The sequence below is a fragment of the Cronobacter muytjensii ATCC 51329 genome (genome assembly GCF_001277195.1).
GTDB classification, from domain to species: Bacteria; Pseudomonadota; Gammaproteobacteria; order Enterobacterales; family Enterobacteriaceae; genus Cronobacter; species Cronobacter muytjensii.
The window spans coordinates 3,088,238-3,203,580 of sequence record NZ_CP012268.1 but is presented as its reverse complement, the minus strand read 5'-3'; the positions used below and the strand labels follow the sequence as shown (position 1 = coordinate 3,203,580).

Below are 115,343 nucleotides of genomic sequence, written 5' to 3'. Positions count from 1 at the left end.
GCCGAAAGAGAAAATGGATTTTTATACCCTGCTGGATAACTGGGTGACCAAAGGCGTTAAGCCGGATGGCGATCAGCAACACTATGTCATGGCGGTACTGATCCGCGGTGGCGTTTTCGGTGAGAAAGCCGAATAAGGGGCGGTGATGGATCATTATCAGGATATCCAGGTCCTGCCGGACCCGGAATTCAGGCAGGAAACGCTGATGGCGGCGCTGTTCGCCAAACTCCATCGGGCGCTGGGCGCGCGCGGCACAGGGGATATCGGCGTGAGTTTTCCGGATGTCGGTATCAAACCTGGCGGCCGGCTACGCCTGCATGGCCTGCAACCGGCGCTGGCGGAATTAGAGGCCACGCGCTGGCGGGCAGGGTTACAGGATTACTGCCAGAGCAGCGCAATATTACCCGTGCCTCAGGTGCAGGGCTGGCGGACCGTCTCGCGCGTACAGGTGAAAAGTAATCCCGAACGCCTGATGCGTCGCTCGGTGCGTAAAGGCTGGCTGACGGAAGAAGCGGCGCGGCAACGGCTCTGCGATTTACACGAGCAACAGACCTCTCTGCCGTGGATTCAGGTTAAAAGTCTCTCCAGCGGCCAGTACTACAGGATCTTTATCCAGCACGGCGAGCTGCTGACCGCGCCCGTCAGCGGCGTGTTCAGCAGTTATGGATTAAGCCCCAACGCGACGATTCCCTGGTTCTGACCTTTTTTAAAATGCCTCGCTAACCTGTTGATTTTTATCATGCGCTGGCGAGGCGCTAAAAAAGGGTATACGGCATCAAAATGCATACCAGGCTTTTAAAAACAAAGGACTGATTTATTTCAGCGTTAGTTCACTGCCGCGCAGGTAGCTTAGAAAACTTACGCACTCACGCCCAGCGGCAACGACCAGTTCACTGCCGCGCAGGTAGCTTAGAAATCACCCGCCAGCCGCTTATCTACCCACAGCACGTTCACTGCCGCGCAGGCAGCTTAGAAAAGTAAGGTTACCCTGCTGGATAAGTATTGATCGTTCACTGCCGCGCAGGCAGCTTAGAAAGTCAGGAATCCCGGTTTTAGGCTCAACAGCATGTTCACTGCCGCGCAGGCAGCTTAGAAAGTGAGAGTCCGCCGCTTCTACAATCAAATCTGGTTCACTGCCGCGCAGGCAGCTTAGAAAAGCCCGGATACCGTGATTTCGCCGGTTGCGGCGTTCACTGCCGCGCAGGCAGCTTAGAAAACTGACGCCTCCGGGCTTCGCCCTCCGCGATCGTTTACTGCCGTACAGGCAGCCACAAATCGTATACTGCTCCGCCAGACTTGACCTTCCCGCAAGGGGAGGGTTTAAGCTCAACGGGTGCACGTTGACGATAAGGACTGGAAGATGCAACGCCGAGATTTTATCAAGTACACCGCCGCGCTGGGCGCGTTAAGCGCGCTGCCGACATGGAGCCGGGCCGCGTTTGCCGCAGAGCAACCGGCGCTGCCCATTCCGGCGCTATTGACGCCCGACGCCCGCAGCAGCATTCAGCTTACGGTGCAGGCGGGCAAAACCGCGTTCGCCGGGAAAAATGTCACCACCTGGGGCTATAACGGCTCGCTGCTCGGGCCGGCTATCAAGCTGCGCCAGGGGAAGCCGGTGAATGTCGATATCCGCAATACCCTCGCCGAAGAGACCACGGTGCACTGGCATGGCCTGGAAGTGCCGGGCGCAGTGGATGGCGGCCCCCAGGGCGTTATCGCGCCGGGGCAGACCCGCAGCGTAAGCTTTACGCCGGAGCAGCGCGCCGCGACGTGCTGGTTCCACCCGCATCAGCATGGCAAAACCGGGCATCAGGTCGCGATGGGGCTGGCAGGGCTGGTGCTGATTGAAGATACCGAAAGCCTTCAGTTGATGCTGCCGAAGCTCTGGGGTGTCGACGACGTGCCGCTGATTATTCAGGATAAAAAATTTACCGCTAACGGCGAGGTCGACTATCAACTGGATGTGATGACCGCTGCCGTGGGCTGGTTTGGCGATACCTTGCTGTGCAACGGCGCCGTTTATCCGCAGCACACGCCGCCGAAAGGCTGGCTGCGCCTGCGTTTGCTGAACGGCTGTAACGCGCGCACGCTGAAAATTGCCGCGAGCGACAATCGCCCGCTGTACGTTATCGCCAGCGACGGCGGTCTGCTGGCGGAGCCGGTGAAAGTGACTGAGCTGCCGATGCTGATGGGCGAGCGTTTCGAGGTGCTGGTGGATACCAGCGACGCGAAGCCTTTCGATATCGTGACGCTACCGGTGACGCAGATGGGTATGACCGTCGCGCCATTTGATAAACCGCAGCCGGTGGTGCGCATTCAGCCTGTTGTGGTGCCCGCGTCGGGCACGCTGCCGGATAAACTCGTGGATGTGCCGGCGCTGCCTGCGCTCGACGGGCTCCAGGAGCGCTGGCTGCAATTAATGATGGACCCGATGCTGGATATGATGGGGATGCAGGCGCTGACAAAACGCTACGGCAAGCAGGCGCTGGCGGGCAACCCGCACGGGCAGATGATGAGCCAGATGGGCCACGGCAAGATGTCGCACGGCGATAAGGGCCACGGCGGGCACAGGTTTGATTTCCACAACGCCAATAAAATCAACGGCAAAGCGTTTGATATGAACGCGCCCGCGTTCGCGGCGTCCCTGGGGAAATATGAGCGCTGGACCGTTTCTGGCGAGGGCGACATGATGTTGCACCCGTTCCATATCCACGGCACGCAGTTCCGCATTCTGACCGAGAACGGCAAGCCGCCCGCCGCGCATCGCGCCGGATGGAAAGATACAGTGTGGGTAGAAGGCGCGCGCAGCGAAGTGTTGGTGCGCTTTGATTACGCGGCATCGGCGGAGCATGCCTATATGGCGCATTGCCATTTGTTAGAGCATGAAGACACCGGGATGATGTTAGGTTTTACGGTGGCGTGATGCGATGAATGGCGGGTAAGCGCAGCGCACCTGCGCGCTGTTCAATTACAACACCGCCTGGTAAAAACACCCGTCAGCTCCACTATCCGCGCCCATAAAAAAAGCCCCTCGATGAGGGGCTTTTTATTATCCGACGCGGTTACTTCGCATCATCCGGCAAAGCATAGGCGACGATGTAATCGCCCATTTTGGTGCCGAACGAGCCGTGGCCGCCTGCGGAGATCACGACATACTGCTTGCCGTTCACTTCATAGGTCATCGGCGTCGCCTGGCCGCCAGCCGGCAGGCGGGCTTCCCACAGCTTCTCGCCGTTGGTCACGTTGTATGCGCGCAGATAGTTATCTGCAGTCGCACCGATGAACAGCACGTTACCGGCGGTGGTGACAGGACCACCCAGCATCGGCATACCCATGTTAAACGGTACCGGGAACGGCATCGGGAACGGCATGCTGTCGCGCGGCGTACCGATGCGTTTTTTCCACACTACGTCGTTGGTCTTCAGATCCAGCGCGGAGATATAACCCCATGCCGGCTGCTTGCACGGCAGACCAAACGGAGAGAGGAACGGGTTCAGGGTCACGCCGTAAGGCACGCCGTACTGCGGCTGGATACCGGATTCACTGCCGGTGCCCTGCGCGTCTTTCGGCTGCTCCATCGGGTTGCCCGGCCCACGCGGAATGAGTTTGGACACGAACGGCAGCGCCATCGGGTTGGCAATCGCCACCTGACGGTGCGGGTCGATAGCCAGACCGCCCCATTCGAACATCCCCAGGTTACCCGGGAATACCAGGGTGCCCTGCTCAGACGGTGGGGTGAAGATGCCTTCGTAACGCAGGCTGTGGAACATCACGCGGCAGACCAGCTGGTCATACATCGTGGCGCCCCACATATCCGCGCCGCTCAGATCTTTCCTCGGACGGAAGGAGAGCTCAGAGAACGGCTGCGTCGGCGTCACGTAGTCGCCTTTCGCGGCACCCTGCGGAACCGGTTTTTCCGGCGCCGGGACAACCAGCTTGCCGTTGCGGCGATCCAGCACAAAGATGTTGCCGGTTTTCGCCGGTGCGTAAATCACCGGAACGGTTTCGCCTTTCACGGTAATGTCGGCAAGGGTCGGCTGCGCAGGCAGGTCCATATCCCACAGGTCGTGGTGAACGGTCTGATAAGACCACACCAGCTTACCGGTCGAGGCGTTCAGCGCGACGATAGAGCTCGCGTAGCGCTCCTGCTCCGGTGTGCGGTTGCCGCCCCAGATATCCGGAGTGGTAACGCCCATCGGCAGGTAGACCATGTCGAGTTTCGCATCATAAGACGCCGGCGCCCAGGAGTTCGGGGAGTTCGGCGTAAAGTGATGCTCATCCGCCGGGATCGCATTCGGGTCTTTGGCACCCGGATCGAACGCCCACAGCAGTTTACCGGTGTTGATATCAAAACCACGGATGACGCCTGACGGCTCACGGGTGGAGAAGTTATCGGTCACCGCGCCCGCAATCACAATCACCTTATCGGTGACGATCGGCGGGGAGGTCGGCTCATACATGCCCGGCGTCGTGACCGGCATGTTGGTTTGCAGGTTCAGAATGCCTTTATTGGCGAAGCTTTCACACAGCTTGCCGTTATCCGCATTCACCGCAAACAGACGACCATCATTCACCGGCAGGATAATACGACGCGGGCAATCCGCGACAACGTCCGGGTTCGCATTCGCCGTCGTCGCTTCGTGATACGACACGCCGCGACAGGTGACATGCTGGAACGTTGGGTTCGTATTCAGCTGCGGATCGAAGTGCCATTTCTCTTTACCTGTCGCGGCATCCACGGCGAAAAGACGCTGATGCGCGGTGCAAAGGAAAAGGGTGTCGCCCACTTTAATCGGCGTCACTTCGTTAGTGATTTCACCCGGATCGTTCGGCAGCTTCAGGTCGCCGGTGCGGAACACCCAGGCTTCTTTGAGCTGATGAACGTTATCAGTGTTGATCTGCTTGAGCGGAGAGTAACGCTGACCTTCCTGGTTACGCCCGTAAGCCGGCCAGTCGCCGTCAGGAATGCTCTGGCTGCCGTTCACGGCGGCAGGCGTGCTGTCCGCGCTGAGCGTGCCGTTGATTTCCTGCGGATCGTTAAAGCCCGCCCAGAACAGGAGCCCGGCGGTGATAATTAACGAGACCAGCAGCGCCGGTACGCCTGCGCGCGACGGCGTGCTGAGGCGACGCCAGACGAATGGCAGGATAAGCCAGACGCCGAAGAACACCAGAACGTCGCAACGCGGCGTCAGCGCCCAGAAGTCGAAGCCGACTTCCCAGATGCCCCAGGCCATCGTCCCAAGCAGGATAATGGCGTAAAGCCACAGCGCCGCGGCGTTACGTTTCCAGAGTAACCATGCTGTCGCCAGCATGCCCACCCCTGCGATGGGGTAGTACCAGGAACCACCGATTGAAACCAGCCATATACCACCAACCAATAAATACAGCCCTGATAATGCTGCGAACAGGGCTGTGAGAATCACGAGAAGTCGTGATTGTGTCTTTTTTGTTTCTGCCATAACCACACTCTTAATTTTTAAGTAGCAAGTTATTATAGTTGTTAACATATGTGATCTTAATCACAAAAAGAGCTTTTCGCACTTTTCTGCCGTCAGGACGTTTTGCTGGTATACTGCCCCGCTTCTCAATCGTTACCGGCGGCAGCCGCGGCGGGTATCGGTGATTTATTTTTAAATCAAACGGTTAGCGATATGAAACATACTGTTGAAGTGATGATTTCCGAAGCGGAAATCAAGGCGCGCGTTGAGGAACTGGGCCGTCAGATTACGGAACGCTATCAGGACAGCGGCAGCGAAATGGTGCTGGTAGGGCTGCTGCGCGGCTCTTTTATGTTCATGGCGGACCTGTGCCGCCAGGTTAAAGTCGGGCATGAAGTCGATTTTATGACCGCCTCCAGCTACGGCAGCGGCATGTCCTCGACGCGGGATGTCAAAATCCTTAAAGACCTGGATGAAGATATTCGCGGTAAGGATGTGCTGATCGTTGAAGATATTATCGACTCCGGCAACACGCTGTCGAAAGTGCGCGAAATCCTGAGCCTGCGCGAGCCGAAATCACTTGCCATCTGTACGCTGCTGGATAAGCCGTCGCGTCGCGAAGTGGAGGTTGAAGTGGAGTTTGTCGGCTTCTCTATCCCGGATAAATTCGTGGTGGGTTACGGCATCGATTATGCGCAGCGCTATCGCCATCTGCCGTATATCGGCAACGTGGTGATGCTGGAAGAGTAAATCCAGCGTGCAAAAAAAGGGGCCAGCGGCCCCTTTTTTATTTCACGAACGCCCTTATTTATGGCTGGCGTGCGTTTTCTGGATATTGGAGACGCCTTTGCGATAACCCTGTTCCAGCGTGTCGCGGTCGGTAGCGGTCACGTCCAGATCGCGCAGAAGGCCATCGTGAATGCCATAAGCCCAGCCGTGAAGCGTCACGTTCTGGCCGCGTTTCCACGCGGACTGCATGATGGTGGAGTGGCCAAGGTTATAGACCTGCTCCATCACGTTCAGCTCGCAGAGCGTGTCGAGGCGTTTTTCCTGCGGCAGCTCGCTCAACAGCGCGTTATGTTTAAACCAGATGTCGCGGATATGCAGCAGCCAGTTGTTGATAAGGCCAAGCTCCGGGTTTTCCACCGCAGCCTGCACGCCGCCGCAGCCGTAGTGGCCACAGATGATGATGTGTTCCACTTCCAGTACGTCGACCGCGTACTGCACCACGGAGAGGCAGTTGAGGTCGGTGTGGATAACCAGGTTCGCCACGTTGCGGTGAACAAAAATCTCGCCCGGCTCAAGGCCGGTCAGACGTTCAGCCGGTACGCGGCTGTCGGAACAACCGATCCAAAGGAAGCGCGGTTTCTGCGCCTGCGCCAGACGTTCAAAAAAGCCAGGGTCTTCTTCCACCAGCATTTTTGACCAGATTTCGTTATTACTAATGAGAGTGCTGATATCTTTCATAGAGGTTAACAACCTGTAACCAGACAATTGCGTTGGGGTAATATAGGGCAACTAAACTTTTTTTTAAACCACACAACTTATGCAAGAAAACAAGGTGACTGGACATCCATGACAATTGCACTGGAGCTGGAGCAGCTTAAAAAAACCTATCCCGGCGGCGTACAGGCGCTGCGCGGCATTGATTTACAAGTAGAAGCGGGGGATTTTTACGCGCTGCTGGGGCCTAACGGGGCGGGAAAATCGACCACCATCGGCATCATCAGCTCGCTGGTCAATAAATCCTCCGGTCGGGTGCGCGTGTTTGGGTACGATCTGGAACGGGATGTGGTGAACGCCAAACGCCAGCTGGGGCTGGTGCCGCAGGAGTTTAACTTCAACCCCTTCGAGACCGTACAGCAGATCGTCGTCAACCAGGCGGGTTATTACGGCGTGGAGCGCCGTGAAGCCATCGCGCGCAGCGAAAAGTATCTAAACCAGCTCGATCTGTGGGAAAAACGCAACGAACGTGCACGTATGCTTTCCGGCGGGATGAAGCGTCGTCTGATGATTGCCCGCGCGCTCATGCACGAGCCGAAGCTGCTTATCCTTGATGAACCAACCGCGGGCGTCGATATCGAGCTGCGCCGTTCGATGTGGGGGTTTCTGAAAGATCTGAACGACAAAGGCACCACGATTATCCTGACCACCCACTATCTCGAAGAAGCGGAGATGCTGTGCCGCAATATCGGCATCATCCAGCGCGGCGAACTGGTGGAAAACACCTCCATGAAATCGCTGCTCTCCAAGCTGAAATCAGAGACGTTTATCCTCGATCTCGCCGCGAAAAGCCCGCTGCCGAAGCTCGAAGGCTATCAGTATCGGCTGGTGGATACCGCAACCCTTGAGGTGGAAGTGCTGCGCGAGCAGGGCATCAACAGCGTCTTTAATCAGCTGACCGCCCAGGGCGTGCAGGTGCTGAGTATGCGCAACAAAGCGAACCGCCTTGAAGAGCTGTTCGTCACGCTGGTGAATGAGAAACAAGGAGAGCGCGCATGATGCAGCTTTACTGGGTCGCCCTGAAGAGTATCTGGGCGAAAGAGGTGAACCGGTTTGCACGCATCTGGGTACAGACCCTGGTGCCGCCGGTCATAACGATGACCCTCTATTTTATTATTTTCGGCAATCTTATTGGCTCACGTATCGGCGAAATGCATGGCTTTAGCTACATGCAGTTTATCGTGCCGGGCCTCATCATGATGGCGGTGATCACCAACTCCTACGCCAACGTAGCCTCATCGTTCTTCAGCGCCAAGTTTCAGCGCAATATCGAAGAGTTGCTGGTAGCGCCGGTGCCGACACATGTGATTATCGCCGGTTATGTTGGCGGCGGCGTGGCGCGCGGCCTGTGCGTCGGCGTGCTGGTGACGGCCGTGTCGCTGTTCTTCGTGCCGTTCCAGGTCCACTCGTGGCTGTTTGTCGCCCTGACGCTGCTGATGACCGCCATTCTGTTTTCGCTTGCGGGCTTGCTGAACGCGGTCTTCGCGAAAACGTTTGACGATATCAGCCTGATCCCGACCTTCGTGCTGACGCCGCTTACTTATCTCGGCGGGGTATTTTATTCGCTGACGCTGCTGCCGCCTTTCTGGCAGGCGCTGTCGCATTTAAACCCAATCGTCTACATGATTAGCGGCTTCCGCTTCGGTTTCCTCGGCATTTCCGATGTGCCGCTGCTGTTTACCGTCGCCGTGCTGGCGTGCTTTATCGTCGCGTTCTATCTGCTGTGCTGGTATCTCATCAGCCGCGGGCGCGGCCTGCGTTCCTGATGCGCTAACCGCGTCGGCGTTGATGAATATCACGCCGACGCGTCGCCACTTCGCTACACTACCCGGCCTGATGCAAGGAGATTCGCCATGTTAGGTTGGGTTATCGCCTGTCACGATTACGCCGCCCGCGACTACGCCGAACAGCTCGAAGCGCAGTTTGGCGCGCTGGCGCTGTGCCGGACGGTGGATTACTGGACGGGGCTTAGCACCAATATGCTAAGCCGTATGATGTGCGACGCGCTCTGGCACGTCGACCGCGGCGACGGCGTGATTTTTCTGACCGACAGCGTAGGCGGCGCGCCGTATCGCGCGGCGGCGCTGTTGAGTCATAAACATCCGCATAGCGAAGTTATCGCCGGCGTCACTTTACCGCTGCTGGCGCAGATGTACCCGCTGCGCGACGCGTGCGACAGCGCGGCGTTTCGCGACGCCATCGTGCAGGCTGGCGGCGAGGGCGTCACCAGCCTCTGGCATCAACAGCAAAAGCACCCGCCGTTTGTCCTGCTGCACGATAAATAACAGATTGGCTTGGTATTCATGTCACTTTTGTTAAAATGCACACAATTTCACCTCTGGTTGTCACTGTTCCTTCATTTCTATGTTAAATCGTCTTTTTATCTGCCTGCTGCTGTTAGCCGCAGGCGCCGCGCAGGCGAGCCTGCTCGGCAACGAACCCGTTCCCGCGCAATATATGCAAACCACGGAAGATGCCGCTATCTGGGCCAAAGTAGGGGATAACGTACGGACAGTGGGCACGATCCGTAAAGGGCAGCTTCTGGCGGTCGTCCCGATTGCCGCTGACTATTACGAGTTCCGCTTCGGCTTCGGCACCGGATTTATTGATAAAAATCACCTGACCGACGTGCAGGGCAATAACCGGGTGAAAGACAGCCTGGGGGATCTCAATAAGCCGCTCAGCAACCAAAACCTGAACACATGGCGGGATGTCACCGTCTATAACGAGCCGGACATCAACAGCGCGCCGCTCGGCACGCTTGCGGAAAACCTGCGCTATCCTGTTGTCGGCAAGCTGAAGGATCGTCTGAATCAGACCTGGTATCAGATCCGCATCGGCGACCGGCTGGGGTATGTCAGCAGCCTGGAGGCGCAGGAGGATAACGGCATTCCGGTGCTGACGTATCACCATATCCTGCACGATGACGAGAACACCCGGTTTCGCCATACCTCCACCACCACCTCGGTACGCGCGTTCAGTAACCAGATGACCTGGCTGCGCGACCAGGGGTATGCGACGCTCAGCCTCTACGATCTCGACGGCTACGTGCATAACCGCGTCAATCTGCCTGCCCGCGCGGTCGTCATTACCTTTGATGACGGCCTGAAATCGGTTTATCGCTACGCGTATCCGGTGCTGAAAGCGTACGGCTTTAAGGCGACGGCGTTTATTATCTCGTCGCGCATCAAGCGCCATCCACAGCCGTGGGAGCCGAAGTCGCTGCAGTTTATGAGCGTCTCTGAACTGAAAGCGATTCAGGATGTGTTTGATATCCAGTCGCACACCCATTTTCTGCACCGTACCGACGGCGCGCATCATCCGATCCTGCTAAGCCGCACGTACCACAACATTCTTTTTGATTACAAACGCTCGCGCCGCGCGCTGGCCCAGTTCAATCCGCATGTGCTGTTTCTTTCATATCCGTTCGGCGGCTATGACGATAAAGCGGTGAAAGCCGCGGGCGACGCCGGGTTTCATCTGGCAGTGACGACGGTGAAAGGAAAGGTGAAACCGGGCGATAACCCGTTTCTGCTGAAGAGGCTCTATATCCTGCGCACCGATTCGCTGGAGACGATGTCGAAAATCATCAGCAACCAGCCGCAGGGATAAAAAAAGCCCTCGCGAGGAGGGCTTCATCTGTCGGTGCCGGGCGTTACGCCACCTGCACCGGCACCGCTTTGGCGATGCGTTTCATCTCATTGTCGCCGTCGAAATAGGCAACTTTCGGCTGCCAGCTACGCGCCTGCTCATCCGGCATGGTGACGTAGCTTGCGATAATCAGGATATCGCCGACATCCGCGCAGTGGGCCGCCGCGCCGTTCACCGAAATGATTTTCGAGCCGCGCTCGCCGGCGATGGCGTACGTTGAAAAGCGTTTGCCATTGGTCACGTTGTAGATATCAATAGCTTCATATTCCAGAATGCCCGCGGCCTCGAGGAAATCCTGATCGATGGCGCAGGAGCCTTCATAATGCAGGTCCGCCTGAGTGACTTTGACGCGGTGCAGTTTGCCCTGCAACATGGTGCGAATCATAACTTGAACCCTGTTTACCAGAATGTCGTCAGCGCCGGGCGGTGACCCGGCGCCAGGAATTTATCCCGGGCAGTATTGCCCTTTTTACCCGGACTGTCTACTGGGCTAATTCCACGGTCTGATTGTCGATTAATCGCGCCTGACCCAGCCATGCGGCCATCAGGATCACCGCCCGTTTGCTTGCCGGCGAGAGCGCCAGCAGCGTGTCGGCATCGCGGATTTGCAGGTCGTCCGGACGAAAGCCTTTGTCGCTGAGTTCTTCGCTTGCTGCGGCAATTATCGCCTCCAGATCGCGCTCGCCCGCGCGCAGTTTCTCCGCCATCGCGTTCATCACCTTGCTAAGACCCGGCGCGATTTTGCGCTGGTCGCTGGTCAGGTAGCCGTTGCGCGAGCTGAGCGCCAGACCATCTTTAGCGCGTACCGTCGGCACGCCGATGATATCGATGTCGTAGCCCATGTCAGCCACCATTTTGCGGATAAGCGCCAGCTGCTGATAATCCTTTTCGCCAAAGCAGGCGACATCCGGCTGCACCAGGTTAAAGAGTTTGCTGACCACGGTCGAGACGCCACGAAAGTGCCCTGGACGGCTTGCGCCTTCGAGCATTGTGGAGATGCCCGGCACCTCGACAAACGTCTGGTCGCTCATGCCGTGCGGATAGACCTCTTCCGGCGTCGGGGCGAAGACAATATCGGCGCCGCGCTTTTTCAGCTTTTCACAATCTTCCTGAAGCGTGCGCGGATAGCGCGCCAGGTCGTCGGCGCGGTCAAACTGCATCGGATTAACGAAAATGCTTACCACCACCACGTCGGCATGGGTTTTCGCCTCATCCACCAGTTTCATATGGCCATCGTGCAGGTTGCCCATGGTCGGCACCAGCGCGATGCGTTTGCCTTCCATACGCAGACGGCGGATCTGCTGGCGCAACAGTGGTAAGGTTTCAATAATCAGCACAATACGACTCCTTTAGTGAAAACTGTGTTCTTCGCCCGGATACGCGCCGGACTCCACCTCAGCGATATACTGGCGCACCGCGGCGCGCATGTCGCCCGCCTGCGTCAGGAAGTTTTTGGCGAATTTAGGAATGTGGCCGCCGGTAATACCGAACGCGTCATGCATCACCAGGATCTGGCCGTCAGTGACATTGCCAGCGCCGATGCCGATGACCGGAATGGAGAGGGCTTCGGTGATGCGCTGCGCAAGCGCCACCGGCACGCATTCCAGCACCAGCAACTGCGCGCCGGCAGCTTCTAACGCCAGCGCGTCGTCAAGCAGCGTCTGGGCCGCGGCTTCATCGCGACCCTGCACTTTATAGCCGCCGAAAATATTGACTGACTGCGGCGTCAGGCCCAGATGCCCGCACACCGGCACAGCGCGTTCAGTCAGCATCCGCACGGTGTCGGCAAGCCAGCGACCGCCTTCGATTTTGACCATATTCGCGCCCGCGCGCATAACAGCGGCACTGTTTTCAAACGCCTGTTCCGGGGTGGCGTAGGCCATAAACGGCAGATCGGCGAGCAGCAGGCAGTGCGGCGCGCCGCGTCGTACCGCGCGGGTATGATAGGCGATATCGTCTACCGTCACCGGCAGGGTGGAGTCGTGTCCCTGGACCGTCATTCCCAGAGAATCGCCGACCAGCATGACGCCAATCCCTTCTTCTTCAAAGAGTTTCGCAAAACTGAAATCGTAGGCGGTAATGGTGGCGAACTTCTTGCCCGCTTCCTTCAGGCGTCGCAATTGAGAAATGGTTGTCGGTTTCATGAGTGTCCCGCAAACAGAAAAAAAGCAGTGTAAACGATGCGTTTGCGGGAGGATACCGCGAGGAAAGCGGAAGCGGAATTTTTTGGTTTACCAGTGGCGAATGGTTGAGCAATCAAGGCGTTCCAGCACGTCGGCCAGCTGCTCGCCATCCGGAAAGCGCAGCGTCGGGGCGATCTGTGCGAGCGGCAGCAGCATAAAAGCGCGGTTTTTCATGTCGTAGTGCGGAACGGTCAGCCGCGGCGTGTTTATTGTCTCATCGCCAAACAGCATGATGTCGAGATCGAGCGTGCGCGGCCCCCAGCGCTCCGCTTTACGCACGCGCCCCTGTTGCAGCTCGATGCGCTGGGTATTATCGAGGAGCGCATCCGCCGTAAGTGAGGTTTCCAGCGCCACGGCGGCGTTCAGGTAATCGGGCTGATCCTGCGGGCCGAGCGGCGGAGTGCGATAAAATGACGAGGTCGCCACGATGCGGCTGTGCGGGATCTGCGCCAGTGCGGCCAGCGCGTCGTTCACCTGTGAAAGCGGCTCGGCGAGATTGCTGCCGAGCGCGATGTAGGCCAGAGTCACGCGCTGCCCTCGCGGCGCGGGGCGCGGCGGCGGGGACGACGCTGACGACGGCGCTCAGCCGGCTCGTCGCCCAGATCGTTAAGCATATTTTTTTGCAGCGGCGGCGCGGCGGACTGGAATTCACCCCACCAGTTCGTCAGGCGTTGCAGCTCGCCGTTGTTTTCCGCTTCGGCGCGCAGCGCCAGCAGATCGTAGGCGGCGCGGAATTTCGGGTGCTCCATCAGTTTCCAGGCGCGTTTACCCTGACGGCGCGACAGGCGCAGCTGCAGCATCCAGATATCGCGGATAAGCGTGGTAATGCGTTTCGGGATAGCGAGCGAGCGGCAGGCTTCGTCCAGCACGTCGTTCATCGCCAGCGCGAAGGCGTCATAGTAAGCAAGCCCGCTCTCCTGAGCGATTTTCTGCGCCATTTCGAGCTGCGGATACCAGTACATGGCGGCGAACAGGAAAGCCGGGTTCACGCGCATGTCGTTATGGATGCGGTTATCGGTATTCTTCAGCACCTGCGCGATGATGCGCTCCATCGGGCTGTCACCTTTCTCGGTGAAATAGCGGCTGATACCCGGGAACAGCGGCTGGAACAGGTTATATTCGCACAGCAGGCGATACGTGGCGTAACCGTAGCCTGCCTGTAACAGCTTTAAGGATTCTTCAAACAGACGCGCCGGCGGCACATCGTTCAACAGCGTGGCGAGGCGCGGGATGGGCTCCCCGGTCTCCGGGCTGATGCGCATATCGAGCTTCGCGGCGAAACGCACGGCGCGCAGCATACGCACCGGATCTTCGCGGTAGCGGGTTTCCGGATCGCCAATCAGACGGATAATCCCGGCGTTAAGATCGTTAAGACCGCCTACGTAATCGCGCACCGTGAAATCGGCCACGCTGTAGTAAAGGCTGTTAATGGTGAAATCGCGACGCTGGGCGTCTTCTTCAATCGAGCCGAAGATATTATCGCGCAGCAGCATGCCGTTCTGGCCGCGCTGGGAAGTGGCGCGATCGCTCACGCTCTCTTCATGATGGCCGCGAAACGTGGCGACTTCGATGATTTCCGGCCCGAACATGACGTGCGCCAGGCGGAAGCGGCGGCCTACGAGGCGGCAGTTGCGAAACAGCTTGCGCACCTGATCCGGCGTCGCGTTGGTGGTGACGTCAAAATCTTTCGGTTTTTTGCCAAGCAGCAGATCGCGCACACCGCCGCCCACCAGCCAGGCTTCATAACCGGCTTTATTCAGGCGGTACATCACCTTGAGCGCGTTCTCGCTGATATCTTTGCGGGAGATAGCGTGCTGTTCGCGCGGGATAATGGTTATGGCGGGCTGTGCGGCGCCTTCGTCAACCACGCTCTCCTCGCGGTTTAACACCTTACGGCAAAAATTAGCGACTCGGGTAAAAATGGTGCACCTCGGTAGTGTCAGTCTCTGGACAAAAAACAGCGGCTAATATAGCTCAGCGCAACGCGTTTGAGAATGCCGGATTCGCGGCCACCGCCGCAGGCACCGCGCTGAGATCCCATTTTTCCACCGCCTGACGCAACAGCGTTTCGGTGGAAAGCGCGCGCCAGTCGTCTTCGACCGGCTGGTTTAAGAACGCCAGCGCGGCGCTCAGCACCGGACGCGGATCGCCCTTGGGCAGCGGCGGCGCGTGATTCTGTTTGGACAACTTGTTGCCATCCGGGTTAATTACCAGCGGCAGATGCACGTAATCGGGCGCCTGCCAGCCCAGTTGCTGATACAGCGAAATCTGGCGCACCGTCGGCTCGATAAGATCCGCGCCGCGCACGATTTCCGTCACGCCCTGGAAGTGGTCATCCACCACCACCGCCAGGTTATAGGCGAAAAGCCCATCCCGGCGATGAATAATAAAATCTTCGCGCGCCAGCGCCGGATCGGCGGTGAGTGTGCCGCGCAGTTTATCGGTAAAGGCCATAACCGGATGCGTCTGCACCAGCCGGACGGCCGCGTTTTCCGGGCCGTGATGCAGCGTGCGGCAGTGGCCGTCATAGACGCCGCCTGTCTGCTGAATGCGGCTGCGCGGGCAGGTGCAGTAGTAGCTCAGTCCGTGGTCGCGCAGGTATGCTAACGCCTCGCGGTAGGCGTCATGGCGTTGCGACTGGTACAGCACCTCGCCGTCCCAGTGCAGGCCGTAGTGCTCAAGCTGGCGCAAAATCGTGTCGGCGGCGCCAGGCATTTCGCGCGGCGGATCGATATCTTCAATGCGTACAAGCCACGTACCCTGCAATGCGCGGGCCTGAAGATAGCTGCCGAGCGCGGCGATAAGCGAGCCGAAATGCAGTTCGCCGGAAGGAGAGGGGGCGAAGCGCCCGATATAAGGCTTCACAGACATGATGATGGCAGACATAAAAGAATACGGCGGGAAAATCCCGCCGTGAGTGATTTTGACCTGTGTCGGCGATTAGCCGGCCATCTGTTTTTCGCGGATTTCGGCGAGCGTCTTGCAGTCGATGCACAGATCGGCGGTAGGACGCGCTTCGAGGCGACGGATACCGATTTCAACACCGCAGGATTCGCAGTAGCCGAAATCTTCGTCTTCCACTTTTTTCAGCGTTTTTTCAATTTTCTTGATGAGCTTACGCTCACGGTCGCGGTTGCGCAGCTCAAGGCTGAACTCCTCTTCCTGGGCGGCACGGTCTACCGGATCCGGGAAGTTTGCAGCTTCATCCTGCATATGGGTTACAGTGCGATCGACTTCATCCCGGAGTTGATTACGCCATGCCTCAAGAATACGCTTGAAGTGCGCCAGCTGGGCTTCGTTCATATACTCTTCGCCCGGCTTCTCCTGATACGGCTCCACCCCAGCGATGGCGAGAATACTCAGGGACGATGTTTTACGGTTTTGCCCTTCTTGCATGTTGCTTCTCCTTAACACGCACTATCGATCCCCTTCTCGGGGGAAAAATCAGGCCGCTATAAATAACAGAAGCTTTTCCGGATAGCAATTATCTAAACGTTACACTTGACAACCCTGTGAGGAAAAGCGTATTTGCGCACGCGGCCGTATCATTATTAGTCGATTGCGGATCAACTGGTTATAAGCGAACCGGCAAAGGCGACGTCAGCGTTATCTCACTGGCGGAGAGCGAGGCCTTCCAGGCCAGCACTTCCACCCCCTTGCGCTGCGCCTCGCTTAAAAGCTCGGCGTAGCGTTCATCAATATGGCGTGCCGGGGCGACCTGCGTAATGGCGGAGTGCAGAACGGCGAACAACAGCACGGCCCGATCCCCGTTTTCCACCACGCTCATCAGCTCCCGTAAATGCTTCTGACCGCGCACGGTCACCGCATCCGGGAAGTAGCCTGAATCCGGCTCCGACAGCGTCACGGATTTCACCTCAATATAGCAGTTAACCTTGTCACTCGCCTGTAACATGAAGTCAATTCGGCTGCGCTCGGCGCCGTACTTCACTTCGCTTTGGAGACTCTCATAACCGGCAAACGCAGGCAGACGCTGTGCCTGTAGCGCCTCTTTCACGACGGCGTTCGCGCGCAGCGTATTCACGCAAATTAACGCCCCGTCACGGGTTTCGGTTAATTCCCAGGTATGCGGGTATTTGCGCGTCGCCACGCTGGACGTGGAATACCAGACGGTATCCCCCGGCGTGGCGCAGCCGGTCATCGCGCCGGTGTTCGGGCAGTGCAGGGTCAGGGTTTCGCCTTCCGGCGTCACCACATCGGCAAGAAAGCGCTTGTAGCGCGCAATCAGCCGGGCCGGTTGCAGGGCGGGGGTAAATTCCATGTCGCTTCCTTATGGGTTAAGAGACCAGCATTCCAGCGGCTGGTAACGGGTACGTCCCTTTTCAAAACGCGACTCATAGAGCACAAACTCCCGCACCGGAAACTGCCAGCCAAACCCTGGTGGCGGCAGCCTGACCGGGTGCTGAGCGTTACGCAGTAATGTGACATGCGGATGAAAGGGTTGCGCGCTTTGTGGGCAACCGCTGCGCGCCGCCTGCGCGCGCAGGAGATTCGCGAGCTGCAACAAGCCGCGCGGCGGCTGGCGCGACCCCAGCCAGACCACCTGCGAGCGGGGCCAGTGACCGGCGTCATCAAGATGCAGCGTAAAACCGGGCTGACTGATGCGCCCGGCGAGCGCGCTTAGCGTGCGCTGCTTCTGCGCGCTTACGTCACCTAAAAAGGCGAGCGTAATATGCAGATTAGCGGCGGCGATGGGCCTGCCCGCGTCGGGCGCGAAGGTCGCGGCACGCCATTCAATAATTTGTTGCTGAAGCCCGGCGGGCAGCGGCAGCGCGAAAAACAGCCGTTTCTGGTCTGACATAGCGGTAACTCGTAATGATCGGGCGGAATGCTACAATGCGTGCCTTTCATAGTAACCCTCTGGAGCCTGTCGTGTCGTCTTTACCGGTCGCCGCCGTTTTGCCTGAACTTCTCAATGCCCTGCAGCATGCGCCCCAGGTGCTGCTTAGCGCCCCGACCGGCGCCGGGAAATCGACCTGGCTGCCGCTGGAGATCCTTAAGTCAGGCGGCTTTGACGGAAAAATCATTATGCTGGAGCCCCGGCGGCTGGCGGCCCGCAACGTGGCGCAGCGCCTCGCGGATCAGCTTGGCGAGCCGTGCGGTCAAACCGTGGGCTACCGGATGCGCGCCGAAAGCTGTACCGGCCCCACGACCCGGCTTGAAGTCGTAACCGAAGGCATTCTGACGCGGCTCTTACAGCGTGACCCTGAGCTGTCCGGCGTATCGCTGGTCATTCTCGATGAGTTCCACGAGCGCAGCCTGCAGGCGGATCTCGCGCTGGCGTTGCTGCTCGACGTCCAGCAGGGGCTGCGTGAGGATCTCAGGCTCCTTATCATGTCCGCGACACTCGACAACGACCGCCTCCAGGCGCTGCTGCCGCAGGCGCCGACGGTCATCTCCGAAGGGCGCAGCTTCCCGGTAGAACGTCGCTATCAGGCGCTGCCTGCGCATCAGCGTTTTGATGAGGCCGTGGCGCAGGCGGTGAGCGGGTTGCTGCGCGAGGAGGCGGGGTCGCTGCTGCTGTTTTTGCCGGGCGTCGGCGAGATCCAGCGGGTGCAGACGCAGCTTGCGGAGCGCGTCGGGCGCGATGTGGTGCTCTGTCCGCTGTACGGCGCGCTGCCGCTCGCGGAGCAACGCAAAGCGATCCTGCCCGCGCCGCCGGGCGTGCGCAAAGTGGTGCTGGCCACCAACATCGCTGAAACCAGCCTGACCATCGAAGGCATCCGGCTGGTGGTGGACAGCGCCCAGGAGCGCGTGGCGCGCTTTGACGCCCGCACCGGCCTGACGCGGCTTATCACCCAGCGTATCAGCCAGGCGTCGATGACCCAGCGGGCCGGTCGCGCCGGGCGTCTTGAGCCGGGCATCTGCCTGCATCTCATCCCCAAAGAGCAGGCCGAGCGCGCAAGCGCGCAGGGCGAGGCGGAAATCACCCAGAGCGATCTCGGCGGTCTGCTGCTGGAGCTGCTGATGTGGGGCTGTCGCGATGTTGCCGAACTCCACTGGCTGGATCTGCCGCCCGCGGTCAACCTTGCCGCCGCGCGCCAGCTGCTGACCACGCTTGGCGCGCTGAAAGACGGCCAGCTTACCGCCCGTGGACGCCAGATGGCGCAGCTCGGCAACGATCCGCGGCTCGCGGCGATGCTGGTCAGCGCGCAGGGCGCGGACGCCCAGGCAACAGCGGCGCGGCTTGCCGCTATTCTCGAAGAGCCGCCGCGCGGGCAGGAGACGGATCTGCGCGGCGCGTTTTCCAGAAACCAGGGCAACTGGCAGGCCCGCAGCGGGCAACTGATGAAGCGGCTGAAGGCGAAAGGCGGCGCGCCGTCGCTGACGCTTGCGCCCTCGCTGCTGGCTGGCGCGTTCAGCGATCGGATTGCGCGGCGTCGCGGCCAGGAGGGGCGTTATCAGCTTGCGAACGGCATGGGCGCAATGCTTGAGGGGGACGACGCGCTGACGCGCTACGAATGGCTTATCGCCCCGCTGCTGCTTCAGGGGAGCCACAGCGCCGACGCGCGGATTTTACAGGCGCTGCCGCTGGATATTGACGCGCTGATTGACGCATGTCCGCACCTGCTACGCCAGCGCGATTCGCTGGAATGGAACGACGAACAGGGCACGCTGCGCGCGCAGCGCCGCTGGCAGGTCGGGGAACTGGTGTTGAAAACCCAGCCGCTGTCGAAGCCTTCTGAAGAGGAGCTGCATCAGGCGATGCTCAACGGCATTCGCGAAAAAGGGCTTTCTGTTCTTAACTGGACGCCGGAGGCAGAACAACTGCGCCTGCGTTTGCACTGCGCGGCGCGCTTTCTGCCGGAACATCCGTGGCCGGACGTGAGCGACGAGGCGTTGCTGGCGTCGCTGGATGTCTGGCTGCTGCCTGAGCTGCGCGGGGTCCACTCGCTGCGCGCGCTGAAAAACATCAATCTCGCCCAGGCGCTGCTGCATTTACTCGACTGGCAGCAGCGGCAACGGCTGGATAGTGCGCTGCCGGGGCATTACACTGTGCCGACCGGCAGCCGGATAGCGATTCGCTATCATGAGGAAAACCCACCGGCGCTGGCGGTGCGCATTCAGGAGATGTTCGGAGAAGCCGAAACGCCGGTTATCGCCGAAGGCCGGGTGCCGCTTACGCTCGAACTGCTTTCACCCGCCCAGCGGCCGCTGCAAATTACGCGCGATCTCAGCGCGTTCTGGCGCGGCGCCTGGAAAGAGGTGCAGAAAGAGATGAAAGGGCGCTACCCGAAACATGTCTGGCCGGACGATCCGGCTAACGCGCTGCCGACCCGGCGAACCAAAAAGTATCAGTAGCGGCGGCGATGCCGTCGTGATGATTTGAGAGCTTTCTTCTTCCGCCTGCGGGCGGAAGAGCCAAGAATCTGGCCTTTGCGCCTGTACGTTGTGGAGAAAAAGCATGGCGGGGAATGACCGCGAACCTATCGGACGCAAAGGACGACCGACGCGTCCGGCAAAACAGAAGGTAAGCCGTCGTCGTCTCAGGGAAGAGGATTATGACGATGAGTATGAAGACGAAGACGATGAGGAGCCAATGCCGCGTAAGGTAAAAGGCAAAAAAGGCAAAGGCGGAAAACCGCGCGGCAAACGCCGCTGGCTGTGGCTTCTGTTAAAGCTGTTTGTGGTTTTTGTGGTGCTGTTTGTTATCTACGGCGTCTATCTGGATCAAAAAATCCGCAGCCGTATTGATGGCAAAGTCTGGCAACTGCCGGCGGCGGTCTATGGCCGTATGGTCAACCTTGAGCCGGATATGACCATCAGCAAGCAGGAGATGGTGAAGCTGCTGGAGGCGACGCAGTATCGTCAGGTGACGAAAATGACGCGCCCTGGCGAGTTTACCGTTCAGGCCAACAGCATCGAGATGATCCGCCGTCCGTTCGATTTCCCGGACAGTAAAGAAGGGCAGATCCGCGCGCGGCTGGAGTTTGACGGCGATCACCTGGCCACTATCGAGAATATGGACAGCAACCGTAACTTCGGTTTCTTCCGCCTCGATCCGCGCCTGATTACCATGCTTTCGTCGCCGAATGGCGAACAGCGCCTGTTTGTGCCGCGCTCCGGCTTCCCGGATCTGCTGGTGGATACGCTTATCGCCACCGAAGACCGGCATTTCTACGAGCATGACGGCATCAGCGTGTACTCCATCGGGCGCGCCGTGCTGGCGAACCTGACGGCGGGCCGCGCAGTGCAGGGCGGCAGTACGCTGACCCAGCAGCTGGTGAAAAACCTGTTCCTGACCAACAAGCGCACGCTGTGGCGTAAAGCCAACGAAGCGTATATGGCGCTTATCATGGACGCGCGCTACGGCAAAGACCGCATCCTTGAGCTCTATCTCAATGAGGTCTATCTCGGTCAGAGCGGCGACGATCAGATCCGCGGCTTCCCGCTGGCGAGCCTCTACTACTTTGGCCGTCCGGTCGACGAGCTGAGCCTCGATCAGCAGGCGCTGCTGGTGGGCATGGTGAAGGGCGCGTCGCTCTATAACCCGTGGCGCAACCCGAAACTGGCGCTGGAGCGTCGTAACCTGGTGTTGCGGCTGTTGCAGGAGCAAAAGGTCATTGACCAGGAGCTCTACGACATGCTGAGCGCCCGTCCGCTCGGCGTGCAGCCGCGCGGCGGCGTGATCTCCCCGCAGCCGGCGTTTATGCAGATGGTGCGCCAGGAGCTGCAGGCGAAGCTTGGCGACAAAGTGAAAGATCTCTCCGGCGTGAAGATTTTCACCACCTTTGACTCGGTCGCGCAGGATGCGGCAGAGAAAGCGGCGGTGGAGGGCATTCCGGCGCTCATCAAACAGCGCAAGCTGAAGGATCTGGAAACGGCGATGGTCGTGGTGGACCGCTTTACCGGCGAAGTCCGCGCGATGGTAGGCGGCGCGAACCCGCAGTTCGCGGGCTATAACCGCGCAATGCAGGCGCGTCGCTCAATTGGCTCGCTGGCGAAACCGGCGACCTATCTGACCGCGTTAAGCCAGCCGAACACGTATCGCCTGAACACCTGGATTGCCGATGCGCCGATCTCCCTGCGCCAGCCGAATGGTCAGGTATGGTCGCCGCAGAACGACGATCACCGCTACAGCGGGCAGGTGATGCTGGTGGACGCGCTGACGCGCTCCATGAACGTGCCGACGGTGAACCTCGGTATGGCGCTCGGGTTACAGGCCGTGACTGACACCTGGAAAAAACTGGGCGCGCCGGAAAATCAGCTGCACGCCGTGCCGTCGATGTTGCTGGGCGCGCTGAACCTGACGCCGATTGAAGTGGCGCAGGCGTTCCAGACCATCGCAAGCGGCGGCAACCGCGCCCAGCTTTCCGTGCTGCGCTCGGTTATCGCTGAAGATGGCAGCGTGCTGTATCAGAGCTTCCCGCAATCCGAGCGCGCGGTACCGGCGCAGGCCGCCTACCTGACGCTCTGGACGATGCAGCAGGTCGTGCAGCGCGGGACCGGTCATGCGCTGGCGGTAAAATTCCCGAAACTGCACCTGGCAGGGAAAACCGGCACCACCAACAATAACGTCGACACCTGGTTTGCCGGTATTGACGGGCGCGAAGTGGTGATCACCTGGGTAGGCCGCGACAATAACCAGCCGACCAAACTCTACGGGGCGAGCGGCGCGATGGCGATTTACCAGCGCTATCTGAGTAACCAGTCGCCGATCCCGCTGGATCTGACGCCGCCGGAAGATATTGTCGACATGGGCGTCGATGAGATGGGCAATTTCCTGTGCGGTGGCGGAATGCGTACGCTGCCGGTCTGGACCAGCGATCCGAACACGCTCTGCCAGCAGAGCCAGCCGGTCGCGCCGTCGGGCAATCCGTTCGATCAGTCCACGCCGCAGCAGCCGCAACAGCAGCCTCAACAGGCGCCGCAGCAGGAAGAGAAGAGCGACGGCGTCGCGGGCTGGATTAAAGATATGTTCGGCAGCAATTAACGTCCCTTCCGGGAACACAGGGTTTAGCGCCTCTCCGGCTTCGGCGGGAAGAGGGCTAAACCCTTTTTTATTGTCACCGTTGTTTAATGTGCCGGTAACGTTCCGGCATCTCCCGATTAACCAGATAATTTCCTCTGGTGATTAATTGCCCCGTCGGCCCCCCGCGCCGCGCCAGGCGCTTGCTATATAAACAGCCTTTCGCATATTATCTCGGGCGCATAATAATAATTCTCGTTTACGTTATCATTTGTCACTATCACTCAGAGAAATTAGCATGGCGCGTTCCACTCACACTCAGATCAATACCAGGATTTGCAGACTGGCTGTTTTAGTCGCCACGGCGTGCAGCGGTTTCGCTGCGTCCGCCATTGCTGCCGACAACGGCCAGAAAGAGGAAACGATCACCGTTTCCGCTTCCGCAGCCGCGCAGGAAAGCGCCTGGGGCCCGGCCCCGACCATTGCGGCGAAGCGTTCCGCGACCGCCACCAAAACCGATGCCCCCATTGAAAAAACGCCGCAGTCTGTTTCGGTTGTGACGCGGGAAGAGATGGACATTCACCAGGCGCAGTCGGTGAAAGAAGCGCTGGGCTATACGCCAGGCGTGGTTGTCAGCAACCGCGGCGCATCGACCACTTATGACTTTGTCAGCATTCGCGGATTTACGTCCGTGGGCTTAAGCCAGAACAACTATCTGGACGGTATGAAGTTGCAGGGCAACTTCTACAACGATGCCGTTATCGATCCTTACATGCTGGAGCGCGTTGAACTGATGCGCGGCCCGACATCTGTGCTGTACGGCAAGAGCAATCCGGGCGGCATTATTGCGATGGTGAGCAAGCGCCCGACTACCGAACCGTTGCGTGAAGTCCAGTTTAAAATGGGCACCGATAACCTGTATCAGACCGGTTTCGACTTCAGCGACGCTATCGACGATAACGGCGAGTTCTCTTATCGCCTGACCGGCGTGGCGCGCTCCAACGACCAGCAGCAGGTCAACGCCAAACAGAAACGCTATGCCATCGCGCCGTCGTTCACCTGGCGTCCGGATGACAAAACCACTTTCACTTTCCTTTCTTACTTCCAGAACGAGCCGCAAACCGGCTACTACGGTTGGTTGCCGAAGGAAGGAACCGTCGAGCCGCTGCCAAACGGCAAGCGTATCGGCAGCGATTTTAACGAAGGCGCGTCGAACAACACTTATTCCCGCAACCAGAAAATGGTGGGATATAGCTTCGAACATGCTTTCGATGACACCTTCACCGTGCGCCAGAATCTGCGTTTCTCTGAGATGAAAACCTCTCAGCAGAGCGTCTACGGCACCGGCATTTGCACCACCAACACGTTTAACGCCCCTTGCCAGGCAATTTCGGCCAGCGAGCGCGATCACTATTTAGGTCGCGGTACCGTCGTGGATAACGAGCGCCTGCAAAACTTCAGCGTCGATACCCAGTTGCAAAGCGCATTCGCGACCGGTGAACTGGATCACACCCTGCTGACCGGCGTCGATTTCATGCGTATGCGTAACGATATCAACGCGAAGTTTGGCACGGCGCCAGCTATCGATCTCAACGGCGGCTACACGCCGGCAGATTTCGATTTCGAGGATGCCGAGCCGTATCAGCTTAATGAGACCAAACAGACCGGGATTTACATTCAGGATCAGGCTGAATGGGACAAATGGGTGTTCACGCTGGGCGGTCGCTACGACTGGTCTCAACAAGCAACAACCGTGCGTGCGAATTCCACTACGCCGGTCGCAGGATCGATTGAGCGCAACGACCATCAGTTTACCTGGCGCGGTGGCGTGAACTATCTGTTCGACAACGGTATTTCCCCGTACGTCAGCTACAGCCAGTCTTTCGAGCCGAACGCATTCGACCTCTACAGCACCCCGCGTATGGCCTTTGCGCCGTCCAAAGGCGAGCAGTATGAAGCAGGCGTGAAATATGTGCCGAAAGATATGCCGATTGTCATTACCGGCGCGGTGTATCAGCTGACCAAAACCAACACCCTGACCACCGATCCGAATGATGCGACCCAGCAGGTTCCGTCAGGTGAAGTGCGCTCGCGCGGTGTGGAGCTGGAAGCGAAAGCTGCGCTTAACGCGAATATCAACGTGACGGCGTCTTACACCTACATTGACGCGGAATACACCAAAGACACCAACCTCAAGGGGAATCACGTTGAGCAGGTGCCGCGTAATATGGGTTCGCTGTGGGGCGACTACACGTTTAACAACGGTCCGCTTTCCGGTCTGACCATCGGCACCGGCGGTCGCTTTATCGGCTCCAGCTACGGCGATCCGGCGAATACCTTTAAAGTTGGTAGTGCCGCGGTGATGGACGCTGTGGTCAAATATGACCTGGCGCGACTGGGCCTGCCGGGCTCAAGCGTTGCGGTAAACGTCAATAACCTGCTTGATCGTGAATATGTTTCCAGTTGCTTCCAGACTTACGGCTGCTTCTGGGGCGCGGAACGTCAGGTTACGGCGACCGCAACTTTCCGCTTCTGATCCGTCTTCGGGCACGCTTTGCGTGCCCTTCAACAAGTTGGCTACCATGCAGGACAAAACTTCCCCGCCCGATGCTGGTTTTTCTTTAAGAGATCTCGCTTTTCGTGTGCCTGGACGCACGCTGCTTCACCCCCTGTCGCTCACCTTTCCGGCGGGCAAAGTCACCGGTCTTATCGGCCACAACGGCTCCGGCAAATCCACGCTGCTGAAAATGCTTGGCCGTCATCAGCCCCCCTCTGAAGGCGATATTCTGCTCAACGGCGAGCCCCTGGCGCGCTGGAACAGCAAAGCATTCGCGCGCGAAGTGGCGTACCTGCCGCAGCAGTTGCCTGCCGCCGAAGGCATGACGGTACGCGAGCTGGTGGCGATTGGGCGCTATCCGTGGCACGGCGCGCTTGGGCGCTTCGGCACGGAAGACCGCGAGCGGGTAGAGGAGGCGATAAGCCTGGTCGGCCTGAAGCCGCTGGCGCACCGGCTGGTGGACAGCCTCTCCGGCGGCGAACGCCAGCGCGCATGGATTGCCATGCTGGTGGCGCAAAACAGCCGCTGCCTGCTGCTCGACGAACCGACGTCAGCACTGGATATCGCCCACCAGGTGGATGTGCTCGCGCTAATCCACCGCTTAAGTCAGCAGCGCGGTCTGACGGTGATCGCGGTGCTGCACGATATCAATATGGCGGCGCGCTACTGCGATCATCTGGTGGCGCTGCGCGGCGGCGAAATGATAGCCCAGGGCAGTCCGCTGGAATTAATGAACGGCGAGACGCTACAGCAAATCTACGGCATTCCGATGGGCATTCTGCCGCATCCGGCGGGCCTGGCACCGGTGAGCTTTGTCTGCTGATGCGTAATGTTCTCTCAACGCCTTTAAGCCGTCGGCGTCTGATGACGGCGATGGCGCTCTCGCCGTTGATGTGGCAGATGGCCAAAGCGCGCGCGGCGACGGTGGATCTTAAACGCATCGTGGCGCTCGAATGGCTGCCCGTCGAACAGTTGCTGGCGCTGGGCGTAACGCCTTACGCGGTGGCGGATGTGCCGAACTACCGGCTGTGGGTTAACGACCCGCCGCTGCCGGACTCGGTTATCGACGTCGGACTGCGCACCGAGCCGAACCTCGAACTGCTTACTCAACTGGAGCCGTCGCTGATGATCTGGTCGTCCGGCTATGGCCCGGCGGAGGCCCAGCTTAAGCGTATCGCGCCCGGCATGGGTGTTACCTTTACCGACGGCAAAGCGCCGCTTGCGATGGCGCGTCAGTCGCTGCTGGCGCTGGCGGAGCGGCTGGGTCTCCAGGCGGGCGCGAAAGCGCATCTCGATGCGTTCGACCAGTTCCTGACGCGGATGAAACCGCGCTTCGCGGCGCGGGGCAAACGCCCGCTGTTGATGATGTCGCTGCTCGACGCGCGCCATGCGCTGACTATCGGCACCAACAGCCTGTTTCAGCCGGTGCTGGACGCGGTCAACGTGCCTAACGCCTGGCAGGACGATACCAACTTCTGGGGCAGCGCGATTGTCGGCGTCGAACGGCTCGCGCAGTTTAAAGACGCTGACGTTATCTGCTTCGAACACGGCGATGACCAGGCGATGCAGCAGCTTGCCGCCACGCCGCTGTGGCAGGCGATGCCGTTTGTGCGCGCAGGGCGCTTTCAGCGCGTGCCCGCCGTCTGGTTTTACGGCGCGACGCTCTCGGCGATGCGTTTTGGCCGGGTACTCGATAATGCGCTGGGAGGCCGGGTATGAGGTCACGTCATCTGCTTTTTCCGGCGTTGCTGCTGGGGCTTTTGTTCGCGCTGGCGCTCGGCCTGAGCTGGGGCAACCTTAACGCCTTTCTGCCGCGCGCGCAGTGGCGCGAGGCGCTGTGGCGCCCGGATATCGACGCCATTGATCAGATGCTGTTCCACTACAGTCTGCTGCCGCGCTTTGCGGTGTCGCTGTTAGTGGGCGCAGGGCTTGGGCTGGTGGGCGTGCTGTTCCAGCAGGTGCTGCGTAACCCGCTTGCCGAGCCGACCACTCTTGGCGTGGCGACCGGCGCGCAGCTGGGCGTTACCGTCGCCACGCTCTGGGCGCTGCCCGGCGGCGTGCTGACGGCGCAGTTCGCGGCGCTGGCGGGCGCCTGCGTGGTCGGGCTGCTGGTGTTCGGCGTCGCCTGGGGCAAACGCCTCTCCCCGGTGACGCTTATCCTGGCAGGCCTGGTGGTGAGCCTTTACTGCGGCGCGGTCAATCAACTGCTGGTGCTCTTTCACCACGATCAGCTGCAAAGCATGTTTTTGTGGAGCACCGGCGCGCTGAATCAGAACGACTGGAGCGTGGCGGTGCGGCTGTGGCCGCAGTTGCTGGCGGGCCTGCTACTGACGCTGTTGCTGCTGCGCCCGTTAACCCTGATGGGGCTCGACGACGGCGTGGCGCGCAACCTTGGGCTGGCGTTGTCGCTGGCGCGCCTGGCCACATTGACGCTGGCGATTGTCATCAGCGCTTTGCTGGTCAACGCGGTGGGGATCATCGGTTTTATCGGCCTGTTCGCGCCGCTGCTCGCCAAAATGCTCGGCGCGCGGCGGCTGCTGGCGCGGCTGCTGCTGGCGTCGCTTATCGGCGCGCTGCTGCTGTGGCTGTCGGATCAGTTTATCCTCTGGCTCTCCCGCGTCTGGCTGGAAGTCTCCACCGGCATGGCGACGGCGTTATTTGGCGCGCCGCTGCTGCTGTGGCTGTTACCGCGCCTGCGTGCCATGAGCGCGCCGGAGATGAACGCGGGCGACCGTATTCCGGCGGAGCGCGGCCACCTGGCGCGCTGGACGCTGGCGGGTCTGCTGCTGCTCCTGGGCGTGGCGGCGCTGGCGCTCTGTTTTGGACGCGATGCCGACGGCTGGGTCTGGGCGCAGGGCGATGTGCTGCGCGAGCTGCTTGGCTGGCGCTGGCCGCGCGTGCTGGCGGCGCTGTGCGCGGGCACGATGCTGGCGGCGGCGGGCTGCATTATCCAGCGGCTGACTGGCAACCCGATGGCGAGCCCTGAAGTGCTGGGCATCAGTTCCGGCGCAGCGTTCGGCGTGGTGATGATGCTGCTGTTCGTGCCGGGCGACGCCTTTGGCTGGCTGTTGCCGGCAGGGAGTGTCGGCGCGGCGGCGACGCTGATGATTATCCTGATTGCCGCCGGACGCGGCGGGTTCTCGCCGCACCGGATGCTGCTTGCCGGGATGGCGCTCAGCACGGCGTTTACCATGCTGCTGGTGATGCTTCAGGCGAGCGGCGATCCGCGTATGGCGCAGGTGATCACGTGGATCTCCGGTTCCACCTACAGCGTGACGCCGCAGCAGGCGTGGAATTCGCTGTGGGTAATGCTGGCATTGCTGGCGGTCACGCCGCTGTGCCGCCGCTGGCTGACGGTGCTGCCGCTTGGCGGCGACACCGCGCGCGCCGTAGGAATGGCGCTGACGCCGACGCGCATCGTGCTGCTGCTGCTCGCCTCGGCGCTGACCGCGGCGGCGACGCTGACCATCGGGCCGCTGAGCTTCATTGGTTTGATGGCGCCGCACATTACCCGCATGCTCGGTTTTCGCCGCGCGCTGCCGCAGCTGGTTATCGCCTCGCTGCTGGGCGGTATGCTGATGATGCTGGCCGACTGGGCGGGCCGTATGGCGATGTTCCCGTATCAGATCCCGGCAGGGTTGCTGGCGACGTTTATCGGCGCGCCGTATTTCGTTTATCTGTTACGCAAGCAGAGCCGGTAAGGATGGCGGGGGGCAGGCGCGCGTCGCTTACCCCCTGCATATTTAGGTAAGGTATCAGCATGGTGGCGGGTAAACGCAAGCGCACCCGCCACGCTAACACGCCCAATTACAGCGCCGCGAATACCCGGCGAGCGGCGTCGATGGTGGCGTTGATGTCTTCTTCGCTGTGCGCGACCGACATAAAGCCCGCTTCGAAAGCGGACGGCGCGAAATAGACGCCTTCTTCCAGCATCAGATGGAAGAAACGCTTAAAGCGCTCAACGTCGCATTTCACCACATCCTGATAGCAGGTCACGCTCTCAGCGTCGGTAAAGAAGATGCCGAACATCCCGCCGACATGGTTGACCACCAGCGGCACGTCCGCCTCTTTTGCGGCCTCGCGCAGGCCCTCCGCCAGCTGTGTCGTCAGCGCGTCCAGCGTGCTGTGCACGCCCGGCTGCGACACTTCGCTCAGGCACGCGTAGCCTGCCGCCATCGCGATCGGGTTGCCGGAGAGCGTGCCCGCCTGATAGACCGGGCCGGTCGGGGCCAGCGCTTCCATGACTTCGCGACGTCCGCCAAATGCGCCCACCGGCATACCGCCGCCGATGATTTTGCCAAGGCAGGTCAGATCCGGCACCACGTTGTAATGCGCCTGCGCGCCCGCCAGCGCGACGCGGAAACCGGTCATCACTTCATCGATAATCAGCAGCGCGCCGAATTCGTCGCACAGCGCGCGCAGGCCCGGCAGGAAATCGGGCTGCGGCGGGATGCAGTTCATGTTGCCCGCGACAGGCTCGACGATAATGCAGGCGATCTCCTGCGGGTAAAGCTCGAACGCCTCGCGCACGGAAGCGAGATCGTTATAGGTGCAGGTCAGGGTGTGTTTGGCGAAATCCGCCGGCACGCCTGGCGAGTTCGGCTGGCCGAGCGTCAGCGCGCCGGAGCCCGCTTTCACCAGCAGGTGATCGGCGTGGCCGTGATAGCAGCCTTCGAATTTGATGATTTTGTCGCGGCGGGTAAAGCCGCGCGCGAGACGGATGGCGCTCATGGTCGCCTCGGTGCCGGAGTTCACCATGCGCACCATATCCATCGTCGGCACCAGCTCGGTGACGAGCTGCGCCATTTTCACTTCCATCTCTGTCGGCGCGCCGAAGCTCAGGCCACGCTGCGCCGCTTCAATCACCGCGTTGCGTATAGCCGGGTGGTTGTGGCCCAGCACCATCGGGCCCCAGGAGCCGACATAGTCGATATAGGCTTTGCCGTCGGCGTCATAGAGATAAGCCCCGTCCGCCCGTTCGATAAACAGCGGCGTGCCGCCCACGCCGGTAAAAGCGCGCACCGGCGAGTTTACGCCGCCTGGGATAAGTTCGCGGGCAGCGGCAAAGAGGTTTTCAGACTTACTCATGAATCGGCTCCTGATTCGGGGAAATAGGGATAACGGACTATTCTAAGTCATCCCTTCCGGGTTATGAAAGTTTTGCCCGATTAAACCCCGACTGCCTGAAGGGCTTTTTTGAATGACGTCGCCGCCGGGCGTACAATGCGCAGCCTGAATTATCCCCGGAGAAACTGTTCGCATGAATTCGCAGACGACATCCACTCGCCGCGTCCGAGGCTTACGACGCGCCGCGATTATCCGCCAGCTCCTGCTGCGCGATAAAACGCCGCTGACGATTTTACTGCTGGCGGCGCTCACCGGCCTTGTGACGGGGCTGGCGGGCGTCGCGTTTGAAAAAGCCGTAGTCTGGGTGGCGCAGCAGCGCATCGGGCTGCTGGTGCAGGCGGCAGACAGCCCGTGGCGCGTCTGGCCGCTGGCGTTTATTGTCTCCGCGCTGCTGGCTATGGTGGGCTATTTTCTGGTGCGCCGCTTCGCGCCGGAGGCGGGCGGCTCAGGCATTCCTGAGATTGAAGGGGCGCTGGAAGAGTTAAGGCCGGTGCGCTGGTGGCGGGTGCTGCCGGTGAAATTTATCGGCGGCATGGGCACGCTCGGCGCGGGCATGGTGCTGGGGCGCGAAGGGCCGACGGTGCAGATTGGCGGCAATATCGGACGCATGGTGCTGGATCTGTTTCGCCGCACCGACGCCGAAGCGCGCCACACGCTGCTGGCGACCGGCGCGGCGGCCGGGCTCGCGGCGGCCTTTAACGCGCCGCTGGCGGGCATTCTGTTTATCATTGAAGAGATGCGCCCGCAGTTTCGCTACAACCTGATTTCCATCAAAGCGGTGTTTACCGGCGTGATTATGTCGAGCATCGTGTTTCGCGTCTTTAACGGTGAGCGGGCGGTGATTGAGGTTGGACAACTGACCAACGCGCCGGTGCATACGCTCTGGCTCTATCTGCTGCTGGGCATTATTTTCGGCGCGATCGGGCCGCTTTTTAACCGCCTGGTGCTCGGCATGCAGGATGTATTTGCCCGCCTTCATCGCGGCAATATTACCCGCTGGGTGCTGCTCGGCGGGGCGATCGGCGGTTTGTGCGGCCTGCTGGCGCTATGGGAGCCGGTCGCGGCGGGCGGCGGCTTTGATCTGATCCCTGTCGCTGCGGCGGGGAATTTTACCGTCGGCATGCTGCTGTTTATTTTTATCGCCCGCGTGGTGACCACGGTGCTCTGTTTCTCCTCCGGCGCGCCGGGCGGGATTTTCGCGCCGATGCTGGCGCTCGGTACGCTGCTTGGCAGCGCATTTGGCATGGCGTGCGCCGCCTGGTTCCCGGACTGGCAGTTACAGGCGGGCACCTTCGCCATCGCCGGGATGGGGGCGTTGCTGGCCGCGTCGGTGAGAGCGCCGATTACCGGCATCGTTCTGGTGCTTGAGATGACCGATAATTACCAGCTCATTTTGCCAATGATTATTACCTGTCTCGGCGCGACACTGCTCGCCCAGTTCCTCGGCGGCAAACCGCTCTATTCCACTATCCTTGCGCGTACGCTGGCGAAGCAGGAGGCGGAGCGACAGGCGCAGGCCGCCGGGCGGAATACTTGAACGATTTACCAGGGTAATAGATAATGGCCCTAAAGATCGGGTTATTCTTTGCCCGATTGCTGGTTTCCACGGGAGCAAAAAATGAGTGATGACGTAGCGCTGCCGCTGCAGTTTACCGACGCAGCCGCCAATAAAGTAAAAAGCCTGATCGCAGACGAAGACAACCCGAATCTCAAGCTGCGCGTCTACATCACCGGTGGTGGTTGCAGCGGCTTCCAGTATGGTTTTACCTTTGACGATCAGATCAACGATGGCGATATGACTATCGAAAAACAGGGCGTGTCGCTGGTCGTTGACCCGATGAGCCTGCAATATCTGGTCGGTGGCGCGGTGGATTATACCGAAGGCCTCGAAGGGTCGCGCTTTGTGGTGAATAACCCGAACGCCACCAGCACCTGCGGGTGTGGTTCTTCCTTCAGCATCTGACAGGCTGCTGAAACAAAAAAGCCGTGTTTTGCGACACGGCTTTTTTTATGGCTTACGCTTTCTCATCAAGCGCAAAGGTGGGCAGCTTCAGGTGCCAGCGAATGGCCGCAAGACGAATCGTCAGCGTTACTGCCATACCCATCATGCTGGCCTGCTCCAGCGGCACCGCGAAAGTATAAAACGCGGTGGCGTGGACAATGCCGCCTGCGATACATGCGGTGGCGTAGATTTCGGTTCGCAGGATCATCGGGATCTCGCGCGCCAGCACGTCGCGAATAATACCGCCGCCGACGCCCGTCACGACACCCATACAGATAGCCACCAGCGGCCCGGTGCCCGCCATAAACGCTTTATTCACCCCGATGCCGACAAACACCGCGAGGCCGACGGCATCCAGCACCGGTAAGATCCACTTCGGCAGACGCCGCGGCTGGCGCACCAGCGCGATGGTCAGTAAGCAGGTGACCATCGCCACCACCAGATCGGTAGGGTCTTTTACCCAGAACACCGGGCCGTGATCGAGCGCCATATCGCGGATCGTGCCGCCGCCGACCGCGGTGACGACGCCCAGCACCAGCACGCCGAAGGGGTCCATACGCAGTTTGCCCGCCAGCAAAACGCCGGAGATGGCAAACACCGCGGTGCCAATAATATCCAGCCAGTAAACCAGCATGATGTTCCTCGACTCGTTATTTTACCTCTGCCAGCGACTGACAGAGCTGATTCGCGGCGAGGATAATACGCGGGCCCGCGCGCGCAAACCAGTCATCGTTAATGCTTATGACCGGCGCGTTGAGCTGAGGCTGCCAGAACTGCCGCGTGGCGGCGATATTTTTCTCGTCGCCGGGGATTATCACGGCCTGCGGCTGGCGGGCCAGCACCTGTTCACGGCTCACCTGCGGCCAGGGAACGGGGCTGTCGGCGAAGATATTGGCGCCGCCGCAGGTCTCGACAATTTCATTCTGAACAGATGCCCGGCTGGTGGTAAAGAGCGGACGCATACCGAACTGGATAAAGACGCGTTTTTTCGCGAGCCTCGCCGCGCGCGCGGCGAGCGTCTGCCAGCGCTGTTCGAGCGCGCGCGCTGCCGCCTGCGCCTTTTCGGGCGTCGGGCTATAAGGCGCCAGCGCGCGCAGGGCATCGGCAATCTGCGCGACATTTTGCGGATCGAGCCAGAGCACCTTAATGCCGAGCGATTTGAGCTGATTGACCTGCCGCTCCGGGTTGCCGCCGCGCCAGGCGACCAGCAGATCGGGCTTCAGGGCGACGATGCGCTCAAGGTTCATGCCCTGCCAGTTGGCGACCTGCTCAAGCTTGCGCGCCGCGTCGGGGTAGTCGGAATAAGCGCTCACCGCAACGGGCGTAATGCCGGCGGCAAAGGCGAGTTCGGTATTGGCGGGGGAGAGCGTAATGACGCGCGGCGCGGCGCAGAGCCACGCCGGGAGAAAAAGCAGGGCGACCAGCGCCCTGTTAAGCCAACGCTTAGCCACGGTTCAGGCTCGTGAGCAGCGTCTCCACCATCAGGCTCGACTGCTTCGCGGCCACCGCGAGGAACTCTTCAAAGCTCAGGTGCGACTGCTGATCCGCGACGTCAGAAATCGCGCGCACGACGACAAACGGCACGCCGAAATTGTGGCAGACGTGACCAATGGCGGTCGCTTCCATCTCCACCGCAATCGCCTGCGGGAAGTTATGGCGGATTTTCGCGAGATTCACCGAACCGTTAATGAACGCGTCGCCGCTCACCACCAGCCCGCGCACCGCGTGCAGGTTCAGTTGTTCAATCGTCGCCTGCGCCGCCGCGATGAGTTTTTCATCGGCTTTGAACGCCGCCGGGCAACCGGCCATCTGGCCATATTCGTAGCCGAACGCGGTGACATCGGCGTCGTGGTAGCGCACTTCGTCAGACACCACGATGTCGCCCACTTTCAGCGAAGGCGCGAGGCCGCCCGCAGAACCGGTATTGATAATCACGTCAGGCTTGCAGTGCTCCAGCAGCAGCGTCGCGCCCATCGCGGCGGAAACTTTACCGATGCCCGATTTCAGCAGCGCGACGTCCACGCCATTGAGGGTGCCGGTGTAAATTTCGCAGCCGGCGATGTTCAGGGTCTGGCGGTTGTCGATTTTGTCACGCAGCAGCGTCACTTCTTCTTCCATTGCGCCAATAATGCCTGCTTTCATAGAGATACTCGCTAAATGATGGATTCAGAGGCATAGTCTATCATGGCAGACAGCAAGGATTTAATTCGCGTGCGCGCGCAGACCGGGAGGGCGGATGCAGAAAATCGATTTCCGAAACAAAATCAACTGGCATCGTCGGTATCGCTCGCCGCAGGGCGTAAAGAGCGAACACGAGATCCTGCGTATCTTTGAAAGCGATCGCGGCCGCATTATTAACTCGCCCGCGATCCGGCGTCTGCAGCAGAAAACCCAGGTGTTCCCGCTTGAGCGTAACGCCGCGGTGCGCACCCGTCTGACGCACTCCCTTGAGGTGCAGCAGGTCGGGCGCTATATCGCCAAAGAGGTCTTAAGCCGCCTGAAAGAGCAGGGGCTGCTTGAGGCTTACGGGCTGGCGGAACTCACCGGGCCGTTTGAGAGTATCGTCGAGATGGCGTGCCTGATGCACGACATTGGCAACCCGCCGTTTGGCCATTTCGGCGAGGCGGCGATTAACGACTGGTTCAGCCAGCGGCTCTTTCCGGCGGACGCCGAAAATCTGCCGGTAAGCCAGGATCGCTGCGCGGTGCAGGCGCTGCGTTTGCAGGAAGGGGAAGAAGATCTTAACGCCCTGCGCCGCAAAGTGCGTCGTGATCTGTGCCAGTTCGAAGGCAATGCGCAGGGCATTCGTCTGGTGCATACGCTGCTGCGCATGAATCTGACCTGGGCGCAGGTCGGCGGCATTCTTAAATATACGCGTCCGGCCTGGCATACCGGCCCGGTGCCGGAAACCCACAGTTATCTGATGAAAAAACCGGGCTTTTATCTCTCGGAAGCGCAATATATTTCGCGGCTACGTAAAGAATTGCAATTAGACGCTTACAGTCGCTTCCCGCTCGCCTGGATTATGGAGGCGGCCGACGATATTTCCTATTGCGTGGCGGATCTTGAAGATGCCGTGGAAAAACGCATTTTCAGCGTCGAGCAGCTATATCAGCATCTTTATGACGCATGGGGCGAGCATCAGCCGGGCGATCTCTTTAACCTGGTGGTGCAAAACGCCTGGGATAAATCGGGCACGAATCAGTTACACCACAGCGCGGAAGATCAGTTCTTTATGTATCTGCGCGTCAACACGTTAAATCGTCTGGCGCCGTACGCCGCCCAGCGCTTTATTGATAATCTGCAAGCGGTATTTGACGGCTCTTTTAATCACGCGCTGCTGGAAGATGACAGCCCGTTCAGCCGCCTGCTGGAGCTTTATAAGAATGTCGCGGTGCGTCATGTGTTTAACCATCCTGACGTCGAACAGCTGGAATTACAGGGCTATCGGGTCATTAGCGGCCTGCTGGACATTTATCGCCCGCTGTTGTCGCTGACGCTGGCGCAATTTCGCGAGCTGGTGGAAAAAGAGAGCGTGCGCGCGCTGCCGATTGAATCGCGCCTTTATCATAAGCTTTCTTCCCGCCATCGGCTGGCTTATATAGAAGCGGTGAATAATCTGCACCCGCAGGCGGCAGATTTCCCCGTCTGGGAATATTATTATCGCTGCCGCCTTATCCAGGACTATATCAGCGGGATGACGGATTTATATGCATGGGATGAATATCGCAGGCTGATGGCGGTGGAATAATCCCGCTGCGTTTTGTAAAGACGACCAATAAATTTTTACTTTTTTCAGAAAATTAACGGTGGAACTTCGCGCTATAAATTCGCTCTGAGTAGTCACCTTCACAGCAATTTATTTGCGTTACTTGTTAGTTGGGAATGAAACGATGAAAAAAACCACGTTAGCAATGAGTGCGCTGGCTCTGAGCCTTGGGCTGGCGTTAAGCCCGGCTTCCTTCGCCGCTGAGACGGCGTCTGCGGTGACGTCGCAGGCGATGCCGAGCCTGGCGCCGATGCTGGAAAAAGTGATGCCTTCTGTTGTCAGCATTAACGTTGAAGGTAGCACGACGGTGAATACGCCGCGTATGCCACGCAACTTCCAGCAGTTCTTCGGCGATGATTCGCCGTTCTGCCAGGAAGGCTCGCCGTTCCAGAGCTCCCCATTCTGTCAGGGTGGGCCTGGCGGTGGTGACGGCGGCGGTCAGCAGCAGAAATTCATGGCGCTGGGCTCCGGCGTGATTATCGACGCTGCCAAAGGCTATGTGGTGACCAATAACCACGTGGTGGATAACGCCACCACCATCAAAGTACAGCTGAGCGACGGTCGCAAGCTGGATGCCAAAATCGTGGGTAAAGATCCGCGCTCCGACATTGCGCTTATCCAGATTCAGGATCCGAAAAACCTGACCGCGATTAAGCTTGCGGATTCTGACAGCCTGCGCGTTGGCGATTACGCGGTCGCTATCGGTAACCCGTTTGGTCTTGGTGAAACCGTGACCTCAGGTATCGTCTCCGCGCTGGGCCGCAGCGGCCTGAACGCCGAGAACTATGAAAACTTCATCCAGACCGACGCGGCGATTAACCGTGGGAACTCCGGCGGTGCGCTGGTTAACCTGAACGGCGAGCTTATCGGTATCAACACCGCGATTCTGGCGCCGGACGGCGGCAACATCGGCATCGGCTTTGCTATCCCGAGCAACATGGTGAAAAGCCTGACGTCGCAGATGGTGGAATATGGCCAGGTGAAACGCGGCGAGCTGGGGATTATGGGCACCGAACTGAACTCTGAACTCGCCAAAGCAATGAAAGTGGACGCCCAGCGCGGCGCATTCGTAAGCCAGGTGCTGGCGAACTCTTCCGCCGCGAAAGCGGGCGTGAAAGCGGGCGACGTGATTGTTTCGCTTAATGGCAAGCCGATTAACAGCTTCGCGGCGCTGCGTGCGCAGGTCGGCACAATGCCGGTCGGTACGAAACTGACGCTTGGTCTGCTGCGTGACGGCAAACCGGTGAATGTGGAGATGGAACTGCAGCAAAGCAGCCAGACGCAGGTAGATTCGTCTTCTATCTTCAGCGGCATCGAAGGGGCGGAAATGAGCAACCGCAGCGGCAAGGATAAAGGCGTGATGGTCAGCAGCGTGAAAGCGGGCTCGCCTGCGGCGCGCATCGGCCTGAAGAAAGGGGATATCATCGTCGGCGCGAACCAGCAGCCGGTGAACAATATCGCCGAACTGCGCAAAATCCTCGACAGCAAGCCGTCTGTGCTGGCGCTGAATATCCAGCGCGGCGACAGCTCTATCTACCTGCTGATGCAGTAATGGGTCAGCGAAAAGAAAAGGCCGCAAATGCGGCCTTTTTTACGTCTGATGCCTGGCGAGAATGCGCTTATTTATTGCGGGTAAGCTTTTCGAGATCGGATTCGATCTCAGAAATCTTATTCGCCACCACGCTTTCCAGATGGCGCAGGTCATCGAGGATTTTGCGTTTCAGATCGACTTCGGTGCGATCGCGCTGGCAGATTTGATCCAGCTCGTCTATCACATAGCGCAGGTTAGGGCTAATCTCCTGCACTTCTTTGTAACCCTGACCGACGCCGTCGGCGACCACGGTTTTGCGCTGGCGTGGGTATTTAAACTTCACGCTTTTGGCGAAGAACTCGCCTCTATCCTTATGAAAGTAGATCTTCAGGATATCGTTGTTCGCTTCCTGGCGCAGACTGTAACGGTCGATTTCATCAGGATTGGTTATGCCAAGACTCTTAAGATTGTCGTACATAGCGATCCCCCTGGGGAAATATTAACCTTTAGATAATTAACGAAAAGATCCCTTTGCGCCACCTTCAAATGTGAAAAAGGCGGGTCAGGCCCGCCTTTTTTCGTTCTGCTTAGTCGATAGTACGCAGCAGTTCGTTGATGCCCACCTTGCCGCGGGTCTTCGCGTCGACTTTCTTGACGATCACCGCGCAGTAGAGGCTGTATTTACCGTCTTTCGACGGCAGGTTGCCGGATACCACCACGGAGCCTGCCGGTACGCGGCCATAGAAGACTTCGCCGGTTTCGCGGTCATAAATTTTGGTGCTCTGGCCGATGTAGACGCCCATAGAGATAACAGAGCCCTCTTCGACGATAACGCCTTCTACCACTTCAGAACGCGCGCCGATAAAGCAGTTGTCTTCGATGATAGTCGGGTTCGCCTGCAGCGGCTCCAGTACGCCGCCGATGCCGACGCCGCCGGAGAGGTGAACATTTTTACCGATCTGCGCGCAGGAGCCGACGGTCGCCCAGGTATCTACCATGGTGCCTTCGTCGACATACGCGCCGATGTTGACGTAAGACGGCATCAGCACCGTGTTGCGGGCGATAAACGCGCCCTGACGGACGGCTGCCGGCGGCACCACGCGGAAGCCTTCTTTCTGGAAACGCGCTTCGTCGTAGTGGGCGAATTTCATCGGCACTTTATCGAAGTAGCGGCTTTCGGCGCCTTCGATAACCTGATTGTCGTTAATGCGAAAGGAGAGCAGCACCGCTTTTTTCAGCCACTGGTGGGTGATCCACTCGCCGTTGATCTTCTCTGCGACGCGCAGTTCGCCGCTATCCAGCAGGGCGATAACCTGGTTAACCGCCTCGCGGGTGACGGCATCGACGTTCGCCGGAGTGATATCGGCGCGGCGCTCGAAAGCGGATTCAATAACGTTCTGTAGCTGCTGCATAATTAGCTTCTTTCCTGATAACTTTTGGGTATTAAAAATTCACTACACTTTATCGTTTGGATTGAGGGCCTCTGTCAACCGTTGTCTCACCTCCTGCTGGAGCAGATTATTAAGCCCACGCCGGTCCGCTGTCGCGATTATAAATAAATCTTCTACTCGCTCGCCGATAGTGCTGATTCGGGCGCCATGAAGCGAAATACCGAGGTCGGCGAAGACCTGGCCGACGCGCGCCAGAAGCCCTGGCTGATCGAGCGCGATAAGCTCCAGAAACGACTTTCTTTCCGTGTGGGTCGGCAGGAAATTGACCTCGGTATCTACCGTAAAGTGACGCAACTTAGCGGGCTGGCGTCGCGGCTGCGGCGGTTGCCAGGTGCGCTGTGTGATGGCCTGTTCGAGCCCGTGGCGAATCGCCTCGTGACGGTCGGCCGAGAGCGGGCTGCCGTCCGGCTCCAGCACAATAAAGGTATCCATCGCCATGTCGTCGCGGGTGGTGAAGATCTGCGCGTCGTGGACGCTCAGGTTGCGTCGGTCTAGCTCGGCGCAGACTGCGGCGAACAGGTAAGGGCGGTCCGGGCTCCAGATGAAGATCTCGGTGCCGCCGCGTGTCGCCTGCGGGCTTAGCAGGATCAGCGGCTGGCTGAGATCGTGTCGGAGGAGATGGCGCGCGTGCCAGGCGAGTTGATTCGGGCTGTGACGCACGAAGTAGTTGGCGCGACAGCGTCCCCAGATATGGTGCAGCGCTTCTTCGTCGATGTTTTCCATCCGCAACAGCGCGAGCGCCTGCAACTGATGGTGACGCACCCGCTCGCGCATATCGGGCGTGCTTTGCATACCGCGGCGCAGCTGTTTCTCGGTGGCGAAGTAGAGCTCGCGCAGCAGGCTTTGCTTCCAGCTGTTCCAGAGCGTTTCGTTGGTGGCGCAGATATCCGCCACCGTCAGGCAGATCAGATAACGCAGCCGGTTCTCCGTCTGCACTTCCTCGGCGAACTGTTTAATGACTTCCGGATCCTGAATGTCGCGGCGCTGCGCGGTGACGGACATCAGCAGATGATGACGCACCAGCCAGGCGACCAGTTGCGTTTCGCGCGAGTTCAGGCCGTGCAGTTCGGCGAATTTCAGAATGTCCTGCGCGCCCAGCACCGAGTGGTCGCCGCCGCGTCCTTTGGCGATATCGTGAAACAGCGCGGCGATAAGAATCAACTCAGGGTGCGACAGGCGCGGCCAGAGCTCCACGCAGAGCGGATGTTTCGGGCGGGTCTCTTCTTTGGCGAAGCTCTCCAGCTTCAGCAACACGCGAATGGTGTGTTCATCCACCGTGTAGGCGTGGAAGAGGTCGAACTGCATCTGCCCGACAATATGCGACCACTGCGGCATATAGGCCCACAGCACGCTGTGGCGGTGCATCGGCAGCAGGCCGCGGCTGACCGCGCCGGGGTGGCGCAGCATCGCCAGAAATAGCGACCGGGCCTCGGGGATGTAGCACAGCGGCTGTTTAAGATGGCGGCGTGCGTGACGCAGGTGGCGCAGCGTGGTGGAATAAATGCCGGTGATATCCCGGTTGCGCACCATCATATAAAACATGCGCAGAATCGCCTGCGGCTCGCGAATAAAGAGCGTTTCATCGCGCAGGTCGATAAGTGAGCCGCGCAGCTGGAAGTCATCATCCAGTACCCGCGGTTTTTCGTCGGTCGTCAGGGCGAGGATCGCTTCATCGAACAGTTGCAGCAGCATCTGGTTGAGCTCGCCGACGCGGCGCGTGACGCGGTAAAAATCCTTCATCATATGCTCGACCGGCTCGTTGCCTTCGCCTTCGTAACGCAGACGCTGGGCCACGCTAAGCTGGCGGTCGAAGAGCAGACGGTTATCGTAGCGGTTGAGCTCCAGATGGAGCGCGAAGCGGATGCGCCAGAGCAGGTGCTGGCATTCGTCGAGCTCGTTACGCTCCGCTTCGGTCAGAAAGCCGAAGCCGACCATTTCCCGCAATGACGTAGCCCCAAAGTGACGGCGCGCCACCCATTGCAGGGTGTGGATGTCGCGCAGGCCGCCGGGGCTGCTTTTAATATCCGGTTCGAGATTGTAGCTGGTGCCGTGATAGCGCTGGTGGCGCTCGTTCTGTTCCTCTACCTTCGCCGCGAAAAATTTCTCGGAAGGCCAGAAGCCGTCGCTGAAAATGTGCTTTTGCAGTTCAAGAAACAGCGCCACGTCGCCAATGAGCAGGCGTGATTCAATCAGGTTGGTGGCGACAGTGAGATCAGATAACCCTTCCAGCAGGCACTCTTCAAGGGTGCGCACGCTGTGGCCGACCTCAAGCTTGACGTCCCACAGGAGTGTCAGCAGTTCGCCCACCTTTTGCGCCTGCGCGTCAGACAGACGCTTGCGGCTCAGGATAAGCAGATCGATATCCGAAAGCGGGTGCAGCTCGCCGCGCCCGTACCCGCCAACGGCCACCAGCGCGGTATCCGGCGTTTCGCCGAAACCGGCGGCAAGCCACAGGCGTTGCAGAAGTTGATCGATAAATTCGGTGCGGGCTTCAATCAGCTGTTCGGCGGTAAAACCGTCGTCAAAGGCGGCGCTGAGCCACTGCTGGAAAGCGTCAAGATGCTGTTTTATCTGCGCGCAGGTGAGCGCGTCGGCAGGCCAGGTGGCGGGGTTTTCAGGCTGTCCGGGAAGAGGAGCGAGCGTGGTATTCACAGACTGTTCGGGTAATGTGTTGCTCATCATGCGCCACCCATAAAAAAGCCGGCGTTTGCCGGCTTCTTATTAATCGTTATGCGAAATGATGTTGGGTATGGTGTCGTCTTTACGCAACGTCAGAATTTCGCAGCCGTTATCCGTCACCACAATAGTATGCTCGTACTGCGCAGACAAGCTGCGATCCTTGGTTTTCACCGTCCAGCCGTCCTTCATAGTACGGATGCGGTAGTCGCCAGCGTTGACCATCGGCTCTACCGTGAAAGTCATGCCCGGCTGCAGCACCACGCCGCCGTCGTCAGCATCGTAATGCAGCACCTGCGGCTCTTCATGGAAGCCGCGGCCAATGCCGTGACCGCAATATTCGCGCACGACGGAAAAACCCTGCGCTTCAACGAATTTCTGAATCGCGGCGCCGAGGCTGCGCAGGCGAATGCCAGGCTTGACCATGCGCAGCGCGACATACAGGCTCTCCTGCGTGATGCGGCACAGGCGCTCGCCCAGAATGGTCGGCTTGCCGACGATAAACATTTTAGAGGTGTCGCCGTGATACTCATCTTTAATAACGGTCACGTCGATGTTGACGATATCGCCGTCTTTCAGCAGCTTGCCGTCGTCCGGAATACCGTGGCATACGACTTCGTTAACGGAGATGCAGACGGATTTCGGAAAGCCGTGATAGTTGAGGCTCGCGGAGATCGCGTGCTGGTGATTCGTAATGTAATCGTGACAGAGACGATCCAATTCGCCGGTGCTGACGCCCGGTTTTACGTGTTCTTCGATCATCTCAAGCACTTCAGCGGCAAGCCTGCCCGCAACGCGCATTTTCTCGATTTCTTCAGGAGTTTTGATTGAAATAGCCATAATCTGGTCCGCTGGTGCCGGAAAATTCGGCAATACTGATAAATGTAAAACAATGGTATCAGGGCATCAGGAAGGTGCCAAATTGAGAATCATTAAGGGCGACTCCCGTGAACAATTATTGGAGTCCCTGGCGAATTTGTGATATAAAGCGCGCCGGACTTCTGTACCAGAATCCTGGCACAGAGGCGACTACTCTCACTTTGTGTAATAACACACACGTATCGGCACATATTCCGGGGTGCCCTTCGGGGTCGGTAATATGGGATACGTGGAGGCATAACCCCAACTTTTAAACAGAGGTTTTAAATCATGGCAACTGTTTCCATGCGCGACATGCTCAAGGCTGGTGTTCACTTCGGTCACCAGACCCGTTACTGGAACCCGAAAATGAAGCCGTTCATCTTCGGTGCGCGTAACAAAGTTCACATCATCAACCTTGAGAAAACCGTACCGATGTTCAACGAAGCCCTGGCTGAGCTGAGCAAAATTTCTTCCCGTAAAGGTAAGATTCTGTTCGTCGGTACCAAACGCGCTGCAAGCGAAGCGGTGAAAGAAGCTGCTAACAGCTGCGACCAGTTCTTCGTGAACCATCGCTGGCTGGGCGGTATGCTGACTAACTGGAAAACCGTTCGTCAGTCCATCAAGCGCCTGAAAGATCTGGAAACTCAGTCTCAGGACGGCACCTTCGATAAGCTGACCAAAAAAGAAGCGCTGATGCGCACTCGTGAGCTGGACAAGCTGGAAAACAGCCTCGGCGGTATCAAAGACATGGGCGGCCTGCCGGACGCACTGTTCGTTATCGACGCTGACCACGAGCACATCGCTATCAAAGAAGCAAACAACCTGGGTATCCCGGTATTTGCTATCGTTGATACCAACTCCGATCCGGACGGTGTTGACTTCGTTATCCCGGGTAACGATGACGCCATCCGTGCTGTCAGCCTGTACCTGAATGCTGTTGCTGCAACCGTTCGTGAAGGCCGCTCTCAGGATCTGGCTTCTCAGGCGGAAGAAAGCTTCGTAGAAGCTGAATAATAAGGCATGCTCTTTTAGAGCCCTTATTAACCAGGTAGTAACAAGTTTGGTTAGGGGGCCTGTCTCAGGCTCCCTTTTTTGTTTGAGTCGGGCGTGCCGGAGCCTTCCGGCAGGCCTGGACTTATCTCCCCGCACGAGATAACCGAGGATTAAAGAATGGCTGAAATTACCGCTTCCCTGGTAAAAGAGCTGCGCGAACGTACTGGCGCAGGCATGATGGAATGTAAAAAAGCTCTGGTTGAAGCTAATGGCGACATCGAGCTGGCTATCGAAAACATGCGTAAGTCTGGCGCGATCAAAGCGGCGAAAAAAGCAGGCAACGTAGCTGCTGACGGCGTGATCAAAACCAAGATCGAAGGCAACTACGGCGTTATCCTGGAAGTTAACTGCCAGACCGACTTCGTTGCTAAAGACGGCGGTTTCCAGGCGTTCGCTGACAAAGTACTGGACGCTGCTTTTGCGGGCAAAATCACTGATGTTGAAGCACTGAAAGCGCAGTTCGAAGAAGAGCGCGTTGCACTGGTTGCCAAAATCGGTGAAAACATCAACATCCGTCGCGTTGCCTCTCTGGAAGGCGACGTTCTGGCAAGCTACCTGCACGGCGCGCGTATCGGTGTTCTGGTTGCGGCTAAAAACGCTGACGAAGAGCTGGTTAAACAGCTGGCGATGCACGTTGCTGCAAGCAAGCCGGAATTCGTTAAGCCGGAAGACGTGTCTGCTGAAGTGGTAGAAAAAGAGTACCAGGTTCAGCTGGACATCGCCATGCAGTCTGGCAAGCCGAAAGAAATCGCTGAGAAAATGGTTGAAGGCCGCATGAAGAAGTTCACCGGCGAAGTTTCTCTGACCGGTCAGCCTTTCGTCATGGACCCGAGCAAAACCGTTGCTCAGCTGCTCAAAGAGCATAACGCTGACGTAACCAACTTCATCCGCTTCGAAGTGGGTGAAGGCATCCAGAAAGTTGAGACTGACTTCGCAGCCGAAGTTGCTGCAATGTCCCGCCAGTCTTAATGGTGTAAAAGAGCCGCCTGAGGGCGGCTCCTTTTTATCCGTCATTCATAAATTTCGGCCTGCTCTTATATAGCCAGAGCCGGAATGCGACGCATCATGTCGCCTGAATTAACCATCCCATTCGTTGACAGTTCCAGGAAAGAAACATGGCTACCAATGCAAAACCCGTCTATAAACGCATTCTGCTCAAGCTGAGTGGCGAAGCGCTGCAAGGAGCAGAGGGCTTCGGTATCGATGCGAGCATACTGGATCGCATGGCGCAGGAAATTAAAGAGCTGGTGGAGCTGGGCATCCAGGTCGGGGTGGTGATCGGCGGCGGCAACTTATTCCGCGGCGCGGGCCTGGCGAAAGCCGGGATGAACCGCGTTGTGGGCGACCACATGGGCATGCTGGCGACCGTGATGAATGGCCTTGCCATGCGCGACGCGCTGCACCGCGCCTATGTTAACGCTCGCCTGATGTCCGCCTTCCCGTTAAACGGCGTGTGCGACAATTACAGCTGGGCTGAAGCTATCAGCCTGCTGCGCAACAACCGCGTGGTCATTCTGTCTGCCGGCACCGGCAACCCGTTCTTCACCACCGATTCCGCCGCCTGCCTGCGCGGTATCGAAATTGAAGCCGACGTGGTGCTGAAAGCCACCAAAGTTGACGGCGTTTACTCTGCAGATCCGATGCAGGATCCGACCGCGACGCTTTACGATCAGCTCTCTTACCAGGAAGTACTGGAAAAAGAGTTGAAAGTCATGGATCTGGCGGCCTTTACGCTTGCCCGCGACCACAAATTGCCGATTCGCGTATTCAACATGAACAAACCGGGCGCGCTGCGTCGCGTCGTCATGGGCGAAAAAGAAGGCACTCTGATTACAGAATAATTTTCGTTTTCAGGGAATCAGGGTAAGATTCCGCTTTAAAATCGGTTTCCGTGACCAGGCGACCCGTCGGGTGCCGCAAGACAAATAAGGCTATACTTAGCACGCAGCCGCAAGGCATCGTGGCGCAGGTGTGGTCTGCCTGATAACCAGTTTTCAAGGATTCGTAACGTGATTAGCGATATCAGAAAAGATGCTGAAGTACGCATGGAAAAATGCGTTGAAGCATTTAAAACCCAAATCAGCAAAGTGCGCACCGGCCGCGCTTCCCCGAGCCTGCTTGACGGCATCGTGGTGGAATATTACGGCACGCCGACGCCGCTGCGTCAGCTGGCTAACGTCACCGTAGAAGATTCCCGTACGCTGAAAATCAACGTGTTTGACCGCTCTATGGGGCCGGCCGTTGAGAAAGCGATTATGGCCTCCGATCTTGGCCTGAATCCGAGCTCCGCAGGCAGCGATATCCGCGTTCCGCTGCCGCCGCTGACCGAAGAGCGTCGTAAAGACCTCATCAAAGTGGTCCGTGGAGAAGCCGAGCAGGCGCGTGTGGCTATCCGTAACGTGCGTCGCGACGCGAACGATAAAGTCAAAGCGCTGCTGAAAGATAAAGAAATTGGCGAAGATGAAGATCGTCGTTCTCAGGACGACGTTCAGAAAATGACTGACGCCGCCATCAAGAAAGTGGACGCGGCGCTGGCCGATAAAGAAGCCGAACTGCTGCAGTTCTGATCCCTTTCTGATGATACTGTAAACGCCGTACAGAAGAGCCGCCTCGCGGTTCTTGCTGGCGGCGTTTTGCATTGGATCGCGCGCCTGCGCGATGCGTTTACTCTTATTTCACGTTGAGCGCCTCATGAAGCATTTAACCATTCTCGGCTCTACCGGCTCTATCGGTTGCAGCACCCTTGATGTAATCCGCCATAATCCGGATAAATTTTCGGTTACCGCGCTGGTGGCGGGCAAGAATGTCGCCCGAATGGTTGAGCAGTGCCTGGAGTTTCGTCCTCGTTTTGCGGTGATGGATAATGATGAGAGCGCGGCCGCGCTGCGCGCTGCGCTGCGCGAGCAGGGCAGTCAGACCGAGGTGCTGGCCGGACGCGATGCAGCGTGTGAAATGGCGTCGCTTGACGAAGTGACGCAGGTCATGGCGGCCATTGTCGGCGCTGCCGGGCTTCTGCCGACGCTTGCGGCTATCGCGGCCGGTAAGCAAGTGTTACTGGCGAATAAAGAGTCGCTGGTTACCTGCGGACGGTTGTTTATGGACGCCGTGGCCCGCAGCGGCGCGCAGTTGCTGCCGGTGGACAGCGAGCACAACGCGATTTTTCAGAGTTTACCGGCAACAATTCAACACAACCTGGGGTACGCTAAACTTGAGGAAAGCGGAGTCTCTTCGATTATCCTCACCGGATCTGGTGGACCGTTTCGACAAACGCCGTTATCTGACCTGGCGGCAATGACGCCGGACCAGGCGTGCCGTCATCCTAACTGGTCGATGGGGCGTAAAATATCTGTCGATTCGGCTACCATGATGAATAAAGGTCTCGAATACATTGAAGCTCGCTGGCTGTTTAACGCCCGGGCAGACCAGATGGAAGTGCTGATTCATCCACAGTCGGTGATTCATTCTATGGTGCGTTATGCCGACGGCAGCGTGCTGGCTCAACTGGGCGAACCCGATATGCGCACCCCCATCGCGCATACGATGGCCTGGCCGGCGCGAGTCCCTTCCGGCGTATCGCCTCTGGATTTTTGCAAGATAGCGACGCTGAGTTTCTGCGAGCCAGATTATCAGCGATACCCGTGTCTGAAGCTTGCCATGGACGCGTTTGAGCACGGGCAAGCGGCGACGACGGCGCTTAACGCGGCGAACGAAATCACGGTCGCCGCTTTCCTTGCCGGAGAGATTCGTTTTACGGATATCGCAGCGCTCAATCAGGCGGTGCTGGATGAAATGGATCTTCGCGAACCGCAAAGTGTGGATGAAGTGCTCACCGTTGATGCCGAAGCGCGCAATATGGCGCACAAACGGGTGACAGGTCTCGCAAGCTGATGATTAATCACGCGGCGAAGGCGACGTTATTTGTGAGCGCTCTGCTTCGGTGATATAGTCTGCGCCACCTGAATACGGGTGGGTGAGCCTGGCCGGTCGGGCGAGCCGTGGTTGTCACGGCTTTTTTATGCAAAGGCTTCAGTATTCCTGAGTACCGCTTAATCCTTATCAGGGAATAAATACGCGTTATGTTGTCTGTAAATCTTCCATTAAGCGAAAACTTGCCCGCACATGGCGCGCGCCATGTTGCCATTATTATGGATGGCAATGGTCGCTGGGCGAAAAGACAAGGGAAAATCCGAGCCTTTGGTCATAAAGCAGGGGCGAAGTCAGTTCGCCGCGCGGTCTCTTTCGCTGCAAACAATGGTATTGAGGCACTGACGCTTTACGCATTCAGCAGCGAGAACTGGAACCGCCCCGCTCAGGAAGTCAGCGCGCTGATGGAGTTATTCGTCTGGGCGCTCGATAGCGAAGTCAAAAGCCTGCATCGCCATAACGTGCGTCTGCGGGTCATCGGCGATATCAGCCGCTTCAACACCCGTTTACAGGACCGTATCCACAAAGCCGAGGCGTTAACCAGCCAGAATAGCGGGCTGACGTTGAATATCGCCGCGAATTATGGCGGTCGTTGGGATATTATTCAGGGAGTGCAGCATTTAGCGGCACAGGTCCAGGAAGGTCTGTTGCGTCCTGACCAGATTGATGAAGAGATGCTCAGTAAGCAGATCTGCATGAATGAGTTGGCTCCCGTAGATTTAGTGATTAGGACAGGGGGAGAACATCGCATCAGTAATTTCCTGCTGTGGCAAATCGCCTATGCAGAACTCTATTTTACCGATGTTCTCTGGCCTGATTTTGATGAACAAGACTTTGAAGGTGCGCTAAATGCCTTTGCCAACCGGGAACGCCGGTTCGGCGGCACGGCACCTGGCGGCATCGATGCCTGATGGGGGTAGCTTTTGCTGAAGTATCGCCTGATTTCTGCGTTTGTTTTAATACCGGTTGTTATCGCCGCGCTGTTTCTGTTGCCGCCGATGGGTTTCGCAATCGCCACGCTGGTCGTCTGCGTTCTGGCCGCCTGGGAATGGGGGCAACTGAGCGGTTTCGTTTCCCGATCTCAACGGGTGTGGCTGGCGCTGCTTTGCGGGCTGCTTCTGGCGCTGATGCTGTTTTTTCTGCCCATTTACCAGACGCCGATTGACGTTCCGTTGGTAGAAGGTGCGCTCTGGGCGTCGCTGGCATGGTGGGTGATCGCCTTATTACTGGTGCTTTTCTACCCAAATTCTGCCTCTTTCTGGCGCCATTCTAAAGCGCTGAGGCTGGTGTTCGGTCTGCTGACTATTGTGCCGTTTTTCTGGGGCATGGTGGCGTTGCGCGCCTGGCACTATGACGCCAATCACTACAGTGGCGCGCTCTGGCTGCTTTACGTCATGTTCCTGGTGTGGGGGGCGGATTCCGGCGCCTATATGTTCGGTAAGATGTTCGGCAAGCATAAGCTCGCGCCGAAAGTCTCTCCGGGGAAGACCTGGCAGGGCTTTATCGGCGGGCTGTTTACCGCGGCTATCATCTCCTGGATTTACGGCGCGTGGGCGGATCTTAACGTTGCGCCTGCCACGCTTCTGACCTGTTCCATCGTTGCCGCACTGGCCTCTGTGCTCGGCGATTTGACGGAAAGTATGTTCAAGCGCGAAGCGGGCATTAAAGACAGCGGACATTTGATCCCGGGCCATGGCGGCATTCTGGATCGCATCGATAGCCTGACGGCGGCGGTGCCGGTGTTCGCCTGCCTGCTGCTGCTGGTCTTCAGGACGATTTAACGGAATAAATTATGTTGAGCATACTCTGGAATCTGGCGGCGTTTATCATCGCACTGGGCGTTCTTATCACGGTGCATGAGTTCGGCCATTTCTGGGTTGCCCGCAAAGCGGGAGTGCGTGTGGAACGTTTTTCCGTCGGCTTTGGTAAAGCCCTGTGGCGGCGCACTGACCGCCACGGCACGGAATACGTTATCGCCCTCATCCCGCTGGGCGGCTATGTCAAAATGCTCGACGAGCGCGTGGAGCCGGTTGCGCCGGAACTGCGCCACCAGGCTTTCAACAATAAAACCGTGGCGCAACGCGCCGCGATTATCGCAGCCGGCCCCCTCGCTAATTTCCTTTTCGCTATCTTCGCCTACTGGCTCGTTTTCATGATGGGCGTGCCGGGTCTCAAACCCGTCATTGGTGAAATAACGCCCAATTCCATCGCCGCGCAGGCACAAATCGCACCAGGCACGGAACTAAAAGCCGTTGACGGCATCGAAACGCCAGACTGGGATGCTGTGCGTCTCGAACTGGTTGGTCGTATCGGCGAAGAGAACGTGACGCTAAGTGTCGTAACGCCTGGTGACAGCACCGCTACGGATAAAGTGCTCGATCTGCGTCAGTGGCAGTTCGAGCCAGATAAAGAGGATCCGGTGGCATCGCTTGGCATTCGGCCTTTCGGGCCGAAGATTGAACCAGTGCTTGCGCAGGTGCAGCCAAAGTCGGCCGCCAGCAAAGCGGGTTTGCAAGCCGGAGACAGGATCGTTAAAGTCGATGGGCAGCCGCTCAGTGAGTGGTCCGACTTTGTGACGACGGTGCGGGATAATCCGGCGCGTCCGCTCGCAATCGAGATAGAAAGACAGGGGAGCCCCTTGTCTTTAACGCTGATACCGGATACAAAACCCGGTAACGAAAAGGCGGAAGGGTTTGCAGGCGTGGTGCCGAAAATTGCGCCGCTGCCCGATGAGTACAAAACTGTGCGCCAGTATGGGCCGTTCAACGCCATCACAGAAGCTACAGCGAAAACGTGGCAACTGATGAAGCTGACGGTCAACATGCTGGGAAAATTACTGACCGGCGACGTTAAGCTGAACAACCTCAGTGGGCCAATCTCGATTGCCCAGGGCGCAGGGATGTCAGCGGAGTTCGGATTGATTTACTACCTGATGTTTCTGGCGCTGATCAGCGTGAACTTAGGCATTATCAATCTGTTCCCGTTACCCGTACTCGACGGGGGACATTTACTGTTTCTGGCGATTGAGAAGCTTAAAGGCGGGCCGGTTTCCGAGCGAGTTCAAGACTTTAGTTATCGCATTGGCTCTATTTTGCTGGTGCTGTTAATGGGGCTTGCACTTTTCAATGATTTCTCTCGGCTATAGAGAGCAGGTTAGGAAGAACGCATAACAACGATGGCGATGAAAAAGTTGCTCATAGCGTCGCTGCTGTTTAGCAGCGCCACCGTATACGGTGCAGACGGGTTCGTAGTGAAGGACATTCATTTCGAAGGCCTGCAGCGAGTCGCCGTTGGTGCGGCCCTCCTCAGCATGCCGGTTCGCGTAGGCGACACGGTTAATGACGAGGATATCAGTAATACTATCCGCGCGCTGTTTGCCTCCGGCAACTTCGAGGATGTGCGGGTGCTGCGCGACGGCGATACGCTGCTCGTTCAGGTGAAAGAGCGCCCGACGATCGCCAGCATCACTTTCTCCGGCAACAAGTCGGTGAAAGATGACATGCTTAAGCAGAACCTCGAAGCCTCTGGCGTGCGCGTCGGCGAATCCCTTGACCGCACCACGCTTTCCGATATCGAAAAAGGTCTGGAAGATTTCTATTACAGCGTCGGTAAATATAGCGCCAGCGTAAAAGCTGTCGTGACGCCGCTGCCGCGTAACCGCGTTGACCTGAAGCTGGTCTTCCAGGAAGGCGTTTCGGCGAAAATCCAACAGATCAACATCGTCGGCAACCGCGCCTTCAGTACCGAAGAGCTAATTTCCAACTTCCAGCTGCGCGACGAAGTGCCATGGTGGAACGTGGTCGGCGATCGCAAATACCAGAAGCAAAAGCTTCAGGGCGATCTCGAAACGCTGCGCAGCTACTACCTCGACCGCGGTTACGCGCGCTTTAATATCGACTCCACGCAGGTCAGCCTGACGCCGGACAAAAAAGGCATCTACGTCACCATCAACGTAACCGAAGGCGATCAGTACAAGATTGCTGGTGTTGAAGTGAGCGGCAACCTGGCGGGTCACTCCGCAGAAATCGAGTCGCTGACCAAAATGCAGCCGGGCGAGCTTTACAACGGCACGAAAGTGACCCGTATGGAAGACGACATTAAAAAGCTGCTTGGCCGTTACGGTTATGCGTATCCCCGAGTGCAGACGCAGCCGGAAATCAACGATGCCGATAAGACCGTTAAGTTGCATGTCAATGTCGATTCCGGCAACCGCTTCTATGTGCGTAAGATCCGTTTTGAGGGTAACGACACCTCAAAAGACGCCGTACTGCGTCGCGAAATGCGTCAGATGGAAGGCGCGTGGCTCGGCAGCGACCTGGTCGATCAGGGTAAAGAGCGTCTGAACCGTCTCGGCTATTTTGAAACCGTGGATGTGGATACGCAGCGCGTCTCTGGCAGCCCGGATCAGGTCGATGTGGTGTACAAGGTTAAAGAACGCAACACCGGCAGCTTTAACTTCGGCGTGGGTTACGGCACAGAAAGCGGCGTGAGCTTCCAGGTAGGTGTGCAGCAGGATAACTGGCTCGGTACCGGTTATTCCGTTGGCATCAACGGTACCAAAAACGATTACCAGACCTACTCCGAGTTCTCCGTCACCAACCCGTACTTTACGGTAGATGGCGTAAGCCTCGGCGGACGCATTTTCTACAACGATTTTAAAGCGGATGATGCGGATCTCTCCTCCTACACCAATAAAAGTTACGGTGTGGACGGGACGTTGGGCTTCCCGGTTAACGAATACAACACGCTGCGCCTCGGCTTAGGGTACGTGCATAACGACCTGTCGAATATGGAACCGCAGGTGGCGATGTGGCGTTATCTTGACTCCTTAGGCCAGAGCGCGAAAACAACGTCCGATGACAACGGTTTCTCGGCGGATGACTTCACGCTGAACTACGGCTGGACCTACAACAACCTTGACCGCGGTTTCTTCCCGACGGCGGGGTCGCGTGTGAACCTGAACGGTAAAGTGACGATTCCGGGCTCTGATAACGAGTTCTACAAAGTCACGCTCGATACGGCGACCTATGTCCCGATTGATGAAGACCACAAATGGGTGGTGCTGGGTCGTACGCGCTGGGGTTACGGCGACGGTCTGAGCGGCAAAGAGATGCCGTTCTATGAAAACTTCTACGCGGGCGGTTCAAGCACCGTGCGTGGCTTCCAGTCCAACAACATCGGTCCTAAAGCCGTTTACTACAGCGGTCCGGGTCTGGATAACTGTGACAAAGCCGCAGGCGGTTACTGTTCGTCCGACGATGCGGTCGGCGGTAACGCAATGGGCGTAGCAAGCCTTGAGTTCATTACCCCGACGCCGTTCCTGAGCGAGAAATATGCGAATTCCGTCCGTACCTCGCTGTTTGTTGACGCGGGTACCGTCTGGGATACTAACTGGCAGAACTCCGCTGCCATGCGTGCGGCGGGCGTGCCGGATTATAGCGATCCGAGCAACATCCGTATGTCTGCGGGTATCGCCTTACAATGGATGTCTCCGCTGGGGCCGCTGGTGTTCTCATACGCTCAGCCGTTCAAGAAATACGATGGAGACGAAGCGGAACAGTTCCAGTTCAATATTGGCAAGACCTGGTAATGTTCGTTACAAGGGAATGCGTTTAGCAGTCGCGATGACTTTCGGTGCGTGCGCATAGCACGCATCCGGGCCACGCAAAGAATAGTGCCTTCGGGCACATATGGGATGGTAAGGAGTTTATTGTGAAAAAGTGGTTATTCGCTGCAGGTCTTGGCCTGGCAATGGCAGCATCAGCTCAGGCTGCTGACAAGATCGCTGTAGTTAACATGGGTAATCTGTTCCAGCAGGTTGCACAGAGCACGGGCGTATCCAAAACGCTGGAAAACGAGTTCAAAGGCCGCGCCGGCGAACTGCAGCGTATGGAAACCGACCTGCAATCCAAAATGCAGCGTCTGCAGCGTGACGGCTCAACCATGAAGGCGAGCGAGCGCAGCAAACTTGAGAAAGACGTCATGGCGGGTCGCCAGGAGTTCTCCGGTAAAGCGCAGCAGTTCGAGCAGGATCGCGCGCGTCGCTCTAACGAAGAGCGCGGCAAGCTGGTTAACCGTATTCAGGCTGCCGTTAAAAAAGTGGCTGCTGACCAGGATATCGATCTGGTGGTAGACGCTAATACTGTGGCTTACACCAGCAGCGATGTGAAAGATATCACCGCTGATGTGCTGAAACAGGTTAAATAAGTAATGCCTTCAATTCGACTGGCTGATTTAGCTCAACAGTTGGATGCGGAGTTACACGGTGATGGCGATATCGTCATCACCGGCGTCGCTTCCATGCAATCTGCAAAGGGTGGGCAAATCACGTTCATGGTAAACCCGCGTTATCGTGAACAACTGGCGCACTGCCAGGCCTCTGCGGTCGTGATGACCGAGGCCGATCTTCCTTTTGCCAACAGCGCCGCGCTGGTAGTGAAGAATCCCTACCTGACTTATGCGCGCATGGCTCAGATTCTCGACACCACGCCGCAGCCGGCGGCCAGCATTGCGCCCAGCGCGGTGATTGACCCCTCGGCGCGGCTTGGCAATAACGTGGCCGTCGGTGCCAATGCTGTGATTGAATCCGGCGTTGAGCTTGGCGACAACGTCATTATCGGCCCTGGCTGCTTTGTCGGTAAAAACAGCAAGCTCGGCACCGGCACTCGCCTGTGGGCGAACGTCAGTATTTATCATGATATTCAGATTGGCGAACACTGCCTGATTCAGTCCAGTACCGTTATCGGCGCGGACGGCTTTGGTTACGCCAATGATCGTGGTAATTGGGTTAAAATTCCACAGCTTGGCCGCGTGATTATCGGCGATCGCGTCGAGATCGGCGCTTGTACGACGATCGACCGCGGCGCGCTGGATGACACGATTATCGGCAATGGCGTGATTATTGATAATCAGTGCCAGATTGCACATAACGTCGTGATTGGCGACAATACGGCGGTCGCGGGCGGCGTCATCATGGCAGGCAGCCTGAAAATCGGCCGCTACTGCATGATTGGCGGCGCCAGCGTGATTAACGGCCATATGGAAATCTGCGACAAAGTAACGGTAACAGGGATGGGGATGGTGATGCGTCCTATTACTGAACCTGGGGTCTACTCTTCAGGCATACCGCTGCAACCGAACAAAGTGTGGCGCAAAACGGCGGCGCTGGTGATGAATATTGATGAAATGAACAAACGCTTAAAAGCAGTTGAGCGTAAAGTCACTCAGCAAGACTGACTCGCCGGTTAATAAAGCCTGCCCGCCAACAGAACCGCGGCCTGCAAGCGATCCAGAATCGCCGCAGGCCGTGTTATTATTGCCCATTCAGTATATTTTTAGACAGGAAGAGTATTTTGACTACTGAAACTCATACTCTGCACATTGAAGAGATTTTAGAGCTTCTGCCGCACCGTTATCCATTCCTGCTGGTGGATCGCGTGCTGGATTTTGAGGAAGGTCGTTTTCTACGCGCAGTAAAAAATGTCTCTGTTAACGAGCCTTTTTTCCAGGGTCACTTTCCTGGTAAACCCATTTTTCCGGGTGTGTTGATTTTAGAAGCCATGGCGCAAGCCACCGGTATTCTGGCTTTCAAAAGCGTTGGCAAACTGGAACCGGGTGAACTTTACTATTTTGCAGGCATCGATGAAGCGCGCTTTAAGCGTCCTGTCGTGCCAGGCGACCAGATGGTGATGGAAGTTACCTTTGAAAAAACGCGCCGTGGAGTCACTCGCTTCAAAGGCGTCGCGCTGGTTGACGGTAAAGTGGTTTGTGAAGCCACCATGATGTGTGCACGGAGCCGGGAGGCCTGATACGTGATTGATAAGACCGCCTTTATTCATCCCACTGCCATTGTGGAAGAGGGCGCCGTTATTGGTGCCAACGCCCACATTGGTCCGTTTTGTATTGTCGGCCCTGATGTCAAAATCGGTGAAGGTACCGTACTGAAGTCTCATGTTGTCGTGAATGGTCATACTACGATCGGGCGCGATAATGAGATCTATCAGTTCGCTTCCATCGGTGAGGTTAACCAGGATCTGAAATATGCTGGTGAACCGACCCGCGTCGAGATTGGCGATCGCAACCGCATTCGCGAAAGCGTCACCATTCATCGCGGCACGGAACAGGGAGGTGGTCTGACGAAGGTGGGCAGCGACAATCTGCTGATGATCAATGCGCACGTCGCGCACGATTGTACTGTCGGCAGCCGCTGCATTCTTGCCAATAACGCCACGCTTGCCGGGCACGTCTCTGTCGATGATTTCGCTATCATCGGCGGCATGACGGCCGTGCATCAGTTCTGCATCATCGGAGCGCACGTCATGGTTGGCGGCTGTTCCGGTGTCGCGCAGGACGTACCGCCTTACGTGATAGCTCAGGGTAACCACGCGACTCCGTTTGGCGTGAACATCGAAGGGCTTAAGCGTCGCGGCTTCAGCAAAGAAGCGCTGCACGCTATTCGTAACGCTTACAAGCTGCTTTACCGCAGCGGTAAGACGCTGGATGAGGTGAAGCCAGAAATCGCAGAGATTGCCGCAAAGCATCCTGAAGTGCAGCCGTTCTACGATTTCTTTGCCCGCTCCACGCGTGGTCTGATTCGTTAATGACCCGTCCCCTGACGATTGCCCTGGTCGCCGGAGAAACCTCCGGCGATATTCTTGGTGCCGGTCTCATCCGGGCGCTCAAGGCGCGCGTGCCGAACGCGCGTTTTGTCGGCGTCGCCGGTCCGCGTATGCAGGCCGAAGGCTGCGAAGCCTGGTATGAGATGGAAGAGCTGGCCGTGATGGGGATAGTGGAAGTGCTGGGCCGCCTGCGCCGCCTGCTGCATATCCGCGCTGACCTCACGCAGCGCTTCACCGCGTTAAAGCCGGATGTATTCGTCGGTATCGACGCGCCGGATTTTAACATCACGCTTGAAGGTAACCTGAAACAGCAGGGTATTCGCACTATTCACTACGTCAGCCCTTCCGTCTGGGCCTGGCGCCAGAAACGCGTTTTCAAAATAGGCAGAGCCACCGATCTGGTGCTCGCGTTTCTGCCTTTCGAAAAAGCGTTTTATGACAAATTTAACGTTCCGTGTCGTTTTATCGGCCATACCATGGCCGACGCCATGCCGCTTGATCCGGATAAAAACGCGGCGCGCGACGTCCTGGGCATCGCCCATGACGCCCGCTGTCTGGCCCTGTTGCCGGGCAGCCGTAGCGCGGAAGTTGAAATGCTGAGCGCGGATTTCCTGAAAACCGCGCTGCGTTTGCGCGAACATTATCCCGATCTCGAAATCGTCGTACCGCTGGTGAACGCGAAACGGCGTGAACAATTCGAGCGCATCAAAGCGGAAGTCGCGCCGGCACTCACCGCGCACCTGCTTGACGGACATGCGCGCGAGGCGATGATCGCCAGTGACGCGGCGCTGCTCGCTTCCGGTACCGCCGCGCTCGAATGTATGCTGGCCAAATGCCCGATGGTGGTCGGCTACCGTATGAAGCCATTCACTTTCTGGCTCGCCAAACGGCTGGTCAAAACTGAATTTGTGTCGCTGCCGAACCTGCTTGCCGGTCGCGAACTGGTCAAAGAGCTGCTGCAGGACGACTGCGAGCCGCAGAAGCTCGCCGCCGCGTTGTTGCCGCTGCTGGCCGACGGCAAACAGAGCCATGAGATGCACGACACTTTCCGTAAACTGCATCAGCAGATCCGCTGCAATGCCGATGAACAGGCGGCGGACGCGGTGCTGGAACTGGCGCAATGATGGAATTTATCTATCCGCACACGCACCTGGTGGCGGGCGTTGACGAAGTGGGCCGCGGCCCGCTGGTCGGCGCCGTGGTCACCGCTGCGGTGATCCTCGATCCGCTCAAGCCCATTGTCGGGCTGGCGGATTCCAAAAAGCTGTCAGAAAAGCGTCGCCTCGCGCTCTTTGATGAGATTAAAGAGAAGGCGATCGCCTGGAGCCTCGGTCGCGCGGAGCCGCACGAAATTGACGAGCTGAATATTCTTCATGCCACAATGCTGGCAATGCAGCGCGCGGTCGCCGGCCTCGCCGTGACGCCGGAGTATGTGCTGGTGGACGGCAATCGCTGTCCGGCTTTGCCGATGCCCAGTATGGCGGTCGTTAAAGGCGATAGCCGGGTGGCAGAAATCAGCGCCGCGTCGATACTGGCTAAAGTTACGCGCGATGCGGAAATGGCTGAACTGGACCTCACCTTTCCTCAGTATGGATTCGCTCAGCATAAGGGCTATCCTACCGCCTTTCATCTTGAGCGGCTGGCCGAGCACGGCGCGACGGCTCACCATCGGCGCAGTTTCGCGCCGGTCAAACGCGCGCTGGGCCTCGCCTCTTAACAGACACAGAGTTAACCGGAAACAGAAATGGCTGAACCTCGTTTTGTGCACCTGAGAGTGCACAGTGACTATTCCATGATCGATGGACTGGCTAAAACGGGGCCGCTGGTAAAAAAGGCGGCCGCGCTTGGCATGCCTGCCTTTGCCATCACCGACTTCACCAACCTGTGCGGGCTGGTGAAATTTTATGGCGGCGCGCATGGCGTCGGCGTGAAACCGATTATCGGCGCCGACTTCAATATGCAGTGCGAACTGCTGGGCGACGATTTTTCCCATATTACGGTACTGGCGGCGAATAATACCGGCTATCAGAACCTGACGTTGCTCATCTCGCGGGCCTATCAGCGTGGCTACGGCGCTTTAGGGCCGTGGATTGACCAGCAGTGGCTGGTGGAGCTTGGCGAAGGGCTGATTCTGCTTTCCGGCGGTCGTCAGGGTGACGTTGGTAAGTGTTTACTTCGTGGTAATAACGTTATGGCCGAGCAAGCGCTGGCGTTTTACCAGGAACACTTCCCGGATCGCTACTATCTTGAGCTTATCCGTACCGGTCGCCCGGATGAAGAGCGCTATCTGCACGCGGCGGTCGCGCTGGCGGAAGAAAAAGGCGTGCCGGTTGTCGCCACCAATGACGTGCGCTTTATCGAGCCTGGCGATTTCGACGCCCATGAAATTCGCGTCGCCATCCATGATGGCTTTACGCTTGATGACCCTAAAAGGCCGCGTCATTATTCGCCGCAGCAATATCTGCGTACCGAAGACGAAATGTGCGAGCTGTTCGCCGATATTCCGGAAGCGCTGGAAAACAGCGTCGAGATTGCCCGTCGCTGTAACGTAACGGTGCGCCTGGGTGAATACTTCCTGCCGAAATTCCCGACTGGCGACATGACCACCGAGGATTTCCTGGTCATGAAATCGAAAGAGGGGCTGGAAGAGCGCCTGGAGTTCCTGTTCCCGGATCCGGAAGTGCGTGCGCAAAAGCGCCCGGAATATGACGAACGCCTGGATATCGAGCTTCAGGTGATAAACCAGATGGGCTTTCCTGGCTACTTTCTGATCGTGATGGAGTTTATCCAGTGGTCGAAGGATAACGGCATTCCGGTGGGGCCGGGGCGTGGTTCGGGCGCGGGATCGCTTGTGGCGTACGCGCTGAAAATCACCGATCTCGATCCGCTGGAGTTCGACCTGCTGTTTGAACGTTTCCTTAACCCGGAACGTGTCTCTATGCCCGACTTTGACGTTGACTTCTGCATGGAGAAACGCGACCAGGTCATCGAACACGTGGCGGACATGTACGGCCGCGAGGCGGTATCGCAGATTATCACTTTCGGTACGATGGCGGCGAAAGCGGTTATTCGCGACGTGGGCCGTGTACTGGGCCACCCTTACGGGTTCGTCGATCGTATATCGAAGCTGGTGCCGCCGGATCCGGGCATGACGCTTGCCAAAGCGTTTGAAGCTGAGCCGCAACTGCAGGAGATTTATGATGCCGATGAAGAGGTGAAAGCCCTCATCGACATGGCGCGCAAGCTCGAAGGCGTCACGCGTAACGCCGGTAAGCACGCCGGTGGCGTGGTGATTGCGCCGACGCAAATCACCGATTTCGCGCCGCTTTATTGCGACGAAATGGGCCAGCATCCGGTCACCCAGTTCGATAAAAACGATGTCGAATACGCAGGGCTGGTGAAGTTCGACTTCCTGGGTCTGCGCACGCTGACCATTATCAACTGGGCGCTGGAGATGATTAACGCCCGGCGCGCGAAGCAGGGGCTGGAGCCCATTGATATTGCGGCGATCCCGCTTGATGACAAAAAAAGCTTCGACATGCTGCAGCGCTCGGAAACCACTGCGGTGTTCCAGCTTGAATCGCGCGGCATGAAAGACCTTATCAAGCGTCTTCAGCCGGACTGCTTTGAAGATATGATAGCCCTCGTGGCCCTGTTCCGTCCGGGGCCATTGCAGTCGGGCATGGTTGATAACTTTATCGACCGTAAGCACGGCCGCGAGGCTATTTCCTACCCGGATATCCAGTGGCAGCATGAAAGCCTCAAGCCGGTGCTGGAGCCGACCTACGGCATTATTCTGTATCAGGAACAGGTGATGCAGATAGCCCAGGTGCTCTCGGGCTATACCCTTGGCGGCGCGGATATGCTGCGTCGCGCCATGGGTAAAAAGAAACCTGAAGAGATGGCCAAGCAGCGCTCCATTTTTGAAGATGGCGCGAAAAATAACGGCGTCGACGGCGAGCTGGCGATGAAAATCTTTGACCTGGTGGAGAAATTCGCCGGATACGGATTTAACAAATCGCACTCCGCCGCCTATGCTTTGGTGTCATACCAGACGCTGTGGCTTAAAGCCCACTACCCGGCGGAATTCATGGCGGCGGTGATGACGGCCGATATGGACAACACGGATAAAGTGGTCGGGCTGGTGGATGAGTGCTGGCGCATGGGGCTTAAGATCCTGCCGCCGGATATCAACTCCGGGCTGTATCATTTCCATGTCAATGACGACGGGGAGATTGTCTACGGCATCGGCGCGATTAAAGGCGTTGGTGAAGGCCCTATCGAGGCCATTATCGAGGCGCGTAATAAAGACGGCTACTTCCGCGAGCTGTTCGATCTCTGCGCCCGCACCGACACCAAAAAGCTCAACCGGCGGGTGCTGGAAAAACTGATCATGTCCGGGGCGTTCGACCGTCTCGGGCCGCACCGCGCCGCGCTGATGAATTCGCTCGGCGACGCGCTGAAAGCGGCGGATCAACATGCGAAAGCCGAGGCGATAGGCCAGGCGGATATGTTCGGCGTGCTGGCGGAAGAGCCGGAGCAGGTCGAGCAGTCCTACGCGAACTGCCAGCCGTGGCCGGAGCAGGTGGTGCTGGAGGGCGAGCGCGAAACGCTGGGGCTGTACCTGACCGGGCACCCGATTAACCAGTACCTGAAAGAGATCGAGCGATATGTCGGTGGCATGCGCTTAAAAGATATGCACCCGACCGAACGTGGCAAAGTGACCACGGCGGCGGGTCTGATAATTTCCGCGCGGGTAATGGTCACCAAGCGCGGCAATCGTATCGGCATCTGTACGCTGGATGACCGTTCCGGGCGTCTTGAAGTGATGTTGTTCACTGACGCGCTGGAAAAATACCAGCATCTGCTGGAAAAAGACCGAATCCTTATCGTCAGCGGACAGGTCAGCTTTGATGACTTCAGCGGGGGCCTTAAAATGACCGCCCGCGAAGTCATGGACATTGACGAAGCCCGCGAAAAGTATGCGCGCGGGCTTGCTATCTCGCTGACGGACAGGCAAATTGATGACCAGCTTTTAAACCGACTCCGTCAGTCTCTGGAACCCCACCGTTCGGGAACCATTCCAGTACATCTCTACTATCAGAGGGCGGATGCACGCGCCCGGCTGCGCTTTGGCGCGACGTGGCGTGTCTCTCCGAACGATCGTTTACTCAACGATCTGCGCGGCCTGATTGGTTCGGAACAGGTGGAACTGGAGTTTGACTGATGCGCTGCATCAGGTTCCGGGAGCCTCACTGGACGCAATCCGCGTGGCCTGCCAGGTTCGGAGCAGGTGGAACTGGAGTTTGACTAATACAGGAATACTATGAGTCTGAATTTCCTTGATTTTGAACAGCCGATTGCAGAGCTGGAAGCGAAAATCGATTCCCTGACTGCGGTTAGCCGTCAGGATGAGAAACTGGATATTAACATCGATGAAGAGGTGCACCGCCTGCGCGAAAAGAGCGTAGAGCTGACCCGTAAAATCTTCGCCGATCTGGGAGCCTGGCAGATTGCCCAGCTGGCGCGTCATCCGCAGCGCCCTTATACCCTGGATTATGTCCGCCTGGCCTTTGAGGAGTTTGACGAGCTGGCAGGCGATCGCGCCTATGCCGACGACAAAGCGATCGTAGGCGGCATCGCGCGTCTGGACGGGCGTCCGGTGATGATCATCGGTCACCAGAAAGGGCGCGAAACCAAAGAGAAAATTCGCCGCAACTTCGGGATGCCGGCGCCGGAAGGTTACCGTAAGGCGCTGCGCCTGATGGAAATGGCCGAGCGTTTCAACATGCCGATCGTGACCTTTATCGACACGCCAGGCGCGTACCCGGGCGTCGGCGCGGAGGAGCGCGGTCAGTCTGAGGCGATTGCCCGCAACCTGCGTGAAATGTCGCGCCTGAAAGTGCCGGTTATCTGCACCGTGATTGGCGAAGGCGGCTCCGGCGGCGCGCTGGCTATCGGCGTGGGCGATAAAGTCAACATGCTGCAATACAGCACCTATTCCGTTATCTCTCCGGAAGGCTGCGCGTCGATTCTGTGGAAAAGCGCCGATAAAGCGCCGCTGGCCGCTGAAGCGATGGGTATCATCGCGCCGCGTCTGAAAGAGCTGAAGCTTATCGACAGCGTGATCCCGGAACCGCTGGGTGGCGCGCACCGCAACCCGGAAGTCATGGCGCAGTCTCTGAAAGCGCAGCTGCTGGCGGATCTCGCCGATCTCGACGTGCTGAGCACAGAAGATCTGCTCAACCGCCGCTATCAGCGTCTGATGAGCTACGGCTACGCCTGATAAACGGCGAATAAAAATCTCAATGAGGGTCGCGCAAGCGGCCCTTTTTTATGGCCTCGCACCGCTGATGAAATGTGATTTTTGCAATGAGTTAACGTGAGATGACGCCGTCATTTCCGTTTCTACACTCGCTGGGGAACCACAACCAAAGGGGACACCGGAATGGAAATAGCAAAAATCGCGGCGATTGGCGCCGCAGGGCTTATCGCAGGTTCGCCGGCTTTCGCCGCGCCATTACTCAGCAGCAGTACACCATACACGCTCAACGCCAGCGACCTCACCCAAAAAGAGCATGAGCTGACCAATTTTCCACTGATGCAGTCGGTAAAAAGCGCTATCCGCACGCTGGATAACGCGCAGGTTGAGCAAATAGCGCCAGGGCGCGCCGCCAACCCGGATAACGTTAAGCGCGTAGAGAAAATCCTGAGCGCTCAGGACTGGGACTATCTCTTCCCGCTGCGCGCGCCGGAATATACCTACAGCAATTTCCTCAAAGCGGTCGGCAAATTCCCGGCGGTGTGCGGCGCTTACAGCGACGGGCGAGACGCCGAGGCTATCTGTCGTAAATCGCTCGCCACCATGTTTGCGCATTTCGCGCAGGAAACGGGTGGCCACGAAAGCTGGCGCGAGCAGCCGGAGTGGCGCCAGGCGCTGTTTTATCTGCGTGAAATGGGCTGGAGCGAAGGACAGAAGGGCGGCTATAACGGCGAATGTAACCCCGATACCTGGCAGGGGCAGACCTGGCCCTGCGGCAAAGATAAAGACGGCGATTACATGAGCTATTTCGGGCGCGGCGCCAAGCAATTGTCGTATAACTACAACTACGGGCCGTTCTCTGACGCGATGTACGGCGATGTTCGCCCGCTGCTGGATAAGCCTGAACTGGTGGCCGACTCCTGGCTGAACCTCGCCAGCGCGCTCTTTTTCTTTGTGTATCCGCAGCCGCCTAAACCCGGCATGCTTCATGTGATTGACGGCACCTGGACGCCGAACGCGCACGATAAAGAGAGCGGTCTGGTGCCCGGTTTCGGGGTCACCATTCAGATAATCAACGGCGGTGTGGAGTGCGGCGGTGAAGCGGAAAACGCACAGTCGTTAAACCGAATCGCGTATTACAAAGAGTTCGCCAAATACCTGAAGGTGCCGGTCCCGGCGGATGAAGTGCTGGGCTGCAAGAAGATGAAGCAGTTTGACGCGGGCGGCTCAGGCGCGCTGCCGATCTACTGGGAGATGGACTGGAGCTGGAGCACTACCACCCCGGACGGCCAGGCTTATGCGTGCCAGCTGGTGGGCTACCAGACGCCATTTAGCGCGTTCAAAGAGGGCGACTACGCAAAATGCGTACAGAATCACTTTAACGTGAAAATTGTCAATGAGGCCTCCGGCGGCACCACGCCTGCGCCGCAGCCACAACCTGCGCCGACGCCTGAGCCTTCCGCCAGCAACGTCGCGCCGGTTGCCCGCATCAGCGGCCCGGTGGGCGCAGTGGATGCCGGTAGCAAAGTGTCGCTGAGCGCGGCAGGCTCCAGCGATGCCAACGGCGATGCGCTGACTTACACCTGGATGACGCAGTCCGGCCAGACGCTGAGCGGTAAAGACAAGAGCGTCGTGACCTTCAACGCGCCGGAAAGCGCCAGCGACGCGCAATACACCGTCAGCCTGAAAGTGGATGACGGCAAGTTGAGCGACACCGTCAGCTATGTGCTTAACGTAAAAGCGAAAGCCAAAACGCCAGACGCCGGCCCGGTAAGCTATCCGTCCTGGTCAGCAAGCCAGAGCTGGAAGCCGGGCGATATCGTCCTCAATCAGGGCGCGCTCTACCAGTGCAAGCCGTTCCCGGCGGGCGGCTGGTGCGGCGTGGCGCCCGCCTACTACGAGCCTGGCGCGGGCATTAGCTGGCAGGACGCCTGGGACGCGCTGTAACGCCCCGTTACGCAACACCCAACGCCAGCGAGCCGCTGGCGTTGTTCCTTCAACTATGCTTACCAGACGGTTTTTTTGCCAGGGGGTAAGCAGTGAATATCATCGCCATCATGGGGCCGCACGGCGTTTTCTATAAAGACGAGCCGATGAAGGAGTTGCAGGCGGCGCTTCAACAGCAGGGGTTTCAGCTGATTTGGCCGAAGAACAGCAACGATCTGCTGAAATTTATTGAGCATAACCCGCGTATTTGCGGCGTCATTTTTGACTGGGATGAATACAGCCTCGATTTATGCTGCGAAATCAATCAGCTTAACGAATACCTGCCGCTGTATGCTTTTATCAACACCCATTCCACGCTGGACGTCAGCGCCAATGAAATGCGTATGGCGCTCTGGTTTTTCGAATATTCGCTCGGCATCGCCGGGGATATCGCGACGCGCATCCGTCAGTACACGCAGGAATATCTCGATAACATCACGCCACCGTTTACCAAAGCGCTGTTTACCTATGTAAACGAAGGGAAATATACGTTCTGTACGCCGGGTCATATGGCCGGAACGGCGTATCAGAAAAGCCCGGTCGGCTGCCTGTTTTACGATTTTTTCGGCGGCAACACGCTCAAGGCGGACGTGTCTATCTCTGTCACCGAACTGGGCTCGCTGCTTGACCACACCGGGCCGCACCTGGAGGCGGAAGAGTATATCGCCCGCACGTTCGGCGCCGAGCAGAGCTATATGGTCACCAACGGTACGTCCACCTCCAACAAAATTATCGGGATGTATGCCGCCCATGCGGGCAGCACCGTGCTTATCGATCGTAACTGCCATAAGTCGCTGACACATTTGCTGATGATGAGCGATATCGTGCCGCTGTGGCTCAAGCCCACGCGCAACGCGCTCGGTATTTTGGGCGGCATTCCAAAGCGGGAATTTACCCGCGACGCGATAGCGCAAAAAGTGGCGCAAACGCCGGACGCCAGCTGGCCGGTGCATGCGGTTATTACCAACTCCACTTATGATGGGCTGCTGTATAACACCAACTGGATCAAACAGACGCTGGACGTTCCCTCTATCCATTTCGACTCCGCCTGGGTGCCGTATACCCACTTTCATCCGATCTATAAAGGCAAAAGCGGCATGAGCGGCGATCGCGTGCCGGGCAAAGTGTTCTTTGAAACCCAGTCGACTCACAAAATGCTGGCGGCGCTGTCGCAGGCGTCGCTAATTCATATCAAGGGCGAGTATGACGAAGAAACATTTAACGAAGCCTACATGATGCATACCACGACGTCGCCGAGCTACCCGCTGGTGGCCTCCATTGAAACTGCGGCGGCGATGCTGCGCGGCAACCCGGGCCGGCGGCTCATCAACCGCTCGGTGGAGCGCGCCCTGCATTTTCGCAAAGAGGTACAGCGCCTGCGCGAGGAGACCGACAGCTGGTTCTTCGATATCTGGCAGCCGGAAGAGATTGACGAGGCGGACTGCTGGCCGATCACGCCAGGCGACGACTGGCACGGCTTTACCCATGCCGACCACGCTCATATGTATCTCGATCCGGTGAAAGTCACGATTCTGACGCCGGGCATGGACGCGCAGGGCAATATGGAAAAAGAGGGGATCCCTGCGGCGCTGGTGGCGAAATTCCTCGACGAACGCGGCGTAGTGGTAGAGAAAACCGGGCCGTACAACTTGCTGTTCCTGTTCAGCATCGGGATCGACAAAACCCGCGCGATGGGGCTGCTGCGCGGTCTGACAGAATTTAAGCGCGCTTACGATCTCAATCTGCGGGTGAAAAACATGCTGCCCGATCTCTGGGCGGAGGATCCGGATTTCTATCGCAATATGCGCGTGCAGGAGCTGGCGCAGGGGATCCATAAGCTCATCCAGCAGCACGATCTGCCGGATCTGATGCTGCGCGCGTTCGATGTGTTGCCGGAAATGAAAATGACGCCGCATGCAATGTATCAGCAGCAGGTGAAGGGCAATGTCGAAACGGTGGAGATAGAAAAGCTGATCGGGCGCGTCTCGGCCAACATGATCCTGCCGTATCCGCCCGGCGTGCCGCTGGTCATGCCCGGCGAGATGATCACCGAGGAATCGCGCGCGGTGCTCGATTTTCTGTTGATGCTCTGCTCCATCGGCCGGCACTATCCGGGCTTTGAAACCGATATCCACGGGGCGAAGTGCGGCGAAGATGGCGTCTATAGGGTACGTGTCCTAAAAAACGAGTAACCCCTTGTTTTGCCGCACCAGGCTCAGTAACGTGCCAGACAATCATAAGGAGGGATTATGCTGGGTTTAAAACAGATTCACCATATCGCCATCATCGCGACGGATTATCATCGCAGTAAAGCGTTTTACTGCGACACGCTGGGCTTTACCCTGCAGTCGGAGGTGTATCGCGACGCGCGCGATTCCTGGAAGGGCGATCTGGCGCTTAACGGCCAGTACGTTATCGAGCTGTTCTCGTTTCCATTCCCGCCGGCGCGGCCAAGTCATCCGGAAGCCTGCGGCCTGCGCCATCTCGCGTTCAGCGTTGAGGATGTAGACCAGGCGGCGGCGTATCTGGAAAGCCGTGGCGTGACATGCGAGCCGGTGCGTGTGGATCCGCTGACCGGAAAACGTTTTACCTTCTTTGCTGACCCGGATGGCCTGCCGCTGGAGCTCTACCAGCAGTAACGCTTGCTCCCGACGCCATTGCCCGGTAAGTTGCCCGGCAATGGCTTCTCACTCTTTCGACGCAATGGATACTTCTCTGCTCTCTGCCCTGCGGGGCCGACGTCAGCTGCTGGTGGCCTACAGCGGCGGGCTTGATTCTACTGTGTTGCTCCATCAACTGGTGCGGCTGCGCGAGGCCTGCCCCGAGATGCGCCTGCGCGCCATACATGTGCATCACGGTATCAGCCCGAACGCCGACCGCTGGGCGGCGCACTGCCAGGCGCTCTGTCATCGCTGGCAGGTGCCGTTTGAACTGGCTTACGTAGAATTGGGGCAGGACGGACTCGGTCTTGAGGCGCAGGCTCGTAACGCGCGCTATCAGGCATTTGAGGCGGCATTGCTGCCGGGCGAGGCGCTGGTCACGGCGCAGCATCTTGATGACCAGTGCGAAACGCTGCTGCTGGCGCTCAAGCGTGGTAGCGGCCCGGCGGGACTGGCGGCCATGCCTGCTGAACTGTCGTTTGCGGGCAGCGTCATTCTGCGACCGCTGCTGAACACGCCGCGTGCGCAGCTGGAGGCGTGGGCAGATCGTCATCAGCTTCGGTGGATCGACGACGAAAGCAATCAGGACGATCGTTACGATCGCAATTTTTTACGTCTGCGCATTCTGCCTGCGCTGGAAGCGCGCTGGCCGCATTTCACTCAGGCGGCCGCCCGCAGCGCGCAGCTGTGCGGTGAGCAGGAACAGCTGCTGGATGAGTTGCTGGCTCCGGAACTGGCTGCGCTGATGGATGGACGGACGCTTGCCATCGCGCCGCTTGAAGGCATGAGCGAACACAAACGCGCCGCGCTGCTGCGCCGCTGGCTGGCTGCGCTCAACGCGCCGATGCCCGCCCGCGCTACGCTGCAACGGATCTGGGATGAAGTGGCGCAAAGCCGTGAAGATGCGAGCCCGCGCCTTAAAGTGGGCGATAATGAAGCGCGGCGCTATCAGGGGCGGCTATGGTGGATCAAAGCGCGTCGCGGACAGCGCCAGACCGTTATCCCGTGGCATGACGCGCGCACTCCGCTGCGGCTTCCGGAGGCGCTGGGTACGCTGACGTTTGGTAGCGAGGGCGACAGCGTGCGCGCGCCCCGACCGGGCGAAAGGCTGTCGGTGCGCTTCGGCGCGCCAGGCACGCTTTATATTGTCGGGCGCGATCGCGGACGCACGCTTAAAAAACTCTGGCAGGAACTCCAGGTGCCGCCCTGGCAGCGCGAAACCACGCCAATTCTGTTTTATGATGAGCAACCTGTTTGCGCTCCCGGCCTGTTTGTTACCCGTGAAGGCCAGGCGCAGAACGAACCAGGCTGGACTTTGGCCTGGCATAAGGAGCATGACGATGAATAAGCATGGTATTTTGCTGGCGGGCCTGCTGGGGCTTAGCCTGACGGCGCAGGCCAAAGGCGACCCGGCGGCGGGCGAAGAAAAAGCGGTCATGTGCGTCGCCTGTCATGGCGCTACGGGCAAAGCCAGCGCTCCTCTCTACCCCAACCTCGCGGGGCAGAACGAGGCGTATCTGGAGCACGCCTTGCAGGCTTATAAAAAAGGCGAGCGCAGCGGCGGCCAGGCAGAGATCATGAAGGCGTATGTCAGCGGACTGTCGGATGACGATATCGCGAATCTCGCGGCGTATTACGCCGGGCAGAAACCATAAAAAAGGGCAGCCTCAGGGCTGCCCGTTGTGCAGGTGGAGCGCGCGTCAGGATTCGCTGACGACGACCGTGCCGATTTGTGGATGGCTGAAGCTGGCGATTTTATCGAGACGCAATTCGCGTACGGCACCGGCTTCATCGGCAACTAAATATTCGACGTTTTTGCGTGAAACCAGATCCTGCGCTTTGGCCTTAATGACCTCGCCGCTTTTCAGTTCCAGCGTCAGTAAAAGATGATGCTGGCAGGCGAGCTCGAGGTTGTCATAGTCATCGCAGTTGATGGGTTGATAGGCATCATTCATTGACATAATCGCTCACCAGTAAGTTCGCGGCAGCATACGCCGCCTGTTCCCTGACCGACTCTGAAAGGGCTTCATCTGAGGCCACCTCATTCAGAACCCTTAATACGCAGCCCAGCGCGTCGGGAATGTACCCGAGCTCGCCGCTGGCTATCTGCGAATAGCGCTGTCGTATTAATTCACAATATTTATCCACATGCCCTCCTGTCAGAGCCTGACGACAGACTTCACCGCGGGATGCAAGTCTAAGCCTACGTAGTTAAACTCTGTTTAGCAAGGTGACTATACCATAGTCATCAGAGCCATAGCGCGAGCGCGCACGAGCCTGCCGCGCTCCGCTTGAATCGGCAGCCAGCCGGCGCGGATTGGGCTACAATACCCCCCAACTTTTCAGGGGGCCCTATGGCGTTAAAAGCAACCATTTATAAAGCGGCGGTCAATGTAGCCGATCTCGACCGGCAGCAGTTTCTCGACATCAACCTGACGCTGGCGCGTCATCCTTCGGAAACGCAGGAGCGGATGATGCTGCGCCTGCTGGCCTGGATGATGTACGCCGACGAGCGGTTGCAGTTCACCCGCGGCCTGTGCGCCGACGACGAGCCGGAAATCTGGCTGCGCAACGATCACCTCGGCATCGACCTCTGGATTGAACTGGGGTTGCCGGAAGAGCGGCGTCTCAAGAAGGCGGTGAGCCAGTCGCAGCAGGTGGCGCTGTTTACCTATAATGACCGCGCCGCGCAGGTATGGTGGCAGCAGAGTCAGGATAAGCTTAAGCAGTACAAAAACCTGACTATCTGGTATATCAACGATGAACAGCTCGCACAGCTGAGCGCGCTGGCGGAGCGCACCATGACGCTGCAGGCGACGCTGCAGGAAGGCGTTATCTGGCTGTCCGACACGCAGCAGAATCTGGAGCTGCATCCTACCGTCTGGCACGCCACGGCATGATTACGTTTTCACGAAACGTGGCGGTGCCCGATGACGAAGTGACGTTCAGCGCCATTCGCGCGCAGGGCGCGGGGGGGCAGCACGTGAATAAAAGCTCCACGGCTATTCATTTGCGGTTTGATATTACTGCCTCCAGCCTGCCGGAGGAGTGGAAAGCGCGCCTGCTCTCGGCGAGCCATCATCTGATTACGGCGGAAGGCGTGGTCGTTATCAAGGCGCAGGAGTATCGCAGCCAGGAGATGAATCGCGAAGCGGCGCTGGCGCGTCTGGTGATGCTGGTCAGGGAACTTACCGCCACGCAAAAGCGTCGAAAGGAGACTCGCCCTACGCGCGCATCGAAAGTGCGTCGTCTGGAGGCGAAAACCCATAAATCCGCCACGAAAGCCCTGCGGGGGAAAGTGCGCGGTATGCCGGATTAAAAGCACACCCGAACGATAAGGAAATACGGTGAAAAAAATCATTTTTTGCGCAGCGGCGGCTCTGAGCCTGTTTTCGCTGTTGGGCTGTAATAACCGGGCGGAAATGCAAACCTTAGCGCCAACCAGCGCGGCGGAGTTAAAACCGATGCAGCAGAGCTGGAAAGGCGTACTGCCCTGCGCCGACTGCGAAGGTATCGAAACGGCGCTATTTTTAGAAAAAGACGGCACCTGGGTGATGAATCAGCACTATCAGGGCGCGAAAGGGCAGGCGGAATTCGCCTCTTACGGCACCTGGGCGCGTACGGCGGATAAACTGGTTCTGACAGACAGCGAGGGCGATAAACACTATTTCCGCGCCCGGGGCGAGGCGCTGGAGATGCTTGATACTGAAGGCCACGCCATCGAATCGTCGCTCAATTATCGCCTTGAGCCCGTAAGCGATCCGCTGCCGGTGACGCCGATGACTATGACCGGGATGTATCAGCAAGACAGAAATGCCGCGACGTTTACCGACTGCGCGACCGGACGGCAGTCCGCCGTAGCGAATCACGCGGTGCTCGCACACGATGACCCGGTCGTGCGCGAAAAACCCGTGTTACTGGTGGTGGAAGCGCATTTCAGTATGACCGTGGATCCGGCGAACGGTACGGCGCAAAAGCGGCTGGTAGCCGACCGCAAAGTGGCGTTTAAGCCCGGCAAAGACTGCGACAATCCGTAACCGATGCGGATAAAAAAAGGCCCTCAACCGAGGGCCTTTTTTATGCGAAGTGCAAAGGCGCTTAGCGCTTCACGTTCGTCACCAGGTAATCCAGGATATCGCTGGTTTTGATCATCTTCTTCTCGCCGTCACGACGGTATTTGTACTCAATCTCGTCGTTGTCGAGGTTGCGGTCGCCGATAACCACCGTGTGCGGAATACCGATGAGTTCCATATCGGCGAACATGACGCCCGGACGCTCTTTACGGTCATCCATCAGCACGTCGATGCCTTTGGCGCGCAGTTCAGTGTAGAGCTTCTCGGCCAGTTCCTGCACGCGGAAGGATTTGTGCATGTTCATCGGCAAAATGGCGACCTGGAACGGCGCGATCGCGTCCGGCCAGACGATGCCGCGATCGTCGTGGTTCTGCTCAATTGCCGCTGCCACCACGCGCGTCACCCCGATGCCGTAGCAGCCCATGGTCAGGATCTGGTTGCGGCCATCTTCGCCCTGAACAGAGGCTTTCAGCGCGTCGGAGTATTTGGTGCCCAGCTGGAAAATATGACCCACTTCGATACCGCGCTTGATAAGCAGCGTTCCCTGGCCATCCGGGCTTGGATCGCCGGCAACGACGTTACGAATATCGGCGACGACAGGCGTCGCGACATCGCGGTCCCAGTTGATGCCGAAATAGTGCTTACCGTCGATGTTGGCGCCTGCCGCGAAATCGCTCATCACGGCGACGCTGCGGTCGATAATCACCGGAACCGGCATGTTTACCGGGCCGAGAGAACCGGGACCCGCGTTCACCGCGGCACGGATTTCCGCTTCGGTCGCGAACGTCAGCGGGCTTGCCACCTGCGGCAGTTTTTCCGCTTTCACGTCGTTCAGCTCGTGATCGCCGCGTACCAGCAGGGCGACCAGCGGAGAAGCGCTGCCTTCGGTCGCTTTAACCAGCAGGGTTTTCACCGTTTTCTCAATCGGCAGGTTGAACTGCTCAACCAGCTCGGCGATGGTTTTCGCGTTTGGCGTGTCGACCAGCGTCATTTCCTGCGTCGCTGCGGCGCGCGGGGTTGCCGGCGCAACGGCTTCGGCAAATTCTATGTTCGCTGCGTAGTCGGACGTGTCAGAGAAGACGATATCGTCCTCGCCGCTCTGCGCCAGCACCTGGAACTCATGGGACGCGCTACCGCCAATCGAGCCGGTATCGGCCTGCACCGGACGGAAATCGAGACCCATGCGGCTGAAGATTTTGCTGTAGGCTTCATACATCGCGTCGTACGTCTGCTGCAGCGACTCCTGAGAGGTGTGGAAAGAGTAAGCATCTTTCATCAGGAATTCGCGCGAGCGCATCACGCCAAAGCGCGGGCGCACTTCGTCGCGAAATTTAGTCTGGATCTGGAAGAAGTTGAGCGGCAGCTGTTTATAAGAGCTCAGCTCGTTGCGGATAAGATCGGTGATGACTTCTTCATGCGTCGGGCCGAGGACGAACGCGCGATCGCCGCGATCGACAAAACGCAGCAGTTCCGGGCCGTACTGCTCCCAGCGGCCGCTCTCCTGCCACAGTTCAGCAGGCTGAACCACTGGCATCGACACCTCGATAGCACCGGCGTTGTTCATCTCTTCACGCACGATGTTTTCGACTTTTTTCAGGACGCGCAGGCCGGTCGGCAGCCAGGTGTATAACCCGGAGGCCAGCTTGCGGATCATCCCGGCGCGCAGCATCAGCTGGTGGCTGATAACCTCCGCGTCGGCAGGTGTCTCCTTCAGAGTGGAGAGCAGATATTGGCTAGTACGCATGTTGTTACGGTTCCGTTTGAACGTGTGAATTCAGGCACGCTAAAGCCTGACACAAAAAAGTGGTTTAGTGTACCAGCGAGAAAGGGCGGCCAAAAGAGAGGCTCAAGAAATTAACGCGGCTCCAGCGCGTAGACCTCAAAGCCCTGCGGCGTGACGCGCCAGCGGACGTTGAAATCAAGCAGCCAGACGGCGTAGCTTTTGCCGATCTCTTCTTCTTTACGGTAGGCCGGACGCGGATCCTGAGAGAGCACCTCGCCAATGAACCGTCCCAGCATCGGGTAGCGTTTCTCAAGGCGCGTTAACTCGTGCGTTATCTCATCGGTAAAGGTGACCTGGACTGCGGCGTCCGGCGCCTGCTGGGCGTAGCCTGCGCGCGCGTCGGGCAACGCTTCGGCAAAAGGCAGATAAGGCTTGATATCGACAACCGGTGTGCCGTCCACCAGATCCAGCCCGCCGAGCGTCAGGATGACATGCTCTTTCTCGGTGCGGATACCCTGAAGCTCGACCAGCGACATGCCGACGGGATTCGGGCGAAAGGTTGAGCGGGTCGCGAAAACGCCCATGCGGGCATTGCCACCAAGACGCGGCGGGCGCACGGTGGGGCGCCAGCCGCCTTCCATCGTCTGATGAAAGACGAACAGTACCCAGATGTGGCTAAACCCTTCCAGCCCGCGCACCGCGTCGGGCTGGTTATAGGGCGCTATCAGATGCAACTCGCCGCGCGCGCTGTTAACAAGGCCTGGCTGGCGCGGGACGGCGAATTTTTCTTTATAAGGCGAGCGGATGACGCCGATTTGCTCAAATGCAAATTCGGTCATTTGGTCGGAACGCTAAGGGCGGAGCCTACGCAGACGGCCTGACGGTAGCAGCCCGGCGTGCCGCTGGTCACTTCACAGCTATGCAGCAGAACGGCGTTCGCTTTCATTTTCGAGGCGTTGATCTGCAGGCGCTTGCGTGCTGTCGGGATATTCGGCGGAGAGTCCTGGTTAGAAGCCTGGCAAGATTCGCCGCTCACTTCGCCCAGATCGCGGAAGGGCTTGCCAACCAGATCCGCCGCATTGGTATAGATTTTTACCGGCGCAGGGCGAACCGTTTTGGGGCGAACAGGTTCAGATTTTTGCGGCGACGTGGTGCTTTGAGCAGGTTCTACAGGGGATCTGCTTAGCACGGAACAGCCGCTCAGGATGAATGCTAAAAGACAGATCGGTAAAGCACGCATAATAATTCCTCGTCGGTGATAAAAACGTGGCTTATTGAATCAGGAGCTTGCAGAAATAACAAGACGGGCTTAAGCCCGTCCTGAAATTAGTAGCAATGATAGCAAAACCGGCTTACCAGCCTTTAACCGCGCCGCCGTTAAAGACTTTGTTCGCCGCCTCGCTTACTTCGTCAGACTGATAAGCCTGAACGAATTTCTTCACGTTTTCCGCGTCTTTGTTGTCTTCGCGGGTTACGATCATGTTTACGTACGGTGAGTCTTTATCTTCGACAAAGATGCCGTCTTTGGCTGGCGTCAGGTTGATCTGGCTGGCGTAAGTGGTGTTGATGACCGCCAGAGCAATCTGATCGTCATCCAGCGAGCGCGGCAGCTGCGGCGCTTCCAGCTCGACAATTTTCAGGTTTTTCGGGTTTTCAGTGATATCCAGTACGGTCGGCAGCAGGCCAATATCGTCTTTCAGCTTAATCAGGCCCACTTTCTGCAGCAGCAACAGGGAACGGCCAAGGTTGGTCGGATCGTTCGGTACAGCAATCTGCGCACCTGGTTGCAGCTCTTCCAGCGATTTGATTTTGCGGGAGTAACCGGCAATCGGGTAAACGAAGGTGTTACCGACGGAAACCAGTTTATAGCCACGGTCTTTGATCTGCTGATCCAGATACGGTTTGTGCTGGAAAGCATTCGCGTCGATATCGCCTTTACTCAGCGCTTCGTTCGGCAGCACGTAGTCGTTAAAGGTCACCAGCTCGACGTCCAGACCATATTTGTCTTTCGCCACTTTTTTGGCGACTTCAGCGACCTGTTGTTCCGCACCCACAATCACGCCCACTTTAATATGGTTCGGATCTTTTTCTTCCTGACCGCAACCTGCCAGAGCCAGCGTGCCGAGCAGGGCGCCCACTGCCGCAAAGGTTTTAAATTTGAAAGACATAACCATTCCTTAACTGAAAGTATATTGATGTTGTGTGTAAACGTTACTTATGAGTGACAGCCCGGACGATGCGATCGCCTGAGAATTGAATTAAATACACCAGTACCACCAGTAATACTAATACGGTGTTCATCACGGTCGCGTTATAGCCGATATAACCGTACTGATAGCCGATCTGCCCAAGCCCCCCTGCGCCGACCGCGCCACCCATCGCGGAATAGCCCACCAGAGTGATTAGCGTAATAGTGGCGGCGTTAACGAGGCCCGGTAACGCTTCCGGCAGCAGTACCTTACGGACGATCTGCATCGGCGTGGCGCCCATGGCGCGCGACGCTTCGATAAGACCCGATGGGATCTCCAGCAGCGCGTTTTCAACCATACGGGCGATAAACGGTGCCGCGCCGACCGTCAGCGGCACGATAGCCGCCTGCAGACCAATCGAGGTGCCGACAATCACGCGGGTAAACGGAATCATCCATACCAGTAAGATAATAAAAGGAATGGAGCGGAAGATATTCACCAGCGCGGAGAGAACGCGATAAAGTTTCGCGTTTTCGATGATCTGGCCCGGACGCGTGACGTACAGCAGCACGCCGACCGGCAGGCCAATGACGAAACCGAAAAAGCCGGAGACAAAGGTCATCGCCAGCGTCTCCCAGACGCCTCGCACCAGTAACCCCATCATTGCTTCAGACATAACCCAGCACCTCTACTTTTACATGATGTTGTTGCAGGTAAGCGATAGCCGCTTGTGTTTCTTCCTGAGTGCCGTGCATTTCGGTCAGCATGATGCCGAACTTAACGCCGCCGGCGTAATCCATCTGCGCGCTGATGATATTGTTGTTGACGTTATAACGACGCGCCGTTTCGGAAAGAAGCGGGGCGTCGACCGACTGACCGGTGAATTCGAGACGCAGCAGCGGTACGCGGCTCTCGCTGGATTGCGCATTAAGACGCTGGGCGTAATCTTCCGGTATATCGAGATGCAGCGTGGACTGAATAAACTGCTGGGCCAGCGGCGTTTTCGGATGTGAGAACACTTCACTGACGCTGTCTTGCTCAATGAGCTCGCCATTGCTGATAACCGCGACGCAGTCACAGATGCGCTTCACCACGTCCATTTCATGGGTGATAAGCAGGATTGTCAGGCCCAGACGACGGTTGATGTCTTTTAACAGTTCCAGTATAGAGCGGGTGGTGGCCGGGTCGAGCGCGCTGGTGGCTTCATCGCACAGCAGCACTTTCGGGTTGCTCGCCAGCGCGCGGGCGATCGCTACGCGCTGTTTCTGGCCGCCGGAGAGATTCGCCGGATACGCGTCCTGCTTTTCGCTCAGACCAACCAGCTCCAGCAGCTCGTTAACGCGACGTTTGATTTCATCCCGTGGCATGTTGTCCAGCTCCAGCGGGAGCGCAACGTTGCCAAAAACAGTGCGCGAAGCCAGCAGATTAAAATGCTGGAAAATCATGCCAATCTGGCGACGGGCTTTGGTTAGTTCCGATTCAGAAAGCGCGGTCAGCTCCTGGCTGTCAACCAGTACGCTGCCCTGAGTTGGGCGCTCAAGCAGGTTGACGCAGCGGATGAGCGTGCTCTTACCGGCGCCGGAAGCGCCAATCACGCCATAAATCTGCCCGGCCGGGACATGCAGGCTGACATTATTCAGCGCCTGTATGGTGCGGTTTCCCTGCTGGAACACTTTGGTGATATTGGACAGTTTGATCATCTGGTTATTTATTATCTTATAGGAGTTAGCCGTGGCATTTTGTTCTGCTTTATACGGCCGGTGACCGTAAACAGAATGGATGTTAAGGCATCCAGACGTCTAAATCAATCTGACTGTCAGCAATGAGCGCTTTCTCCGTCCAGGAATCATGCGATACTAGACAGCATTATTTAAGGCAGGAGTTTTTCAGGTGGCTAAATCTGTACCGGCAATTTTTCTCGACCGTGACGGCACGATTAATATCGATCACGGTTATGTGCACGAAATCGATCGGTTTGAATTCATTGATGGCGTTATCGAGGCGATGCGTGAGCTAAAGGAAATGGGCTTTGCACTGGTGCTGGTGACGAATCAGTCCGGCATTGCGCGGGGTAAGTTCACGGAAGCGCAGTTTGAGCAACTGACTGAATGGATGGACTGGTCACTCGCTGACCGGGGGGTCGATCTCGACGGCATCTACTATTGCCCGCATCACCCTGAAGGGGCGGTAGAAGCGTTCCGCCAGAACTGCGATTGCCGCAAGCCGCAGCCAGGCATGCTTATCTCTGCCCGGGATTTTCTGCACATCGATATGGCTGCTTCTTATATGGTGGGCGATAAATTAGAAGATATGCAGGCTGCAGCAGCGGCAGGCGTCGGCACAAAAGTATTGGTGCGTACCGGCAAACCTGTGACGCCGGAAGCAGAAGCAGCGGCGAATTGGGTATTAAATAGCCTGTCTGCACTGCCGGAGGCCATCAAAAAGCGCTAAAAACGTACGCAATGACGAAAAGGTGAGCGGTCGTGATTTTTTTTATGTTTTCCGCTTGCCATTACGTCTCGGCTCCCTATAATGCGCCTCCATCGACACGGCGCTGATGAAGAACATCACACAGCGACGGTGAGTCGGAAAGAGAAAAATCCTGAAATTAAGGGTTGACTCTGAAAGAGGAAAGCGTAATATACGCCACCTCGCGACAGCAGGCTGAAGGCCGCGTCGCGCCGCTCTTTAACAATTTATCAGACAATCTGTGTGGGCACTCGGGGCACTGATATCTTAACGTCTACGGACGATAAACGAATATCAAGTCTCAAGTGAACAACAGTTAATTCATTACGAACTAACAGTTTAATTCTTTGAGCATCAAACTTTAATTGAAGAGTTTGATCATGGCTCAGATTGAACGCTGGCGGCAGGCCTAACACATGCAAGTCGAACGGTAACAGGAAGCAGCTTGCTGCTTTGCTGACGAGTGGCGGACGGGTGAGTAATGTCTGGGAAACTGCCTGATGGAGGGGGATAACTACTGGAAACGGTAGCTAATACCGCATAACGTCGCAAGACCAAAGTGGGGGACCTTCGGGCCTCATGCCATCAGATGTGCCCAGATGGGATTAGCTAGTAGGTGGGGTAACGGCTCACCTAGGCGACGATCCCTAGCTGGTCTGAGAGGATGACCAGCCACACTGGAACTGAGACACGGTCCAGACTCCTACGGGAGGCAGCAGTGGGGAATATTGCACAATGGGCGCAAGCCTGATGCAGCCATGCCGCGTGTATGAAGAAGGCCTTCGGGTTGTAAAGTACTTTCAGCGAGGAGGAAGGGGTTAAGGTTAATAACCTTGGCCATTGACGTTACTCGCAGAAGAAGCACCGGCTAACTCCGTGCCAGCAGCCGCGGTAATACGGAGGGTGCAAGCGTTAATCGGAATTACTGGGCGTAAAGCGCACGCAGGCGGTCTGTCAAGTCGGATGTGAAATCCCCGGGCTCAACCTGGGAACTGCATCCGAAACTGGCAGGCTTGAGTCTCGTAGAGGGGGGTAGAATTCCAGGTGTAGCGGTGAAATGCGTAGAGATCTGGAGGAATACCGGTGGCGAAGGCGGCCCCCTGGACGAAGACTGACGCTCAGGTGCGAAAGCGTGGGGAGCAAACAGGATTAGATACCCTGGTAGTCCACGCCGTAAACGATGTCGACTTGGAGGTTGTGCCCTTGAGGCGTGGCTTCCGGAGCTAACGCGTTAAGTCGACCGCCTGGGGAGTACGGCCGCAAGGTTAAAACTCAAATGAATTGACGGGGGCCCGCACAAGCGGTGGAGCATGTGGTTTAATTCGATGCAACGCGAAGAACCTTACCTGGTCTTGACATCCAGAGAATCCTGCAGAGATGCGGGAGTGCCTTCGGGAACTCTGAGACAGGTGCTGCATGGCTGTCGTCAGCTCGTGTTGTGAAATGTTGGGTTAAGTCCCGCAACGAGCGCAACCCTTATCCTTTGTTGCCAGCACATCATGGTGGGAACTCAAAGGAGACTGCCGGTGATAAACCGGAGGAAGGTGGGGATGACGTCAAGTCATCATGGCCCTTACGACCAGGGCTACACACGTGCTACAATGGCGCATACAAAGAGAAGCGACCTCGCGAGAGCAAGCGGACCTCATAAAGTGCGTCGTAGTCCGGATTGGAGTCTGCAACTCGACTCCATGAAGTCGGAATCGCTAGTAATCGTGGATCAGAATGCCACGGTGAATACGTTCCCGGGCCTTGTACACACCGCCCGTCACACCATGGGAGTGGGTTGCAAAAGAAGTAGGTAGCTTAACCTTCGGGAGGGCGCTTACCACTTTGTGATTCATGACTGGGGTGAAGTCGTAACAAGGTAACCGTAGGGGAACCTGCGGTTGGATCACCTCCTTACCTGCAAGATACAACCTCGCGTGCTCACACAGATTGTCTGATAGAAAGTAAAGAAGCAAAACCTCTACAGGCTTGTAGCTCAGGTGGTTAGAGCGCACCCCTGATAAGGGTGAGGTCGGTGGTTCAAGTCCACTCAGGCCTACCAACTCCTCAGGAGTTGAAGAGGTTTAACTACGATGGGGCTATAGCTCAGCTGGGAGAGCGCCTGCTTTGCACGCAGGAGGTCTGCGGTTCGATCCCGCATAGCTCCACCATCACTTCAGAGTGTACTCACTGAGTATACTGCGAAGTATTTGCTCTTTAACAATCCGGAACAAGCTGAAAATTGAAACAGACATGCTGCTGCATTCTTCCGTAAACAGGGAATGCGCGGTGTGTCAGAGTCTCTCAAACTCGCAGCACGAAGACTTCTTCGGGTTGTGAGGTTAAGCGAACAAGCGTACACGGTGGATGCCCTGGCAGTCAGAGGCGATGAAGGACGTGCTAATCTGCGAAAAGCGCCGGTAAGGTGATATGAACCGTTATAACCGGCGATGTCCGAATGGGGAAACCCAGTGTGATTCGTCACACTATCTCAGCATGAATACATAGTGCTGTGAGGCGAACCGGGGGAACTGAAACATCTAAGTACCCCGAGGAAAAGAAATCAACCGAGATTCCCCCAGTAGCGGCGAGCGAACGGGGAACAGCCCAGAGCCTGAATCAGCTTGTGTGTCAGTGGAACGGTCTGGAAAGGCCGGCGATACAGGGTGACAGCCCCGTACACGAAGGCACACAGGTTGTGAGCTCGATGAGTAGGGCGGGACACGTGATATCCTGTCTGAAGATGGGGGGACCATCCTCCAAGGCTAAATACTCCTGACTGACCGATAGTGAACCAGTACCGTGAGGGAAAGGCGAAAAGAACCCCGGCGAGGGGAGTGAAACAGAACCTGAAACCGTGTACGTACAAGCAGTGGGAGCCTTCGTAAGAGGGTGACTGCGTACCTTTTGTATAATGGGTCAGCGACTTATATTCTGTAGCAAGGTTAACCGTATAGGGGAGCCGAAGGGAAACCGAGTCTTAATTGGGCGTTAAGTTGCAGGGTATAGACCCGAAACCCGGTGATCTAGCCATGGGCAGGTTGAAGGTTGGGTAACACTAACTGGAGGACCGAACCGACTAATGTTGAAAAATTAGCGGATGACCTGTGGCTGGGGGTGAAAGGCCAATCAAACCGGGAGATAGCTGGTTCTCCCCGAAAGCTATTTAGGTAGCGCCTCGTGAACTCATCTTCGGGGGTAGAGCACTGTTTCGGCTAGGGGGCCATCCCGGCTTACCAACCCGATGCAAACTGCGAATACCGAAGAATGTTATCACGGGAGACACACGGCGGGTGCTAACGTCCGTCGTGAAGAGGGAAACAACCCAGACCGCCAGCTAAGGTCCCAAAGTCATGGTTAAGTGGGAAACGATGTGGGAAGGCCCAGACAGCCAGGATGTTGGCTTAGAAGCAGCCATCATTTAAAGAAAGCGTAATAGCTCACTGGTCGAGTCGGCCTGCGCGGAAGATGTAACGGGGCTAAACCATGCACCGAAGCTGCGGCAGCGACACTATGTGTTGTTGGGTAGGGGAGCGTTCTGTAAGCCTGCGAAGGTGTGCTGTGAGGCATGCTGGAGGTATCAGAAGTGCGAATGCTGACATAAGTAACGATAAAGCGGGTGAAAAGCCCGCTCGCCGGAAGACCAAGGGTTCCTGTCCAACGTTAATCGGGGCAGGGTGAGTCGACCCCTAAGGCGAGGCCGAAAGGCGTAGTCGATGGGAAACAGGTTAATATTCCTGTACTTGGTGTTACTGCGAAGGGGGGACGGAGAAGGCTATGTTGGCCGGGCGACGGTTGTCCCGGTTTAAGCGTGTAGGTGTGATGACCAGGCAAATCCGGTTGTCTTTAACACTGAGGCGTGATGACGAGGCACTACGGTGCTGAAGCAATAAATGCCCTGCTTCCAGGAAAAGCCTCTAAGCATCAGGTAACACGAAATCGTACCCCAAACCGACACAGGTGGTCAGGTAGAGAATACCAAGGCGCTTGAGAGAACTCGGGTGAAGGAACTAGGCAAAATGGTGCCGTAACTTCGGGAGAAGGCACGCTGACATGTAGGTGAAGCCCCTGCGGGTGGAGCTGAAGTCAGTCGAAGATACCAGCTGGCTGCAACTGTTTATTAAAAACACAGCACTGTGCAAACACGAAAGTGGACGTATACGGTGTGACGCCTGCCCGGTGCCGGAAGGTTAATTGATGGGGTTATCGCAAGAGAAGCTCCTGATCGAAGCCCCGGTAAACGGCGGCCGTAACTATAACGGTCCTAAGGTAGCGAAATTCCTTGTCGGGTAAGTTCCGACCTGCACGAATGGCGTAATGATGGCCAGGCTGTCTCCACCCGAGACTCAGTGAAATTGAACTCGCTGTGAAGATGCAGTGTACCCGCGGCAAGACGGAAAGACCCCGTGAACCTTTACTACAGCTTGACACTGAACATTGAGCCTTGATGTGTAGGATAGGTGGGAGGCTTTGAAGCGTGGACGCCAGTCTGCGTGGAGCCAACCTTGAAATACCACCCTTTAATGTTTGATGTTCTAACCTGGCGCCATAATCTGGCGTGGGGACAGTGTCTGGTGGGTAGTTTGACTGGGGCGGTCTCCTCCCAAAGTGTAACGGAGGAGCACGAAGGTCAGCTAATCCTGGTCGGACATCAGGAGGTTAGTGCAATGGCATAAGCTGGCTTGACTGCGAGAGTGACGGCTCGAGCAGGTGCGAAAGCAGGTCATAGTGATCCGGTGGTTCTGTATGGAAGGGCCATCGCTCAACGGATAAAAGGTACTCCGGGGATAACAGGCTGATACCGCCCAAGAGTTCATATCGACGGCGGTGTTTGGCACCTCGATGTCGGCTCATCACATCCTGGGGCTGAAGTAGGTCCCAAGGGTATGGCTGTTCGCCATTTAAAGTGGTACGCGAGCTGGGTTTAGAACGTCGTGAGACAGTTCGGTCCCTATCTGCCGTGGGCGCTGGAGAATTGAGGGGGGCTGCTCCCAGTACGAGAGGACCGGAGTGGACGCATCACTGGTGTTCGGGTTGTCATGCCAATGGCACTGCCCGGTAGCTAAATGCGGAAGAGATAAGTGCTGAAAGCATCTAAGCACGAAACTTGCCCCGAGATGAGTTCTCCCTGAGACTTTAAGTCTCCTGAAGGAACGTTGAAGACGACGACGTTGATAGGCCGGGTGTGTAAGCGCAGCGATGCGTTGAGCTAACCGGTACTAATGAACCGTGAGGCTTAACCTTACAACGCCAAAGAAGTCTGGCGTGTTGAGAGATGATATTCAGCTTGTGACGGATAAACGTTCATGGCGGTACGCGGTGGACGGACAGAATTTGCCTGGCGGCTGTAGCGCGGTGGTCCCACCTGACCCCATGCCGAACTCAGAAGTGAAACGCCGTAGCGCCGATGGTAGTGTGGGGCCTCCCCATGCGAGAGTAGGGAACTGCCAGGCATCAAATTAAGCAGTAAGCCGGAACCATAATCCGGTGGTGTGACGAAATTCGGTGGAGCGGTAGTTCAGTCGGTTAGAATACCTGCCTGTCACGCAGGGGGTCGCGGGTTCGAGTCCCGTCCGTTCCGCCACTTATTAAGAAGCCCTGAGCAAATGCTCAGGGTTTTTTTTCGTCTTTATCATTTCAATTGCTTTTTTAGCAAAAAACTCCTGCTTTTATTGCTCTTTTTCGCTGCCTCCATCCCTTCGATAATCCTCTCCAGCTTTTAAAAGAGAGGTAAAACATGACAGTTCCTGCATTCGGTTTGGGCACATTCCGCCTGAAAGATGACGTCGTTATCGCATCGGTAAAAGACGCGCTGGCATCAGGCTATCGTGCCATTGATACCGCACAAATTTATGGTAATGAAGCGGCAGTCGGGCAGGCTATTGAGGAAAGCGGCATTGCACGCGAATCGCTTTATATCACCACTAAAATCTGGACAGAAAACCTCAGCAAGGATCGTCTCATCCCCAGCCTGAAAGAAAGCCTGGAGAAGCTGCGCACCGACTATGTCGATCTGACTCTGATTCACTGGCCTTCACCGGGTAACGCTGTGAGCGTAGCGGAATCGCTGAATACGCTGCTTGAAGCTAAAGCACAGGGGCTGACGCGAGAAATCGGCATTTCTAATTTCACGATTGCGTTGATGCAGGAAGCCATTGATGCCATTGGCGCCGATCAGATTGCTACTAACCAGATTGAGCTGTCGCCATATCTGCAAAACCGAAAGGTTGCCGAATGGGCGCAGGCGCACGGCATTCACATTACGTCTTATATGACGCTGGCATATGGTAATGCGCTTAAGGATGAGGTGATTGGCCAGATCGCGCAGAAGCATCAGGCCACGCCTGCGCAGGTCATTTTAAGCTGGGCGATGGCGCAGGGATACGCTGTAATACCGTCTTCGACGAAGCGTGAAAACCTGCAGAGTAATCTGGGGGCCTTGACGCTGCAGCTGGATGCAGACGATATGGCAGCTATCGCCGCGCTCGATCGCAACGAGCGTCTGGTTAGCCCTGACGGACTGGCTCCGGCATGGGATTAACGGTATAGCCCCCGCGGGGGCTATTTTTTTATCTGCTCGCTCAGGAAATCGATAAACGTCCTGATGCGCGTACTGACAGCGCGATCGCTGTAATATACCGCACTGAAAGGCATCTCCACCGGCAGACGGTACTCTGCCAGTAATTCCACCAGTTCACCTCGTTCTATCTCTTTATCGATCATGTAATCTGACAGGCAGGCAATGCCATTGCCGTTCAGGCACAGTTGTTTGAGCGTCTCGCCGCTATTAGATGTCATCCCGGGCTTAATCTCCAGCAACTGCCCGTCTTCACAGGCGACTGGCCAGGTGTTAAGCGTCACTGGCTCCGTGAAGCCTAAACAAACGTGAGCTTTAAGATCGCAAATAGTGGCTGGCGTACCGTGATGCTCAAGATAGTCAGGGGCGGCAACGATTTTCCTGAAGCTGGTAAATAGCGGGCGTGCCCGGAGACTTGAATCAGTCAGCGTACCCGCGCGGATCGCCACATCCACTTTACGCTCGATGAGATTAATAAAGGTCTCAGAAGAAACCAGCGAGAGCGTGACCTCCGGGTAGCGCTCGCGAAAGGGTTTAATCATCGGCATTAACAGATGCAGGATCACCGGCGTGGCAGCATCGATCCGCAGCAGCCCGCGCGGCGTTTGCCGGCTTTCCATCAGTTCGGTTTCCGCAGCCCCCATCTCCTGCAACACCAGCTGAACACGACGGAAGTAACGCTCTCCTTCTTCCGTCAGGCTCAGCTGGCGCGTAGTACGGTTGAGCAAGCTGACGCCAAGTTTCATCTCCAGCTTTTTTACTGTCCGGCTGACGGCGGAATTTGCAAGATTGAGCTGCTCCGCCGCCCGGCTAAAGCTTCCGCTCTCCACGACCGCGACGAAAATAATCAGTTCATCAGAAGAAGCTTTCATTATTGCTCCGAAGGCAAAATTGTATTGAGACTTTGCATATTTTTGTTATTTAACCACAGCGCCATACTGCACGTCATCAACGACACAGTATGGAGTGAATTATGCCGCTGGCATTACTTGCATTAACCATTAGCGCCTTTGCGATAGGCACAACTGAATTTGTTATCGTGGGCTTGGTGCCCACCATCGCGCAGCAGCTCTCCGTTACGCTGCCTTCCGCCGGGTTGCTGGTTTCCGTCTATGCGCTGGGTGTTGCCATCGGCGCGCCCGTGCTGACGGCGCTCACTGGCGCTATGCCCCGCAAGCAACTGCTTGTCGGGCTGATGGTGCTGTTTACCGCCGGGAATCTGCTGGCCTGGCTTGCGCCTGACTATGAGACGTTAATTGCGGCGCGTCTGCTGACAGGGCTGGCTCACGGTGTCTTCTTCTCCGTCGGCTCTACGATCGCCACCAGTCTGGTCACGAAAGAAAAAGCCGCATCGGCCATTGCCATTATGTTCGGTGGGCTGACAGTCGCGCTGGTTACCGGCGTGCCGCTGGGGACGTTTATCGGTCAGCATTTCGGTTGGCGTGAGACATTTCTTGCCGTCTCTGCGCTGGGCGTGGTGGCGCTGATCGGCAGTATGGTCCTGGTGCCGAAAGAGATCCCTCGTCGCGCGGTGGCCAGCCTGCGGGATCAACTGAGCGTGTTAACGCACCCGCGCCTGCTGTTGATCTATGCGATCACTGCGCTGGGCTATGGCGGCGTGTTCACCGCCTTTACGTTCCTGGCGCCGATGATGCAGGAGCTGGCAGGTTTCTCTCCCGCCGCCGTCAGCTGGATCCTGTTGGGCTACGGCATTTCCGTTGCGGTCGGGAATATCTGGGGTGGTAAGCTGGCCGACCGTCGTGGTGCTGTCGCCGCGCTCACGCTTATCTTCGCGGCGCTGGCAATATTGCTGCTGGTCTTTCAGTTTACGGCGACGATGCACTATGCCGCGCTGGTGACGGTTCTGGTGATGGGGATCTTCGCGTTTGGCAACGTACCGGGGCTTCAGGTCTATGTGGTGCAGAAGGCGGAGCAATATACGCCAGGCGCGGTGGATGTCGCTTCCGGGCTGAATATCGCCGCCTTTAACATTGGTATCGCGCTGGGCTCGGTCATTGGCGGCCAGACGGTGCAGACAGTCGGGCTGTCCCAGACACCGTGGACAGGCGCGCTTATCGTTGCGGTGGCGCTGGCGTTGATTATCTGGAGCGGCAGGCTCGATAAACGCGCGAGCTTTAAACTTGCCTGATTTTCGGGAGCGCTTCGCAGGAAGCGCTCCTTCTGCTTTCCCCACGGTCATTGCATCTGTGAGCTAAAATCCCTATAACTGGTAAAGGTCGCTTATCTTGCGAACACATCTACAGGGGTTAGCAGCGAAACGTGCGAAAACATACTTATGCCATGCGCTATGTCGCCGGTCAGCCAGCAGAACGCATTCTGGCGCCAGGATCGTTTGCGAGTATAGGGAAGGCATTACCCGCCGGAGAACCCTTGCCTGGAGACGGCTCACTCAGAGTCCTGGTCTGGAACATCTTTAAGCAGCAGCGCGCTGAGTGGCTCTCGGTCCTGCAAAATTTTGGTAAAGAGGCGCATCTGGTGCTGTTGCAGGAGGCCCAGACAACACCGGAGCTGGTGCGATTCGCCACCACCAACTATCTGGCGGCAGATCAGGTGCCGGCTTTTGTGTTGCCGCAGCATCCGTCAGGAGTAATGACGCTTTCTGCTGCTCATCCCGTTTACTGCTGCCCGCTGCGCGAGCGCGAGCCAATCCTGCGCCTCTCTAAATCCGCGCTGGTGACGGTCTATCCACTGCCGGATGGCCGCCTGCTGATGGTAGTTAACATCCATGCGGTTAATTTCAGTCTTGGGGTAGATGTCTACAGCAAACAGCTGGGGCCTATCGGCGATCAGATTGGTCATCACAGCGGCCCGGTGATCATGGCAGGCGATTTCAACGCCTGGAGCCGCCCGAGAATGAACGCGTTGTACCGCTTCGCGCGCGAAATGTCGCTGCGTGAAGTCCGTTTTACCGATGACCAGCGTCGCCGCGCGTTCGGTCGTCCACTCGATTTTGTGTTTTATCGCGGCCTGGCTGTCCAGGAAGCCTCCGTGCTGGTCACCCGCGCCTCCGATCACAACCCGCTACTCGTCGAATTCAGTCCCGGCAAACCTGAGCAGAAGTAAGGGGTGTCAGGTCTGCCGTTGGGCAGACCCTGCGCCTGCCCTTTCTTTTACTCAATGCAAGGACATGACAATGGCAACACACTCTCATCACGATAATGTAGAAAAGCAGTTCGGCTCGCAGGCGAAAGCCTATTTAACCAGTCAGGTACATGCCACGGGGCGCGATCTCCGACAGTTGCGTGAGCGCCTGGCCGCATTTGCGCAGGCGCGAGTGCTCGATCTCGGTTGCGGGGCAGGGCACGCCAGCTTTGCCGCAGCAGAGCAGGTGCGAGAGGTTGTCGCTTATGATTTATCCTCCTCAATGCTTGCTGTGGTAGCGGAGGCGGCGCGCGAGCGCGGTTTCAGTCACCTGTCGACATGTCAGGGGCATGCGGAGTCTTTGCCATTTGAGGCGGAAAGCTTTGATATTGTGATAAGCCGTTATTCAGCGCACCACTGGCATGATGTGGGCCTCGCGCTGCGCGAGATAACGCGCGTCCTGAAACCCGGCGGTACCGTCATCATGATGGATATTCTTTCGCCCGGCCATCCGGTTCTGGATATCTGGCTGCAGACCGTCGAAGCGCTGCGTGATACCTCACACGTCCGTAACTATGCCAGCGGTGAATGGTTATCGATGTTTAATCAGGCAGGGCTTATCACACGCAACGTCGACACCGATCGACTGGAACTGGAATTCAGTAGCTGGATTGCGCGCATGCGTACGCCTGAAGTACTCACGCAGGCGATCCGCGCTTACCAGCGCAGCGCGTCGGCCGGGGTGCAGCGTTATTTTGCGCTGCAGGAGGACGGCTCTTTCACCAGCGATACGATCATGATTGAGGCGAGTAAAGCGGCGTAATGCGGATAAAGAAAAAGGCACCGGGGGAATCGGTGCCTTTTCATGAGACTGCGGCTGGCGGTCAGGAATCGGGCGTCGAACTGTTCTTCACAAACAGGGTGATTTGATCGCCCGGTTGCAGATTGTCCGTATCGCTGTTCCAGCGCAACACATCCTTAATGTTTACGCCGTGACGCTTAGCTATGCTTGAGAGCGAATCGCCCTTACGCACTTTGTAGGTGATGCTGTCATTGTTGCTCGCCAGCTCGCCTGAGCTACTGACTGTGCCAACGGACAACGTCTGGCCTGGCTTCAGCTTCGCGCCGCGCAGATTGTTCCAGCGCTGCAAATCTTTGGTGCTGACGTTCATCCGGGCGGCAATTGCAGAAAGCGTATCGCCGGAACGCACTTTATAAGTGCGCGCAGACAGTGAATTATCGGCAACCAGCGTCGGCTGAACCGCAGCAATTTCACCCGCTGCCAGAGACGTACGCAACTGCTGCGCATGCTTCTGCGGCACCATGACGTACTGAGGCCCGCTCACGCCGAGGGTAGAGCCCTTAACGCCCGCATTGAAGGTTTTCAGCTTATTCACTGAAATCCCGGCCATTTCCGCCAGCTGTTCCATTTCCACCGGATTATTTACCTTCACGCGAGCCAGCGCACGGCTTTCATCCGTTGTCGGTAAACGCACCCCATACCTTTTGCTGTTTTTGAGTATGTCACTCAGCGCCAGCATTTTCGGCACGTAAATTTTGGTTTCCTGTGGCAGTGAGAGCGACCAAAAATCCGTGGGCATGCCACGTGCTTTATTCGCTTTCATTGCCTTCATTACACGACCTTCACCGCTGTTATAGGCCGCGACGGTCAGTAACCAGTCGCCGTCAAACATACGGTTCAGACGTTGCATCATGTTCAGTGCGGCAGTTGTGGACGCCACCACATCACGACGCGCGTCGTAATTTCGGGTCTGTTTTAAACCATAATTCCGCCCCGTGCTCGGGACAATCTGCCAGATGCCTGCGGCATTCGCGCCAGATGTCGCGTGGGGGTTAAAAGCGCTCTCCACTATGGGTAGTAGTACCAGTTCCATTGGCATATTACGTTTCTTAATCTGCCCGGCTATCCAGTACATATACGGCTCTGCCCGTAAAGTTACATCGTGGAGATAGCTCTTATTACTCAAGTACTTCAGTTTTTGTTCGCGGATCCGGTCATTTTCCGGAATCCCCATCTTTAGCTCGTCGCCAATGAAAGTCCACAGGTCCTGATCTTGCGCGAGGAAAGTTCCATCATCCATCCACCGCGCAGAAGCCGCTCGACCAGCGAACTTTCCTGCTTCCCCTTGACCAGCCGCAGAAAGGCTCTGTGCATGCTGTTGGACGCTGCCGTCGTGTTGCGACGCCTGGCACCCCACAAGCAGGACAGAGGCGAGTAAGATCGCTTTTGCCTTCATGTGTGTGTCAATAGTTGCTTAAAAGACGAGCAATGATAACGGCGAAGTTTCCTGAATACAAGCAAGAATTTTTAGAAGTTATCTTTCTTTGACCTTAACCATGCAAATCTCTCTTCAGGAGAGGACAACCGCAGATCTGCATTAATTTTCCCAATCAAATCATCATCTTCAAGACGGAGGTAAAGATTTATTTGGCGCTCATTTTTAAGAATTGAGGGGAGTGTTTTTTGATTTTTCGCACGTAACTCATTAACTTCTCGATAATATTGGGTTAAAACCGGATCGTTCGGCAAAATAGCCACTAAAAACTTAAGATTGCTTAATGTGTACTCGTGGGCGCAGCAAATAAGCGTTTCGTCGGGCAGGGCGTTTATCTTTTGGAAGGATTGGTACATCTGCGCTGGCGTGCCTTCAAACAGGCGTCCACAACCGCCAGAGAACATGGTGTCGCCACAAAACAGATAAGGGAAACTGAAATATGAGAAATGTCCTAAAGTGTGACCTGGCGTGGCGAACGCGAGGAAATCACAGCCCAGAATGTTGAACTTCTCGCCATCGTTGACTATAACCTGCGCGCCTTTGCTACGGGTCTCTTCTGGCCCGTACACAACGAGATCGGGAAAACGCGCCACTAATTCTTTTACCCCACCGGTGTGATCGTGATGATGATGGGTCAGTAAAATCGCAATCGGCCGCCATTGGTTTTCTTCAATAGCGTTCAATACCGGTTCCGCCTCGCCCGGGTCGACAATCAGGCATTGCCCTTCTTCATTATTTAACACCCAGATGTAGTTATCCTCGAAAGCAGGAATACTGTTAAGATTCATAAATCACCTCTTATGCATTACGGAAGGTAGTGATGAAACCGGCAAGGACACCCGCGACACTCAGCGCACCGACCCACTGGGATGCATTTTCCTGGGGCGACAATTATCGCGCGACGCTTGAGCGGGAACTCCAGCCCTGGCTTGGGAAAATGTATGGCTTTCATTTGCTTAAGATAGGCAATCTCAGCGCGGAGATAAACACCGACGCCTGCGCTATTTCCCATCAGGTCAATATTGCGCAACAAGGCGATGCGCTGCAGGTGCAGGGCGACCCGCTGCATCTGCCGTTTGCCGCTAAATCCGTCGATGCCTGCCTGCTGGCGCATACGCTGCCCTGGTGCACCGATCCACATCGGCTGCTCAATGAGGCGGATCGGGTGCTGATTGATGATGGCTGGCTCATCATGACCGGTTTTAACCCGGTGAGCCTGCTGGGCGCGGCCAAACTCCTGCCGTTCGTTCGCAAACGCGCGCCGGTGAATAGCCGGATGTTTACCCTGATGCGCCAGATGGACTGGCTGTCGCTGCTTAACTTTGAGCTGCTCTATTATAACCGTTGTCAGGTGCTGCCCTGGTGTCGGCAGGGCGGCAAAATGCTGACGAAACATTTGCCTGCGCTGGGCTGTTTGCAGGTGATGGTGGCGCGCAAGCGCACCATCCCGCTGACGATCAATCCATTAATGAAGCCGCGCGCCCGCACGCAACTGCGCCCGGCTGTCGGTGCCACACGGCAGTATCGCAAGCCTTAACTCGCTGCCGTTTCCGGTTGATAGCCGGTGTCTTCAAGCGTTGGCGCCATTGCGGCCGCGCGCGCCAGTTCGTCACAGCGTTCGTTTTCCGGGTGCCCGGCGTGGCCCTTGACCCACTCCCACTTAATCTCATGCTGGCTTAGCGCCGCATCCAGCCGCTGCCATAAATCGACATTTTTAACCGGTTTCTTGTCGGCGGTTTTCCAGCCGCGCTTTTTCCAGTTGTGTATCCACTGCGTGATGCCCTGGCGCACATACTGGCTGTCGGTGCTGAGCGTGACGGTGCAGTGCTCGCGCAGCGCCTCCAGCGACACAATCGCCGCCATCAGCTCCATTCGGTTATTGGTCGTCAGGCGATAGCCGGCGCTAAAGGTACGCTCGTGCTGCTTATAACGCAGAATCGCGCCATAACCCCCCGGCCCCGGGTTGCCGAGACAAGATCCATCGGTGAAAATTTCTACCTGTTTACGCATCTCTGGTAGACTTCCTGTGAGTAAAAAGCCAAGTCTGACATAAACGAGCGCTATGAGCACAGCTATTACACGACAGATCGTTCTGGATACCGAAACCACCGGTATGAACCAGATAGGCGCCCATTATGAAGGGCACCGCATTATTGAGATCGGTGCGGTTGAAGTCATTAACCGTCGCCTGACCGGCAATAACTTTCACGTCTATCTCAAGCCCGACCGGCTGGTGGACCCGGAAGCCTTTATGGTTCACGGCATCTCCGACGAGTTTTTGCTGAATAAACCGGTTTTCGGCGATGTGGTGGACGATTTTCTCGACTACATTCGCGGCGCTGAGCTGGTCATCCATAACGCGTCGTTCGATATCGGCTTTATGGATTACGAATTCGGCATGCTCAACCGTGGCATTCCGAAGACCGAAACGTTCTGCAAAATCACCGACAGCCTGGCGATGGCCCGTAAGATGTTCCCGGGCAAGCGCAACAGCCTCGATGCATTATGTTCGCGTTATGAGATAGACAACACCAAGCGTACGCTGCACGGCGCATTGCTCGACTCCCAAATTCTGGCGGAAGTCTATCTGGCCATGACCGGCGGGCAGACGTCCATCGCGTTCGCGATGGAAGGGGATGGGCAGCAACAGCAGGGCGATACCGGCATTCAGCGTGTGGTCCGCCAGGCGTCGCGCCTTAAGGTCGTTCGGGCGTGCGATGAAGAACTGGCAGCGCATGAATCGCGTCTCGATCTGGTGCAGAAAAAGGGCGGTAGCTGCCTCTGGCGCGCCTGAGCATACTGAAAATGCTGACAAAATCGCCGGGCGGGCGATTTTTAAAGCAAACGATTCAAAATGTGAGAAAAACCGTTGACGGTTACGGGGCCAGCCCGTAATATTCGCCCCGTTCCCAAGGGAACACAACGCGGAGCGGTAGTTCAGTCGGTTAGAATACCTGCCTGTCACGCAGGGGGTCGCGGGTTCGAGTCCCGTCCGTTCCGCCACTATTCAGAAAGCCCGAATCAGCAATGATTCGGGCTTTCGTCTTTTCTGCGCCAGCAAAATCAACGGGCCGCTTTTAAGCCGCCCCTGAATATCACCCCAGCGTAAACGAGTCGGCGTCCTGCCAGGCCGGGAATTTGTCGCGATAGTCGTTCAGCGACTCCAGAGACAGCTCCGCTTCCAGACGAACCGCCTGATGCGCGTCGCTCGCGGCGATAATTTCGCCCTGCGGGTTGATGATGCGGCTGTCACCGCGGTAGTGATGGCCGTTGCCGTCGCTGCCCACCCGGTTGCAGCCAGCGACATACGCCTGGTTCTCAATGGCGCGCGCCGTCAGGAGCGCCTGCCAGTGCAGGGCGCGTGGGGCAGGCCAGTTCGCCACATAGAGCGCCAGGTCATAATCGTTGCGGTTGCGCGACCACACCGGGAAACGCAGGTCATAACAGACCAGCGGCAGAATACGCCAGCCGCGCCATTCAACAATAAGGCGCGCTTCGCCCGCTACATAATGCTGATGCTCATCGGCCATGCGGAACAGATGACGTTTGTCGTAGCGGTGCACCGCGCCCTGCGGCTCGACCAGTAAAAACCGGTTTACCGGCCCGCGCTCGCTCTGTAAGGCGGCGCTGCCCGCCACCATCGCACTGGTCTGGCGCGCCTTTTCCTGCATCCAGGCGACGACGGTCTCCTCCGGGAGCGACGCCTGCGCGGCTTCCATTGCAAAGCCCGTAGTGAACATCTCCGGCAGCACAATGAGATCCCGCCCTTCTACCTTTTCCAGCAGCACGTCGAAGTGGCGCAGATTAGCGGGCCCGTCCATCCAGGTCAGCGGTTGCTGCATCAGCGATATTTTCAAACCAGACACGTTCAGACTCCCCCGTCATTGGCAACTCAGGCCACTTTATCACGCGCACGGCAGGATGCGAGGCAATAAAAAACCCCGCCGGAGCGGGGTTTTTCACAGAGCGGCATTACGCGGCTTCGACTTTACGCACCGTCTCCGGCAGCTTTACAGGCTGTGTCGCCAGCGCATCCGGTTCGAACTCATCGACGTTAATGCTGCGCAGACGGCTCTCTTCGGCGCGAATCAGAATAGCGGCTTCATCTTCATTGATGCGGCCTTCTTTCAGTGCGCGCTTCGCCAGCTCATCAAGACGGGTGAACGGCAGGTTTTTGCCCATCTCTTTGCAGATCCGCTGGTGGATAGGATCGGCGGCCATCACATCCTGCAATGCCTGCTCCAGCAACCCGACCGGGTTATGCTCGCTCGGCGTCAGGTACTGGCCGCGGCCGATGCGTGAACGGGTCGCCGACGGCGTCTGCAGGATCTTCGCAAGTTTGTGATCCAGCTTATCGGAAGGCGCGTCGTAACGGCGGCCCGCCGGGAAAATCGCCAGGCTCAGCAGGCCCGCGACCGCGCCGTTCGGGAAGTTACGCAGCAGATCGCTGATTGCCTGCTCGGCCTGATGCAGCGCGTCCTGCACGCCCCAGTGCACCAGCGGGAGATCCGCTTCCTGACGGCCTTCGTCGTCATAACGTTTCAGCACCGCTGAGGCCAGGTAGAGCTGGCTCAGCACGTCGCCCAGGCGCGCCGAGATGCGTTCACGACGCTTCAGGCTGCCGCCCAGTACCGCCATTGAGACGTCGGAGAGCAGCGCCAGGCTGGCGCTCAGGCGGTTGATATGTTGATAGTAGCGGCGCGTGGCGTCGCGGGTCGGGCTGCTGCTGGTCAGGCCGTTGGTCAGGCCGAGCCAGAAGCTGCGCACCAGGTTGCTGCCGACGTGGCCGATATGACGGAACAGCAGTTTATCGAACGCGTTAACGTCGTTATTCTGCGCCGCCGCCATCTCTTCCAGCACATACGGATGGCAGCGGATCGCGCCCTGGCCGAAGATCATCATGCTGCGGGTCAGAATGTTGGCGCCTTCCACGGTGATCGCGATAGGCGCGCCCTGATACGCGCGGGCCAGGAAGTTGCCCTCGCCGAGCATAATGCCTTTACCGCCTGCGATATCCATCGCATCGATAATCGACTGCTGTCCGCGGTGGGTACAGTGATATTTCACAATCGCCGACAGCACCGCCGGTTTTTCGCCGAGCATAATGCCGTAGGTGATAAGCGACGCCGCCGCATCCATCACATACGCATTACCCGCGATGCGCGCCAGCGGCTCTTCGATCCCTTCCATTTTACCGATAGAGATTTTGAACTGACGGCGGATATGGGCATAAGCGCCGGTCGCCAGCGCCACCGATTTCAGGCCGCCGGTTGAGTTAGACGGTAGCGTAATGCCGCGACCCACCGACAGGCATTCCACCAGCATCCGCCAGCCCTGACCGGCCATTTTCGGGCCGCCGATGATGTAGTCAATCGGCACGAAGATATCTTTGCCGCGCGTCGGGCCGTTCTGGAACGGCACGTTGAGCGGGAAGTGACGTTTACCGATTTCCACGCCCGGCGTGTTCGTCGGGATCAAGGCGCAGGTAATGCCGAGTTCCTGCTCGCCGCCCAGCAGACGATCCGGGTCAGAAAGTTTAAACGCGAGACCCAGCACGGTGGCGATTGGCGCGAGCGTAATGTAGCGCTTGTTCCAGGTGAGGCGCATGCCAAGCACCTGCTCACCCTGCCACTCGCCCATGCAGACCACGCCGGTATCCGGAATAGCGCCCGCATCAGATCCCGCTTCAGGGCTGGTGAGCGCGAAGCAGGGGATTTCCAGCCCACGCGCCAGGCGCGGCAGATAATGGTTTTTCTGCGCTTCGGTGCCGTAGTGTTGCAGCAGTTCGCCAGGGCCGAGCGAGTTCGGCACGCCGACGGTAATCGCGAGAATGCCCGAGACGCCGGAGAGTTTTTGCAGCACGCGGGACTGCGCATATGCCGAAAATTCCAGACCGCCATACTCTTTCTTGATGATCATCGCGAAGAAGCGATGTTCTTTCAGGTACGCCCACAGCTCCGGCGGCAGATCCGCCATTTCGTGGGTTATCTGGAAGTCATTGGCCATGCGGCACGCTTCTTCCACCGGGCCGTCGAGGAACGCCTGCTCTTCGGCGGTCAGCTTCGGCTGCGGGTAATTATGCAGCTTTTGCCAGTCCGGGTTGCCGCGAAACAGATCGCCTTCCCACCAGGTGGTACCGGCGTCGATCGCCTCTTTCTCCGTGCGCGACATTGGCGGCATCACCTTACGAAAGCCGCGGAACACCGGTGCCGAGATAAGCGATTTACGCATCGGCGTCACGTTAAGGGGAACCAGAATGATAGCCAGCGGCACCAGCAGCCACAGCGACCAGAGGCCAACGGCGCCCAGGGCTGCGGTCCAGGCCAGCAGAATCAGGCTGCTGAGCGTCAGGCTGACGCGGTGATAAAACAGCGCACCGATCAGGACGAGGGTGGCAACGATACTCAAGATCATCATAAAGAAAAGCTCCCTTGCTTGTAGGAGGTCTGACCACTTGTGATGATATGGTTGTAGAGGATGTTGCTTTTTTTAGCAATGCGTTCACAAAATAATTACAACCTGGCTCACATTGTTGCCGCACGTAAACGCAAAACCTGCACGCAGGCCGCGGCGTGGCGCTTCTCGCTCCCGGCGCTATCCGGTACACTGCATGCGGTTACTTTTTAATGCTGAAGGATATCCCTCATGTACCAGGATCTGATTCGTAACGAGCTGAACGAAGCCGCCGAAACGCTGGCTAACTTTTTGAAAGATGAAGCCAATATCCACGCTATCCAGCGGGCGGCGGTGTTACTGGCGGACAGCTTCAAAGCGGGCGGCAAAGTGCTCTCCTGCGGCAACGGCGGTTCACACTGCGACGCGATGCACTTCGCCGAAGAGCTGACCGGGCGCTACCGTGAAAACCGTCCGGGCTATCCGGCGATCGCGATTTCCGACGTCAGCCACATCTCCTGCGTTGGCAACGATTTCGGTTACGACCATATCTTCTCCCGCTATGTCGAGGCGGTAGGGCGTGAGGGCGATGTGCTGCTCGGCATCTCCACGTCCGGCAACTCCGGTAACGTTATCAAAGCCATCGAGGCCGCGCGTGAGAAGGGCATGAAAGTTATCACGCTGACCGGTAAAGACGGCGGCAAAATGGCCGGCACCGCCGATGTCGAAATCCGCGTGCCGCATTTCGGCTATGCTGACCGTATTCAGGAAATTCACATCAAAGTGATCCATATCCTGATCCAGCTGATTGAAAAAGAGATGGTGAAAGCCTGATTAGGCTGTTGTGCCGGTACGGGCGCGCGTCGCACGTCCGGCTGCCCCAGTGACGCCTTCTGCGAGGAAGGCGGCGTGTGACGAGGTGAATCATGTGCGAACTGCTCGGGATGAGCGCCAACGTGCCGACCGATATCTGCTTTAGCTTTACCGGCCTCGTGCAGCGGGGCGGAGGAACCGGGCCGCATAAAGACGGCTGGGGCATTACCTTTTACGAAGGCAAAGGCTGTCGCACGTTTAAAGATCCGCAGCCGAGCTACAACTCGCCCATCGCGAAGCTGGTGCAGGATTACCCCATCAAATCCTGCTCAGTGGTGGCGCATATCCGTCAGGCGAACCGCGGCGAAGTGGCGCTGGAAAACACCCATCCGTTTACCCGCGAGCTGTGGGGCCGCAACTGGACTTACGCCCATAACGGCCAGCTCACCGGCTACCGAACGCTCGACACCGGCCCGTTTCGCCCGATTGGCGAAACCGACAGCGAAAAAGCCTTCTGCTGGTTGCTGCATAAGCTCACCACGCGCTACCCACGCACGCCGGGCAACATGACGGCGGTCTTTCGGTATATCGCCGAACTGGCAAGCGAACTGCGCGAAAAGGGCGTCTTTAATATGCTGCTCTCTGACGGGCGCTACGTGATGGCGTTCTGCTCCACCAATCTCTTCTGGATAACACGCCGTGCGCCGTTTGGCGTCGCCAAACTGCTCGATCAGGATGTGGAAATTGATTTTCAGGAGGAGACCACACCCAATGATGTGGTCACGGTGATCGCCACGCAGCCGCTGACAGGCAATGAAACCTGGCACAAGATTATGCCAGGCGAGTGGGCGTTATTTTGTCTCGGGGAGCGTGTAGTTTGACGCCAGTTGCGGGTGCACCACGCTGCTGCTGAGCGGTTTGCTGACCACATAAGTGCCATTCACTACTGAAACGACTGGCGGCTGACGGGTCGCCATAAAGTAGTCATACCCAGGCTTAAGCTGTTTCCAGAAACCGATAAAGTACGAATACTTATGTCGCTCCATATTGGCGTCGGTCATGCGGAACGGATAAATGCTCACCTGGACATTCGGCTGACCAAACACCAGCGCGCCGGTGACGAACTGGAAAATCTCATCGATATTTTTATCGGTCATCGCATAGCAACCCACGGAAACGCAGGCGCCGTGGATCATCAGATATTTCCCTTCATAGCCGTTAGCGCGGTCAAAGGCGTTCGGAAAACCGATATTAATCGCTTTATAAAAACGGCTGTCGGGTTTGAGCTGGCTACGCTGCACGCTGTAAAAGCCTTCCGGGCTTTTGAAATCGCCCTGACGACGTTTCGGCCCAAGACCGCCGGAATAGTTGCAGATACGGTAGCTATCCAGTAACTGGTATTGCTCGCCCATCTTGACGTACAGCTCAAGCGTGCGTTCTTCCTTAAAGATCTGGATATAAACCGGGGAACCCATTAACTGCTGTTTTAATTCTTTTTTTATCGGGGTAACGCTGTCGCTACTGACTGTACTGGCCCATGAAAAGCACGACACCAGAAGCATTGCGATTAACAATGCGATTTTACGCATACTGCTTGTTTCCTTGAGAACGCTAAGACCGATGCCGGAACGGCGCAGGGAGCCAAAATAAGACTATTCTGGTTCAGGAGCGCTCACATTAGCATCGCTGTTATTTTTCGCAAGCGCTGCCTGCTGCGTTTACAATTAAGTTCTGCTTAACTTCCTGGCGCCGCGTTGAATTTACTCAATCCCGCCGAAATAAGGAAGGTTGCCGCAGCGCGGCTTTTTTGCCAGACTGTATGCACATACAGTGCGAGGCCGGGGTATGCGCAAAATCATTCATGTCGATATGGACTGCTTTTTCGCAGCGGTTGAGATGCGCGATAACCCCGCCCTGCGCGATATTCCGCTCGCCATCGGCGGCAGCCGCGAACGCCGTGGCGTTATCAGTACCGCCAACTATCCGGCCCGAAAGTATGGCGTTCGCAGCGCGATGCCCACCGGAATGGCCCTCAAGCTCTGCCCGCACCTGACGCTCCTGCCGGGCCGTTTTGACGCTTATAAAGAGGCCTCTGCCCATATTCGCGATATCTTCTCGCGCTACACCCCGCTGATTGAGCCGCTGTCGCTCGACGAGGCGTATCTTGACGTCACCGACAGCCCGCACTGTTACGGCTCAGCCACGCTGATGGCGCGCGAAATCCGCCAGACGATTTTTAACGAATTACAGCTCACCGCCTCGGCAGGCGTGGCGCCGATTAAGTTTCTCGCCAAAATCGCCTCGGATATGAATAAGCCCAACGGACAATATGTTATTACGCCGCAAGCGGTGCCCGCATTTTTGAAATCGCTGCCGCTTGGCAAAATCCCCGGCGTCGGCAAAGTGACGGCAGGCAAGCTCGAAGGGCTGGGGCTGCGTACCTGTGAAGATGTGCAGAACAGCGATCTGGCCTCGCTGCTTAAACGCTTCGGAAAGTTTGGCCGGGTGTTATGGGAGCGCAGCCACGGCATCGATGAGCGTGAAATCAGCCCGGATCGCCAGCGGAAATCGGTGGGTGTCGAGCGCACGCTTGCGGAAGATATCCATGAATGGGCAGAGTGCGAGGCTATCATCGAACGGCTTTATCCGGAGCTCGAACTGCGGCTCGCGAAGGTCAAACCCGATCTGCGCATCGCGCGACAGGGCGTTAAACTCAAATTTAATGATTTTCAGCTGACCACTCAGGAACATGTCTGGCCGCGCCTGAATAAAGAAGACCTGATCGCGACCGCAAAAAAAACCTGGGATGAGCGGCGCGCCGGGCGCGGCGTGCGGCTGGTGGGGCTGCACGTGACGCTGCTTGATCCGCAACTCGAACGCCAGCTGGTGCTGGGGCTTTGAGGTTTTCCCGGTCGGGCTGGTGGGCGCTGCGTTTACTCACCTGCATGACGATGACCGGCGGGGGGCGTAGGGCGGGGAAGCGCAGCGCGCCCGACCTCCGCAAACGACGCTAACGGCACCTCCCGTCCCCATCCTTCAAACATGTCTCGCGACGCCGCAAATAAAAAGGCGGCCTCAGAGCCGCCTTTATTCTGCATTCCGCTTAAACGCTTATTTAACCGGGATCGCTTTCAGCAGCTCGGTCAGCAGGGTCCAGTACTGGCCCACGCTTTCGATATGGACCTGCTCATCCGGCGAGTGCGGCCCGGTGATGGTTGGCCCGATGGAAACCATATCCATCTGCGGGTACGGTTTTTTGAACAGACCACATTCCAGCCCGGCGTGGATAACCTGGATATTCGGCGTTTTGTTAAACAGACGCTGGTAGGTTTCGCGCACCAGATGCATCACCGGCGAATTCGCGTCCGGCTGCCAGCCCGGGTAGCTGCCTTTAGCGACGCTCTGCGCGCCCGCCAGCTGGCCCAGCGCGTTCAGCATGCCCACCACGTAATCTTTACCGCTGTCGATAAGCGAGCGGATCAGGCAGATGATTTCCGCCTGCTCGTCGTTCATGGTGACCACGCCCACGTTCAGGGAGGTTTCCACCACGCCTTTGGCGACGTCAGAGTTACGGATGACGCCGTTCGGCATCGCGTTCAGCAGCGCCACAAACGCATCGCGGCTCTGTGCGGTCAGCGCGGCTTTATCCGTGCTCGCCGACTCCAGCAGAACGGTAATGTTCTTCTCTTTAACAGAGAGCTCATTTTTCAGGATATCGAGATAGGTATTCGCCAGCGTTTTCAGCTCGTCCGCTTTAGCGGCAGGCACCGCGACGGTCGCGAACGCTTCGCGCGGGATAGCGTTACGCAGCGTGCCGCCGTTGAAATCCACCAGACGCAGATCTAACGCTTTTGCATGTGCGAACAGGAAACGGGCCAGCAGTTTATTAGCGTTGCCGAGACCCAGGTGGATATCGCCGCCGGAGTGGCCGCCTTTCAGCCCTTTGAGCGTCAGTTTAAACGCCTCGAAACCGGCCGGGATCGCTTCGCGGGAAAGCGTCAGCGTGGAGATAAAATCGATGCCGCCGGCGCAACCCATGTAGATTTCGCCTTCCTCTTCGGAATCGGTATTGATCAGGATGTCCGCCTGCAACCAGTCGGCCTGCAGACCGAACGCACCGTCCATACCGGCTTCTTCGGTCATGGTCAGCAGCACTTCCAGCGGGCCATGTTCAACGGCATCATCCGCCAGCACCGCCAGCGCGGAGGCCATACCGATGCCGTTGTCCGCGCCAAGCGTGGTGCCGCGCGCTTTCACCCACTCGCCGTCAATGTACGGCTGGATAGGATCTTTGGTGAAGTCATGAACGGTGTCGTTATTTTTCTGCGGCACCATGTCAAGGTGCGCCTGCAGCACGACCGGCTTGCGGTTTTCCATGCCGGCGGTCGCCGGTTTGCGAATTAAAATGTTGCCCACCTGGTCGCGCTCGGCGAACAGGCCTTTTTCCTTCGCCCAGCCCATGATGTGTTCGGCGAGTTGTTCTTCATGATAGGAAGGATGAGGAATGGAGCAGATTTTCGCGAAAATATCCCACAGCGGTTGAGGGGAGAGTTGAGACAGTTCAGACACGTTAAGTCTCCTTGACTGAGCCCGCTGCAATGCGGCGAACGGGCCTCTGGGTTATCGTTGTGATGTGCCGCAAGACGGGCCTGGGCAATAGCCCGAGAATACCACTTTCTTTTATGCCGTGCAGACCAAAGCGAGCAAAAACCACGGCCCGTGCCGCATGGCACTGGTTTTTAGCGGTTCAGATCTCTATAATCTCGCGCAACCTATTTTCCCCCTGAACACTTTTTAAGCCGTTTTTTAAACTGGCCGGGACACTTCACATGAGCGAAAAATACGTTGTCACCTGGGATATGTTACAGATCCATGCACGCAAGCTGGCGAGCCGCCTGCTGCCGGCCGAGCAGTGGAAAGGCATTATCGCCGTCAGCCGCGGCGGTCTGGTGCCGGGCGCGCTGCTGGCGCGCGAACTGGGTATCCGTCACGTTGATACCGTCTGTATCTCCAGCTACGACCATGACAACCAGCGCGAACTGAAGGTTATCAAGCGCGCCGAAGGCGATGGCGAAGGCTTTATCGTGGTGGACGATCTGGTGGATACCGGCGGCACCGCGGTGGCTATCCGCGAAATGTACCCAAAAGCCCGTTTCGTGACCATTTTCGCTAAGCCGGCAGGCCAGCCGCTGGTGGATGACTACGTTATCGACATTCCGCAGGACACCTGGATCGAGCAGCCGTGGGACATGGGCGTGGTCTTTGTACCGCCACTGTCTGGCCGTTAATCCCGCCCTTACGCATCTTTACGCCCGGCACCGCCGGGCGTTTTTGTTTTTATCCATCGCCTGCGAGTACAATTAAGCTTTGTGACGTTTTCACGGAGGCAGAGCATGTCGCAGGCAAATCTGAGCGAAACCCTGTTTAAGCCACGGTTTAAGCACCCCGAAACGTCGACGCTGGTGCGTCGGCTTCAGCATGCCCCGCCTCCGGTCATTCAGTCCGCGCTGGATGGCAAAACGGTGCCGCACTGGTACCGCATGATAAACCGCCTGATGTGGGTCTGGCGCGGCGTCGATCCGCTGGAAATTCTTGAGGTGCAGTCGCGCATTGTATTAAGCGATGCCGAGCGCACCGATCCCGCCCTGTATGACACGGTGGTCGGCTATCGCGGCGGCAACTGGAATTACGAGTGGTCGAAGCAGGCGATGACGTGGCAGCAGCGCGCGGGGCAGGAAACGGACGAACACGCCATCGGCAAGGCGTGGCTGATGGCGTCGACACTTTACAGTATCGCCGCGTATCCGCATCTGAAGGGCGACGCGCTGGCCGAACAGGCGCAGGCGCTCGCCAACCGGGCTTATGAAGAAGCGGCCACGCGGCTCTCCGGCGAACTGCGCGAGCTGACGTTCGCCATTCCCGGCGGCGCGTCCATCACCGGCTTTTTGCATCTGCCCAAAGGCGGGCAAGGGCCGTTCCCGACGGTGCTGATTTGCGGCGGTCTCGATTCGCTGCAAAGCGACTACTTTAATCTTTTCGAGCGCTACTTCGCGCCGCTCGGGATCGCCATGCTGACCATCGATATGCCGTCCGTCGGCGCGTCAGCGAAATGGACGCTCACCCAGGATTCGAGCTTTCTGCATCAGCATGTGTTGCAGGCGCTGCCGACGCTGCCGTGGGTCGATCACACCCGTGTGGCGGCGTTTGGGTTCCGCTTCGGGGCGAACGTGGCGGTGCGGCTGGCGTATCTGGAGGCGCCACGCCTGAAGGCGGTGGCGTGTCTTGGCCCGGTAGTGCATCAATTGTTAAGCGAGCCGACGCGGCAAGGCCAGGTGCCGGAGATGTATATGGATGTGCTGGCGAGCCGGCTTGGCATGTATGACGCCTCGGACAACGCGCTGCGCGTCGAACTCAACCGCTATTCGCTGAAAACGCAGGGGCTGCTGGGCCGCCGCTGTCCGACGCCAATGCTGGCGGGCTTCTGGAAAAACGATCCGTTCAGCCCGGAGGAAGAAGCGCGTTTAATCGCCTCGTCATCTGTCGCGGGTAAACTGCTGGAGATCCCGACTTCGCCCGTGTACAGCAACTTTGACAAGGCGCTGCATGAGATTTCCGGGTGGGTAAACCATAAATTGCGTTAATGATTGGCTAATTTCCATTGGTTTGGTAAAACAGTGGCTTCACAAAAGGAGATCGCAATGACGTTACCGAGTGGACACCCGAAAAGCAGGATGATTAAGAAATTCACTGCCCTTGGCCCGTATATTCGGGAAGAGCAGTGTGAAGATAACCGCTTCTTCTTTGATTGCCTGGCTGTTTGCGTCAACGTGAAACCAGCGCCGGAGAAGCGTGAATTCTGGGGCTGGTGGATGGAGCTGGAAGCACAGGAAGACCGTTTCACCTACACCTGGCAATTTGGTCTGTTTGATAAAGAGGGCGTCTGGAATGTCACCCCGATCAAAGACGCCGAAGTGAAAGAGAAGCTTGAGAAAACGCTGCGTGACTTCCATGAAAGATTGCGTGCGCTGCTCGCTTCGATGGATTTAAAACTGGAGCCGGTGACAGAAAACCTGAAACTTTCTGCATAAGCCGTATTTCAGTTAATACCTGGATAAGCCAAAAAATAACCCCGCCGACGCGGGGTTATTTTTTTCGTAGCCACACGATGTTATAAACGCCCACGGCGTGGGCGTGTCAAATATTAATCAGAACTGGTAAACGAGGCCCAGCGCAACAACGTCATCGTTGTTGATATTAAGTGCGTTGTCGTCGTCCAGCTGGTTAATTTTGTAATCAACAAAAGCAGACATGTTTTTATTGAAATAGTAGGTCGCTGCAACGTCCACATATTTCACCAGATCAACGTCGCCAATGCCGTTTTCAACATCTTTGGCTTTTGACTGCACATAGCCGATGGACGGACGCAGGCCAAAGTCGAACTGATACTGCGCAACCACTTCGAAGCCCTGGTTTTTATTGGCAAAACCGCCAGTGATCGGGGTCATGTTGCGGGTTTCCGCATAGGTCGCCGCCAGGTAGATATTGTTGGCGTCATACTTCAGACCAGTCGCCCAGGCTTCCGCGTTATCGCCTTTACCGAGCGTGGAATTACGCTGCGCCAGCGTACGGTTTGATTTGGTGTAAGCGCCGCCGATGCTCACCCCGCTGTCGCCCAGCGCGTAGTTAACAGAGGCACCGTAGCCGTCGCCGTTGGCTTTGCTGGCGGCACGGCTATCGTTCTCGTTTTTGCCCTGGTATTGCAGGCCGAATTTCAGACCATCCACCAGACCGAAGAAATCGGTGTTGCGGTAGGTGGCCACGCCAGTGGTACGGCCGGTCATGAAGTTATCGGTTTTGGTGTACGCGTCGCCACCGAATTCCGGGATTATATCGGTGTAAGAACCCACGTCATACAGGATGCCGTAGTTACGACCGTAATCGATGGAGCCCAGGTCGGCGAACTTCAGGCCCGCAAAAGCCAGACGGGTTTTGGTGGCGCTGTTCGTGCTGTCACCTTCCACACGGTTAGCGGCAACCTGATATTCCCACTGGCCGAAACCGGTCAGTTGATCGTTAATTTGTGTCGCGCCTTTGAAGCCCAGACGGATATAAGATTGATCCCCGTCTACAGCGTCGTTATCGCTCATATAATGTTCGGCTTTAACACGGCCATAAAGATCCAGCTTGTTGCCGTTCTTGTTATAAATTTCTGCGGCCTGAATAGCAGAAGACGCAACAATACCCATCACCACTAATGCCAGAGTGCTCTTTTTCATCATTAATCCCAATCATTATTTACGCGCTAAAATTCGCGGGTCAAAGACCTGTGAAAAAACAAGATGGGTTTTAACGGTCCGATATGAAAAAAATATGACAAAGTAAGATAAATTTTAAAAAGATATATTTTTCGTAAACTGTAATAAAAATATCAAACAGCGCCGCTATGCTTGCCGGTTCGTCTGCGCGCCGTGCGGTTTTTCGGGCCGGGAGTTGGCAAGGGCGCGCTCTCCTGTTACAACGTCGTTTTGGGTTTAATTTTTCCAATTTCGTTGATACGGCAAAACATCATGAGTAACAGCCAGACCCTGGTGGTGAAACTGGGGACCAGCGTCCTGACAGGCGGCTCGCGTCGCCTGAATCGCGCCCATATTGTCGAACTGGTGCGCCAGTGCGCGCAGCAGCACGCCGCCGGGCATCGTATTGTGATTGTCACGTCCGGGGCCATCGCCGCCGGGCGCGAACACCTCGGCTACCCGGAACTGCCGGCGACCATCGCCTCCAAACAGCTGCTGGCGGCGGTCGGGCAGAGCCGCCTGATCCAGCTCTGGGAGCAGCTTTTCTCGATTTACGGCATCCATGTGGGGCAGATGCTGCTGACCCGCGCGGATATGGAAGATCGCGAGCGCTTCCTGAACGCCCGCGACACGCTCACCGCGCTGCTCGATAACCGCATCGTGCCGGTCATCAACGAAAACGACGCGGTCGCTACGGCGGAAATCAAAGTGGGCGACAACGACAACCTCTCGGCACTGGCCGCCATTCTCGCCGGTGCCGATAAACTGCTGCTGCTGACCGATCAGCAGGGCCTCTTCACCGCCGACCCGCGCAATAACCCGCAGGCCGAGCTGATTCAGGATGTTTACGGCATCGACGACACCCTGCGCGCGATTGCGGGCGACAGCGTCTCCGGGCTCGGCACCGGCGGCATGGGCACCAAGCTTCAGGCGGCGGATGTTGCGGGCCGCGCGGGTATCGAGACCGTGATTGCCGCAGGCAGCAAGCCGGGTGTTATCAACGACGTTATCGAAGGGCTGCCGGTCGGCACGCGCTTCCACCCGCAGCAGACGCCGCTTGAGAACCGCAAGCGCTGGATCTTCGGCGCGCCGCCCGCTGGCGAAATCACCGTCGACGAGGGCGCGCAGGCCGCCATTATGGAACGCGGCAGCTCGCTGCTGCCCAAAGGCATCAAAAGCGTCACCGGCAATTTTTCGCGCGGTGAAGTTATCCGCATCCGCAATCTGGAAGGGCGCGACATCGCCCACGGCGTCACGCGCTACAACAGCGACGCGCTGCGCCGCATCGCCGGGCACCACTCGCAGCAGATTGACGCCATTCTCGGCTATGAATATGGCCCGGTGGCCGTTCACCGCGACGACATGATCACCCAATAAGGAGCCTGCCATGCTGGAGCAGATGGGCCAGGCGGCCAAAGCCGCCTCATATCAGATGGCGCTGCTCTCCTCACGTGAGAAAAACCGCGTGCTGGAGAAAATCGCCGACTATTTAGAAGCGAACGCCGAAGAGATTTTGCTCGCCAACGAGCAGGATTTACTGGAAGCGCGCCGCAACGGGCTGAGCGACGCGCTGTTAGATCGCCTGGCGCTCAACCCGCCGCGTTTACACGCCATTGCGAACGACGTGCGCCAGGTCTGTCATCTGGCCGATCCGGTAGGGCAGGTCATCGACGGCGGCCTGCTGGAAAGCGGCCTGCGTATTGAGCGTCGTCGCGTGCCGCTCGGCGTAGTGGGTGTGATTTATGAAGCGCGCCCGAACGTGACGGTAGACGTCGCCTCGCTGTGCCTGAAAACCGGCAACGCGGCCATTCTCAGAGGCGGCAAAGAAACCTGGCGCACTAACGCCGCGACCGTAAAAGTTATCCAGAGAGCGCTTGAGGAATGCGGGCTGCCCGTCGCCGCCGTGCAGGCTATCGAAAGCCCGGACCGCGCGCTTGTGAACGAGATGCTGCGCATGGACAAATACATCGACATGCTGATCCCGCGCGGCGGGGCAGGGCTGCACAAGCTCTGCCGCGAGCAGTCGACCATTCCGGTCATTACCGGCGGCATCGGCGTATGTCATATTTTCGTTGATGAAAGCGCCGAGTTCGCGCCTGCGCTCAAGATCATCACCAATGCCAAGACCCAGCGCCCGAGCACCTGTAACACGGTGGAGACGCTGCTCGTGCATGAGGCCATTGCAGAACGTTTCCTGCCGGAACTGAGCCGCGCGATGCATGAGCGCGGCGTGACGCTGCACGCCGACGAGCGCGCGCTGGCGCTGCTTTCCGGTGGCCCGGCGACCGCTGTGGCGGTGAAGGCGGAAGCGTTCGACGACGAATGGCTGTCGCTCGATCTTAACGTGAAGCTGGTGGCGAGCATCGACGAGGCCATCGCGCATATTCGCGAGCACGGCACCCAGCATTCGGACGCTATTCTCACCCGCACGCTGCGCCATGCCGATCGTTTCGTGAATGAAGTGGATTCGTCTGCGGTGTACGTGAACGCCTCGACGCGCTTTACCGACGGCGGGCAGTTTGGTCTTGGCGCCGAAGTGGCCGTCAGCACGCAGAAGCTTCACGCCCGCGGCCCGATGGGCCTCGAAGCGCTGACCACTTACAAGTGGATCGGCTACGGCGACGATACGATTCGTGCTTAACTGAGGGCCGGGTGATGCAAAAATCGCCGCTTGAATCGCAAGGGCATTGACGTATCACCCGCTTTTACATAACCTTTTACCCCGTGCTCACGCACACCCTTCCTCAGGGCCGATATAGCTCAGTTGGTAGAGCAGCGCATTCGTAATGCGAAGGTCGTAGGTTCGACTCCTATTATCGGCACCACTTCTAGACTATTCAGAGTGTCATGCATTTCAATATGTAATTTGTTTTTTATAAAAGATAAATAACAGTACAACATTCATTAATCGCCTTTGTATTAAATCATCTATAATTCCTTTGCTCTATGAAGGCTATTGATTGGCTATCTTTTAAATGAAATTTTAAATAAATATAAAAATAGTGAGGCGTGTTTTATAACATAACACGCCCGCCTGTTTTTAACTCATGTTGAAGATGTTATCGCGCTGGATTCGATATGCGGCAATTGAAAGTAGCAAGCATAAGCTCTCTGAGAGAGACTACATAAATCTGGTTGTCGAAAATATCGCCTGATTTTTTTTCAACATTTATTATCTTATATGAACACTTCTTATAAACATCATTCTCACATTCAGTAATTTTTCCAAACATACTAAAATCGTCTTCAATATTTTGATGGGAAGATAAATCTATGTCTTCATAGGTCCAACAAATTATATAATGTATAATGTTTAGTGGATGATTTAAGATTTCAAGATGACTAAATCTATTCTTATATTCAATAGCCTTAAGTTTATCTTTATCAAAACTTGAATCTTGGTAAAATGTTCCTACACTATCAATCCCTCTGGCAGAGAATGTTAATGGTCTTAACCATAAATCTCTGTATGGAGAGTCTTCTGGAACAAAATGAGTAAGCGTTGTATAGAGCGTTCCAACCCAATGTTCGTCACTAGAATCTGGAGCAATAAACCATTTTTTTTCTAGTTGGGGAACGTCATTTATCATAAAACGTTCTCGATTTTTTAATCCTTGCTGAGTTTCAGTAAGTGCTTTTATTTGCTCTGAAATGTTTTCTGCATCTTTCTTTTTATTTAGCACATCAATGAAGTCCCTGAAAACTTCAAGTTCTACCTTCGCGGAGTCAATGAATTCTTTGATTTGATGTATGAAAGCTGAATCCTTAAGTACTTTATAAGCATCGTTACTAATTGAGTTTCTATTAGTAACCAAATCAAAAGGGCCATCAATTAAGAATAAGTAGTGTGACTGTGAATCATTATCGGCCAAGCATTGATAATCCGTTGCGAGTAAAGGCTCATTCCAGATTTGACTATAATTACAAGTTTTTATACCTTGCGATGATATAAAGGTACCTCTTTGATCTGTTAATTTTAAACCTGATTTTGATGAGCCCTGGCGATCAAGATTTGAATATTTCTCTAATGCTCGTCTATTTCCATCTATTGCAAATATCAGACTATATTTCTGGCCTTGATAGCGGATTACTTTAGCCTTTCGAGCATAAAATCGTGCAGAGCGTAAACGAGATAGTTTAGATGCTAATAAAGGTAATTCTCCATCAATGTCAATATCTAAATATGGATACCCTTGTTCAATTAAAGAGCATTCATCTCCGTCCCAAAGAAAAAGCTCAACATTTTTTATATCTTTAGATGCTTCATCAAGCTGCCTTTTTTCGATAGGTGAAAAACCATGGTTTTCATTAACGATTTTCACATCGCCATGTTTTGTGCAAAATCGAATGTAGTTATATACATATGAGTTTTCAATGTTGAAACCATTATTACTGTTTACAGTATAGAATTTTGAAAACTGTTCAACATTTAAATCTTTTATTATTATTATTGTTCCTGAAGAGAAATCATTAGGTGAAATATTTAATATAATATTGTCCACTACTTTTTTAGTTCTTACATCTTGTTTAGGAATAATTTCAGATAATATCTCGGCAACGTTATTGCCTTTATGAGGAGTTATGTCGGTGTAAATATTTAAATTAGTCCTGGGGTTATCTATCCTTTTGTAAATCCAATCGGGCTCTGTACCAAATTTAGATATAACTGATATTTCAGAAGAAGCAAAGCATAACTTTGACCCTTGGCATTTATACCCTATACTTTCACCTTTTAACTTCGTGGTTTTTCCGATTGAAAAAAATGCTTCATAATTTGATATCTCTTTGCCGCCATCTCTTGATGTTGATAAACCTACTCCATTATCAATAAAGATAAGCCCATTATATTCTTCCAAAGGATAAAACCATATTTTACTAGCTTTGGCATCATATGAGTTAGATATGAGTTCTCTCAATACTTCGCAAGGATCTTGTCTGTTCACAGAGAGTTCTGATAGTACATGTGTATAATCTATTTGAGGCGTAATGTTCATTATAGTTATCCATGTTAGGAAGAAGGTTTTTATATTGAATTGAACATATCATCTTTATATTTACGGAACAAGTTAATTTAAATAAATAGTTCTCGCTATGGTCCTTTATGTGCATTTAACTAAGAAGCATGACTTAAATCTTTCCTTAATCAAAATATTCAAGTTAAGTAACTATGCTGGACTCTACTGATTTCTTAAATATTCTGTTGAAGTAGGAACATAGGCGTTAGTTTTAAAAAATATAATATATCATGTAGCAATTTATTTATATTCATAGCTTTTAGATTAGAAATATTATCCATTTGGTTTAAAGCCTAACCTCTTCAATTCTTCCCGCCCCAGGTTTTTAAACCAGTTTCCAAGGCTCATTCCCTGCGCCTTTGCAGCTTCCTCAAACTGCGCTTTGAGTTCAGGGGTAATCCTAATCTGAAAAGCGGGGGCTTTGCCGTTTCCTTTGGGTTGTTTGTCACGTTGTACAGTTGACATGTGTGTACCTATAGGAGGAATATAACTGCAATAGGTACGTACCCTAACATGGTTGACCTATCGAAACAACGCTCCGGTGTGCTGCAAGACAACCGGAGCGTCTGACCACAAACGTTATACGGAGTAACGCTATGGCTAACGTCAATAGTAACACACCCGCACGCCCTGAAAATGAGGGCCATAATCTCAATCTGAACACTCCCGCCACCCCGATGCCGCCGTCGGCGCATTCCAGAATGTTGAGCCTGCATACGCTGTGCGAAGGGCCGATCACGGCGGAAATGGATTTCTTCACGCTCGCCACGCTGTGTGAAGAGACGGTCAGCGAGCTGATTGAATGCAAGGACGCGACGCTGTTTCTGGCGCTGGCCGGGAGGCTGGCGCTGATGCTGGAATTCCTCGCCGCCGCGCTCGACAGACCGGTGCCGGCGCATCTGTTTGCCTCACTGACGGCCGACACGCTCCCTTCAGAGGTGCCGTTCTGCATCGGCAGCGACGCGCAGATGCTGAGCCGCTACTGTAAAGCACTGAACATGACGTTAATAAGCCGCGCGCACCCGCCGGAAATGGCGGAAATGCTCACAGGGCTGCTGTTTGATCTCGTGAATCATCTGGTGGAATTTGTGAGAGCGCCCTGTTTTGTGCGTACTGAGGATGGCTATGAAGACTGGGCCGGGCAGCACGTCATGTCGCTGAACTGACAAAAGGCCGGGGGTTCCCGGCCTTTGTTTATCTGGCGCGCCAGTACAATGCAATAATCAGAAAGGGATTAAACACCTTCTATTCCAGGCTCGTTATGTGAAGCATCTGTATTTCTTTAATACGCTGTCTGTTCATGTTGATGTTACACGCCGTGGCGGCATTCCCAAGGTAGTGCGTGCTCGCTGCTTCTGTCACTGCAACGCCGCAATAGTCATCACGATATTTGAGCCATTCGGCCTGGCTTCTTTTGAATAATTCAATCATCCGTTTTTTACGGTCTTCATCGCCCATCCACCATTTAGTGTAATCAAAGTTCACCATCTCATTAAGCTTGTCCGCATAAGCCTTATTGAGCGCCCTGGTGGATTTATCATCAATTTCAGCTAAGCATTCGCTGTTCTCGTCGCCATATTGATCTTCGCAGGCTTTCACTTTGTCGTTTCTTATTACGTTTGCTGTCTCAGTCGCCAGCGAAGCGTGGCTAACCAGCAGCACAGAAATGATAAAAACGATTTTTTTCATTGCAGTAAATCCCTTACTTTTCGTCGTGACCCTGAACCCTGAATACCGCCATTTTACGCGCGATATCAGAATCAATTTACCGTGATTTGGTTCAGAATAACGCCACCCTCATCAGAGTAGTAACGAATGTCATTCGACTGCACGAGTCCGCCTTTAACCGGGGTCTCTTTATAATAAAAATCCGCTACCTGGCCAAACGCGCTGGCGCGTTCCGTTGATGTTGCTTCAGGCAAGGGAACGCCTTTTACCGTAACGCTTAAAGGGTCATCAAATGTTTTGCATCCTTCGCCATTTTCAAGCAGGGCAATGGCCGTGATAGTGCCATTTCCCATTTCGTTATCAGAAATAAAACCATAGCTCATACCACCATGGGTTTTGACACAAAGCCACTGGTACTGATTGCCTTGTATAACCGGTGCTGTCGTTAACTTTTGTATCTTTTGAAGGGTATCCGCTTCCATTTCGATGGCGTTTCGCCCGATCGAAACGGAAGGTGTTAAATCACGCTTAACCTCAACTGCGCTGGCGTCGTCTTCATAATGCTTCTGTATGAACGCCTCCATACGCAGTGCGAAAGCGGGGAAAGATGCGAACAATCCAAACAGGAGTATTTTCTTTTTCATTTTACTTTTAACTCGGTATCACCGCTTTCCCATATGCTTTTTCTGACGCTCAGCGGAGCAACAATGCATCCTTCCGAGGAATCCAGCGGATGAGCTTTACTGGCTCCGTGGATCCTGAACGCTGAGCGCCCACACATGTCGTTCAGGGAAGAGGGGGTAAGGTCTAATGTATATTTCCCGGTGTGAGGGGAATGATGCGGGGCCCCAATGGTATAAGTACCGCGCGGAAGAGGCCCGCTATTTTTAACGCATTCCTGCGACGTATCGTCCTTGTAACCACTCGCTCCGGCATAATCTGCAGTATAACTCTCGCCATCTCTGGTAAACGTGTGTGTGGCGACATCATATTCCCATGTCATATAGCGCTCCTTTCTTTCCATGTGTCAGTGTGAATGATATTGCCATCCAGGTAATTCCAGGTTATTTTTTCATATCCCATATCTATATATTCAAGATGGTTGTGTTTTGCCCATTTATCATTTTTCACGTCCAGTAACAAAGGCTCCACTTCGAGCACGCGAGCATTTTCCAGAGTTACTCTGAAATACTCTTCCTCCATTCCATTATCATTAATCCTGTAAAATCTAAATGTGGCTTTTTTCAACATTCTTCCTGTAGAGAGTGAGCTGTAGAGATAAGGCGTTGAACTATCAATCTCTTTCATAAAGGCATAGCCGCTATGCAGTCGTTTACCTGTTATTTTACCCGTACGAGGATCAACAGGAAGTTCGACAGAATGCATATGTTCCAGCACTTCAATTGAACCTTCACGGCCAGCAATATCAACAGACCCTTTAACATATGTACCATTATCATCTTCAAGCCATAAGTATACAGGTATCGCCATTTCCAATATCCCTCTGTACGTTTTCGTCTTTATTTCGCACAGGCGATTATCAAAGAAAATGCTACTACAGGATATTGATGATCGACATCAAGCGCATTGCGAATTATATTTGTCAGCACAAATGGTTATTGCATTATTGCCTGGCTTATGGATTGGCTCTTCACGCCGATTAAGTAATTGGTTTAAATACTTTCTTCATGATGACACTATTATTAGTGACTCATGTAATATGAACACCTAACAGGAAACTATGTTTTTCATCTGTTTATTAAGCAACCGGCATTTATATTAAGTCGCTACCCTAATAAAAAAGCCGGTCTCCCGGCCTTTAATATCTTCACTCCACCGCCAGCAAACAGATCTTCAGCGCCACGTTATAAGACGCCTCAAACGATTTCACCGGCAGAAACTCAAAGCGCGAATGGAAGTTATGCGCGCCGGTAAAGAAGTTCGGCGTTAACAGGCCTTTCGCGGAGAGCGCCGCGCCGTCGGTGCCGCCGCGCATCGGAATGGTTTTCGGTTTAATATCGAGCGCCTCCAGCGCCTGGTAAATCAGGTCAATCGGGCGGCGGTCATCGCCAATCGCGTTGCTGATATTGCTGTAAACGTCGCTGATGGTGATGTCCACTTTCGCGGTCGGGTGCGCGGCGGCGATGTTCTGCGCCACGTCATGCAGCTGCTGTTTGCGGCGCTCAAAGGCACTGAGGTCGAAATCACGGATGCTGGCGTTCAGCGTCGCGCTGTTCTGGCTCGCCTGCATGCCGTTAAACCACACATAGCCTTCGCGCCCGGCGGTGTGCTCCGGCGTCTCCTGGCGGTCGAAGCGGCTGATAAAATCGGTCGCCATCAGCAGCGGGTTCACCAGCACGCCTTTTGAGGCCATCGGGTGCGCCGTCACGCCGGTAAAGCGGATCTCCGCCTGCGCCGCGTTGAAGTTCTCATACACCACTTCGCCCAGCTCGCAGCAGTCGATGGTATAGGCGAAATCCACGTCAAAGCGCGCGAGATCCAGCGCCTTCGCGCCGCGCAGGCCAATCTCTTCATCCGGCACAAACGCCACCACAATATCGCCGTGGCGCATCTCCGGCGTCAGGTTCTCCAGCAGCGTCATCACCACCGTCACCGCCGCTTTGTTGTCCGCGCCGAGCACGCTGGTGCCGTCGCTGAAAATAATCTCTTCGTTCGGGTAGGCTTTAATTTCCGGGCGCTCGTTCACCCGCAGCCAGATATCTTCTTTCGCGTTCAGGCAGAGATCTTCACCGGTAAACGTGAGGATTTGTGGATGAATCTCCGGCGACAGTCCGACGTCCACGGTGTCGGTATGGGTGATAAAACCGATGCGCGGCGCGCCCGGCACTGTGCCCTTTTTCACGGCGGTGACGGTCGCGTGTTCATCAATAATAATCTGCTCCAGGCCCAGCGTTTGCAGCTCATCGGCCAGGGCGCGGGCCATCTCATGCTGGCCCGGCGTGCTGGGCAGGGTGGTGGCGGATGCATCACTCTGGCTGGTGATTGCCAGGTAGCGAAAAAAGCGGCGGGTTAATTGACTGCCGAGCGGTGATGGCATGGTGGATCCTTCTTTATTTGTGTTATCAGGTGTTTGCGTTGTGGTTTTAATGTTATTGATGAAGTGACGAAGAATCAGAATCCTTTGGCACGAAATAAAAAACATAAAGGAATTACGATGATTAGCAAGCACACGATCCATGCGCTGGCGCTCGCCGCCCTCACCACCAGCGCCGCGGCAGGCGCGAGTACGCTGGTCTATTGCTCTGAGGGCTCGCCGGAGAACTTCAACCCGCAGTTGTATACCTCCGGCACCAGCGTCGATGCCAGCGCCGTGCCGGTTTATAACCGTCTGGTGGATTTTAAAACCGGCACCACCGAACTCGTGCCGAGCCTCGCGGAGCGGTGGGAGGTGAGCGACGACGGCAAAACGTACACCTTCCATCTGCGTAAGGGCGTGAAATTCCAGAGCAACAAATATTTCAAACCAACACGCGATTTCAACGCCGACGACGTCATCTTCTCGTTTATGCGCCAGAAGGACCCGAAACACCCGTACCACAAC

102 protein-coding genes, 5 tRNA genes, 3 rRNA genes, 1 pseudogene and 1 CRISPR repeat array (2 of these 112 running past the window's edge) are annotated in these 115,343 nt (G+C 56.7%); of the genes and pseudogenes, 68 read left to right on the top strand and 43 right to left on the bottom strand.

Going from position 1 to position 115,343, the window contains the following annotated elements; genetic code table 11:
* The 3 genes from csy3 to cueO all read left to right on the top strand — a co-directional run.
* Nucleotides 1–136 carry the 3' end of a type I-F CRISPR-associated protein Csy3 gene (csy3, locus tag AFK63_RS14785; RefSeq protein ID WP_038864768.1) on the top strand. The gene continues 863 nt to the left of window position 1, outside the view, so the window shows 136 of its 999 coding nt (coding positions 864–999); its start codon lies beyond the left edge, outside the window; the stop codon is at nucleotides 134–136.
* 9 nt (nucleotides 137–145) lie between these two features.
* Nucleotides 146–700, top strand: coding sequence for a type I-F CRISPR-associated endoribonuclease Cas6/Csy4 (gene cas6f, locus AFK63_RS14780; protein WP_038864766.1), 555 nt, complete (start codon nucleotides 146–148; stop codon nucleotides 698–700).
* 128 nt (nucleotides 701–828) lie between these two features.
* Nucleotides 829–1,216: a CRISPR direct-repeat array (repeat unit 28 nt; unit sequence GTTCACTGCCGCGCAGGCAGCTTAGAAA).
* A 144-nt stretch (nucleotides 1,217–1,360) separates the two neighbouring features.
* Nucleotides 1,361–2,923, top strand: coding sequence for a multicopper oxidase CueO (cueO, locus tag AFK63_RS14775; RefSeq protein WP_038864764.1), 1,563 nt, complete (start codon nucleotides 1,361–1,363; stop codon nucleotides 2,921–2,923).
* A 139-nt stretch (nucleotides 2,924–3,062) separates the two neighbouring features.
* On the opposite strand, the gene AFK63_RS14770 is transcribed toward cueO, so the two are convergent.
* Nucleotides 3,063–5,459, bottom strand: a complete 2,397-nt coding sequence (locus tag AFK63_RS14770) for a glucose/quinate/shikimate family membrane-bound PQQ-dependent dehydrogenase (RefSeq protein WP_038864762.1) — start codon at nucleotides 5,457–5,459, stop codon at nucleotides 3,063–3,065.
* Between the two features lie 192 nt (nucleotides 5,460–5,651).
* Between AFK63_RS14770 and hpt the strand changes: the two genes are divergently transcribed.
* A complete protein-coding gene (gene hpt / locus AFK63_RS14765; RefSeq protein WP_038864755.1) occupies nucleotides 5,652–6,188 on the top strand; it encodes a hypoxanthine phosphoribosyltransferase in 537 nt (178 codons plus the stop codon).
* Nucleotides 6,189–6,242: 54 nt separating this feature from the next.
* On the opposite strand, the gene can is transcribed toward hpt, so the two are convergent.
* On the bottom strand, nucleotides 6,243–6,905 hold the full coding sequence (gene can / locus AFK63_RS14760; protein WP_038864753.1) for a carbonate dehydratase: 663 nt from the start codon (nucleotides 6,903–6,905) through the stop codon (nucleotides 6,243–6,245).
* A 108-nt stretch (nucleotides 6,906–7,013) separates the two neighbouring features.
* On the opposite strand from can, the gene AFK63_RS14755 reads away from it, so the two are divergent.
* From AFK63_RS14755 to AFK63_RS14740, 4 genes are all read left to right on the top strand, one after another.
* Entirely contained in the window at nucleotides 7,014–7,940 is a 927-nt protein-coding gene (locus tag AFK63_RS14755) for an ABC transporter ATP-binding protein (protein ID WP_038864751.1), read from the top strand.
* Complete coding sequence (locus AFK63_RS14750; RefSeq protein WP_038864749.1) at nucleotides 7,937–8,707, top strand: ABC transporter permease; 771 nt, start codon at nucleotides 7,937–7,939, stop codon at nucleotides 8,705–8,707. The genes AFK63_RS14755 and AFK63_RS14750 overlap by 4 nt, the downstream gene beginning before the upstream one ends.
* Nucleotides 8,708–8,794: 87 nt before the next feature.
* Nucleotides 8,795–9,226, top strand: a complete 432-nt coding sequence (locus AFK63_RS14745; protein WP_038864747.1) for a PTS sugar transporter subunit IIA — start codon at nucleotides 8,795–8,797, stop codon at nucleotides 9,224–9,226.
* A 79-nt stretch (nucleotides 9,227–9,305) separates the two neighbouring features.
* The gene (locus AFK63_RS14740; protein WP_038864745.1) at nucleotides 9,306–10,553 is read left to right on the top strand and encodes a polysaccharide deacetylase family protein; all 1,248 of its coding nucleotides are present in this window, start codon (nucleotides 9,306–9,308) and stop codon (nucleotides 10,551–10,553) included.
* A gap of 43 nt (nucleotides 10,554–10,596) precedes the next feature.
* Here the strand turns inward: AFK63_RS14740 and panD are convergent, their stop codons facing one another.
* From panD to thpR, 9 genes are all read right to left on the bottom strand, one after another.
* Nucleotides 10,597–10,977 (bottom strand): aspartate 1-decarboxylase, encoded by a 381-nt coding sequence (gene panD / locus AFK63_RS14735; RefSeq protein ID WP_007749215.1) that lies wholly within the window; start codon nucleotides 10,975–10,977, stop codon nucleotides 10,597–10,599.
* A 97-nt stretch (nucleotides 10,978–11,074) separates the two neighbouring features.
* Entirely contained in the window at nucleotides 11,075–11,929 is an 855-nt protein-coding gene (gene panC / locus AFK63_RS14730) for a pantoate--beta-alanine ligase (protein WP_038864743.1), read from the bottom strand.
* Nucleotides 11,930–11,941: 12 nt separating this feature from the next.
* The gene (gene panB / locus AFK63_RS14725) at nucleotides 11,942–12,736 is read right to left on the bottom strand and encodes a 3-methyl-2-oxobutanoate hydroxymethyltransferase (RefSeq protein WP_038864741.1); all 795 of its coding nucleotides are present in this window, start codon (nucleotides 12,734–12,736) and stop codon (nucleotides 11,942–11,944) included.
* A gap of 87 nt (nucleotides 12,737–12,823) precedes the next feature.
* Nucleotides 12,824–13,303: a 2-amino-4-hydroxy-6-hydroxymethyldihydropteridine diphosphokinase gene (gene folK, locus AFK63_RS14720; protein ID WP_038864739.1), complete on the bottom strand. Its 480-nt coding sequence runs from the start codon at nucleotides 13,301–13,303 to the stop codon at nucleotides 12,824–12,826.
* Nucleotides 13,300–14,697: a polynucleotide adenylyltransferase PcnB gene (gene pcnB / locus AFK63_RS14715; RefSeq protein ID WP_217348518.1), complete on the bottom strand. Its 1,398-nt coding sequence runs from the start codon at nucleotides 14,695–14,697 to the stop codon at nucleotides 13,300–13,302. Before pcnB ends, folK begins: the two co-directional genes overlap by 4 nt.
* A gap of 52 nt (nucleotides 14,698–14,749) precedes the next feature.
* The gene (gluQRS, locus tag AFK63_RS14710; protein WP_038864891.1) at nucleotides 14,750–15,646 is read right to left on the bottom strand and encodes a tRNA glutamyl-Q(34) synthetase GluQRS; all 897 of its coding nucleotides are present in this window, start codon (nucleotides 15,644–15,646) and stop codon (nucleotides 14,750–14,752) included.
* Between the two features lie 69 nt (nucleotides 15,647–15,715).
* Nucleotides 15,716–16,171 (bottom strand): RNA polymerase-binding protein DksA, encoded by a 456-nt coding sequence (gene dksA, locus AFK63_RS14705; RefSeq protein ID WP_007749299.1) that lies wholly within the window; start codon nucleotides 16,169–16,171, stop codon nucleotides 15,716–15,718.
* Between the two features lie 178 nt (nucleotides 16,172–16,349).
* Nucleotides 16,350–17,054 (bottom strand): DNA/RNA nuclease SfsA, encoded by a 705-nt coding sequence (sfsA, locus tag AFK63_RS14700; protein ID WP_038864735.1) that lies wholly within the window; start codon nucleotides 17,052–17,054, stop codon nucleotides 16,350–16,352.
* A 9-nt stretch (nucleotides 17,055–17,063) separates the two neighbouring features.
* Complete coding sequence (gene thpR, locus AFK63_RS14695) at nucleotides 17,064–17,594, bottom strand: RNA 2',3'-cyclic phosphodiesterase (RefSeq protein WP_038864733.1); 531 nt, start codon at nucleotides 17,592–17,594, stop codon at nucleotides 17,064–17,066.
* Nucleotides 17,595–17,665: 71 nt separating this feature from the next.
* Here thpR and hrpB point away from each other — a divergent pair, with 71 nt between their 5' ends.
* The 6 genes from hrpB (at nucleotide 17,666) to fhuB (ending at nucleotide 28,961) form a co-directional block, all read left to right on the top strand.
* Nucleotides 17,666–20,095, top strand: coding sequence for an ATP-dependent helicase HrpB (gene hrpB / locus AFK63_RS14690; RefSeq protein WP_038864731.1), 2,430 nt, complete (start codon nucleotides 17,666–17,668; stop codon nucleotides 20,093–20,095).
* A gap of 103 nt (nucleotides 20,096–20,198) precedes the next feature.
* Entirely contained in the window at nucleotides 20,199–22,727 is a 2,529-nt protein-coding gene (gene mrcB, locus AFK63_RS14685) for a bifunctional glycosyl transferase/transpeptidase (RefSeq protein ID WP_038864729.1), read from the top strand.
* A gap of 274 nt (nucleotides 22,728–23,001) precedes the next feature.
* Entirely contained in the window at nucleotides 23,002–25,239 is a 2,238-nt protein-coding gene (fhuA, locus tag AFK63_RS14680; RefSeq protein ID WP_038864727.1) for a ferrichrome porin FhuA, read from the top strand.
* Between the two features lie 46 nt (nucleotides 25,240–25,285).
* Complete coding sequence (gene fhuC, locus AFK63_RS14675) at nucleotides 25,286–26,083, top strand: Fe3+-hydroxamate ABC transporter ATP-binding protein FhuC (protein ID WP_038864724.1); 798 nt, start codon at nucleotides 25,286–25,288, stop codon at nucleotides 26,081–26,083.
* Nucleotides 26,083–26,979 (top strand): Fe(3+)-hydroxamate ABC transporter substrate-binding protein FhuD, encoded by an 897-nt coding sequence (fhuD, locus tag AFK63_RS14670; protein WP_038864722.1) that lies wholly within the window; start codon nucleotides 26,083–26,085, stop codon nucleotides 26,977–26,979. Before fhuC ends, fhuD begins: the two co-directional genes overlap by 1 nt.
* Complete coding sequence (fhuB, locus tag AFK63_RS14665; RefSeq protein ID WP_038864721.1) at nucleotides 26,976–28,961, top strand: Fe(3+)-hydroxamate ABC transporter permease FhuB; 1,986 nt, start codon at nucleotides 26,976–26,978, stop codon at nucleotides 28,959–28,961. Before fhuD ends, fhuB begins: the two co-directional genes overlap by 4 nt.
* A 106-nt stretch (nucleotides 28,962–29,067) precedes the next feature.
* Here the strand turns inward: fhuB and hemL are convergent, their stop codons facing one another.
* Complete coding sequence (gene hemL, locus AFK63_RS14660; protein ID WP_038864718.1) at nucleotides 29,068–30,348, bottom strand: glutamate-1-semialdehyde 2,1-aminomutase; 1,281 nt, start codon at nucleotides 30,346–30,348, stop codon at nucleotides 29,068–29,070.
* Between the two features lie 172 nt (nucleotides 30,349–30,520).
* Here hemL and clcA point away from each other — a divergent pair, with 172 nt between their 5' ends.
* Both clcA and erpA read left to right on the top strand, forming a co-directional pair.
* Entirely contained in the window at nucleotides 30,521–31,924 is a 1,404-nt protein-coding gene (clcA, locus tag AFK63_RS14655) for a H(+)/Cl(-) exchange transporter ClcA (RefSeq protein WP_038864716.1), read from the top strand.
* Nucleotides 31,925–32,005: 81 nt separating this feature from the next.
* The gene (gene erpA / locus AFK63_RS14650; protein ID WP_004386149.1) at nucleotides 32,006–32,350 is read left to right on the top strand and encodes an iron-sulfur cluster insertion protein ErpA; all 345 of its coding nucleotides are present in this window, start codon (nucleotides 32,006–32,008) and stop codon (nucleotides 32,348–32,350) included.
* Between the two features lie 52 nt (nucleotides 32,351–32,402).
* On the opposite strand, the gene AFK63_RS14645 is transcribed toward erpA, so the two are convergent.
* Genes AFK63_RS14645 through mtnN form a run of 3 tightly spaced genes read right to left on the bottom strand, consistent with a single transcriptional unit; the run spans nucleotide 32,403 to nucleotide 34,531 of the window.
* Nucleotides 32,403–33,023: a TRIC cation channel family protein gene (locus tag AFK63_RS14645; RefSeq protein ID WP_038864714.1), complete on the bottom strand. Its 621-nt coding sequence runs from the start codon at nucleotides 33,021–33,023 to the stop codon at nucleotides 32,403–32,405.
* A 16-nt stretch (nucleotides 33,024–33,039) separates the two neighbouring features.
* Entirely contained in the window at nucleotides 33,040–33,840 is an 801-nt protein-coding gene (gene btuF, locus AFK63_RS14640) for a vitamin B12 ABC transporter substrate-binding protein BtuF (protein ID WP_038864712.1), read from the bottom strand.
* Nucleotides 33,833–34,531 (bottom strand): 5'-methylthioadenosine/S-adenosylhomocysteine nucleosidase, encoded by a 699-nt coding sequence (mtnN, locus tag AFK63_RS14635; RefSeq protein WP_038864710.1) that lies wholly within the window; start codon nucleotides 34,529–34,531, stop codon nucleotides 33,833–33,835. The genes btuF and mtnN overlap by 8 nt, the downstream gene beginning before the upstream one ends.
* 94 nt (nucleotides 34,532–34,625) lie before the next feature.
* On the opposite strand from mtnN, the gene dgt reads away from it, so the two are divergent.
* Nucleotides 34,626–36,140, top strand: coding sequence for a dGTPase (gene dgt, locus AFK63_RS14630; RefSeq protein WP_038864708.1), 1,515 nt, complete (start codon nucleotides 34,626–34,628; stop codon nucleotides 36,138–36,140).
* A 142-nt stretch (nucleotides 36,141–36,282) separates the two neighbouring features.
* Nucleotides 36,283–37,710, top strand: coding sequence for a serine endoprotease DegP (gene degP / locus AFK63_RS14625; protein WP_038864706.1), 1,428 nt, complete (start codon nucleotides 36,283–36,285; stop codon nucleotides 37,708–37,710).
* A 67-nt stretch (nucleotides 37,711–37,777) separates the two neighbouring features.
* On the opposite strand, the gene AFK63_RS14620 is transcribed toward degP, so the two are convergent.
* The 4 genes from AFK63_RS14620 to map form a co-directional block, all read right to left on the bottom strand.
* Nucleotides 37,778–38,167: a DUF3461 family protein gene (locus tag AFK63_RS14620; RefSeq protein WP_007718082.1), complete on the bottom strand. Its 390-nt coding sequence runs from the start codon at nucleotides 38,165–38,167 to the stop codon at nucleotides 37,778–37,780.
* A gap of 109 nt (nucleotides 38,168–38,276) precedes the next feature.
* On the bottom strand, nucleotides 38,277–39,101 hold the full coding sequence (gene dapD / locus AFK63_RS14615) for a 2,3,4,5-tetrahydropyridine-2,6-dicarboxylate N-succinyltransferase (RefSeq protein ID WP_038864704.1): 825 nt from the start codon (nucleotides 39,099–39,101) through the stop codon (nucleotides 38,277–38,279).
* 42 nt (nucleotides 39,102–39,143) lie between these two features.
* Nucleotides 39,144–41,819 carry a bifunctional uridylyltransferase/uridylyl-removing protein GlnD gene (gene glnD / locus AFK63_RS14610; protein WP_038864889.1) on the bottom strand — a complete coding sequence of 892 codons (2,676 nt, stop codon included), beginning with the start codon at nucleotides 41,817–41,819 and terminating at the stop codon, nucleotides 39,144–39,146.
* Between the two features lie 42 nt (nucleotides 41,820–41,861).
* Entirely contained in the window at nucleotides 41,862–42,656 is a 795-nt protein-coding gene (gene map, locus AFK63_RS14605; protein ID WP_038864703.1) for a type I methionyl aminopeptidase, read from the bottom strand.
* A gap of 309 nt (nucleotides 42,657–42,965) precedes the next feature.
* Between map and rpsB the strand changes: the two genes are divergently transcribed.
* The 22 genes from rpsB to AFK63_RS14495 all read left to right on the top strand — a co-directional run bounded on the left by rpsB (nucleotide 42,966) and on the right by AFK63_RS14495 (nucleotide 68,835).
* Nucleotides 42,966–43,691 (top strand): 30S ribosomal protein S2, encoded by a 726-nt coding sequence (gene rpsB, locus AFK63_RS14600; protein ID WP_032984084.1) that lies wholly within the window; start codon nucleotides 42,966–42,968, stop codon nucleotides 43,689–43,691.
* A 156-nt stretch (nucleotides 43,692–43,847) separates the two neighbouring features.
* A complete protein-coding gene (tsf, locus tag AFK63_RS14595) occupies nucleotides 43,848–44,699 on the top strand; it encodes a translation elongation factor Ts (protein ID WP_038864702.1) in 852 nt (283 codons plus the stop codon).
* A gap of 146 nt (nucleotides 44,700–44,845) precedes the next feature.
* On the top strand, nucleotides 44,846–45,571 hold the full coding sequence (gene pyrH, locus AFK63_RS14590; protein WP_007666699.1) for a UMP kinase: 726 nt from the start codon (nucleotides 44,846–44,848) through the stop codon (nucleotides 45,569–45,571).
* 168 nt (nucleotides 45,572–45,739) lie between these two features.
* Nucleotides 45,740–46,297, top strand: a complete 558-nt coding sequence (frr, locus tag AFK63_RS14585) for a ribosome recycling factor (protein ID WP_038864701.1) — start codon at nucleotides 45,740–45,742, stop codon at nucleotides 46,295–46,297.
* Between the two features lie 124 nt (nucleotides 46,298–46,421).
* Complete coding sequence (ispC, locus tag AFK63_RS14580) at nucleotides 46,422–47,618, top strand: 1-deoxy-D-xylulose-5-phosphate reductoisomerase (protein WP_038864700.1); 1,197 nt, start codon at nucleotides 46,422–46,424, stop codon at nucleotides 47,616–47,618.
* Nucleotides 47,619–47,806: 188 nt separating this feature from the next.
* Nucleotides 47,807–48,565 carry a (2E,6E)-farnesyl-diphosphate-specific ditrans,polycis-undecaprenyl-diphosphate synthase gene (gene ispU, locus AFK63_RS14575; RefSeq protein ID WP_012815355.1) on the top strand — a complete coding sequence of 253 codons (759 nt, stop codon included), beginning with the start codon at nucleotides 47,807–47,809 and terminating at the stop codon, nucleotides 48,563–48,565.
* A gap of 12 nt (nucleotides 48,566–48,577) precedes the next feature.
* Nucleotides 48,578–49,435: a phosphatidate cytidylyltransferase gene (gene cdsA, locus AFK63_RS14570; RefSeq protein WP_038864699.1), complete on the top strand. Its 858-nt coding sequence runs from the start codon at nucleotides 48,578–48,580 to the stop codon at nucleotides 49,433–49,435.
* Between the two features lie 11 nt (nucleotides 49,436–49,446).
* Entirely contained in the window at nucleotides 49,447–50,799 is a 1,353-nt protein-coding gene (rseP, locus tag AFK63_RS14565) for a sigma E protease regulator RseP (protein ID WP_038864698.1), read from the top strand.
* A gap of 30 nt (nucleotides 50,800–50,829) precedes the next feature.
* The gene (gene bamA, locus AFK63_RS14560; protein WP_038864696.1) at nucleotides 50,830–53,244 is read left to right on the top strand and encodes an outer membrane protein assembly factor BamA; all 2,415 of its coding nucleotides are present in this window, start codon (nucleotides 50,830–50,832) and stop codon (nucleotides 53,242–53,244) included.
* Between the two features lie 122 nt (nucleotides 53,245–53,366).
* Nucleotides 53,367–53,861 (top strand): molecular chaperone Skp, encoded by a 495-nt coding sequence (gene skp / locus AFK63_RS14555; RefSeq protein ID WP_038864694.1) that lies wholly within the window; start codon nucleotides 53,367–53,369, stop codon nucleotides 53,859–53,861.
* 3 nt (nucleotides 53,862–53,864) lie between these two features.
* Nucleotides 53,865–54,890, top strand: a complete 1,026-nt coding sequence (gene lpxD / locus AFK63_RS14550) for a UDP-3-O-(3-hydroxymyristoyl)glucosamine N-acyltransferase (protein ID WP_038864692.1) — start codon at nucleotides 53,865–53,867, stop codon at nucleotides 54,888–54,890.
* A gap of 116 nt (nucleotides 54,891–55,006) precedes the next feature.
* Entirely contained in the window at nucleotides 55,007–55,462 is a 456-nt protein-coding gene (fabZ, locus tag AFK63_RS14545; protein ID WP_004386127.1) for a 3-hydroxyacyl-ACP dehydratase FabZ, read from the top strand.
* A 3-nt stretch (nucleotides 55,463–55,465) separates the two neighbouring features.
* Complete coding sequence (gene lpxA / locus AFK63_RS14540; protein WP_038864685.1) at nucleotides 55,466–56,254, top strand: acyl-ACP--UDP-N-acetylglucosamine O-acyltransferase; 789 nt, start codon at nucleotides 55,466–55,468, stop codon at nucleotides 56,252–56,254.
* Nucleotides 56,254–57,396, top strand: a complete 1,143-nt coding sequence (gene lpxB, locus AFK63_RS14535; RefSeq protein WP_038864683.1) for a lipid-A-disaccharide synthase — start codon at nucleotides 56,254–56,256, stop codon at nucleotides 57,394–57,396. Before lpxA ends, lpxB begins: the two co-directional genes overlap by 1 nt.
* Nucleotides 57,393–57,989, top strand: a complete 597-nt coding sequence (gene rnhB / locus AFK63_RS14530; RefSeq protein ID WP_038864681.1) for a ribonuclease HII — start codon at nucleotides 57,393–57,395, stop codon at nucleotides 57,987–57,989. Before lpxB ends, rnhB begins: the two co-directional genes overlap by 4 nt.
* 27 nt (nucleotides 57,990–58,016) lie before the next feature.
* On the top strand, nucleotides 58,017–61,499 hold the full coding sequence (gene dnaE / locus AFK63_RS14525; RefSeq protein WP_038864679.1) for a DNA polymerase III subunit alpha: 3,483 nt from the start codon (nucleotides 58,017–58,019) through the stop codon (nucleotides 61,497–61,499).
* A 99-nt stretch (nucleotides 61,500–61,598) separates the two neighbouring features.
* A complete protein-coding gene (accA, locus tag AFK63_RS14520; protein WP_038864677.1) occupies nucleotides 61,599–62,558 on the top strand; it encodes an acetyl-CoA carboxylase carboxyl transferase subunit alpha in 960 nt (319 codons plus the stop codon).
* Between the two features lie 162 nt (nucleotides 62,559–62,720).
* On the top strand, nucleotides 62,721–64,481 hold the full coding sequence (locus AFK63_RS14515) for a glycoside hydrolase family 19 protein (protein WP_038864675.1): 1,761 nt from the start codon (nucleotides 62,721–62,723) through the stop codon (nucleotides 64,479–64,481).
* Nucleotides 64,482–64,573: 92 nt separating this feature from the next.
* Nucleotides 64,574–66,712, top strand: a complete 2,139-nt coding sequence (locus AFK63_RS14510) for a lysine decarboxylase LdcC (protein WP_038864673.1) — start codon at nucleotides 64,574–64,576, stop codon at nucleotides 66,710–66,712.
* Nucleotides 66,713–66,769: 57 nt separating this feature from the next.
* Nucleotides 66,770–67,159 carry a VOC family protein gene (locus tag AFK63_RS14505; RefSeq protein WP_038864670.1) on the top strand — a complete coding sequence of 130 codons (390 nt, stop codon included), beginning with the start codon at nucleotides 66,770–66,772 and terminating at the stop codon, nucleotides 67,157–67,159.
* Between the two features lie 64 nt (nucleotides 67,160–67,223).
* Complete coding sequence (gene tilS / locus AFK63_RS14500) at nucleotides 67,224–68,528, top strand: tRNA lysidine(34) synthetase TilS (protein ID WP_038864668.1); 1,305 nt, start codon at nucleotides 67,224–67,226, stop codon at nucleotides 68,526–68,528.
* Nucleotides 68,521–68,835 carry a c-type cytochrome gene (locus tag AFK63_RS14495; RefSeq protein ID WP_038864666.1) on the top strand — a complete coding sequence of 105 codons (315 nt, stop codon included), beginning with the start codon at nucleotides 68,521–68,523 and terminating at the stop codon, nucleotides 68,833–68,835. Before tilS ends, AFK63_RS14495 begins: the two co-directional genes overlap by 8 nt.
* 45 nt (nucleotides 68,836–68,880) lie before the next feature.
* On the opposite strand, the gene rof is transcribed toward AFK63_RS14495, so the two are convergent.
* Both rof and AFK63_RS14485 read right to left on the bottom strand, forming a co-directional pair.
* The gene (gene rof / locus AFK63_RS14490) at nucleotides 68,881–69,141 is read right to left on the bottom strand and encodes a Rho-binding antiterminator (RefSeq protein WP_032966924.1); all 261 of its coding nucleotides are present in this window, start codon (nucleotides 69,139–69,141) and stop codon (nucleotides 68,881–68,883) included.
* A complete protein-coding gene (locus AFK63_RS14485) occupies nucleotides 69,128–69,328 on the bottom strand; it encodes a YaeP family protein (protein ID WP_038864664.1) in 201 nt (66 codons plus the stop codon). The genes rof and AFK63_RS14485 overlap by 14 nt, the downstream gene beginning before the upstream one ends.
* Before the next feature lie 206 nt (nucleotides 69,329–69,534).
* On the opposite strand from AFK63_RS14485, the gene AFK63_RS14480 reads away from it, so the two are divergent.
* From AFK63_RS14480 to nlpE, 3 genes are read left to right on the top strand one after another with little or no spacing between them, the layout of a single operon-like run.
* The gene (locus AFK63_RS14480; RefSeq protein ID WP_038864661.1) at nucleotides 69,535–70,080 is read left to right on the top strand and encodes a YaeQ family protein; all 546 of its coding nucleotides are present in this window, start codon (nucleotides 69,535–69,537) and stop codon (nucleotides 70,078–70,080) included.
* Nucleotides 70,077–70,499, top strand: a complete 423-nt coding sequence (gene arfB / locus AFK63_RS14475; protein WP_038864659.1) for an alternative ribosome rescue aminoacyl-tRNA hydrolase ArfB — start codon at nucleotides 70,077–70,079, stop codon at nucleotides 70,497–70,499. Before AFK63_RS14480 ends, arfB begins: the two co-directional genes overlap by 4 nt.
* A gap of 28 nt (nucleotides 70,500–70,527) precedes the next feature.
* Nucleotides 70,528–71,217 carry an envelope stress response activation lipoprotein NlpE gene (gene nlpE / locus AFK63_RS14470; RefSeq protein WP_038864658.1) on the top strand — a complete coding sequence of 230 codons (690 nt, stop codon included), beginning with the start codon at nucleotides 70,528–70,530 and terminating at the stop codon, nucleotides 71,215–71,217.
* Between the two features lie 61 nt (nucleotides 71,218–71,278).
* Here nlpE and proS read toward each other — a convergent pair whose 3' ends face one another.
* The 6 genes from proS to metN form a co-directional block, all read right to left on the bottom strand.
* Complete coding sequence (proS, locus tag AFK63_RS14465) at nucleotides 71,279–72,997, bottom strand: proline--tRNA ligase (RefSeq protein WP_038864656.1); 1,719 nt, start codon at nucleotides 72,995–72,997, stop codon at nucleotides 71,279–71,281.
* Nucleotides 72,998–73,107: 110 nt separating this feature from the next.
* Entirely contained in the window at nucleotides 73,108–73,815 is a 708-nt protein-coding gene (tsaA, locus tag AFK63_RS14460; protein ID WP_038864654.1) for a tRNA (N6-threonylcarbamoyladenosine(37)-N6)-methyltransferase TrmO, read from the bottom strand.
* The gene (gene rcsF / locus AFK63_RS14455; RefSeq protein WP_038864652.1) at nucleotides 73,812–74,216 is read right to left on the bottom strand and encodes an Rcs stress response system protein RcsF; all 405 of its coding nucleotides are present in this window, start codon (nucleotides 74,214–74,216) and stop codon (nucleotides 73,812–73,814) included. Before rcsF ends, tsaA begins: the two co-directional genes overlap by 4 nt.
* Nucleotides 74,217–74,328: 112 nt before the next feature.
* Entirely contained in the window at nucleotides 74,329–75,144 is an 816-nt protein-coding gene (locus AFK63_RS14450; protein WP_038864650.1) for a MetQ/NlpA family lipoprotein, read from the bottom strand.
* 43 nt (nucleotides 75,145–75,187) lie between these two features.
* Nucleotides 75,188–75,841 (bottom strand): methionine ABC transporter permease MetI, encoded by a 654-nt coding sequence (locus AFK63_RS14445; RefSeq protein WP_032966926.1) that lies wholly within the window; start codon nucleotides 75,839–75,841, stop codon nucleotides 75,188–75,190.
* The gene (gene metN / locus AFK63_RS14440) at nucleotides 75,834–76,865 is read right to left on the bottom strand and encodes a methionine ABC transporter ATP-binding protein MetN (RefSeq protein WP_038864648.1); all 1,032 of its coding nucleotides are present in this window, start codon (nucleotides 76,863–76,865) and stop codon (nucleotides 75,834–75,836) included. Before metN ends, AFK63_RS14445 begins: the two co-directional genes overlap by 8 nt.
* 190 nt (nucleotides 76,866–77,055) lie before the next feature.
* On the opposite strand from metN, the gene gmhB reads away from it, so the two are divergent.
* The 8 genes from gmhB to dkgB all read left to right on the top strand — a co-directional run bounded on the left by gmhB (nucleotide 77,056) and on the right by dkgB (nucleotide 84,163).
* Nucleotides 77,056–77,616 carry a D-glycero-beta-D-manno-heptose 1,7-bisphosphate 7-phosphatase gene (gmhB, locus tag AFK63_RS14435; RefSeq protein ID WP_038864646.1) on the top strand — a complete coding sequence of 187 codons (561 nt, stop codon included), beginning with the start codon at nucleotides 77,056–77,058 and terminating at the stop codon, nucleotides 77,614–77,616.
* 380 nt (nucleotides 77,617–77,996) lie between these two features.
* Nucleotides 77,997–79,539, top strand: a 16S ribosomal RNA gene (locus AFK63_RS14430).
* Nucleotides 79,540–79,607: 68 nt separating this feature from the next.
* Nucleotides 79,608–79,684: transfer RNA gene (locus AFK63_RS14425), tRNA-Ile, on the top strand.
* Nucleotides 79,685–79,717: 33 nt separating this feature from the next.
* Nucleotides 79,718–79,793, top strand: a tRNA-Ala gene (locus AFK63_RS14420).
* Between the two features lie 169 nt (nucleotides 79,794–79,962).
* A 23S ribosomal RNA gene (locus tag AFK63_RS14415) occupies nucleotides 79,963–82,866 on the top strand.
* Nucleotides 82,867–82,959: 93 nt separating this feature from the next.
* A 5S ribosomal RNA gene (gene rrf, locus AFK63_RS14410) occupies nucleotides 82,960–83,075 on the top strand.
* The 16S, 23S and 5S rRNA genes sit together here with 3 tRNA genes alongside, the layout of an rRNA operon.
* Nucleotides 83,076–83,129: 54 nt before the next feature.
* Nucleotides 83,130–83,206, top strand: a tRNA-Asp gene (locus AFK63_RS14405).
* Nucleotides 83,207–83,359: 153 nt separating this feature from the next.
* The gene (gene dkgB, locus AFK63_RS14400) at nucleotides 83,360–84,163 is read left to right on the top strand and encodes a 2,5-didehydrogluconate reductase DkgB (protein WP_038864638.1); all 804 of its coding nucleotides are present in this window, start codon (nucleotides 83,360–83,362) and stop codon (nucleotides 84,161–84,163) included.
* Between the two features lie 3 nt (nucleotides 84,164–84,166).
* Here dkgB and yafC read toward each other — a convergent pair.
* Nucleotides 84,167–85,071 (bottom strand): annotated as a pseudogene (yafC, locus tag AFK63_RS14395) (DNA-binding transcriptional regulator YafC); the annotation flags it as partial.
* 101 nt (nucleotides 85,072–85,172) lie between these two features.
* Here yafC and AFK63_RS14390 point away from each other — a divergent pair.
* The 3 genes from AFK63_RS14390 to AFK63_RS14380 all read left to right on the top strand — a co-directional run bounded on the left by AFK63_RS14390 (nucleotide 85,173) and on the right by AFK63_RS14380 (nucleotide 88,124).
* On the top strand, nucleotides 85,173–86,348 hold the full coding sequence (locus AFK63_RS14390; RefSeq protein WP_038864628.1) for an MFS transporter: 1,176 nt from the start codon (nucleotides 85,173–85,175) through the stop codon (nucleotides 86,346–86,348).
* Nucleotides 86,349–86,479: 131 nt separating this feature from the next.
* Entirely contained in the window at nucleotides 86,480–87,283 is an 804-nt protein-coding gene (locus AFK63_RS14385) for an endonuclease/exonuclease/phosphatase family protein (protein ID WP_038864625.1), read from the top strand.
* A gap of 70 nt (nucleotides 87,284–87,353) precedes the next feature.
* On the top strand, nucleotides 87,354–88,124 hold the full coding sequence (locus AFK63_RS14380; RefSeq protein ID WP_038864624.1) for a class I SAM-dependent methyltransferase: 771 nt from the start codon (nucleotides 87,354–87,356) through the stop codon (nucleotides 88,122–88,124).
* Nucleotides 88,125–88,185: 61 nt separating this feature from the next.
* Here the strand turns inward: AFK63_RS14380 and mltD are convergent, their stop codons facing one another.
* Nucleotides 88,186–89,559 carry a murein transglycosylase D gene (mltD, locus tag AFK63_RS14375; protein ID WP_038864620.1) on the bottom strand — a complete coding sequence of 458 codons (1,374 nt, stop codon included), beginning with the start codon at nucleotides 89,557–89,559 and terminating at the stop codon, nucleotides 88,186–88,188.
* Between the two features lie 71 nt (nucleotides 89,560–89,630).
* Nucleotides 89,631–90,386 (bottom strand): hydroxyacylglutathione hydrolase, encoded by a 756-nt coding sequence (gene gloB, locus AFK63_RS14370; protein ID WP_038864617.1) that lies wholly within the window; start codon nucleotides 90,384–90,386, stop codon nucleotides 89,631–89,633.
* A 32-nt stretch (nucleotides 90,387–90,418) separates the two neighbouring features.
* Between gloB and AFK63_RS14365 the strand changes: the two genes are divergently transcribed.
* Nucleotides 90,419–91,135, top strand: a complete 717-nt coding sequence (locus AFK63_RS14365) for a class I SAM-dependent methyltransferase (RefSeq protein ID WP_038864615.1) — start codon at nucleotides 90,419–90,421, stop codon at nucleotides 91,133–91,135.
* On the opposite strand, the gene rnhA is transcribed toward AFK63_RS14365, so the two are convergent.
* Nucleotides 91,132–91,707, bottom strand: coding sequence for a ribonuclease HI (gene rnhA, locus AFK63_RS14360; RefSeq protein ID WP_161579310.1), 576 nt, complete (start codon nucleotides 91,705–91,707; stop codon nucleotides 91,132–91,134). The genes AFK63_RS14365 and rnhA overlap by 4 nt on opposite strands.
* Here rnhA and dnaQ point away from each other — a divergent pair.
* On the top strand, nucleotides 91,661–92,392 hold the full coding sequence (dnaQ, locus tag AFK63_RS14355; RefSeq protein WP_007720151.1) for a DNA polymerase III subunit epsilon: 732 nt from the start codon (nucleotides 91,661–91,663) through the stop codon (nucleotides 92,390–92,392). The genes rnhA and dnaQ overlap by 47 nt on opposite strands.
* Before the next feature lie 132 nt (nucleotides 92,393–92,524).
* Nucleotides 92,525–92,601: transfer RNA gene (locus AFK63_RS14350), tRNA-Asp, on the top strand.
* A 92-nt stretch (nucleotides 92,602–92,693) separates the two neighbouring features.
* Here AFK63_RS14350 and AFK63_RS14345 read toward each other — a convergent pair.
* Nucleotides 92,694–93,464: an amidohydrolase gene (locus tag AFK63_RS14345; RefSeq protein ID WP_038864611.1), complete on the bottom strand. Its 771-nt coding sequence runs from the start codon at nucleotides 93,462–93,464 to the stop codon at nucleotides 92,694–92,696.
* Nucleotides 93,465–93,570: 106 nt separating this feature from the next.
* Nucleotides 93,571–96,015 carry an acyl-CoA dehydrogenase FadE gene (gene fadE, locus AFK63_RS14340; RefSeq protein ID WP_038864610.1) on the bottom strand — a complete coding sequence of 815 codons (2,445 nt, stop codon included), beginning with the start codon at nucleotides 96,013–96,015 and terminating at the stop codon, nucleotides 93,571–93,573.
* A 228-nt stretch (nucleotides 96,016–96,243) separates the two neighbouring features.
* Between fadE and lpcA the strand changes: the two genes are divergently transcribed.
* Nucleotides 96,244–96,825: a D-sedoheptulose 7-phosphate isomerase gene (gene lpcA / locus AFK63_RS14335; RefSeq protein WP_007720156.1), complete on the top strand. Its 582-nt coding sequence runs from the start codon at nucleotides 96,244–96,246 to the stop codon at nucleotides 96,823–96,825.
* A 92-nt stretch (nucleotides 96,826–96,917) separates the two neighbouring features.
* Nucleotides 96,918–97,685, top strand: a complete 768-nt coding sequence (locus AFK63_RS14330) for a class II glutamine amidotransferase (RefSeq protein ID WP_038864608.1) — start codon at nucleotides 96,918–96,920, stop codon at nucleotides 97,683–97,685.
* Here AFK63_RS14330 and dpaA read toward each other — a convergent pair.
* Nucleotides 97,656–98,393 carry a peptidoglycan meso-diaminopimelic acid protein amidase gene (dpaA, locus tag AFK63_RS14325; protein WP_038864607.1) on the bottom strand — a complete coding sequence of 246 codons (738 nt, stop codon included), beginning with the start codon at nucleotides 98,391–98,393 and terminating at the stop codon, nucleotides 97,656–97,658. The genes AFK63_RS14330 and dpaA overlap by 30 nt on opposite strands.
* A 256-nt stretch (nucleotides 98,394–98,649) precedes the next feature.
* Here dpaA and dinB point away from each other — a divergent pair, with 256 nt between their 5' ends.
* On the top strand, nucleotides 98,650–99,705 hold the full coding sequence (gene dinB, locus AFK63_RS14320; protein WP_038864606.1) for a DNA polymerase IV: 1,056 nt from the start codon (nucleotides 98,650–98,652) through the stop codon (nucleotides 99,703–99,705).
* A 210-nt stretch (nucleotides 99,706–99,915) separates the two neighbouring features.
* Here the strand turns inward: dinB and pepD are convergent, their stop codons facing one another.
* On the bottom strand, nucleotides 99,916–101,373 hold the full coding sequence (pepD, locus tag AFK63_RS14315) for a cytosol nonspecific dipeptidase (protein ID WP_038864604.1): 1,458 nt from the start codon (nucleotides 101,371–101,373) through the stop codon (nucleotides 99,916–99,918).
* Between the two features lie 260 nt (nucleotides 101,374–101,633).
* On the opposite strand from pepD, the gene gpt reads away from it, so the two are divergent.
* The 3 genes from gpt to crl all read left to right on the top strand — a co-directional run bounded on the left by gpt (nucleotide 101,634) and on the right by crl (nucleotide 103,892).
* A complete protein-coding gene (gene gpt, locus AFK63_RS14310) occupies nucleotides 101,634–102,092 on the top strand; it encodes a xanthine phosphoribosyltransferase (RefSeq protein ID WP_004385350.1) in 459 nt (152 codons plus the stop codon).
* 105 nt (nucleotides 102,093–102,197) lie between these two features.
* Nucleotides 102,198–103,445, top strand: a complete 1,248-nt coding sequence (frsA, locus tag AFK63_RS14305; protein ID WP_038864601.1) for an esterase FrsA — start codon at nucleotides 102,198–102,200, stop codon at nucleotides 103,443–103,445.
* 57 nt (nucleotides 103,446–103,502) lie between these two features.
* Nucleotides 103,503–103,892: a sigma factor-binding protein Crl gene (gene crl / locus AFK63_RS14300; protein ID WP_038864599.1), complete on the top strand. Its 390-nt coding sequence runs from the start codon at nucleotides 103,503–103,505 to the stop codon at nucleotides 103,890–103,892.
* Nucleotides 103,893–104,009: 117 nt separating this feature from the next.
* Here crl and ompC read toward each other — a convergent pair whose 3' ends face one another.
* A complete protein-coding gene (gene ompC, locus AFK63_RS14295) occupies nucleotides 104,010–105,080 on the bottom strand; it encodes a porin OmpC (protein WP_038864642.1) in 1,071 nt (356 codons plus the stop codon).
* 291 nt (nucleotides 105,081–105,371) lie between these two features.
* On the opposite strand from ompC, the gene proB reads away from it, so the two are divergent.
* From proB to AFK63_RS14280, 3 genes are all read left to right on the top strand, one after another.
* A complete protein-coding gene (gene proB, locus AFK63_RS14290) occupies nucleotides 105,372–106,475 on the top strand; it encodes a glutamate 5-kinase (protein ID WP_007750943.1) in 1,104 nt (367 codons plus the stop codon).
* Between the two features lie 10 nt (nucleotides 106,476–106,485).
* Complete coding sequence (gene proA, locus AFK63_RS14285; RefSeq protein WP_038864596.1) at nucleotides 106,486–107,739, top strand: glutamate-5-semialdehyde dehydrogenase; 1,254 nt, start codon at nucleotides 106,486–106,488, stop codon at nucleotides 107,737–107,739.
* 108 nt (nucleotides 107,740–107,847) lie between these two features.
* Nucleotides 107,848–107,923: transfer RNA gene (locus tag AFK63_RS14280), tRNA-Thr, on the top strand.
* 234 nt (nucleotides 107,924–108,157) lie between these two features.
* Here AFK63_RS14280 and AFK63_RS21285 read toward each other — a convergent pair.
* The gene (locus tag AFK63_RS21285) at nucleotides 108,158–110,092 is read right to left on the bottom strand and encodes an ATP-binding protein (protein ID WP_144420908.1); all 1,935 of its coding nucleotides are present in this window, start codon (nucleotides 110,090–110,092) and stop codon (nucleotides 108,158–108,160) included.
* 294 nt (nucleotides 110,093–110,386) lie between these two features.
* Nucleotides 110,387–110,578, bottom strand: coding sequence for a toxin-antitoxin system HicB family antitoxin (locus AFK63_RS20665; protein ID WP_071603730.1), 192 nt, complete (start codon nucleotides 110,576–110,578; stop codon nucleotides 110,387–110,389).
* 131 nt (nucleotides 110,579–110,709) lie between these two features.
* On the opposite strand from AFK63_RS20665, the gene AFK63_RS14275 reads away from it, so the two are divergent.
* Complete coding sequence (locus AFK63_RS14275; protein WP_038864594.1) at nucleotides 110,710–111,279, top strand: hypothetical protein; 570 nt, start codon at nucleotides 110,710–110,712, stop codon at nucleotides 111,277–111,279.
* A gap of 79 nt (nucleotides 111,280–111,358) precedes the next feature.
* Here the strand turns inward: AFK63_RS14275 and AFK63_RS14270 are convergent, their stop codons facing one another.
* From AFK63_RS14270 to pepT, 5 genes are all read right to left on the bottom strand, one after another.
* Nucleotides 111,359–111,802 carry a lysozyme inhibitor LprI family protein gene (locus AFK63_RS14270; protein WP_038864591.1) on the bottom strand — a complete coding sequence of 148 codons (444 nt, stop codon included), beginning with the start codon at nucleotides 111,800–111,802 and terminating at the stop codon, nucleotides 111,359–111,361.
* Nucleotides 111,803–111,873: 71 nt separating this feature from the next.
* Nucleotides 111,874–112,425 (bottom strand): hypothetical protein, encoded by a 552-nt coding sequence (locus tag AFK63_RS14265; RefSeq protein ID WP_038864589.1) that lies wholly within the window; start codon nucleotides 112,423–112,425, stop codon nucleotides 111,874–111,876.
* A complete protein-coding gene (locus AFK63_RS14260) occupies nucleotides 112,422–112,784 on the bottom strand; it encodes a tlde1 domain-containing protein (protein WP_038864586.1) in 363 nt (120 codons plus the stop codon). Before AFK63_RS14260 ends, AFK63_RS14265 begins: the two co-directional genes overlap by 4 nt.
* Nucleotides 112,781–113,272 (bottom strand): type VI secretion system tube protein TssD, encoded by a 492-nt coding sequence (gene tssD / locus AFK63_RS14255; protein WP_038864584.1) that lies wholly within the window; start codon nucleotides 113,270–113,272, stop codon nucleotides 112,781–112,783. Before tssD ends, AFK63_RS14260 begins: the two co-directional genes overlap by 4 nt.
* Before the next feature lie 337 nt (nucleotides 113,273–113,609).
* Nucleotides 113,610–114,839: a peptidase T gene (gene pepT / locus AFK63_RS14250; protein WP_038864581.1), complete on the bottom strand. Its 1,230-nt coding sequence runs from the start codon at nucleotides 114,837–114,839 to the stop codon at nucleotides 113,610–113,612.
* Nucleotides 114,840–114,956: 117 nt separating this feature from the next.
* Between pepT and AFK63_RS14245 the strand changes: the two genes are divergently transcribed.
* Nucleotides 114,957–115,343, top strand: partial view of an ABC transporter substrate-binding protein gene (locus AFK63_RS14245; RefSeq protein ID WP_038864579.1) — the start only. 1,209 nt of this gene lie beyond the right edge of the window; the window shows 387 of its 1,596 coding nt (coding positions 1–387); the start codon lies at nucleotides 114,957–114,959; its stop codon lies beyond the right edge, outside the window.

Bases quoted from the DNA above. Each gene is read 5' to 3' on its own strand.
- cas6f (WP_038864766.1), top strand. From the start codon at position 146: ATGGATCATTATCAGGATATCCAGGTCCTGCCGGACCCGGAATTCAGG.
- cueO (WP_038864764.1), top strand. From the start codon at position 1,361: ATGCAACGCCGAGATTTTATCAAGTACACCGCCGCGCTGGGCGCGTTA.
- AFK63_RS14770 (WP_038864762.1), bottom strand. From the start codon at position 5,459: ATGGCAGAAACAAAAAAGACACAATCACGACTTCTCGTGATTCTCACA.
- hpt (WP_038864755.1), top strand. From the start codon at position 5,652: ATGAAACATACTGTTGAAGTGATGATTTCCGAAGCGGAAATCAAGGCG.
- can (WP_038864753.1), bottom strand. From the start codon at position 6,905: ATGAAAGATATCAGCACTCTCATTAGTAATAACGAAATCTGGTCAAAA.
- AFK63_RS14755 (WP_038864751.1), top strand. From the start codon at position 7,014: ATGACAATTGCACTGGAGCTGGAGCAGCTTAAAAAAACCTATCCCGGC.
- AFK63_RS14750 (WP_038864749.1), top strand. From the start codon at position 7,937: ATGATGCAGCTTTACTGGGTCGCCCTGAAGAGTATCTGGGCGAAAGAG.
- AFK63_RS14745 (WP_038864747.1), top strand. From the start codon at position 8,795: ATGTTAGGTTGGGTTATCGCCTGTCACGATTACGCCGCCCGCGACTAC.
- AFK63_RS14740 (WP_038864745.1), top strand. From the start codon at position 9,306: ATGTTAAATCGTCTTTTTATCTGCCTGCTGCTGTTAGCCGCAGGCGCC.
- panD (WP_007749215.1), bottom strand. From the start codon at position 10,977: ATGATTCGCACCATGTTGCAGGGCAAACTGCACCGCGTCAAAGTCACT.
- panB (WP_038864741.1), bottom strand. From the start codon at position 12,736: ATGAAACCGACAACCATTTCTCAATTGCGACGCCTGAAGGAAGCGGGC.
- gluQRS (WP_038864891.1), bottom strand. From the start codon at position 15,646: ATGTCTGTGAAGCCTTATATCGGGCGCTTCGCCCCCTCTCCTTCCGGC.
- dksA (WP_007749299.1), bottom strand. From the start codon at position 16,171: ATGCAAGAAGGGCAAAACCGTAAAACATCGTCCCTGAGTATTCTCGCC.
- sfsA (WP_038864735.1), bottom strand. From the start codon at position 17,054: ATGGAATTTACCCCCGCCCTGCAACCGGCCCGGCTGATTGCGCGCTAC.
- thpR (WP_038864733.1), bottom strand. From the start codon at position 17,594: ATGTCAGACCAGAAACGGCTGTTTTTCGCGCTGCCGCTGCCCGCCGGG.
- mrcB (WP_038864729.1), top strand. From the start codon at position 20,199: ATGGCGGGGAATGACCGCGAACCTATCGGACGCAAAGGACGACCGACG.
- fhuA (WP_038864727.1), top strand. From the start codon at position 23,002: ATGGCGCGTTCCACTCACACTCAGATCAATACCAGGATTTGCAGACTG.
- fhuC (WP_038864724.1), top strand. From the start codon at position 25,286: ATGCAGGACAAAACTTCCCCGCCCGATGCTGGTTTTTCTTTAAGAGAT.
- fhuD (WP_038864722.1), top strand. From the start codon at position 26,083: ATGCGTAATGTTCTCTCAACGCCTTTAAGCCGTCGGCGTCTGATGACG.
- fhuB (WP_038864721.1), top strand. From the start codon at position 26,976: ATGAGGTCACGTCATCTGCTTTTTCCGGCGTTGCTGCTGGGGCTTTTG.
- hemL (WP_038864718.1), bottom strand. From the start codon at position 30,348: ATGAGTAAGTCTGAAAACCTCTTTGCCGCTGCCCGCGAACTTATCCCA.
- clcA (WP_038864716.1), top strand. From the start codon at position 30,521: ATGAATTCGCAGACGACATCCACTCGCCGCGTCCGAGGCTTACGACGC.
- erpA (WP_004386149.1), top strand. From the start codon at position 32,006: ATGAGTGATGACGTAGCGCTGCCGCTGCAGTTTACCGACGCAGCCGCC.
- AFK63_RS14645 (WP_038864714.1), bottom strand. From the start codon at position 33,023: ATGCTGGTTTACTGGCTGGATATTATTGGCACCGCGGTGTTTGCCATC.
- mtnN (WP_038864710.1), bottom strand. From the start codon at position 34,531: ATGAAAGCAGGCATTATTGGCGCAATGGAAGAAGAAGTGACGCTGCTG.
- dgt (WP_038864708.1), top strand. From the start codon at position 34,626: ATGCAGAAAATCGATTTCCGAAACAAAATCAACTGGCATCGTCGGTAT.
- degP (WP_038864706.1), top strand. From the start codon at position 36,283: ATGAAAAAAACCACGTTAGCAATGAGTGCGCTGGCTCTGAGCCTTGGG.
- AFK63_RS14620 (WP_007718082.1), bottom strand. From the start codon at position 38,167: ATGTACGACAATCTTAAGAGTCTTGGCATAACCAATCCTGATGAAATC.
- dapD (WP_038864704.1), bottom strand. From the start codon at position 39,101: ATGCAGCAGCTACAGAACGTTATTGAATCCGCTTTCGAGCGCCGCGCC.
- glnD (WP_038864889.1), bottom strand. From the start codon at position 41,819: ATGAGCAACACATTACCCGAACAGTCTGTGAATACCACGCTCGCTCCT.
- map (WP_038864703.1), bottom strand. From the start codon at position 42,656: ATGGCTATTTCAATCAAAACTCCTGAAGAAATCGAGAAAATGCGCGTT.
- rpsB (WP_032984084.1), top strand. From the start codon at position 42,966: ATGGCAACTGTTTCCATGCGCGACATGCTCAAGGCTGGTGTTCACTTC.
- tsf (WP_038864702.1), top strand. From the start codon at position 43,848: ATGGCTGAAATTACCGCTTCCCTGGTAAAAGAGCTGCGCGAACGTACT.
- pyrH (WP_007666699.1), top strand. From the start codon at position 44,846: ATGGCTACCAATGCAAAACCCGTCTATAAACGCATTCTGCTCAAGCTG.
- ispC (WP_038864700.1), top strand. From the start codon at position 46,422: ATGAAGCATTTAACCATTCTCGGCTCTACCGGCTCTATCGGTTGCAGC.
- ispU (WP_012815355.1), top strand. From the start codon at position 47,807: ATGTTGTCTGTAAATCTTCCATTAAGCGAAAACTTGCCCGCACATGGC.
- rseP (WP_038864698.1), top strand. From the start codon at position 49,447: ATGTTGAGCATACTCTGGAATCTGGCGGCGTTTATCATCGCACTGGGC.
- bamA (WP_038864696.1), top strand. From the start codon at position 50,830: ATGGCGATGAAAAAGTTGCTCATAGCGTCGCTGCTGTTTAGCAGCGCC.
- lpxD (WP_038864692.1), top strand. From the start codon at position 53,865: ATGCCTTCAATTCGACTGGCTGATTTAGCTCAACAGTTGGATGCGGAG.
- lpxB (WP_038864683.1), top strand. From the start codon at position 56,254: ATGACCCGTCCCCTGACGATTGCCCTGGTCGCCGGAGAAACCTCCGGC.
- rnhB (WP_038864681.1), top strand. From the start codon at position 57,393: ATGATGGAATTTATCTATCCGCACACGCACCTGGTGGCGGGCGTTGAC.
- dnaE (WP_038864679.1), top strand. From the start codon at position 58,017: ATGGCTGAACCTCGTTTTGTGCACCTGAGAGTGCACAGTGACTATTCC.
- accA (WP_038864677.1), top strand. From the start codon at position 61,599: ATGAGTCTGAATTTCCTTGATTTTGAACAGCCGATTGCAGAGCTGGAA.
- AFK63_RS14515 (WP_038864675.1), top strand. From the start codon at position 62,721: ATGGAAATAGCAAAAATCGCGGCGATTGGCGCCGCAGGGCTTATCGCA.
- AFK63_RS14505 (WP_038864670.1), top strand. From the start codon at position 66,770: ATGCTGGGTTTAAAACAGATTCACCATATCGCCATCATCGCGACGGAT.
- tilS (WP_038864668.1), top strand. From the start codon at position 67,224: ATGGATACTTCTCTGCTCTCTGCCCTGCGGGGCCGACGTCAGCTGCTG.
- AFK63_RS14495 (WP_038864666.1), top strand. From the start codon at position 68,521: ATGAATAAGCATGGTATTTTGCTGGCGGGCCTGCTGGGGCTTAGCCTG.
- rof (WP_032966924.1), bottom strand. From the start codon at position 69,141: ATGTCAATGAATGATGCCTATCAACCCATCAACTGCGATGACTATGAC.
- AFK63_RS14480 (WP_038864661.1), top strand. From the start codon at position 69,535: ATGGCGTTAAAAGCAACCATTTATAAAGCGGCGGTCAATGTAGCCGAT.
- arfB (WP_038864659.1), top strand. From the start codon at position 70,077: ATGATTACGTTTTCACGAAACGTGGCGGTGCCCGATGACGAAGTGACG.
- proS (WP_038864656.1), bottom strand. From the start codon at position 72,997: ATGCGTACTAGCCAATATCTGCTCTCCACTCTGAAGGAGACACCTGCC.
- tsaA (WP_038864654.1), bottom strand. From the start codon at position 73,815: ATGACCGAATTTGCATTTGAGCAAATCGGCGTCATCCGCTCGCCTTAT.
- rcsF (WP_038864652.1), bottom strand. From the start codon at position 74,216: ATGCGTGCTTTACCGATCTGTCTTTTAGCATTCATCCTGAGCGGCTGT.
- AFK63_RS14450 (WP_038864650.1), bottom strand. From the start codon at position 75,144: ATGTCTTTCAAATTTAAAACCTTTGCGGCAGTGGGCGCCCTGCTCGGC.
- AFK63_RS14445 (WP_032966926.1), bottom strand. From the start codon at position 75,841: ATGTCTGAAGCAATGATGGGGTTACTGGTGCGAGGCGTCTGGGAGACG.
- metN (WP_038864648.1), bottom strand. From the start codon at position 76,865: ATGATCAAACTGTCCAATATCACCAAAGTGTTCCAGCAGGGAAACCGC.
- dkgB (WP_038864638.1), top strand. From the start codon at position 83,360: ATGACAGTTCCTGCATTCGGTTTGGGCACATTCCGCCTGAAAGATGAC.
- AFK63_RS14390 (WP_038864628.1), top strand. From the start codon at position 85,173: ATGCCGCTGGCATTACTTGCATTAACCATTAGCGCCTTTGCGATAGGC.
- AFK63_RS14380 (WP_038864624.1), top strand. From the start codon at position 87,354: ATGGCAACACACTCTCATCACGATAATGTAGAAAAGCAGTTCGGCTCG.
- mltD (WP_038864620.1), bottom strand. From the start codon at position 89,559: ATGAAGGCAAAAGCGATCTTACTCGCCTCTGTCCTGCTTGTGGGGTGC.
- gloB (WP_038864617.1), bottom strand. From the start codon at position 90,386: ATGAATCTTAACAGTATTCCTGCTTTCGAGGATAACTACATCTGGGTG.
- AFK63_RS14365 (WP_038864615.1), top strand. From the start codon at position 90,419: ATGAAACCGGCAAGGACACCCGCGACACTCAGCGCACCGACCCACTGG.
- dnaQ (WP_007720151.1), top strand. From the start codon at position 91,661: ATGAGCACAGCTATTACACGACAGATCGTTCTGGATACCGAAACCACC.
- fadE (WP_038864610.1), bottom strand. From the start codon at position 96,015: ATGATGATCTTGAGTATCGTTGCCACCCTCGTCCTGATCGGTGCGCTG.
- lpcA (WP_007720156.1), top strand. From the start codon at position 96,244: ATGTACCAGGATCTGATTCGTAACGAGCTGAACGAAGCCGCCGAAACG.
- AFK63_RS14330 (WP_038864608.1), top strand. From the start codon at position 96,918: ATGTGCGAACTGCTCGGGATGAGCGCCAACGTGCCGACCGATATCTGC.
- dpaA (WP_038864607.1), bottom strand. From the start codon at position 98,393: ATGCGTAAAATCGCATTGTTAATCGCAATGCTTCTGGTGTCGTGCTTT.
- dinB (WP_038864606.1), top strand. From the start codon at position 98,650: ATGCGCAAAATCATTCATGTCGATATGGACTGCTTTTTCGCAGCGGTT.
- gpt (WP_004385350.1), top strand. From the start codon at position 101,634: ATGAGCGAAAAATACGTTGTCACCTGGGATATGTTACAGATCCATGCA.
- frsA (WP_038864601.1), top strand. From the start codon at position 102,198: ATGTCGCAGGCAAATCTGAGCGAAACCCTGTTTAAGCCACGGTTTAAG.
- crl (WP_038864599.1), top strand. From the start codon at position 103,503: ATGACGTTACCGAGTGGACACCCGAAAAGCAGGATGATTAAGAAATTC.
- ompC (WP_038864642.1), bottom strand. From the start codon at position 105,080: ATGAAAAAGAGCACTCTGGCATTAGTGGTGATGGGTATTGTTGCGTCT.
- proB (WP_007750943.1), top strand. From the start codon at position 105,372: ATGAGTAACAGCCAGACCCTGGTGGTGAAACTGGGGACCAGCGTCCTG.
- proA (WP_038864596.1), top strand. From the start codon at position 106,486: ATGCTGGAGCAGATGGGCCAGGCGGCCAAAGCCGCCTCATATCAGATG.
- AFK63_RS21285 (WP_144420908.1), bottom strand. From the start codon at position 110,092: ATGAACATTACGCCTCAAATAGATTATACACATGTACTATCAGAACTC.
- AFK63_RS20665 (WP_071603730.1), bottom strand. From the start codon at position 110,578: ATGTCAACTGTACAACGTGACAAACAACCCAAAGGAAACGGCAAAGCC.
- AFK63_RS14275 (WP_038864594.1), top strand. From the start codon at position 110,710: ATGGCTAACGTCAATAGTAACACACCCGCACGCCCTGAAAATGAGGGC.
- AFK63_RS14270 (WP_038864591.1), bottom strand. From the start codon at position 111,802: ATGAAAAAAATCGTTTTTATCATTTCTGTGCTGCTGGTTAGCCACGCT.
- AFK63_RS14265 (WP_038864589.1), bottom strand. From the start codon at position 112,425: ATGAAAAAGAAAATACTCCTGTTTGGATTGTTCGCATCTTTCCCCGCT.
- AFK63_RS14260 (WP_038864586.1), bottom strand. From the start codon at position 112,784: ATGACATGGGAATATGATGTCGCCACACACACGTTTACCAGAGATGGC.
- tssD (WP_038864584.1), bottom strand. From the start codon at position 113,272: ATGGCGATACCTGTATACTTATGGCTTGAAGATGATAATGGTACATAT.
- pepT (WP_038864581.1), bottom strand. From the start codon at position 114,839: ATGCCATCACCGCTCGGCAGTCAATTAACCCGCCGCTTTTTTCGCTAC.